Annotated in this window: 105 protein-coding genes and 3 pseudogenes (1 of these 108 cut by a window edge); 46 read left to right on the top strand and 62 right to left on the bottom strand. The window is 62.1% G+C overall.

Features of this window, described 5'->3' with window-relative positions; genetic code table 11:
* Positions 1-74: 74 nt before the first annotated feature.
* The 7 genes from murJ to CCK88_RS15710 form a co-directional block, all read right to left on the bottom strand.
* A complete protein-coding gene (gene murJ, locus CCK88_RS15680; RefSeq protein WP_086471512.1) occupies positions 75-1,637 on the bottom strand; it encodes a murein biosynthesis integral membrane protein MurJ in 1,563 nt (520 codons plus the stop codon).
* 141 nt (positions 1,638-1,778) lie between these two features.
* Positions 1,779-4,577 (bottom strand): [protein-PII] uridylyltransferase, encoded by a 2,799-nt coding sequence (locus CCK88_RS15685; protein ID WP_086471513.1) that lies wholly within the window; start codon positions 4,575-4,577, stop codon positions 1,779-1,781.
* Entirely contained in the window at positions 4,558-7,272 is a 2,715-nt protein-coding gene (gene mutS, locus CCK88_RS15690; RefSeq protein ID WP_244557561.1) for a DNA mismatch repair protein MutS, read from the bottom strand. Before mutS ends, CCK88_RS15685 begins: the two co-directional genes overlap by 20 nt.
* Positions 7,273-7,431: 159 nt before the next feature.
* Positions 7,432-10,455 (bottom strand): autotransporter family protein, encoded by a 3,024-nt coding sequence (locus tag CCK88_RS18800; protein ID WP_140049016.1) that lies wholly within the window; start codon positions 10,453-10,455, stop codon positions 7,432-7,434.
* A gap of 234 nt (positions 10,456-10,689) precedes the next feature.
* The gene (locus CCK88_RS15700; protein ID WP_086472002.1) at positions 10,690-11,331 is read right to left on the bottom strand and encodes a dihydrofolate reductase family protein; all 642 of its coding nucleotides are present in this window, start codon (positions 11,329-11,331) and stop codon (positions 10,690-10,692) included.
* A gap of 101 nt (positions 11,332-11,432) precedes the next feature.
* Positions 11,433-12,248, bottom strand: a complete 816-nt coding sequence (locus tag CCK88_RS15705; protein ID WP_086472003.1) for a DUF2189 domain-containing protein — start codon at positions 12,246-12,248, stop codon at positions 11,433-11,435.
* A 145-nt stretch (positions 12,249-12,393) separates the two neighbouring features.
* Positions 12,394-14,055 (bottom strand): glycoside hydrolase family 43 protein, encoded by a 1,662-nt coding sequence (locus CCK88_RS15710; protein WP_086471515.1) that lies wholly within the window; start codon positions 14,053-14,055, stop codon positions 12,394-12,396.
* Positions 14,056-14,213: 158 nt separating this feature from the next.
* Here CCK88_RS15710 and CCK88_RS15715 point away from each other — a divergent pair, with 158 nt between their 5' ends.
* On the top strand, positions 14,214-15,296 hold the full coding sequence (locus tag CCK88_RS15715; RefSeq protein WP_140049017.1) for a PAS domain-containing protein: 1,083 nt from the start codon (positions 14,214-14,216) through the stop codon (positions 15,294-15,296).
* 153 nt (positions 15,297-15,449) lie between these two features.
* Here CCK88_RS15715 and xylA read toward each other — a convergent pair whose 3' ends face one another.
* The 3 genes from xylA to CCK88_RS15730 form a co-directional block, all read right to left on the bottom strand.
* The gene (gene xylA / locus CCK88_RS15720) at positions 15,450-16,757 is read right to left on the bottom strand and encodes a xylose isomerase (RefSeq protein ID WP_086471517.1); all 1,308 of its coding nucleotides are present in this window, start codon (positions 16,755-16,757) and stop codon (positions 15,450-15,452) included.
* Positions 16,754-18,217, bottom strand: a complete 1,464-nt coding sequence (gene xylB / locus CCK88_RS15725; protein WP_086471518.1) for a xylulokinase — start codon at positions 18,215-18,217, stop codon at positions 16,754-16,756. Before xylB ends, xylA begins: the two co-directional genes overlap by 4 nt.
* Before the next feature lie 89 nt (positions 18,218-18,306).
* Entirely contained in the window at positions 18,307-19,335 is a 1,029-nt protein-coding gene (locus CCK88_RS15730; RefSeq protein WP_086471519.1) for a LacI family DNA-binding transcriptional regulator, read from the bottom strand.
* Positions 19,336-19,487: 152 nt separating this feature from the next.
* On the opposite strand from CCK88_RS15730, the gene CCK88_RS15735 reads away from it, so the two are divergent.
* Together CCK88_RS15735 and CCK88_RS15740 are read left to right on the top strand one after the other, a co-directional pair.
* A complete protein-coding gene (locus tag CCK88_RS15735) occupies positions 19,488-20,498 on the top strand; it encodes an aldose epimerase family protein (RefSeq protein ID WP_244557562.1) in 1,011 nt (336 codons plus the stop codon).
* A 136-nt stretch (positions 20,499-20,634) separates the two neighbouring features.
* Positions 20,635-21,345 carry a helix-turn-helix transcriptional regulator gene (locus CCK88_RS15740; RefSeq protein ID WP_086471520.1) on the top strand — a complete coding sequence of 237 codons (711 nt, stop codon included), beginning with the start codon at positions 20,635-20,637 and terminating at the stop codon, positions 21,343-21,345.
* Here the strand turns inward: CCK88_RS15740 and CCK88_RS15745 are convergent.
* Positions 21,342-22,748, bottom strand: coding sequence for a helix-turn-helix domain-containing protein (locus CCK88_RS15745; protein WP_210189958.1), 1,407 nt, complete (start codon positions 22,746-22,748; stop codon positions 21,342-21,344). The two genes, CCK88_RS15740 and CCK88_RS15745, sit on opposite strands and share 4 nt — an antisense overlap.
* A 141-nt stretch (positions 22,749-22,889) precedes the next feature.
* Between CCK88_RS15745 and CCK88_RS15750 the strand changes: the two genes are divergently transcribed.
* Both CCK88_RS15750 and aceA read left to right on the top strand, forming a co-directional pair.
* Positions 22,890-23,117, top strand: coding sequence for a hypothetical protein (locus tag CCK88_RS15750; RefSeq protein WP_086471522.1), 228 nt, complete (start codon positions 22,890-22,892; stop codon positions 23,115-23,117).
* Between the two features lie 175 nt (positions 23,118-23,292).
* Complete coding sequence (aceA, locus tag CCK88_RS15755; protein ID WP_086471523.1) at positions 23,293-24,588, top strand: isocitrate lyase; 1,296 nt, start codon at positions 23,293-23,295, stop codon at positions 24,586-24,588.
* A 58-nt stretch (positions 24,589-24,646) separates the two neighbouring features.
* Here aceA and CCK88_RS15760 read toward each other — a convergent pair whose 3' ends face one another.
* The 3 genes and pseudogenes from CCK88_RS15760 to CCK88_RS15770 form a co-directional block, all read right to left on the bottom strand.
* A complete protein-coding gene (locus CCK88_RS15760; RefSeq protein WP_140049019.1) occupies positions 24,647-25,294 on the bottom strand; it encodes a DUF1294 domain-containing protein in 648 nt (215 codons plus the stop codon).
* Positions 25,295-25,358: 64 nt separating this feature from the next.
* Positions 25,359-25,811: an NUDIX domain-containing protein gene (locus tag CCK88_RS15765; protein ID WP_086471525.1), complete on the bottom strand. Its 453-nt coding sequence runs from the start codon at positions 25,809-25,811 to the stop codon at positions 25,359-25,361.
* 10 nt (positions 25,812-25,821) lie between these two features.
* Positions 25,822-26,424 (bottom strand): annotated as a pseudogene (locus CCK88_RS15770) (magnesium chelatase subunit ChlI family protein); the annotation flags it as partial.
* A gap of 248 nt (positions 26,425-26,672) precedes the next feature.
* Between CCK88_RS15770 and CCK88_RS15775 the strand changes: the two are divergent.
* On the top strand, positions 26,673-27,446 hold the full coding sequence (locus tag CCK88_RS15775) for a hypothetical protein (RefSeq protein ID WP_086471527.1): 774 nt from the start codon (positions 26,673-26,675) through the stop codon (positions 27,444-27,446).
* A gap of 3 nt (positions 27,447-27,449) precedes the next feature.
* On the opposite strand, the gene CCK88_RS15780 is transcribed toward CCK88_RS15775, so the two are convergent.
* The 7 genes from CCK88_RS15780 to CCK88_RS15810 form a co-directional block, all read right to left on the bottom strand.
* The gene (locus CCK88_RS15780) at positions 27,450-28,661 is read right to left on the bottom strand and encodes a hypothetical protein (protein ID WP_086471528.1); all 1,212 of its coding nucleotides are present in this window, start codon (positions 28,659-28,661) and stop codon (positions 27,450-27,452) included.
* A 64-nt stretch (positions 28,662-28,725) separates the two neighbouring features.
* Positions 28,726-30,630, bottom strand: a complete 1,905-nt coding sequence (locus CCK88_RS15785; protein ID WP_086471529.1) for a TniQ family protein — start codon at positions 30,628-30,630, stop codon at positions 28,726-28,728.
* A complete protein-coding gene (locus CCK88_RS15790) occupies positions 30,627-31,655 on the bottom strand; it encodes an ATP-binding protein (protein ID WP_086471530.1) in 1,029 nt (342 codons plus the stop codon). The genes CCK88_RS15785 and CCK88_RS15790 overlap by 4 nt, the downstream gene beginning before the upstream one ends.
* Positions 31,652-34,045 (bottom strand): DDE-type integrase/transposase/recombinase, encoded by a 2,394-nt coding sequence (locus tag CCK88_RS15795; RefSeq protein ID WP_086471531.1) that lies wholly within the window; start codon positions 34,043-34,045, stop codon positions 31,652-31,654. The genes CCK88_RS15790 and CCK88_RS15795 overlap by 4 nt, the downstream gene beginning before the upstream one ends.
* 87 nt (positions 34,046-34,132) lie before the next feature.
* Positions 34,133-34,648 carry a PDDEXK family nuclease gene (locus CCK88_RS15800; RefSeq protein WP_140049020.1) on the bottom strand — a complete coding sequence of 172 codons (516 nt, stop codon included), beginning with the start codon at positions 34,646-34,648 and terminating at the stop codon, positions 34,133-34,135.
* Between the two features lie 552 nt (positions 34,649-35,200).
* Positions 35,201-35,425 carry a hypothetical protein gene (locus tag CCK88_RS15805; protein WP_086471533.1) on the bottom strand — a complete coding sequence of 75 codons (225 nt, stop codon included), beginning with the start codon at positions 35,423-35,425 and terminating at the stop codon, positions 35,201-35,203.
* The gene (locus tag CCK88_RS15810) at positions 35,418-37,385 is read right to left on the bottom strand and encodes an AAA family ATPase (protein ID WP_086471534.1); all 1,968 of its coding nucleotides are present in this window, start codon (positions 37,383-37,385) and stop codon (positions 35,418-35,420) included. The genes CCK88_RS15805 and CCK88_RS15810 overlap by 8 nt, the downstream gene beginning before the upstream one ends.
* A 391-nt stretch (positions 37,386-37,776) precedes the next feature.
* Between CCK88_RS15810 and CCK88_RS15815 the strand changes: the two genes are divergently transcribed.
* The 3 genes from CCK88_RS15815 to CCK88_RS15825 all read left to right on the top strand — a co-directional run bounded on the left by CCK88_RS15815 (position 37,777) and on the right by CCK88_RS15825 (position 40,415).
* Positions 37,777-38,742 (top strand): hypothetical protein, encoded by a 966-nt coding sequence (locus CCK88_RS15815; protein WP_086471535.1) that lies wholly within the window; start codon positions 37,777-37,779, stop codon positions 38,740-38,742.
* Between the two features lie 19 nt (positions 38,743-38,761).
* Complete coding sequence (locus CCK88_RS15820; RefSeq protein ID WP_086471536.1) at positions 38,762-39,112, top strand: hypothetical protein; 351 nt, start codon at positions 38,762-38,764, stop codon at positions 39,110-39,112.
* Between the two features lie 85 nt (positions 39,113-39,197).
* On the top strand, positions 39,198-40,415 hold the full coding sequence (locus CCK88_RS15825) for a phospholipase D family protein (RefSeq protein ID WP_086471537.1): 1,218 nt from the start codon (positions 39,198-39,200) through the stop codon (positions 40,413-40,415).
* 26 nt (positions 40,416-40,441) lie between these two features.
* Here CCK88_RS15825 and CCK88_RS15830 read toward each other — a convergent pair whose 3' ends face one another.
* Positions 40,442-42,580, bottom strand: coding sequence for a DUF262 domain-containing protein (locus CCK88_RS15830; RefSeq protein ID WP_086471538.1), 2,139 nt, complete (start codon positions 42,578-42,580; stop codon positions 40,442-40,444).
* 172 nt (positions 42,581-42,752) lie between these two features.
* Between CCK88_RS15830 and CCK88_RS15835 the strand changes: the two genes are divergently transcribed.
* The 6 genes from CCK88_RS15835 (at position 42,753) to CCK88_RS15865 (ending at position 54,005) form a co-directional block, all read left to right on the top strand.
* The gene (locus CCK88_RS15835; RefSeq protein ID WP_140049021.1) at positions 42,753-43,889 is read left to right on the top strand and encodes a hypothetical protein; all 1,137 of its coding nucleotides are present in this window, start codon (positions 42,753-42,755) and stop codon (positions 43,887-43,889) included.
* Between the two features lie 353 nt (positions 43,890-44,242).
* Positions 44,243-47,362, top strand: coding sequence for an anti-phage-associated DUF499 domain-containing protein (locus tag CCK88_RS15845; RefSeq protein ID WP_210189959.1), 3,120 nt, complete (start codon positions 44,243-44,245; stop codon positions 47,360-47,362).
* Positions 47,359-47,937 (top strand): anti-phage-associated DUF3780 domain-containing protein, encoded by a 579-nt coding sequence (locus tag CCK88_RS15850; RefSeq protein WP_086471541.1) that lies wholly within the window; start codon positions 47,359-47,361, stop codon positions 47,935-47,937. Before CCK88_RS15845 ends, CCK88_RS15850 begins: the two co-directional genes overlap by 4 nt.
* Before the next feature lie 3 nt (positions 47,938-47,940).
* Positions 47,941-50,715, top strand: a complete 2,775-nt coding sequence (locus CCK88_RS15855) for an anti-phage-associated DUF1156 domain-containing protein (RefSeq protein ID WP_086471542.1) — start codon at positions 47,941-47,943, stop codon at positions 50,713-50,715.
* A 9-nt stretch (positions 50,716-50,724) separates the two neighbouring features.
* Positions 50,725-53,481, top strand: coding sequence for a phospholipase D-like domain-containing anti-phage protein (locus tag CCK88_RS15860; RefSeq protein WP_086471543.1), 2,757 nt, complete (start codon positions 50,725-50,727; stop codon positions 53,479-53,481).
* Positions 53,481-54,005, top strand: coding sequence for a hypothetical protein (locus tag CCK88_RS15865; protein ID WP_086471544.1), 525 nt, complete (start codon positions 53,481-53,483; stop codon positions 54,003-54,005). Before CCK88_RS15860 ends, CCK88_RS15865 begins: the two co-directional genes overlap by 1 nt.
* 15 nt (positions 54,006-54,020) lie before the next feature.
* On the opposite strand, the gene CCK88_RS15870 is transcribed toward CCK88_RS15865, so the two are convergent.
* On the bottom strand, positions 54,021-55,175 hold the full coding sequence (locus tag CCK88_RS15870) for a hypothetical protein (protein WP_086471545.1): 1,155 nt from the start codon (positions 55,173-55,175) through the stop codon (positions 54,021-54,023).
* 482 nt (positions 55,176-55,657) lie between these two features.
* Between CCK88_RS15870 and CCK88_RS15880 the strand changes: the two genes are divergently transcribed.
* Positions 55,658-56,404: a hypothetical protein gene (locus tag CCK88_RS15880; protein ID WP_086471547.1), complete on the top strand. Its 747-nt coding sequence runs from the start codon at positions 55,658-55,660 to the stop codon at positions 56,402-56,404.
* 1 nt (position 56,405) lies between these two features.
* Here the strand turns inward: CCK88_RS15880 and CCK88_RS15885 are convergent, their stop codons facing one another.
* The 3 genes from CCK88_RS15885 to CCK88_RS15895 all read right to left on the bottom strand — a co-directional run bounded on the left by CCK88_RS15885 (position 56,406) and on the right by CCK88_RS15895 (position 60,503).
* Positions 56,406-58,673, bottom strand: a complete 2,268-nt coding sequence (locus CCK88_RS15885; protein ID WP_170926521.1) for a hypothetical protein — start codon at positions 58,671-58,673, stop codon at positions 56,406-56,408.
* A 118-nt stretch (positions 58,674-58,791) separates the two neighbouring features.
* On the bottom strand, positions 58,792-60,054 hold the full coding sequence (locus CCK88_RS15890) for a Y-family DNA polymerase (protein WP_086471548.1): 1,263 nt from the start codon (positions 60,052-60,054) through the stop codon (positions 58,792-58,794).
* A complete protein-coding gene (locus CCK88_RS15895) occupies positions 60,051-60,503 on the bottom strand; it encodes a LexA family protein (protein WP_244557563.1) in 453 nt (150 codons plus the stop codon). Before CCK88_RS15895 ends, CCK88_RS15890 begins: the two co-directional genes overlap by 4 nt.
* Positions 60,504-60,687: 184 nt before the next feature.
* Between CCK88_RS15895 and CCK88_RS15900 the strand changes: the two genes are divergently transcribed.
* Positions 60,688-61,332, top strand: coding sequence for a hypothetical protein (locus CCK88_RS15900; protein ID WP_086471549.1), 645 nt, complete (start codon positions 60,688-60,690; stop codon positions 61,330-61,332).
* A gap of 4 nt (positions 61,333-61,336) precedes the next feature.
* Here the strand turns inward: CCK88_RS15900 and CCK88_RS15905 are convergent, their stop codons facing one another.
* Both CCK88_RS15905 and CCK88_RS15910 read right to left on the bottom strand, forming a co-directional pair.
* Entirely contained in the window at positions 61,337-61,960 is a 624-nt protein-coding gene (locus CCK88_RS15905; RefSeq protein WP_086471550.1) for a hypothetical protein, read from the bottom strand.
* Positions 61,961-62,025: 65 nt separating this feature from the next.
* On the bottom strand, positions 62,026-62,577 hold the full coding sequence (locus CCK88_RS15910) for a hypothetical protein (RefSeq protein WP_086471551.1): 552 nt from the start codon (positions 62,575-62,577) through the stop codon (positions 62,026-62,028).
* An 83-nt stretch (positions 62,578-62,660) separates the two neighbouring features.
* Here CCK88_RS15910 and CCK88_RS15915 point away from each other — a divergent pair, with 83 nt between their 5' ends.
* Positions 62,661-62,936 (top strand): hypothetical protein, encoded by a 276-nt coding sequence (locus CCK88_RS15915; RefSeq protein WP_140049022.1) that lies wholly within the window; start codon positions 62,661-62,663, stop codon positions 62,934-62,936.
* Positions 62,937-63,007: 71 nt separating this feature from the next.
* Here the strand turns inward: CCK88_RS15915 and CCK88_RS15920 are convergent.
* Positions 63,008-63,934, bottom strand: a pseudogene (locus CCK88_RS15920) (YifB family Mg chelatase-like AAA ATPase); the annotation flags it as partial.
* 181 nt (positions 63,935-64,115) lie between these two features.
* Between CCK88_RS15920 and CCK88_RS15925 the strand changes: the two are divergent.
* From CCK88_RS15925 to CCK88_RS15940, 4 genes are all read left to right on the top strand, one after another.
* Complete coding sequence (locus CCK88_RS15925) at positions 64,116-64,952, top strand: glycoside hydrolase family 25 protein (RefSeq protein ID WP_086471554.1); 837 nt, start codon at positions 64,116-64,118, stop codon at positions 64,950-64,952.
* Between the two features lie 103 nt (positions 64,953-65,055).
* Positions 65,056-66,033: an SPFH domain-containing protein gene (locus CCK88_RS15930; RefSeq protein ID WP_170926557.1), complete on the top strand. Its 978-nt coding sequence runs from the start codon at positions 65,056-65,058 to the stop codon at positions 66,031-66,033.
* A gap of 6 nt (positions 66,034-66,039) precedes the next feature.
* Positions 66,040-66,489 (top strand): NfeD family protein, encoded by a 450-nt coding sequence (locus CCK88_RS15935; protein ID WP_086471556.1) that lies wholly within the window; start codon positions 66,040-66,042, stop codon positions 66,487-66,489.
* 107 nt (positions 66,490-66,596) lie between these two features.
* On the top strand, positions 66,597-67,862 hold the full coding sequence (locus tag CCK88_RS15940) for an outer membrane beta-barrel protein (RefSeq protein WP_086471557.1): 1,266 nt from the start codon (positions 66,597-66,599) through the stop codon (positions 67,860-67,862).
* 51 nt (positions 67,863-67,913) lie between these two features.
* Here CCK88_RS15940 and galU read toward each other — a convergent pair whose 3' ends face one another.
* On the bottom strand, positions 67,914-68,798 hold the full coding sequence (gene galU / locus CCK88_RS15945) for a UTP--glucose-1-phosphate uridylyltransferase GalU (RefSeq protein WP_086471558.1): 885 nt from the start codon (positions 68,796-68,798) through the stop codon (positions 67,914-67,916).
* 99 nt (positions 68,799-68,897) lie between these two features.
* On the opposite strand from galU, the gene galE reads away from it, so the two are divergent.
* From galE to CCK88_RS15960, 3 genes are all read left to right on the top strand, one after another.
* Positions 68,898-69,884, top strand: coding sequence for a UDP-glucose 4-epimerase GalE (gene galE, locus CCK88_RS15950; protein WP_086471559.1), 987 nt, complete (start codon positions 68,898-68,900; stop codon positions 69,882-69,884).
* A 13-nt stretch (positions 69,885-69,897) separates the two neighbouring features.
* Positions 69,898-71,094, top strand: coding sequence for a lytic murein transglycosylase (locus tag CCK88_RS15955; RefSeq protein WP_170926522.1), 1,197 nt, complete (start codon positions 69,898-69,900; stop codon positions 71,092-71,094).
* A gap of 70 nt (positions 71,095-71,164) precedes the next feature.
* Positions 71,165-72,340, top strand: coding sequence for an SGNH/GDSL hydrolase family protein (locus tag CCK88_RS15960; protein ID WP_170926523.1), 1,176 nt, complete (start codon positions 71,165-71,167; stop codon positions 72,338-72,340).
* A gap of 225 nt (positions 72,341-72,565) precedes the next feature.
* Here CCK88_RS15960 and CCK88_RS15965 read toward each other — a convergent pair whose 3' ends face one another.
* From CCK88_RS15965 to rsmI, 4 genes are all read right to left on the bottom strand, one after another.
* The gene (locus CCK88_RS15965; RefSeq protein WP_086471562.1) at positions 72,566-73,192 is read right to left on the bottom strand and encodes a MarC family protein; all 627 of its coding nucleotides are present in this window, start codon (positions 73,190-73,192) and stop codon (positions 72,566-72,568) included.
* 70 nt (positions 73,193-73,262) lie between these two features.
* A complete protein-coding gene (gene gshB, locus CCK88_RS15970) occupies positions 73,263-74,207 on the bottom strand; it encodes a glutathione synthase (protein WP_086471563.1) in 945 nt (314 codons plus the stop codon).
* Positions 74,208-74,215: 8 nt separating this feature from the next.
* Positions 74,216-74,602: a YraN family protein gene (locus CCK88_RS15975; protein ID WP_086471564.1), complete on the bottom strand. Its 387-nt coding sequence runs from the start codon at positions 74,600-74,602 to the stop codon at positions 74,216-74,218.
* Positions 74,571-75,458 (bottom strand): 16S rRNA (cytidine(1402)-2'-O)-methyltransferase, encoded by an 888-nt coding sequence (gene rsmI / locus CCK88_RS15980; protein ID WP_086471565.1) that lies wholly within the window; start codon positions 75,456-75,458, stop codon positions 74,571-74,573. The genes CCK88_RS15975 and rsmI overlap by 32 nt, the downstream gene beginning before the upstream one ends.
* Positions 75,459-75,539: 81 nt before the next feature.
* Here rsmI and CCK88_RS15985 point away from each other — a divergent pair, with 81 nt between their 5' ends.
* On the top strand, positions 75,540-76,778 hold the full coding sequence (locus CCK88_RS15985; RefSeq protein ID WP_086471566.1) for a penicillin-binding protein activator: 1,239 nt from the start codon (positions 75,540-75,542) through the stop codon (positions 76,776-76,778).
* A gap of 116 nt (positions 76,779-76,894) precedes the next feature.
* Here the strand turns inward: CCK88_RS15985 and hemW are convergent, their stop codons facing one another.
* The 3 genes from hemW to rph form a co-directional block, all read right to left on the bottom strand.
* Positions 76,895-78,052, bottom strand: a complete 1,158-nt coding sequence (gene hemW, locus CCK88_RS15990) for a radical SAM family heme chaperone HemW (RefSeq protein WP_086471567.1) — start codon at positions 78,050-78,052, stop codon at positions 76,895-76,897.
* A 168-nt stretch (positions 78,053-78,220) separates the two neighbouring features.
* Positions 78,221-78,865, bottom strand: a complete 645-nt coding sequence (locus CCK88_RS15995) for a non-canonical purine NTP pyrophosphatase (protein ID WP_086471568.1) — start codon at positions 78,863-78,865, stop codon at positions 78,221-78,223.
* Between the two features lie 205 nt (positions 78,866-79,070).
* Complete coding sequence (rph, locus tag CCK88_RS16000; protein ID WP_086471569.1) at positions 79,071-79,787, bottom strand: ribonuclease PH; 717 nt, start codon at positions 79,785-79,787, stop codon at positions 79,071-79,073.
* 140 nt (positions 79,788-79,927) lie between these two features.
* Here rph and hrcA point away from each other — a divergent pair, with 140 nt between their 5' ends.
* Positions 79,928-81,010 (top strand): heat-inducible transcriptional repressor HrcA, encoded by a 1,083-nt coding sequence (gene hrcA, locus CCK88_RS16005; RefSeq protein WP_086471570.1) that lies wholly within the window; start codon positions 79,928-79,930, stop codon positions 81,008-81,010.
* 109 nt (positions 81,011-81,119) lie between these two features.
* On the top strand, positions 81,120-81,704 hold the full coding sequence (gene grpE / locus CCK88_RS16010; RefSeq protein ID WP_086471571.1) for a nucleotide exchange factor GrpE: 585 nt from the start codon (positions 81,120-81,122) through the stop codon (positions 81,702-81,704).
* 201 nt (positions 81,705-81,905) lie between these two features.
* On the opposite strand, the gene pncA is transcribed toward grpE, so the two are convergent.
* Together pncA and CCK88_RS16020 are read right to left on the bottom strand one after the other, a co-directional pair.
* On the bottom strand, positions 81,906-82,541 hold the full coding sequence (pncA, locus tag CCK88_RS16015) for a bifunctional nicotinamidase/pyrazinamidase (protein WP_086471572.1): 636 nt from the start codon (positions 82,539-82,541) through the stop codon (positions 81,906-81,908).
* The gene (locus CCK88_RS16020) at positions 82,538-84,328 is read right to left on the bottom strand and encodes an aminodeoxychorismate synthase component I (protein ID WP_086471573.1); all 1,791 of its coding nucleotides are present in this window, start codon (positions 84,326-84,328) and stop codon (positions 82,538-82,540) included. Before CCK88_RS16020 ends, pncA begins: the two co-directional genes overlap by 4 nt.
* A 150-nt stretch (positions 84,329-84,478) precedes the next feature.
* Here CCK88_RS16020 and CCK88_RS16025 point away from each other — a divergent pair, with 150 nt between their 5' ends.
* The 4 genes and pseudogenes from CCK88_RS16025 to dnaJ all read left to right on the top strand — a co-directional run bounded on the left by CCK88_RS16025 (position 84,479) and on the right by dnaJ (position 88,916).
* Positions 84,479-84,811, top strand: coding sequence for a hypothetical protein (locus CCK88_RS16025; RefSeq protein WP_086471574.1), 333 nt, complete (start codon positions 84,479-84,481; stop codon positions 84,809-84,811).
* Between the two features lie 219 nt (positions 84,812-85,030).
* Complete coding sequence (dnaK, locus tag CCK88_RS16030) at positions 85,031-86,950, top strand: molecular chaperone DnaK (protein ID WP_086471575.1); 1,920 nt, start codon at positions 85,031-85,033, stop codon at positions 86,948-86,950.
* Positions 86,951-87,141: 191 nt separating this feature from the next.
* Positions 87,142-87,431, top strand: a pseudogene (locus CCK88_RS16035) (GIY-YIG nuclease family protein).
* A gap of 351 nt (positions 87,432-87,782) precedes the next feature.
* The gene (gene dnaJ, locus CCK88_RS16040; protein WP_086472008.1) at positions 87,783-88,916 is read left to right on the top strand and encodes a molecular chaperone DnaJ; all 1,134 of its coding nucleotides are present in this window, start codon (positions 87,783-87,785) and stop codon (positions 88,914-88,916) included.
* A 331-nt stretch (positions 88,917-89,247) separates the two neighbouring features.
* On the opposite strand, the gene CCK88_RS16045 is transcribed toward dnaJ, so the two are convergent.
* Positions 89,248-89,649 carry a VOC family protein gene (locus CCK88_RS16045; RefSeq protein WP_086471576.1) on the bottom strand — a complete coding sequence of 134 codons (402 nt, stop codon included), beginning with the start codon at positions 89,647-89,649 and terminating at the stop codon, positions 89,248-89,250.
* Positions 89,650-89,764: 115 nt separating this feature from the next.
* On the opposite strand from CCK88_RS16045, the gene CCK88_RS16050 reads away from it, so the two are divergent.
* Together CCK88_RS16050 and CCK88_RS16055 are read left to right on the top strand one after the other, a co-directional pair.
* Positions 89,765-90,310, top strand: a complete 546-nt coding sequence (locus CCK88_RS16050; protein ID WP_086471577.1) for an NADPH-dependent FMN reductase — start codon at positions 89,765-89,767, stop codon at positions 90,308-90,310.
* Between the two features lie 38 nt (positions 90,311-90,348).
* Entirely contained in the window at positions 90,349-90,924 is a 576-nt protein-coding gene (locus CCK88_RS16055) for a histidine phosphatase family protein (protein WP_425290646.1), read from the top strand.
* On the opposite strand, the gene CCK88_RS16060 is transcribed toward CCK88_RS16055, so the two are convergent.
* Positions 90,921-91,358 (bottom strand): MarR family transcriptional regulator, encoded by a 438-nt coding sequence (locus CCK88_RS16060; protein WP_170926524.1) that lies wholly within the window; start codon positions 91,356-91,358, stop codon positions 90,921-90,923. The genes CCK88_RS16055 and CCK88_RS16060 overlap by 4 nt on opposite strands.
* Before the next feature lie 150 nt (positions 91,359-91,508).
* On the opposite strand from CCK88_RS16060, the gene pyrF reads away from it, so the two are divergent.
* Positions 91,509-92,210: an orotidine-5'-phosphate decarboxylase gene (pyrF, locus tag CCK88_RS16065; RefSeq protein WP_086471580.1), complete on the top strand. Its 702-nt coding sequence runs from the start codon at positions 91,509-91,511 to the stop codon at positions 92,208-92,210.
* A 171-nt stretch (positions 92,211-92,381) separates the two neighbouring features.
* On the opposite strand, the gene CCK88_RS16070 is transcribed toward pyrF, so the two are convergent.
* Complete coding sequence (locus tag CCK88_RS16070; RefSeq protein ID WP_086471581.1) at positions 92,382-93,386, bottom strand: adenosine kinase; 1,005 nt, start codon at positions 93,384-93,386, stop codon at positions 92,382-92,384.
* Between the two features lie 256 nt (positions 93,387-93,642).
* On the opposite strand from CCK88_RS16070, the gene CCK88_RS18510 reads away from it, so the two are divergent.
* Positions 93,643-93,819, top strand: a complete 177-nt coding sequence (locus CCK88_RS18510; protein WP_170926525.1) for a hypothetical protein — start codon at positions 93,643-93,645, stop codon at positions 93,817-93,819.
* Between the two features lie 3 nt (positions 93,820-93,822).
* Here CCK88_RS18510 and CCK88_RS16080 read toward each other — a convergent pair whose 3' ends face one another.
* A complete protein-coding gene (locus CCK88_RS16080; RefSeq protein WP_086471583.1) occupies positions 93,823-94,383 on the bottom strand; it encodes a TetR/AcrR family transcriptional regulator in 561 nt (186 codons plus the stop codon).
* 59 nt (positions 94,384-94,442) lie between these two features.
* On the opposite strand from CCK88_RS16080, the gene CCK88_RS16085 reads away from it, so the two are divergent.
* Positions 94,443-94,898, top strand: a complete 456-nt coding sequence (locus CCK88_RS16085; RefSeq protein WP_086471584.1) for a DUF2214 family protein — start codon at positions 94,443-94,445, stop codon at positions 94,896-94,898.
* A gap of 64 nt (positions 94,899-94,962) precedes the next feature.
* Here CCK88_RS16085 and nth read toward each other — a convergent pair whose 3' ends face one another.
* Positions 94,963-95,655, bottom strand: a complete 693-nt coding sequence (gene nth / locus CCK88_RS16090) for an endonuclease III (protein ID WP_086471585.1) — start codon at positions 95,653-95,655, stop codon at positions 94,963-94,965.
* A 48-nt stretch (positions 95,656-95,703) separates the two neighbouring features.
* On the opposite strand from nth, the gene CCK88_RS16095 reads away from it, so the two are divergent.
* Both CCK88_RS16095 and CCK88_RS16100 read left to right on the top strand, forming a co-directional pair.
* Complete coding sequence (locus tag CCK88_RS16095) at positions 95,704-96,183, top strand: DUF2244 domain-containing protein (RefSeq protein ID WP_086471586.1); 480 nt, start codon at positions 95,704-95,706, stop codon at positions 96,181-96,183.
* A gap of 72 nt (positions 96,184-96,255) precedes the next feature.
* Positions 96,256-97,125, top strand: coding sequence for a methylated-DNA--[protein]-cysteine S-methyltransferase (locus tag CCK88_RS16100; RefSeq protein WP_086471587.1), 870 nt, complete (start codon positions 96,256-96,258; stop codon positions 97,123-97,125).
* Positions 97,126-97,251: 126 nt separating this feature from the next.
* On the opposite strand, the gene CCK88_RS16105 is transcribed toward CCK88_RS16100, so the two are convergent.
* Positions 97,252-97,866, bottom strand: a complete 615-nt coding sequence (locus CCK88_RS16105; protein WP_086471588.1) for a 2,3-bisphosphoglycerate-dependent phosphoglycerate mutase — start codon at positions 97,864-97,866, stop codon at positions 97,252-97,254.
* 51 nt (positions 97,867-97,917) lie between these two features.
* Positions 97,918-98,730, bottom strand: coding sequence for a 4-hydroxy-tetrahydrodipicolinate reductase (gene dapB / locus CCK88_RS16110; protein WP_086471589.1), 813 nt, complete (start codon positions 98,728-98,730; stop codon positions 97,918-97,920).
* A gap of 124 nt (positions 98,731-98,854) precedes the next feature.
* Between dapB and CCK88_RS16115 the strand changes: the two genes are divergently transcribed.
* On the top strand, positions 98,855-99,205 hold the full coding sequence (locus tag CCK88_RS16115) for a VOC family protein (RefSeq protein ID WP_140049024.1): 351 nt from the start codon (positions 98,855-98,857) through the stop codon (positions 99,203-99,205).
* 104 nt (positions 99,206-99,309) lie between these two features.
* Here CCK88_RS16115 and coaA read toward each other — a convergent pair whose 3' ends face one another.
* The 9 genes from coaA to hisB form a co-directional block, all read right to left on the bottom strand.
* Positions 99,310-100,260: a type I pantothenate kinase gene (coaA, locus tag CCK88_RS16120; protein ID WP_086471591.1), complete on the bottom strand. Its 951-nt coding sequence runs from the start codon at positions 100,258-100,260 to the stop codon at positions 99,310-99,312.
* The gene (locus CCK88_RS16125; RefSeq protein WP_244557565.1) at positions 100,260-100,577 is read right to left on the bottom strand and encodes a phosphoribosyl-ATP diphosphatase; all 318 of its coding nucleotides are present in this window, start codon (positions 100,575-100,577) and stop codon (positions 100,260-100,262) included. The genes coaA and CCK88_RS16125 overlap by 1 nt, the downstream gene beginning before the upstream one ends.
* A gap of 143 nt (positions 100,578-100,720) precedes the next feature.
* Positions 100,721-101,530, bottom strand: a complete 810-nt coding sequence (hisF, locus tag CCK88_RS16130) for an imidazole glycerol phosphate synthase subunit HisF (protein WP_086471593.1) — start codon at positions 101,528-101,530, stop codon at positions 100,721-100,723.
* A 94-nt stretch (positions 101,531-101,624) separates the two neighbouring features.
* On the bottom strand, positions 101,625-101,942 hold the full coding sequence (locus tag CCK88_RS16135; protein ID WP_086471594.1) for a hypothetical protein: 318 nt from the start codon (positions 101,940-101,942) through the stop codon (positions 101,625-101,627).
* Positions 101,939-102,217, bottom strand: coding sequence for a hypothetical protein (locus CCK88_RS16140; RefSeq protein WP_086471595.1), 279 nt, complete (start codon positions 102,215-102,217; stop codon positions 101,939-101,941). Before CCK88_RS16140 ends, CCK88_RS16135 begins: the two co-directional genes overlap by 4 nt.
* Positions 102,214-102,942 (bottom strand): 1-(5-phosphoribosyl)-5-[(5-phosphoribosylamino)methylideneamino]imidazole-4-carboxamide isomerase, encoded by a 729-nt coding sequence (gene hisA / locus CCK88_RS16145; RefSeq protein ID WP_086471596.1) that lies wholly within the window; start codon positions 102,940-102,942, stop codon positions 102,214-102,216. Before hisA ends, CCK88_RS16140 begins: the two co-directional genes overlap by 4 nt.
* A gap of 139 nt (positions 102,943-103,081) precedes the next feature.
* Positions 103,082-103,735, bottom strand: coding sequence for an imidazole glycerol phosphate synthase subunit HisH (hisH, locus tag CCK88_RS16150; RefSeq protein WP_086471597.1), 654 nt, complete (start codon positions 103,733-103,735; stop codon positions 103,082-103,084).
* The gene (locus tag CCK88_RS16155; RefSeq protein ID WP_086471598.1) at positions 103,732-104,088 is read right to left on the bottom strand and encodes a DUF2628 domain-containing protein; all 357 of its coding nucleotides are present in this window, start codon (positions 104,086-104,088) and stop codon (positions 103,732-103,734) included. The genes hisH and CCK88_RS16155 overlap by 4 nt, the downstream gene beginning before the upstream one ends.
* A gap of 137 nt (positions 104,089-104,225) precedes the next feature.
* Positions 104,226-104,855 carry an imidazoleglycerol-phosphate dehydratase HisB gene (gene hisB / locus CCK88_RS16160; protein WP_280173828.1) on the bottom strand — a complete coding sequence of 210 codons (630 nt, stop codon included), beginning with the start codon at positions 104,853-104,855 and terminating at the stop codon, positions 104,226-104,228.
* Between the two features lie 202 nt (positions 104,856-105,057).
* On the opposite strand from hisB, the gene hslV reads away from it, so the two are divergent.
* The 3 genes from hslV (at position 105,058) to hslU (ending at position 107,514) form a co-directional block, all read left to right on the top strand.
* A complete protein-coding gene (gene hslV, locus CCK88_RS16165) occupies positions 105,058-105,612 on the top strand; it encodes an ATP-dependent protease subunit HslV (RefSeq protein ID WP_086471600.1) in 555 nt (184 codons plus the stop codon).
* A gap of 4 nt (positions 105,613-105,616) precedes the next feature.
* A complete protein-coding gene (locus tag CCK88_RS16170; RefSeq protein WP_086471601.1) occupies positions 105,617-106,138 on the top strand; it encodes a GNAT family N-acetyltransferase in 522 nt (173 codons plus the stop codon).
* A 71-nt stretch (positions 106,139-106,209) separates the two neighbouring features.
* Positions 106,210-107,514, top strand: a complete 1,305-nt coding sequence (hslU, locus tag CCK88_RS16175; protein ID WP_086471602.1) for an ATP-dependent protease ATPase subunit HslU — start codon at positions 106,210-106,212, stop codon at positions 107,512-107,514.
* Between the two features lie 75 nt (positions 107,515-107,589).
* On the opposite strand, the gene CCK88_RS16180 is transcribed toward hslU, so the two are convergent.
* From CCK88_RS16180 to CCK88_RS16190, 3 genes are read right to left on the bottom strand one after another with little or no spacing between them, the layout of a single operon-like run.
* Positions 107,590-107,958 carry a helix-turn-helix domain-containing protein gene (locus CCK88_RS16180; protein WP_086471603.1) on the bottom strand — a complete coding sequence of 123 codons (369 nt, stop codon included), beginning with the start codon at positions 107,956-107,958 and terminating at the stop codon, positions 107,590-107,592.
* Positions 107,955-108,536 (bottom strand): Smr/MutS family protein, encoded by a 582-nt coding sequence (locus CCK88_RS16185; RefSeq protein ID WP_086471604.1) that lies wholly within the window; start codon positions 108,534-108,536, stop codon positions 107,955-107,957. Before CCK88_RS16185 ends, CCK88_RS16180 begins: the two co-directional genes overlap by 4 nt.
* Positions 108,537-108,560: 24 nt before the next feature.
* Positions 108,561-109,283, bottom strand: a complete 723-nt coding sequence (locus CCK88_RS16190; RefSeq protein ID WP_086471605.1) for a Tim44/TimA family putative adaptor protein — start codon at positions 109,281-109,283, stop codon at positions 108,561-108,563.
* A 172-nt stretch (positions 109,284-109,455) separates the two neighbouring features.
* On the opposite strand from CCK88_RS16190, the gene CCK88_RS16195 reads away from it, so the two are divergent.
* Both CCK88_RS16195 and secB read left to right on the top strand, forming a co-directional pair.
* Positions 109,456-109,920 carry an FxsA family protein gene (locus tag CCK88_RS16195; protein ID WP_170926526.1) on the top strand — a complete coding sequence of 155 codons (465 nt, stop codon included), beginning with the start codon at positions 109,456-109,458 and terminating at the stop codon, positions 109,918-109,920.
* A gap of 82 nt (positions 109,921-110,002) precedes the next feature.
* Positions 110,003-110,527: a protein-export chaperone SecB gene (gene secB / locus CCK88_RS16200; RefSeq protein ID WP_086471607.1), complete on the top strand. Its 525-nt coding sequence runs from the start codon at positions 110,003-110,005 to the stop codon at positions 110,525-110,527.
* 201 nt (positions 110,528-110,728) lie between these two features.
* Here secB and dnaQ read toward each other — a convergent pair whose 3' ends face one another.
* Genes dnaQ through CCK88_RS16220 form a run of 4 tightly spaced genes read right to left on the bottom strand, consistent with a single transcriptional unit; the run spans position 110,729 to position 113,463 of the window.
* The gene (gene dnaQ, locus CCK88_RS16205; RefSeq protein WP_086472009.1) at positions 110,729-111,433 is read right to left on the bottom strand and encodes a DNA polymerase III subunit epsilon; all 705 of its coding nucleotides are present in this window, start codon (positions 111,431-111,433) and stop codon (positions 110,729-110,731) included.
* Positions 111,433-112,023 carry a dephospho-CoA kinase gene (coaE, locus tag CCK88_RS16210; RefSeq protein ID WP_086471608.1) on the bottom strand — a complete coding sequence of 197 codons (591 nt, stop codon included), beginning with the start codon at positions 112,021-112,023 and terminating at the stop codon, positions 111,433-111,435. The genes dnaQ and coaE overlap by 1 nt, the downstream gene beginning before the upstream one ends.
* A 2-nt stretch (positions 112,024-112,025) precedes the next feature.
* Positions 112,026-112,856: a shikimate dehydrogenase gene (locus CCK88_RS16215; protein ID WP_086471609.1), complete on the bottom strand. Its 831-nt coding sequence runs from the start codon at positions 112,854-112,856 to the stop codon at positions 112,026-112,028.
* 10 nt (positions 112,857-112,866) lie between these two features.
* Positions 112,867-113,463, bottom strand: a complete 597-nt coding sequence (locus CCK88_RS16220; RefSeq protein WP_086471610.1) for a Maf family protein — start codon at positions 113,461-113,463, stop codon at positions 112,867-112,869.
* A 439-nt stretch (positions 113,464-113,902) separates the two neighbouring features.
* Here CCK88_RS16220 and hemE point away from each other — a divergent pair, with 439 nt between their 5' ends.
* Positions 113,903-114,554 carry the 5' portion of a uroporphyrinogen decarboxylase gene (hemE, locus tag CCK88_RS16225; RefSeq protein WP_086471611.1) on the top strand. Its footprint extends 395 nt past the window's final position, so the window shows 652 of its 1,047 coding nt (coding positions 1-652); it begins with the start codon at positions 113,903-113,905; its stop codon lies beyond the right edge, outside the window.

The raw sequence follows: 114,554 nt of genomic DNA on the forward strand, positions 1-114,554 counted from the left end.
ATCCTTCGAGCCGGTCCGCAGGATCAATCGCTCAAGTGCAGCGATTGATCCAGAATGACCTGTTCGTGGAAATACTAACCGCGCCGCCTGAGCCGCCCGAGCAGCCGCCGCAGGTTCTGCGTGCCGGAGACGTGGATCAGGGTGAAATAGACCACGGTGCCGAAGACCACGAGGGTGGCCAGGACACCTGCCTGGCGCCAGAGCGGCACGCCGCTGAGCAGATGAGCGGCTCCGCGGTCGGCCAGGAGCCACAGCACGCCGCCCATGACCGCACTGACGAGAAGGATCGAGAGCTGCGCCCGCCATTGCGACGCCGTCAGCCGGAAGTGACCGCGCAGCGCCAGCGCCCCGGCCAGCATGACGACGTTGAGCCATGACGATGCAGCCGTGGCGATGGCAATGCCGACATGCAGAAGGCTGGGAAACAGCCAGAGCGAGATCGCGATGTTGGCGGCAACGCTCACCCCCGCAAAGATCGTCGGGGTCAGGGTGTCCTCGCGGGCGAAAAAGCCCGGCTGCAGAACGCGGATAAGAACATAGGCAGGCAGGCCTGCGGAAAAGGCGATCAGCGCCTCGGCAGTCTGTCGCGTGGCCAGCACGTCGAAGGCGCCGCGCTCGAAGAGGACCCGCACGATAGGCTCGGCCAGGGCCACCAGCGCCACCGCGGCAGGCATGGTCAGCAGCATGGATACGAACAGCGCCTGATCCTGGCTCTGTCGGGCCTCGGTCTCGCGCCCGCCTTTCAGGTGCCGGCTCAGTTCGGGCAGCAGCACCGTGCCGATGGCGATGCCGATGATGCCCAGTGGCAATTGGTAAAGCCGGTCCGCATAGGACAGGACCGAGATGGCATTGTCGGCGCCCGAAGCGATGATGGTGCCCACAAAGATGTTGATCTGGGTAATGCCACCGGCAAGGATTGCCGGTACCGCCAGCACCCAGAAGCGCCGGACTTCGGCATCGAGACGCGGCAGGCGGAATTGCGGCCTGAAGCCCGCCCGTTCGATCGCCATCCAGACCAGCACGAGCTGGGCGATGCCGCCGCCCATGGTGGCAATGGCCACCCAGACCGTGGCGCTGGCCGGATCCTGCACCCAGAAGGTCGCCAGCGGAACGAGCATGGCGATGTTGACGATGTTGAGCAGCACCGGCGCGAAGGCGGCCGCGAAAAACCGACCCAGCGTATTGAGAATGGCGCCATAGGCGGCCATCACGGACATGCAGGCGAGATAGGGAAACATGATCCGCGTCAAAAGCACGGTCAGGTCGAACTTTTCCTTGTCGTCGACGAAGCCCGGCACGAAGGCCAACATGATCTGCGGCATGAAGATTTCGGCGAGCACGGTGACGATGACCAGCATCACCACCAGCCAGCTCATGATCCGTGCCGCCAGCAGCTTGGCGCCGTCCTCACCCTCGCGCTCGAGCGCGCCGGAGAACATGGGCACGAAGGCGGTGTTGAACGCCCCTTCGGCGAAGAGACGCCGGAAAAGGTTGGGGAAGCGGAATGCCGCAAAAAAGGCGTCGGCCGCCGGCCCGGTGCCGAGCACCGCCGCCATCAGCGCATCGCGCGCAAAGCCGGCGACACGGCTGACCAGGGTCAGTGCCCCCACCGACACGAAATTGCGGAAGAGACTCACTTGTTCTTCTCCCCCTCGGGGAGAAGGTGGCGCATAGCGCCGGATGAGGGGGATGCTTCGACGAGAGTGGAGGGCTCCCCCTCAACGACTCGATCTTCGATCGAGCCACCTCTCCCCGACGAGGAGAGGACTATAAGGCCCTCATCCATTGGCCACCTTTTTGTCCTCGACCGGCCGCTTGAAGACTCCCATCAGCGCGTCGTGGATCTTCTTCTGGCGCGCCTTGACGTGGATCTTCTGGCCCGTGAGGTCGGTGACGTAGAAGACGTCGACCGCCTTTTCGCCATAGGTGCCGATATGGGCCGAGCCGATGGTAAGGCTCAGGTCGGAAATTTCGCGGGTCAATGCATAGAGCAGACCGATGCGGTCGAGACCGGAAACCTCGATCACCGTGAACTTCTCGGAAATCGCATTGGACACCGAGACCTGTGCGGGCAGGCTGAAGGGCCGGAGGCGCTTGTTGTGGCGCGATTCCTTGCCCAGGTCGATCAGCACCTGACGCTTGCCCTGCAGCAATTGCTTGACCGTATCGACGATGCGGGTGGCACGCACCTTTTCGTCTTCGTCGGAGGTGAAGGCGCGCCGCAAGCGGAACGTATCGATGGCGCGGCCATCGCGGGTGGAAAAGATCTGCGCCCCGATGATGGAGGCGTCCTGCATGGTGCAGGCACCGGCGATCAGCGAAAGGAGGCGCGGATGGTCGGGGGTATAGAAGCTGACTTCGGTGATGCCCTCGAACGCCTTGACCTTGATCGCCCCGGCAAAGGCCTGGTCGGTGGTATCGGCATTGCGGATCATCCGGGCATGCTCGACCTGCAATTCCGGTTCTGCCCGCAGCCAGTAGTGGTCGTAGTGGCGCGCCGAATAGGCCGAGACGTCTTCGGCCGGCCAGCTCGACAATGCCGTCGCCAGAGTCTGGCGCGCTTCCTCGACGCGGTCGGAATGGCTGACCTGCGAATGCCCGCCCGACAGCAGCGGTTCGGTCGCGTAATAGAGGGCACGCAGCAGCGAACCCTTCCAGCCGGTCCAGGTGCCCGGACCCACGGCGCGAATATCGCAGGCGGTCAGAATCATCAGCAGCGCCAGGCGCTGCGGCGATTGCACGACATCGGCGAAGGCCTTGGCGGTTTCAGGGTCCTGGATATCGCGGGCCTGCGCGATCTCGCTCATCAACAGGTGATATTCGATCAGCCAGGCGACCGTGTCGGTTTCCGCCTCGGTGAGGCCGAAGCGCGGACAGAGCTTGCGCGCGATGCGGGCGCCGGCGACGGAATGGTCCTCGGGACGGCCCTTGGCCACGTCGTGCAGGAACAGCGCCACATAGAGCAGCCGCGTGTCATTGAGCTGGGGCAGCAGTTCGTGGGTGAGCGGCAGCTCCGTCCTGAGGCCGCCATTGGCGATTTCGGCCATGACACCCACCGAGCGGATCAGGTGCTCATCGACCGTATAGTGGTGATACATGTTGAACTGCATCAGGGCGACAATCTTGCCGAAGTCGGGCACGAACTTGCCCAGGACCCCGCTCTCGTTCATCTGCCGCAGGATGCGCTCGACATAGGTCGGGTCGGTGAGAATGGTCAGGAAATGCGCATTGGCCTTGGGGTCGTTGCGCAGCTTGTTGTCGATCAGGGCCAGGCTGTCACGGATGTGCTTGATGGCGTCGGGGTGGAACAGCAGTTCCTCGCGCCCGGCGACCATGAAGGCCCGGATCAGGTTGACGGGGTCCTTCTCGAAGACATCAGGGGCCGCGATGTTGAGGCGTCCGGTATCGACGATGAAGGCTGTTTCGCCCTTGATCCTGGTCTTGCCCGAACGGAACGGCGCCAGCACGCGGCCGACGATATCCATGTCCTTGGCATGATGGAATTCGAGGCTGGCGCAGATGATGCGGGTAAGGTCGCCCACATCCTTGGCGACAAGGAAGTATCGCTTCATGAAGCGCTCGACGCCCAGCATCCCGAGGCGCTCGGCATAGCCCATGCGATGCGCGATCTCGGGCTGCACGTCGAAGGTCAGTTTCTCGTCGGCCCGGCCGGTGATGAAATGCAGGTGGCAGCGGACGGCCCAGAGGAAATCCTCGGCGCGGGCAAAGAGCCGGTTCTCGGCTTCGCTCAGCACGCCCTTGGCGACGAGGTCGTGGCTCGACTTGACCTGGTAGAAATATTTCCCGATCCAGAACAGCGTGTTGAGGTCGCGCAGGCCACCCTTGCCGTCCTTGATGTTGGGCTCGACCACGTAGCGCGTATTGCCCATCTGCTTGTGGCGTTCATCGCGCTCGGCCATCTTGGCGGCGATGAATTCGGGGCCGGTGCGGGGCATGACTTCGGTTTCGAAGCGATGCACGAGGTTGTCGTAAAGCGCGCGGTCGCCGGTGAGGAAACGGGCTTCGAGCGTGGCGGTGCGCACGGTCATGTCGGCGCGCGCCATGCGGATGCATTCGTCGACCGAGCGCACCGCGTGGCCGACCTTCTGCCCGAGGTCCCAGAGCATGTAGAGGATGTATTCGGTGACCTGTTCGCCCCAGGGGGTCTGCTTGTAGGGCAGGATGAACAGGAGATCGATGTCGGAGCCCGGCGCCAGCGTGCCGCGGCCATAGCCGCCCACCGCCGAAAGCGCGATGGCCTCGGCGCCGGAGGGGTTGTCCAGCCGATAGACCCGAGTCGTCGCGAAGCGGTGCACCGCGGTGATGATCTCGTCTTCGGCGGCGCAGATGTTCTGGGCGCAGCGGGTGCCCTTGCTGTTGGCCAGAAGTTCGGCTTCGGCGCTCTTGCGCGCCTCGGCCAGGGTCTGCCGCACATGCGCCAGGACGGCGGCGCGCGCCGCGGGCGATCGGGCCGGTTCGTCGCCGATGAGGGCATCGAATTCGGCAACAAGCGTATCGGCAGTTTTCAGCACGAACTGCGGCTTTTTGGGCCGGGCCTCAGTTTCGGCGAGCGTCATCACGAATTTTCTTCAGCTGGTAGAGGGCGTCGATTGCCTGGCGCGGCGTCAACTCGTCCGGACGCAGTGTATCAAGGGCTTCGTAAACAGCGTCCTTCTCCTTGCGCGCCGGGGCGGGCTGGTGCGCGAAAAGCGGCAGATCGTCTAGCACGCTGGCCTTCTGGCTGGAAGAGGCGGTGCCCGCCGAGCGCTGCTCGAGCACGTCGAGCACCTGCTTGGCCCTGGAAATGACCGGTTCGGGCAGGCCGGCCAGCCGCGCCACCTGGATACCGTATGAGCGGTCGGCTGCTCCCGGACCCACTTCGTGGAGGAAGACCACCTCGCCTTCCCATTCGCGCACCTTCATGGTCACGTTGGCGACGCGCGAGAGGGTCTTGGCAAGGCTCGTGAGCTCGTGGAAATGCGTGGCGAACAGCGCCCGGCACCCGGTGGTCTCATGCAGGGCCTCGACGGCGGCCCAGGCGATGGACAGGCCGTCGAACGTTGCGGTGCCGCGGCCGATCTCGTCGAGCACGACCAGCGAACGCCGCGTGGCGCGATTGAGGATTGCTGCGGTTTCCACCATTTCGACCATGAAGGTCGAGCGGCCGTGGGCGATATCATCGGAGGCCCCGACGCGGCTGAACAGGCGGTCGACGACGCCGATATGGGCGCTGTCCGCCGGCACATAACACCCCATCTGCGCCAGAATGGCGATCAGGGCGTTCTGGCGCAGGAAGGTCGATTTACCGCCCATATTGGGGCCGGTCACCAACCACAGCGAGCCGCCGCCGATATCCTCGCTGCCCGAGAGATCGGCGTCATTGGCGACAAAGCTGTGGCCTTCGGCCTTGACCATCAATTCCACGACCGGATGACGCCCGCCGGAAATGGCGAAATGGAGGCTGTCGTCGATGGTCGGGCGGCAATAGCCGCGCGTGGCGGACACTTCTGCGAGAGCGGCGGTGACATCGAGTTCGGCCAGCGCATCGGCGAGACCCTGCAGGGCCGCGGTTCGCGCCAGCGCTTGGGCGCGCAGGCGGGCGAAGACGGCGAGCTCGATCTCGAGCGCCGCGTCCTGTGCCCGGGCGATGCGCCCTTCGAGTTCGGCGAGCTCGGTCGTGGTGAACCGCATGGCATTGGCCAGGGTCTGGCGGTGGATGAAGGTTTCGCGATGCGGCGCCTCGAGCAGCTTCTGCCCATGCGTCGCGGGCACTTCCACGAAAAAGCCGAGGACGCCGTTGTGCTTGATCTTGAGGCTGCGCACATCGGTTTCGTCCATCAGTCGCGCCTGGAGGGCGGCGACCACGGCGCGGGTTTCGCGCCCCAGCGCCCGCTCCTCGTCGAGCGTGCCATCGTATCCGGCGCGCAGGAAGCCGCCGTCGCGCGCCAGGAGCGGCAGGTCGTCGTCGAGGGCCGACGCGAATTCGCTTGCGAGGTCCTGCGGTGCGGCGCCCAGTGTCGCGGTCAGGCGCTCGAGCACCGGCGGCAGGTCGGGCTGGCGCGACAGATGCGCCGAGATGGTCAGCGCCGCCGCCACCGCCTTGCCGATGCAGGCCAGGTCGCGCGGGCCACCCCGCTCCAGCGCCAGTCGCGACAGCGCCCGGGCAAGGTCGGGGGCCGATTTCAGCTCCTGCCGCAGGCGGCCGCGCAGCAGCGTATCGTCGACCAGCCGGCTCACCGCATCGAGCCGCTCGTTGACGGCAGCGGCCTGGCGCAGGGGGGCGGCGAGGCGTGTGGCCAGCAACCGGGCGCCGGGCGCGGTGACAGTGAGATCGATGGACTGGCGCAGCGAGCCCCTGGTCTGGCCGCGCTGGGTGAGAAGGATTTCCAGCGATGCGCGCGTCGCGGCATCGATGCTCATCACCGTTTCGGCCGGATTGCTCTGCGGGGGGCGCAGCGGCGCCATCCGGCCCTTCTGGCTTTCCCCGACATAGCCGACAAGGGCCCCGAGCGCCGCCCGGCCGGCGCGGCTGAGGGCGCTCGGATCGAAACGGTCGCCGGGGAAGGCAGCGCGCAGCAGCGGCATGGCGGTCTCGCTGCTGGCAGCCTCGGCCGGAATGGGTGTGGCGATGCTGGCCCAGGCCGGCGCGAACAGATGCCTGTCCACCAGCGCCTGCCGCGCTGCGTCGGGCAGCAGCAGCTCGGCCGGGGCGATGCGCGCCAGCTCGTCCTGCACCTGCTCGGCAGACAGGTCGGACACGAAGGTCTCGCCGGTCGAAATATCGGCCCAGGCAAGGGCAAAATCGGCATCGCCGTGGCGCACCATCGCCAGCGCCGCGAGGTAATTGGCCGAACGGGCGTCGAGATGATCGTCCTCGGTCAGCGTGCCGGGTGTGACGAGGCGCACCACTTCGCGCTTCACCACCGACTTGGAACCGCGCTTCTTGGCTTCGGCCGGGTCTTCCACCTGCTCGCAGATGGCGACGCGATGGCCGAGCTTGATCAGCTTGTTGAGATAGTCGTTGGCGGCATGGATGGGCACGCCACACATGCCGATATCCTCGCCCAGATGCTTGCCGCGCTTGGTCAGGACGATGCCCAGCGCCGCGCTGGCAATCTCGGCGTCCTCGAAGAACAGCTCGTAGAAGTCGCCCATGCGATAGAACAGGAGATAGCCGGGATTGACCGACTTGATCTCGAAATATTGCGCCATCATCGGCGTCAGCGTCGCTGTGACGGCGCCGGCTTCGGCCTCGAAGGGGGTCTGGTCCATGGGGCGAAAGAACAGTCCGGGGCGTGTTCGGGAAAAAACGAACCCGGACCTTAGGCGCTTCTTGGCAAAAGACAACCGGGCCCCACGCAGTTTGCCCAGCTGCTTGCGTCGTGGAAAGGCCCGGGCGGATCGTGTGATCCGGCCGGGCCTTCGAGGGCGTCAGAAATTCTGGCTCAGTCCGAGCTTGATCGCATGGGCATTCTGGCCGCCGAAGAAGCGGCCGGTGTAATTGCCGGAGATCGCCAGCCCGTCCTCGGTTTTCCAGGTCGCGCCGGCACCAAGCTCGAGCCTGTCGCGACCGGCCGCAGGCCCGGAAACGGTGAAGGCATTGCCGCCTCCGGCCAGCGTCACGGTGTGCGGGGCGGCCTCGGCGAAATTGTGCAGCCACGCCGCGCGGCCCGTCAAAGCCAGGTCACCCGTTTCGCCTTCGATCGTGTAGGAAACCTCGAAGCCCAGAGCCGTCTCTGCAGTCCACTGACCTGCCGCGCCCATGGTGGCGTTAAGCGTATCGGCGCCCGTTTCGGTGTAGCCGTTGTGACCACTCCAGCCCAGACCGAGGCCGACAAGGGGGCTGATCGTTGCCGCGTCGGTCAGGACGAAGGCATAGGCCGCTTCGACACCAGCGGACAGATTGTGTGACCAATAATTGGCCGTGGCCGTGCGCGAGAGCGCGCCGATCGTGATCTGGCGCTGGCTTTCGATGTTCGCAAGGCTGTAGGCGCCCTGTGCCGAGAGCGAGACCCCATCCCTTTCCCAGGCGCCGTAAAGGCCCACGCTGCCGCTATTGGCCGACATGGTCGAGGCGCGGGACGCGACCGATGAGGTGCTCGAGACATAACCGGCGCCGATACCGAACTGGGCATCTCCGCCCAGCAGCGTCGTGCCGTGCTGATATCCGAGGCTCATGCCACCGGCTGCCCAATTCGCGCCGGGACCATTGGCGTCCGCCTCGATGGTCCCGCGCCCGGCCATCGGAGCAAACCAGAGACCCGAAAGCGGAGCGCTGGTGACGGCGCCCCCCACGGGACCGGAGATTTCGCCCGTGTCCACATAGCTCATGACGGTCCCGGCTTCGCCGGCCTGCTTGACGCCAAGGGCATCGGAAAACAGCGAGAAGGTCGATACCAGCACATTCTGCGCCGCAGCATTGGCGTCGGCCGAAATGGCTTCGAAGGCGCTCTGCGCCTCGCCCTCGGGCAGCCCCATCACGGCCCGGAAGACCGGATCGTTATTGTCGAAGGCCGAAAGTGCCGTCGCGGCAGCATACTGGTTAGACGAGACCGCCACTGTGTTGAACTCAGCAAAACGGGTCAGGTCGAGATAGACATTGTTGGCGTCGTAGCGCAGCGCGGCCCGCAGGAACGCGAAGTTCTCGTCGACATCGGCACTGAACGTGCCGTTGACGCCATTTGCAGCCGCAAGAATGTGATAGCTGGTGGTGTCTCCATAGGTTGAGCCATCGTCGAGGCCGTTGGCCGCGAGAACGCGGAGGCGCGCCGCCGGATCGAGCGTCGCGGTACCGTCGACGTCAATTTTGCTGCCGCTGCCATTCTGGTCGACCTGAACCTCGTAGATGCCGCCGGATGTGAAAACCAGGTCCTGTGCGATGCGCACCATGCCAGTCGTGGTGTTGGCGGCGAGTGTTCCCCCCGCATTGACAGTCGCGGACTGCACCACGCCGGTGCCTCCCAGCCTGCCGCCGTCGACGACGACGGTGCCTGCCGCGCCCTTGACCTCGAGCATGCCCCCCGTGACCCGTGCAAGACTGTCGACAATCGAACCCGCAGCCCCGATTTCCAGCGTGCCAGCTTGTACCTGCGTCGTGCCCGTGTAGGTGTTGACGGCATTGAGAACCGTCCGACCGTCGCCGCTCTTGACGACTGACCCGCCCGGGCTGGTGCCGATTTGCTGGCCGATGATGTTGCGGTAGATGTGCCCGTGATCATCGGCAATGGTGGCGTCGATGCGCTGCACCTGGCCCGTCCCGGGCGCGAACTGTACCTGGGCGCCCTGCAGGAAAATACCGGTGCCGGCTGACTGGCCCGCAGTGGCATTGGCATTGCCGCCAGCACCACCGGTGACCGTCCCGCCGAGCATTTGCCCATCACCCCGGATAACCAGCGTACCGCCGTCCTGGACGAAGACCGCGCCGCCATAGGCGGCGCCACCGCCGCCAGCCCCCTGGCCACCGCTACCGCCACCAAAGCCCAGATACTGGGCCATGCCGCCGCCATTGACATGGGCGAATCCATAGCCACCCTGGCCGCCCCCGAAGCCGCCGGTGCCCGCGCCGACATCGTAACTGGATCCTCCACCGCCACCACCAAAGCCACCGTCGCCGCCCGAGGTTGCCAGAAATTGTCCGCCACCACCGCCGCCGCCGAAGCCGCCGATGGAGCCCGCCCCAGCGCCGGCCCCGTTGCCGCCGCCGCCACTGAGATCGCCACCATCGCCGGGCGGGCCGTAAAACACGTCGCTTCCGCCCCAGCCGCCGTTGGGGCCTCCACCGGCGCCGCCCCGTTGTCCGTTACTATCCTGGCCATTGGTGCCAGGCATGGCGCCGCCACCGCCGCCACCGCCTGCTACGCCATTGTCATTGAACACCGCGGCATTGCCGCCATTGCCGCCCATGCCACCGCCGCCGCCATTCGCACCGCGACCAATACCTGTCTGGCCACCTGCGCCTCCAGCGGCGGCGTTATCGGCAAAGCTCACCATATCGAGTTCGACCACTGCGCCCGTGCGAACAAAAATCGCCCCGCCAGCCCCGAGACCGCCGCCGCCGCCCGCACCTGCGCTCAGTCCATTGCCGCCTGCACCGCCCTGCGCCAGGCCGTTTTCGATGGCAAGTCCCCGGATCGCCACATTGCCGCTATTGATGAAGAAGGGACGGTATTGGCCGGCCCCGTCGACCGTCACACCCACACCCGAAGCATCAATCGTGAGGTTGCCGTTGATCGGCTCATAGGCCGACGTCATCGTGATCACCTGGCCCGACAGCGCCGGGTCGAAAACGATGGTATTGCTGCCGCCAGCACTGGCGGCGGATGCCAGGGCCTGTCTGAGGCTGCCGATGCCGGTGTCGTCTGCCGTGGTGACAACAAATGTTGCCGCTGCGCCGGCCGCCGTCATCGCCAGCGACAGAACCACCACGGATACGCCCGTCAGCACGCCTTGCTTCACAATAGTCTCCTGCTTGCCCCGCCGATCGGGAATCGGCTGAAGCAGGCAATACGGAGACATGACCCGTCGGGCCAGTACACTTTCGTACCCAATCCGTTGGGATCAAATGTTTTTGACATGAGATGACGGCCAGACGCGTCGACCGCGCAGGCGCAAGCGCGCAGCGGCGCAATGCCGGCGGGCAGCGCAAGGCGGTCTGCGTCAACGGTTACGCAGGATTAAGGGCCGTCAGTCCTATCGGGCGAACGTCAGGTGCACGATACCGGTGTCGGCGGTTTCCGAGGTCACGGTATAGCCTGCCTCGAGACCGCGAAGATCGTCCCAGAGATTAATGCCCTGTCCTAGGATGATGGGCGTTATACCGACATGGAGACGATCGACGAGACCAGCCTTGAGAAAGGTGCGCACCGTGGTCGGCCCGCCACCGATGCGGACGTCCTGGTCACCGGCTTCGGCCTTGGCCATGCCGAGCACCTCGGTGGGGCTGGCCGAGAGGAAGTGAAAGACCGTGCCGTTGTCGAAACGGATCGGCGCCCGCTCCGTGTGGCTGAGGACGAAGACCGGGCAATGGAACGGCGGGGCATCGCCCCACCAGCCACGCCAATTGGAATCATCGGGAAAATTGTGCAGGCCGAACATGCCGGCACCCATGATTTCGGCACCCACGGCTTCGAAATAGGCCGTAGCGTATTTGTCGTCCATGCCGGTCGTGCCGCTGCCGTCGGTCTTGCCGAATACGCGCTGGCGAAAAGTGCGGGTGGCGGTATAGGCGCTGACCAGGCGCCCCCAATCCTCGCCGAAGGGCTTTTCGGGCGTCTGGTCGGTGGTCGTGGCATAGCCATCGAGCGAAATGTTGAGATCGACGCGAACGGCCATTGCGGGCTCCATCATACCGGCAGGCGGCGCCGACCGGGAAGGCCGGGCCAGGTTATGCCTGTCTTACACCGGAAATGGCGGCCGGTCTTGCGGCTCGACGTTCAGGGCAGGCGGATGTGCGAGGCTGGCTCCACCAGCTTGCGATAAAGATGCCAGGTCGCGTGTCCGAGGATCGGCAGCACCACCGCGAGGCCCACGAAGAGGGGCAGTGACGCCAGGAAGATGCTGGCGCCGACGATGACGCCCCACACAAAAAGCGGCACGCGATTGTAGAGCACGGCGCGGAACGAGGTTTCCACCGCCACATAGGCGCCGGCATCGCGATCGAGCAGCAGCGGGAAGGCGATGACGGTGGTACAGAGCACGACCATAGCGAAGAGGGCGCCAAGGCCCGTACCGACCGCCAGCAGCGTGATCCCGCCCGGGGCATTGGCGACCTGAGCGGCGAGAGCTGCGAGCGTGCGCGGCGGCGCAGGACCGAAAAGGCTTTCATAAAGCGCCTGGGCGCTGGTCATCCACAGCGTGAAGAGGACGAACAGCATTGCGCCGACGGCCAGGATGCTGCCCATGGAGGGCGAGCGCAGCACGCTCATGGCATCGCGCCAGGTGGGATTTTCGCCGCGCTCGCGGCGGCCCGAAATCTCGTAGAGGGGCAGGGCGGCGATGGGTCCGACCAGCGCGAAGCCACCGACCAGCGGGTAGAGCAGGGTCCATGAATGCCAGCCGTTCATCCACACCGTCAGCACGATGCCGACGATGGGATAGATGATGGCCAGCAGCAGGTAGTGGCTGGGCTTGGCCCAGAAGTCGGCGGCGCCGCGTCGCAGCGCGTCACCCAGATCGGCGATGGTGATTTGGCGGATCACCGGCATGTCCAGCTTGTCGCCGGTGCCGGCCATGATGTGCATGCGGGCCATGATCGTCACTCCTCCGTTTTGCGTCGGAGCCGCAGACTTCTGCGAAAGCGCATGACCAGCACGAGACGCAGGAAAACTGCGACCATATGGCGTCATACTAGGCGCAAAACCGGGGACATGTCGCCCCCGGTTCGGCAAATCGTGATCAGCCTTTAAGATAGGGCCGGCCGGCCGTCAGCGTCTCGAGCTCGTACCGGTCGCTGGCATCGTGCTGCGGGCGGTAGGTGAAATAGTCGAAATGCGCCGGGCTCGCGGTGCCGTTGAGATCGTGCGCCGCGACGCCGACGAAGGCGCCGGTGAAGCTGCCATGCGCCTGGTGCCCGCCGCATTCGTCCGACAGGATCGAGGCGTCGAAGACCGGCCCGATCTTTTGCAGCTCCTGGCCCTCGAGCGCGTAGAAGAACTGCAGCTTGCGCCCGCGAATGGTGAGCGCCAGCTTGACCTTGCCGGTATTGGGGATCTGAACCGGGGAGGCAGGGAAGGTCAGGTTGCCGTCGGGCCAGGAGATTTCCGAGCTCATCAGCAGAAGTTCGCGCTGGCCGTCGGAATGGGCGGTCACGGCGAGGTAGAAGAAGTTGTAGCGGCTGTAATAGGCCGTCAGTCCCGCCATGGTGCGCTCGTCGGTGGCCGTGAAATCGACCACGGTCTCGGCGTCATAGGAGAAATGCTGCTGCCGTCGGGCGACCAGCGCCTGTTCGAACCACGAGCCGATGCTTTCGCGGCCGAAGAGGGTCAGCTTGCCGCCTTCGGTCTTGAAGATGCGGTCGGTATCGGGCGTGCGCAGCCACTGGAAGTCGAGCGGCAGGCCGTTCTCGAACGTGTAGCGTTGCTCGGCCCGGTACTTTTGCTCGTCGCGCGTACCGGGCACCTCGACATGCAGGGAGGGCACCGGGCCGTTCTTGACGTAGAGCCAGTCGTCGTCGCCCCAATAGGCCTCCTGGATCGAGGTTTCGCGCCCCAGCACGCAGCGGCGTTCCTGGGTGGTCGGGCGGCCACCGAGATGGACGAGGTAGGTCTTGCCCTCGGGGGTCTCGACGATATCGCCGTGGCCGCCGCGCTGGATGGCCGCCAGCGGCGCATCCTTGGAGGTGAGGATATGCTTGTCGGGATGGGTCTCGTAGGGTCCATCGAGATTGCGCGAGCGCGCGAAGGTGCAGGCATGGTCATAGGCCGTGCCGCCCTCGGCGGTCAGCAGATAGTACCAGGCCTGGCCATCCTTACCCTGGCGTTTGTAGATATGCGGGCCTTCAACGAGCTTGAGATCGGTGCCCTTGTAGATGTTCTTGACCGGCCCCACGAGCTTGCCGGCAGCGGGATCGAATTCCTGCAGCGCGATGCCGGCGAACTTGAGCGGGCGGGTCCTATGGTCCCATAGCATGTTGACGAACCATTTCCGGCCGTCATCATCGTGGAAGAGGCTGGGGTCGAAGCCCGAGGAATTGACATAGACCGGGTCGGACCAGGGCCCCTCGATCGTGTCGGACCAGACGATGTAGTTGTGCGCGTCCTTGAAGGAGCCATCCTTGCGCTTGACGTCGGTATAGACGAGCCAGAACTTTTCCCCGTCATGCGTCAGGCACGGCGCCCAGACGCCGCAACTGTCGGGATCGCCGCGCATGTCGAGCTGGGTCTTGCGCGTCAGCGGCCTCGTGATCAGCTCCCAGTTGGCGAGGTCCCTCGAATGGTGGATTTGCACACCCGGGAACCACTCGAAGGTCGAGGTCGCGATGTAATAGTCCTCGCCGACGCGCAGGATGGATGGATCGGGGTTGAAGCCGGGCAATATCGGATTGGTCAGTTGTGCCATGAGGTCCTCCTATGCGACCAACCGGCCGCCAGATGCGTTATTACGGTCGAAAATTGATGCCAGGATGGCTTGAGGCCGGTCCGACACCGTGCCAGCCTCCGGAAAAATGAAGGTGTCGCGCCCCGCGTGAGGGGTGAACACAGAAAGAAGCGTGCCGCTTGGACCACCAGATCCGCGAGATTTCCTACTGGAGGAACGTTCGATCCAAGATGCGACTGCAGCCCTTCGTGCATGCGGTCGAATCCAGTGCCGTTCCCATCGCCATTGCCGATCCCTATGAGCCCGATTGCCCTCTGGTCTTCGTCAATGACGCTTTCCTCAAGCTCGTCGGCTATAGCGAGGACGAGGTGCTGGGGCGCAATTGCCGGTTCCTGCAGGGGCCCGAGACCCGTGACGCGGACCGCAAGGCGCTCAGGGAAGCGATCCGCACGCGGGCCACGATCAGCCACGAAATCCTCAACTACCGCAAGGATGGCTCGACCTTCTGGAACGAGCTCCACATGGCGCCGATGCTCGACGATCGCGGCGACCTGCTCTACTTCATCGCCACCCAGGTGGACGTGACCGATCGCGTCAACCGCCAGGACGATCTCAAACACGCCCTCGACGTCAAGACCGAGGCGCTGCGCGACCAGGCCGAGCGGACCCACCACATGGCCCGGGAAATGACGCACCGGGTGCGCAACTCTCTCGCCCTGATCCAGGCGATGCTGCGCATGCAGCTTTCGAGCCTCACCGACGACACCGCCCGCAACGCGCTGGTAGGGGCGCTCAGCCGCATCCAGGCCATCGTCGAGATCCAGCGCATCATCGAGCATGCCGATATCGATGCCAAGGTCGAGATCGGCGACATCATCGGGTCGATCTGCGAAAAGCTCGATCATATCAGCCGCGCCAATGTCGCCGCCTCGTCCGACTCCATCGAGATCGGCGAGGAAATGGTGACGCCCATCGCGCTGATCGTGTCCGAACTGGTCACCAATGCCCAGAAACATGCCTATGGTCCGGATGAGGGTGGCATCATCGCGGTCACCGCCCGTCGCCACAAGGGCGGCATCGAGCTGGCCATCCGCGACGATGGCAGGGGCGTGCCGGAGGATTTCGACCCGCGTGCCATCGGCGGCTTCGGCATGAAGATGCTTCTTCACGAGATCGACCACCTCGGGGCGACGTTGCGCGTCGAACGCCTGAACAAGGGAACGGCTTTCATCGTCGATATTCCGGCTCGGGATGGGGAATAGGGCAGGGCCCAGCCCACCCGCCGCCTCCCTTCTCCCCTTGTGGGAGAAGGTGGCGCGCAGCGCCGGATGAGGGGTCTGCGATGGTGGAAAGACCCCCTCACCCGCCCTTCGGGCACCCTCTCCCACAGGGGGAGAGGGGTAGGGGTTTCGAACTTAAACGAAACGGTTGACCAGGTTTTCCAGGTATTCCTGGCGACCGGACCGCGGCTGGGGATTGATGCCGTCCTTGTCGACGCGGGCAGCGATATCGGCGAGGCTTAGCTTGCCGCCGAGGATGTCCTTGCCCAGGCCATTGTCCCAGCCCGCATAGCGGTCATCGAGCAGCTTGTCGAATTCGCCGTCGGCGATCAGCGCGGCAGCGCCCTTGAGCCCACGCGCCAGCGTGTCGAGGCCCAGGATGTGGCCGTGCAGCAGGTCTGCCGGGTCGAGCGACTGGCGACGGACCTTGGCGTCGAAGTTGAAGCCACCCTGGCCCAGGCCGCCCTGCTTGAGGATGTAGTAGAAGGCCAGCGCCATTTCCCCGGCATTGTTGGGGAAGTGGTCGGTATCCCAGCCCGACTGCAGGTCGTTGCGGTTGGCATCGACCGAGCCGAGCATGCCGAGCGAGGAGGCGACCGCCAGTTCGTGCTCGAAGGAGTGACCGGCGAGGAAGGCATGGCCGACCTCGATATTGCACTTCACCTTCTTTTCGAGGCCGTACTTCTGCAAGAAGCCATAGACCGTGGCGACGTCGAAATCGTACTGGTGCTTGCTCGGTTCCTGCGGCTTGGGTTCGATCAGGATCTGGCCCTTGAAGCCGATCTTTTCGGCGTGCTCGATGACGAGGTGCAGGAAGCGGGCCATCTGGTCCTGTTCCTGGCCGATCTTGGTGTTGAGCAGGGTTTCGTAGCCTTCGCGACCACCCCAGAGCACATAGTTCTCGCCGCCCAGTTCATTGGTCAGCTCGAGCACGGCCTTCACCTGGCCGGCTGCATAGGCGAAGACTTCCGGATCGGGATTGGTGGCGGCGCCCGCCATGTAGCGGCGGTTGGAGAAGAGGTTGGCCGTGCCCCAGAGCAGCTTCTTGCCGGTCTCCTGCATCTTGCCGGCAATGATGTCGCCGATGACGCGCAGGTTCTTGTTGCTCTCGGCGAGCGTTGCGCCTTCGGGCGACACGTCGACGTCGTGGAAGGCGAAGAAGGGCACGTCGATCAGGTTGAAGAATTCGAACGCGACGTCGGCCTTGAGCTTGGCGCCTTCAATTCCCTTGTCGAACCAGGGGCGATCGAAGGTGCGGCCGCCGAACGGGTCGCCGCCTTCCTGGGCCAGGGTGTGCCAATAGGCGATGGCTGGGCGGATATGGTCTTCCATGCGCTTGCCGGCGACCATTTCGTCCTTGTTGTAGTGGCGATAGGCCAGCGCGTTGCGGCTTTCCGGGCCTTCAAACTTGACCTGGGAAAGGCCCTTGAAAAAATCAGTCACGAACGTGCCTCCTCGATGGCGGGGTAGAGCGCACGATAGTGCGCATATTGATCGGTATAGGCGGCCGACAGCTTGGTGTCGGGCGCGATGGTGGTCTTGATGGGCGGCATGGACATGACATCCGCAGGGTTCGCGCCGGTGGCGGCACAGAGACCGAGCCGGGCCGCGCCGAGCGCGCCGCCGAAATCGCCGTCCTCGGGGAGGGCGATTTCCATGTCGAGATTGGTGGCGAGCATTTTGAGCCACAGCGCCGATTTGGAGCCGCCCCCAACCGCCAGGAGGCGATTGATGCTGGTGCCGGCATCGGCCAGGACGCGCTGGCAATCGCGCATGGCAAAGGTGACGCCTTCCATCACGGCCTGGGCCATCTGGGCGGTGTCGGTGGACTGGCTGAGGCCGGTGAAAGAGCCGCGGGCCGCCGCGTTGTTGTGCGGGGTGCGCTCGCCTGAAAGATAAGGCAGGAAGATCGCTTCGCCCGGACCCTTGAACTGCCTTTCAGCTTCGCCCGAAAGCTCGGCCTGCTTCTTGCCGGTGATGCGCGAAAGCCAGTTGAGCGAATCGGTTGCCGAAAGGATCACGCCCATCTGGTGCCAGGTATCGGGGATGGCATGGCAGAAGGCATGCACTGCGCCCTCGGTGTTGGGGCTGAACGTCTCGTTGGAAACAAAGAGCACACCCGAGGTACCAAGCGAGACGAAGCCTTCGCCGGGCCGGATCGCGCCAATACCGCAGGCTGCGGCCGCATTGTCACCTGCGCCCCCGGCAACGGCAACCGGGCCGCTCATGCCCCAGCGCGCGACAAATTCTGGCTTGAGCTGGGCCGAGACCGCCGAGCCCTCGACGAGGCGCGGCATGTGGTCCCTTGTCAGCCCGGTGACGCCGAGCAGCTGGTCGGACCAGTCGCGGGTGGCGACGTCGAGCCAGAGCGTACCCGATGCGTCGGACATGTCCTCGACATGTTCGCCGGTCAGCAGCAGGCGGACATAGGCCTTGGGCAGCAGGACCTTGCGGATCCGTGCGTAGATGTCCGGCTCGTGCCTGCGCACCCAGGCGACTTTCGGCGCCGTGAAGCCGGGCATGGCGATATTGCCGGCGAGCTGCCGCAGGCTGGGAAGCGCAGCTTCCATTTCGGCGCATTCGGCCGCGGAGCGGCCATCATTCCAGAGAATGCAGGGACGGAGCACATCGTCGTTCTCGCCCAGAAGCGTTGCGCCGTGCATGTGTCCGGAAAGACCGATACCCCTGACCGCGGCGAGAGCCTTGGCATGCGAGAGCTTGAGCGCATCAATCGCGCCAAGCGTTGCGGTCCACCAGTCGGCAGGGTTCTGCTCGGACCAGCCCGGCTGCGGGCGCACCGGCTCCACGGCGGGCGCGGATGCCTCGCCGATGGCCTTGCCGTTCTCGTCGATCAGCAGCGCCTTGACGCCCGAAGTGCCGATATCAATGCCGAGGAAGGTCATGAGGCACGTACCTCAGACGGGGTCGCATAAAACATTCCTGGTCCTCCCTTGGCCCCTTAGGGCCGCGCCGCTTTTGGAATGGGCGCCTCTTAGCGCAGATTGTCGCGCAGGAAAATGCCAATTTCAATGGGGTCGGTGACGACGCTGCGCGCCGTCCCCAGGGCCAGGCCCCGGACGGCCGATATCGCCTCGCGAATTTCTCCGTCCGGATTCTGGTCCAGCACCACGTCGATCGCTCCACTCCGCAGCCCTTTGCGCGTCGGTGAAGTCAATTCATGGGCGATGACGCGAATGCTGCCGCCCCGGCCGGAAGCCTCCAATGCCTCGACCAGGCCGGCATTGCCGGCGCCGAGATTGTAGAGGCCCCCGATATCGGGATGATCCGTCAATAGCCGGGCGGTGAGGGCCGCTGTCTCCTTACGCTCGTCATGACCTTCCACGGGTCCGATAATGGTCAGGGCCGGGAATTCCGCTGCCAGCCCAGTGCGGAAGCCATCGAGCCGCTCGGCGTGGTCGCGCAGGTGCAGCGAGCCGGCGATCACGCCGACCTTGCCGCCTTGCGGCAGGAAACGGCCGATCAGCGACGCGGCGGTGCGGCCGGCGGCAACATTGTCGATGCCGATGAAGTGGCGTCGGGCCGATTGCGGCAGGTCGGACACCAGCGTCATGACCGCGATGCCGCGCCGGTGCGCCGCCTCGATGGCCATGAGCACCTCTGCCTCGTCGCTCGAAACGATGACGGCGCAGTCGCACTGGCGGGGATCGAGCGCATTGAGACCGCTGGCCAGCGCAGCAGTATCGAGCGCCCGGATCCGCTGCACCGAAAGATGCATGCGATCGCCCAGTGCGGGCATGGTTCGCCGTGTCACCGCGTCGGCCAGGCTGTCCATGAATTCGTTGGAGCCGTCGGGAATGAAGAACACCACGCTGAGATCGCGGGCGCGGGCCATCAGCGAGGCATTGAGATCACGAGAGAAACCGAGTTCGGCGATGGCGTCGGCAACCTTCTGGGCGGTTGCCGCCCGTACGCCGGGACGCCCGTTGAGCACGCGGTCCACGGTGGCCAGCGACACGCCCGCCGCACGCGCCACGTCGTGAACCGTTGCCCGGCGCCGCATCGTTTCTTCCGTCAAACCCAGTCCCCTCGAAGCGCCCGGTATCGGCTGGCGTTCACACTCCCTAGCGGCCGATCAAAGGTCAAGTGTGACGTTGCGGGAGGCGGCCAAAAAGGGCTAAAGCTCCGCGCGCAACAGGGTTGGGGAATAGTACAGTGGCAATCACGGTCTCGAGCTTCGGCGAATTCAACGGACAGCGCGTCGACCAGTTTCGCCTCGTCAGCGACAGCGGCGTCAGCGTCGACATCATCGGCTATGGTGTGGTCGTGCGGGACTGGCGCGTGCCGGTGGCCGGCGGGGAGCGCTCGGTGGTGTTGGGGTTCGACCAGTTCGACGCCTATCCCGAACACAGCCCGCATTTCGGCTCGCTGGCCGGGCGCGTTGCCAATCGCATCAAGGATGCCAGTTTCACGCTCGATGGCGTCACCTACACCTTGCCCGCCAATGAAGGCACGCTGCAGCTTCACGGCGGGCCGGAGGGCCTCGGTCGCCAGGTCTGGCAGGGTCAGGCCGACAGCGCCAACAACGCCGTGCGCTTCACCCATTTCTCGCCCGACGGCGCCATGGGCTATCCGGGCAATGTGAATTTTGCCGCCACCTACACGCTAACCGGCAACCGCCTGCGGCTCGAGCTAAGCGCCACCACCGACCGCGCGACGCCGATCAGCCTTGTCCAGCACCAGTATTTCAACCTCGGCACGACCGACACCGTTCTCGATCATGAGATTCAGGTCAATTCGTCGGCCTATACCGAGCTCGGCCCCGATCTTTGTCCGAGCGGAGCCATCCTGCCCTCGAAGGGCACGATCTACGACCTGCGTCAGCCGCGCGTGATGCGCGATGCGCAGGGCAAGCCGGTCGACTACGACATCGGCCTCGTTCTCGACACCGGGCGCAAGCATTCCGATCCGATCGCCACCGTCACCTCGCCCGATCGCGACCTGACCCTCAAGCTCTGGAGCGATCGTCCGGGCCTGCAGGTCTATAACGGCGTCTGGACCGATGTGGCGGCGCCAGGTCTGGGGGGCAAGAGCTACGGCAAACATGCGGGCTTCTGCCTTGAAGATCAGAGCCTGGCCGATGCGGTCCACAACCCGCATTTCCCTAGCGTGATCACCACGCCCGATCGTCCCTACAGCCATTGGTGCGAGTTCGAGATCGCGTGACCCCAAAACGTTAGCAATGTGCTAGCCGATTGCCGGCAGACGCTAATCGAGACGCATGATCTCCTGACAAAGTTCGACATGTGACGACGAAAAACTGCTTTCGTGCTAAAACGGAGGCAGCGTTGGAGAGGCCCTTATGGACAAGACGGAACGCCTGTTTTCCATCATGGACGCCCTGCGGCGCCACCGCCGGCCAATCACTGCAGCCGCCTTGGCGGAGGAACAGGGCGTTTCGGTCCGCACGCTTTACCGCGACATCCAGACGCTTATCGGTCTCGGCGCACCGATCGATGGCGAAGCGGGGATCGGCTATATGCTGAAACCAGGATTTTTCCTTCCGCCACTTATGTTTAGCCCGGAAGAGCTGGAAGCCCTGGTGCTCGGCGCGCGCTGGGTGGAGACGCAACCGGACGATGGTTTGGGCGCCGCGGCCCGCAATGCGCTGGCCAAGATCGCCACCGCCTCGCCCGAAGATCTGCGCGACCGGATCAGCGATACCGCGCTCTGGCCGGTCGCCATCTGGGGCCAGCGCAAACCCATTCCCGTGCTTGGCGACATCCGCCTCGCCATGCGCCAGGAGAAGGCCGTCCGCATCGACTATGCCGACGAGCAGGGACGTCCCACGAGCCGCACAATCTGGCCGGTTGGGCTGGCATTTTATGAGGGAAAACAAACCATTGCGGCCTGGTGCCTGCTGCGCCAGAGCTTCCGCAACTTCCGCACCGACCGCATCGTGTGTCTCACCGTCACCGAAGAGCGCTATGGCAAGCGCCGAGCGACGCTGGAACGCGAATGGCGCGAAAGTTGGAAGCACGACCGTCGCCATGAAGCGGAACAGCCGGACTAACGCATTCTGGCGTATAAGCTTTCCGGCCTGACCGCGTCGTCGAGACGGAAGCGGTGATCGGCGGGTGGATGGGCGCGCTGCCCGCATTCGAGCCGCGGGCAGATCCGGCACCCGACCCCGATCGGCACGACCTGCTGGTCGGTCGCAAGGTCCATGCCGTCGGAATAGATCATCTCCCGCGCGTGATGAATGTCGCAGCCAAGCCCTACCGAAAGGTAGCGCCGGGGCGCGTTGTAGCGGTAATCGCCCTTGGTGATGGTTCGCGCGATGCAGAAAAACCGTTGTCCATCGGGCATTTGGCTGACCTGAACATTGATCCGCTCGGGCGCGAGGAATGCCGCATAGATATTCCAGCGGGGACAGGCGCCGGAATGACGCGGGATGTGGATGCCCGAGAGCGAGAAGCGCTTGGAAATATTGCCCGCGATGTCGGTGCGTACCAGGTGCAGCGGAATGCCGGATGCTCCCTTGCGCTGCAGCGTGGTCATGCGATGGCAGACCTGTTCGAAACTGGCGCCAAAACGCCGGCCCAGCCGCTCGATGTCATAGCGATAATCGCGGCAGGCCCTCAGGAATGGCGCATAGGGCATGATCAGGGCGGCCGCGAAATAAGCCGAGAGCACGTTGCGGGCGAGGGCAGGGGCGTCACCCTCCGGCAAGCCGGACGCGGCTATGATTTGGGCGATCTCGTTCTCCGCCACCAGCTGACCAACCTGCTGTGCGAGAAGGAAATTCGCGCTCTCGGCCGGCAGCAGGTCAGACACCAGCAGCTGTCGACGTGCAGTGTCGAGCTGGCGCGCGATGCCGTGGGGAAGGGAGGACAGGACGACTTCGAGCCCCAGGACATTGAAAAGATAGGTGCGAAGACCGGTATCGAAACTGTCGCCGGAGATGTCGATGTCGGCGCGTATCCGTTCGGCGGCATTCTCAACCGCGGGAAAATGATTGGCGTTTTCCTGCAGGAAATCAGAAATCGCATCGGTGGCGAGGTGGAAGGGTTCGCCCGATGACGGGACACTCGCGGAGGCTTGGCCGGTGGCGAGGCCGCGATAGCGATCATAAAGCCTGAGCACCGCGCGTGCCGCCGCGGGATTGGACTGGGCCAGGTCGCGAATCTCGAGATTGGTGAGATCGCTATCGGCAAAGATGTCGTCGCCGAAGGCCTCCATGAGATCGCCGGCGAGCCGTCCCTCGTCGCCATCAACCAGCTCGCCGGGCTCGACGCCGAAATAGCCAGTGATGGAAAAAAGCAGCGGCACCGTCACCTTGCGGCGATTGTGCTCGATGAGGTTGAGGTAGCTGGCAGAGATACCCAGCGCCTGTGCGAGATCGGCCTGACTGAGGTGCCGCTGGCGCCTCAGACGTTTGATCCGCCCGCCGACCTGACTTTCAGTCCCCAGCATCACCCCTCCAATTTACAGGAATTTACACATTGCCCCGGTCTGATTGACAGAGCATTGACAGCTTTACCGCCGGTTTCTTCGCTATTTCTTGCATGTCGAACGTTCTTGTCAAATATTTACAGCATAGCGAGGAGAAATAGAATGTCACCGACGACGAACCAGCGCGACGAGTACATCACCATCATCGCACCGACCGCGAATGAGGCCATGGCGCAGTTCAAGGTGCGAGGCCTCGGCGAGCAGGGTTATGCCATCGCCGGCCGGATCGGCCGACATCAGTTCACGCTGGTGAGCGGCGAGGAAGGGCAGGAGCTGTTTTCCGGCGCAGGCATGATCGCCGCGACTTTTTGCAGAACCGTAGCGGTGTAAAGCCGCCCGGGGCCCATCCCGCTGGCGGAAAGCCGGCCCAGCCTCGGGTTTTCATCGCTAAATTGGTCCACTGGACCAATTTTGCGGCAAGCCGCCGTTCTGAAGTTCCACGTGAATCAATTTTACCGACCGCTTCAGCGGATCGGCAGCGCCATGTCCAAATGAGGAGAACGACATGCTCGACAAACCCACGCAGACCGAGATTTTTCCGGCCCCCGACTATGCACCGGACCGGTGGCGCGGCATTGCACGCACCTATTCGCCGGCCGATGTGCGCCGGCTGGCAGGCTCGCTGCCGATCCGCCATTCACTGGCGGAAAATGGCGCACAGAAGCTCTGGCAGCTGTTGCAAACGGAGGCATTTGTGCCGACGCTGGGCACGTTTACCGGCAATCAGGCGGTGCAGCAGGTCAAAGCAGGCCTCAAGGCCATCTATCTCTCGGGCTGGCAGGTGGCGGCCGACGCCAATTCGTCCGGCAACATGTATCCGGACCAGTCGCTTTACCCTGTGGACAGCGTTCCTGCGGTGGTCAAGCGTATCAACAAGGCTCTTCAGCGCGCGGACCAGATCCAGACGATGGAGAGGCTCGACGGCGCTGCAACGACGGACCTCGACTTCTTCGTGCCCATCATCGCCGACGCGGAAGCCGGTTTTGGCGGCGCGCTCAATGTCTTCGAGTTGATGAAGGCCATGATCGAGGCTGGTGCTGCGGCCGTTCATTTCGAGGACCAGCTGGCCTCGGAGAAGAAATGCGGCCACCTGGGTGGCAAGGTTCTCGTGCCCACCAGTCAATTCGTGCGCACGCTCAACGCGGCACGGCTGGCCGCTGACGTCATGGGCGTCCCGACGCTGATCATGGCGCGCACCGATGCCGAGGCTGCACGACTGATCACGTCCGACATCGACGACTACGACAAGCCGTTCGTCACGGGCGAGCGTACGGCCGAAGGGTTCTATCGGCTCAAGGGCGGACTGGACTGCGCCATCGCAAGGGGTCTGGCCTACGCCCCTTACGCGGATCTCATCTGGTGCGAAACCTCGACGCCGGATCTTGATGAGGCACGCCGTTTCGCCGAGGCGATCCGCCGGGAGTTTCCCGATCAGATGCTGGCCTATAACTGCTCACCCAGTTTCAACTGGGCCAAGCATATGGGGGAGGCCGAAATGTCCAAATTCCAGGGGGAATTGGGGGCAATGGGCTACAAATACCAGTTCATCACCCTCGCCGGATTTCACAATCTCAGCCTCACGACCTTCGATTTGGCGCGCAGCTACAAGGCAGACGGCATGGCGGGCTATTCCAAACTGCAGCAGGCCGAATTTGCGGCAGAGGCGCATGGATTTTCTGCCGTGCGCCACCAGCGCGAAGTGGGCACCGGCTATTTCGATGCCGTGTCGATGACCATCAGCGAAGGCCGGAGCGCCACCACCGCGATGGCGGAGTCCACCGAGACGGCCCAGTTCCACTAAGCGGACGCGTGGAGTGGCCATGCCGCCCCACGATTCACGTGAAACACTTATCCACAGGCTAGCGGATGGAGACCAGGCCGGTGGTGAGCGCGCCCAGAGCGACGTCAATATCCAAAGCGCCGACGGTAAAGGCCGTGAGCCAGCCGAGATGGGCAGTGACGATCAGCATGGTCGCCATGACATAACGTGGCTTGCGCGTCTTGTGACGGAAAATGGCCTGGGCCAGCAGTCCGCCGACTAAGCCGAAAAAGAGGTCCAAGCCAAGCAATGTGACTTCAGGCGTCCGCCACTGACCGAAGGTCGCATAACGCTTGTCTGAGCCATAGGCGACAAATGCGACGACGCCCATGACGCCGTAAATCCACGCCACGTGTTGGGGCATGCGTTCGAGGAAGATGCCGGCGGCGATCAGCGCCATTATGACGAGGGAAGCGAAAACGCGCCACTCGGGAAAGGTCCTGCGAGGGGCGGCAACATGGGGCGCTGGTTTGCCTGCAGCGGCGCCGAGGATCTTGACGGATTTGGCTTCAAGACGCCCATCGGAGGAGAATCCGGGAACGAAACGGATTTCGTCGCCCTGGGAAGGCCGCCGCCCCGAACCGCGGAGTGCGGAAATGTGGAGAAAGACACGTTCGCCCTCATCGGTTCGGATGAAGCCGAAACCGCGCTCGTCATTCCAATCCACCAGACGACCCTGCTGCGGCACGAACGCCCCCTGTTGCAAAGGCAGTCTAGCGGCGCATTGGTAACGGGCTGGCTAACAAATCCGTTCAGAAGATGGATTGCCGCAGCGGCAGTTTCAGAGGCGCGGGAAAGCCCGTTTCCAGGTCGGACCAGAAGCGGTCGCGAAGGACTTCGGGAAACACATGGCCGCTGGGCAGGGCATGTTGCGCAAACCAGCCCGCCTCGGCGATGGACTCCCCTTCGGCCGGGTTGGCATTGGTGTCGATCTCACCCGATACGTACTCGGCAACAAACCAGAACTTGACGATGCGGCCCCAGTCGTCGACCAGTTCATCGATATAGGCCATGGCGCTTGTGCGGACCGTAATCCCAGTTTCCTCGAAGGCTTCGCGTTCGGCCGCCATGTGGAGTTCTTCGCTGCCCTCCACGCCCCCGCCGGGGCCGGCCCAGAAATCATGTCGGCCGGCTCGAAAATGGCGGACCAGGAGAATCTCGCTGTCACGGAGAGCGAGGACACCAGCTGAGATACGATGCTTCATGGGGGTCCGATCAACCGGCGCCGAAGTTGAGGCGATAGCTCAAGGCTTCGGCAATGTGGGGTCGAGCGACTTTATCGGCGCCCGCGAGATCGGCAAGGGTCTGCGCAACTTTGAGCACGCGATGGTAGGCGCGCGCGGAAAGATTGAAGCGTTCTGCCGCCTGCATAAGCAAGGTCTGGCTTTCCCGGTCCGGGGCGACAACTTGCTCGATCAGCGCCGATGGTGCGGCAGCATTGGTGATGATGTGGGGCTGATCGGCATCGGCATAGCGCTGGGCCTGACGCTCCCGCGCCATGGCCACGCGCCGGGCGACATCTGCCGAACTCTCGGCCGGCGCGGCGGGGGCAATCATGTCCACAGCCGAGACAGCAGGCACGTCTATGCGGATGTCGATGCGATCGAGGAAGGGTCCCGATACCCGGGCCTGATAATCGCTGGCGCAGGCCGCGCCCCGCTTGCAGATATGCCCCGGCGTGCCGGCCATGCCGCACTTGCAAGGGTTCATGGCGGCGACAAGCTGAAACCGGCTAGGATAGGCAACCCTGGCATTTGCCCGGGCGATGACGGTTTCCCCGCTCTCGAGCGGCTGGCGCAGACTGTCGAGCACGCTGGGTGCTGAACCTCGCAAAGTTCTGCATCTGCCTACCCGAAACTCATTGATTTCGCTATAGAATTTTGAAGGCATTTTTCGCCATACCAAAGTTCTACCTCTGGGAAGCGCAAAGTTCTGCCCCTGAAAGATTGCGTTAGGGCTAACGCTTTCTGAAGGCAACAAGAACATATCATCGTCGATAACACTTGCCCAGCATCCGCAGGGCGGTAGTGTTCGCCTGTGGAAACTGTCTGCCGCAGGGACAATCAATGACGAGCGACCAAGGGGCGGACCAGTTGGACCGGCTTGTTGCCGAGATCCGAAGCCGCATTCGCCAGTTGAGGCGTTCCAGCCTAGAAAGAGTCTGGCGCGTCATTGAGTCCGGAGAATGGGCCAGCATCGATAACGACATGCCCAGCGATATCGAGAGACCACCCGATCGCACCCTCTCCAGACTGTTGGATCAGTTGGACGGTTTAGCGACGGACCCGTCCATCGATGACGAGATCGCTGAGCGCTACCATGCCGGCGATTGGGCGCTGGACGCCGAATATCAGGTGATGAGGCCACGCAAGATCCTGCGTGGCTATGCCGTGCCAGTCAGGCTAATGCCAATTCGTACGCCCGTAACGCTGAGAGCTTTCGCTTTCATCACCGTAGACGATGACAGCTTCTTGGACCGTCACTTGTTCCAGGGCATTCACTATCACTACTGCTTAGCCGACAAGAGGCACACGACGACCATGGTGTGCTGGGACACGCGTTGGGTGTCGCCCCTGGCGAAAAATGCTCCAAAAGAAGTACGCCCGCTCTTCCATGAACTTCATGCTGAAGGCGCGAAGTCCGTCCGTGCTCGTCCTGAGCGGTGGAACGATGAGAAACGCCAGTCGATCCGTAACGCTTGCGCTCCCGACCTTGGTACTTATGCGATCTCGGATTTCCGCTGCGCGTCGAACGACGCTGAACCAGTCTGGCCGAGGACGGCAAGACTGACGCCTCGGATGCCATCCACTTCCGCGCCCAAGAAGCGCAAGAGCAGGTAGCTGTCAGTTAAATGCCTCAAAAATTGCATTTAGAAGCTTGTCCATCTCCGGAAACCGTCGCCTGAGTTCCTGAGGATTAGGCTCTGCAGCTACCGCGTCAAGGAATCTCGATGTGACCAAATCTTTCGCGTCGACCTCACCTTGGTAGAGACCCATTTCTCTTTTCCAGGCAGTCCAGCGCACCGGCACGAATTCACCGCCAGGCTGCTGCAATGCCTCTCCCAGAAACATCTCGATGGCACACGCGGAACGATTCACGTCCATCGTTCTTGACCCTTCTGGCCCGAGCGTAGGGTAAGAACGGGCGAAGTCCAAATCTGGCATCGTCATGGCCTTGATGTTGGCCGGCAGTTCTATGCTGTCCAAATGAGCCTTCTCGATATGACCAGCCACGTCATTATCGAATAGAGCTATCGTGTGCTCTCGGAATCTGGCCCCGGCGAATGACTTGACCATCCGCGTGAGCGCAGAGGCGCTGCCCTCAACCTTGAAGCCTTCGAAATCCATGAACTGATAGACGTCTCGGAACTCAGGGTAGAACTGTTGAAGGGCGGCAGAGAGGATGCGAGTGTCTGTCTTGCCTTCGGTGAGGATGAGGACCCTTACAATCGGCTCGACATAATCGCTGTGGTCAAAGTCGCTGGAAAGATTGACGTCCAGGGGCAGGGACTTATCAAACGATGCTCCGATGTCCAGTTCGGTCAAATCTGTCCAGATCGATGTCGGGTGAAATATGTCAATATGCAGGGCCAGAGCCGCCATTGGATCTATCGGCTCAATGTCATTGCGATCCGACGGTTGCCCTGCTGCCCGCTGAGAAACCCATTCCTCAAACTGTATCGGCACAGCGGAGTCGGCGTAAGCTTGCTGGTCAAGCTTTAGCTCGACCCTCTTGCGAAGTTCGGCGTAGTCAGACGCTGCTCGCTCCCATAGCGTGCGGCAACGATCTGCAGTGTACCCTTGGAGATGTAGCCTTCTGCGAACCAGGTCTGCAGATGCATGAAGGTATTGGTAGGTGAGCTCGCTGTCGCCTCCGCCGATCTCATCGACGACTACTGAATGGGCCAGGTCTCCACTTAGAACATGGAAGTCGTCGCTGGAGAACAGGATCTCGCACCAGCCTTGCCAGTTGAGCTCAGTGTCACGGAAGGGAACCGCGTCTGCATAAATCTCAAATGAGCCCACGAATCGAACCTCGATGGATGCCTGACGCATTAGCGTCCAGCGTTTCCGCGAGCATTCCAAGCTGAAGTTTGAGGCGTCGAGCGAGTTGGCTGGATTACTTCCGGTACACCCAGAAGTCCCGCCGCTTGGTAGCCGCCGCCTCGACCTTCTGCCGGTCGTAGAACGTCACCTTGACCGTCTTGGCATCGAACTCTTCCTTAATGCCAACGCTGTCGAGGATAGACCTGACCTGCTTGTGGTGCAGACCATGGACCTGGCAGAGCTCGCCGGCAGTGACGTACTTGCGCCGGAACTCATCGACGCTCGCTCGAGTGATCACTGGCACAAGGCGGCGCGCAGAGGGGCTGTATTCCTCATCCTTGTCGAGCTTCTTGAGGCGCACCAGGTGCGGCACGGCGTTCTTGTTGAAGCCGATGATTTCGCGCTCGAGCTCGATGAACAAGAGTCCATCCATTGGCGGTGCGCTGGCGCGGATGAGTTCGATGCATTCGTCGACATCGAGAAGCAGGGCGTGGAAGCCGGTCTGGCCGGCGAGTCGGCCCTTCCAAGTCAGCCGCCTCTCGAAAATGAAGCGCATGATCTCGGTATTGCTGGCGAGCGAAACGTGCCGCGCGCGGGGGATACCTACTTGGCGCTTGGTCGGCGCTTCGACCTCGACGGCCCCGTCCATCAGCCGGACCAGCATCAATTCGATGTCCTCGGGCGCGTAGCGCGCCTGGCCCCAATGGTCCGGGGGCGCACCGGACGCATCTGCAAGGCCGCCGGCTTCGACGATGGCATCGAGCTGTCGTCGATCGATGCCGAGCAGTTCCATCGTCTGGGGTGCCGTCAATGCTCCCTTCAGCTTGCGTACCGTGCCTTCGATGTCGCGGGTCGAGACGACGACACGGTGATCGCGCAAACCGTCCTCGATATCCTGCAGAGCAAGACCATTTCGCTTGAGAACATTGCGCATGGTCTTGCGGTCCACACCCGAGGCTAACGATGCCGTCTGAACGGTGAGAACTTGGTTCTCCTCGATCGTGACGCCCAGCATGTCGGTGCCAATCTTCCACGGCAGCGCCTGCATGGCGTGGTCACGCACTATCTTCCGGATCGGTTCGAAGGCCGGATCAGTCACGGTCTTCTGCAGCAGGTGGAAGCCATAGCCATAGGTGTCACGGGGGCCGACGATGCCGCGTGTGCGCTTTTCGGCCAGCGTGAGACGCTGAAGCGCCGCATCGATCGCAGTGGCACCCCGCCGGGAGATGCTGAAGCCTTCTTCGGCTGCCGCGGCCCACTCAACTTCGGTCAGCCGGGAGGTCTGCACCTTGGCCGGGTGAAGCAGCGAGACGCCGAACGCCTCGCACCACTGGGCGGCGACATAGAGCGGCAGGGCATCCAGCCAGTTATCAGGATCTCGAGCACCTTCGATGCGTGCGATGATCCACTCGTCGAACCCGGATGGCTTTGATGCGAAGGCAGTGGTGGCCAGTCTGTCCATATTCGGCAGCAACGTCATCATGGCCTCGGAGAAGTCGTAAGGTTGCGAATGCCGGCGCACCGGCTTGCACTCCAGGAGTTCAGTGTGGTGCAGATGACACGCCCTGTAATGCGAGATGGTCCATTCCAATCGTAACCAGGGCCTGGCGTGCAATGGACCCTCGAACTGGTGCACGTCCTCCAGCACGCAATGCGGGCAGTAGCGAAAGAACGTGCGATTAATGCCGAGCGGCCCAAGAACTTCGCCAGCCACGTGATATTCGCGTTCGCCTTCGCTAGGCCGTGGAGTCATCGTGATCAGCTGCTTGGCATCCGCATCACCAAGGGCTGCGACCGCGCGGATGGCATCTTCGACACCATCGTTCACGTCCAGCGTCCTCACACCCATGTGCTGGAGGAGCTCCACCATATGGCGGCCGTTCATCGCGGCCAGGCGCGAGGCGAACCCAAGTCCTGTTTCTCGGGCTTGCAGTCGATGATGGTAGCGAAGCGGCCTCCGCACGAAGTGAGTGTTCATTCGGGATACTCGTCCTTGCCGGTGACGAAGTATCCCCGCGGCAACGTTTCGAAATCCTCGGCTTGGAATGGGTTCATGTCGTCGAGACCACGGGTGTTCGAATGATCGCGATATGCCTTCGCCAGATGATCCGGCAGGAGTTCCTTGTCGCCCTTCATCACGGCGATTTGGATGCCTAAAATGACGACTTCGCACATTCGACCGAACTGATGGTTGGCAGCGTGAGCAATGCGCTCAGGCATGTCCGACTTCACGAAAAGGTCGTGCTTGAGGCCCACGGCGTCGCAGTGCTTAGTGATGATCTTGACGATCAGAGCGCGGTCATTTTCGGGGTGCACGGCATCAAGTGCGAGACTGAAGTTTCTACGCTCAGTCTGGTCGTCGTGCACAATGAGACCGTTCAGCCGCGGCTTGCCGGACAGAATGAAGCTCACAGGAAACGGCACGTAGTTCATCAGACCCTTGATGGCGCTCGACACCTCCTCAGTATCGGCCCCCTTGGTCATCAAATGCTGCGTTTCGTCGATATGTACCAGGAACACCATCGAGCTCTTCAATTGCTTGGGAAGAGTGTTCCAGACCTCCGACTGACGGGCAGTGGCCTTGATCGGGTACTCAATTGCCTCGAGGATCTCCTGGCCCAGGAAGCGCAGGGTTGCCGGTCCTTGCAGAGCCACACGAACCCACGGTCTGACTATTCTGCCGTTGTGCTTGAAGGGCTGTAGCCAGGGGTGCTCCATGAGAAGGCGTTCTACCATATCGGTCTTGCCCGCACCGCTCTCTCCGGTGACGAAGAATGCGTTGCCCTTGCCACGGCGCCCGTAGCGTTGCTTGGCGGTTACGTAGTTCAGAAAACGATCGAAACTGTTGCCCAGTACCTTATCTCGAGCGGTGTCGACATACACGGCATTGAGCTTATCCAGCGCCTCACTGGCAACCTTATGCTCTGGAGACATGCGGCCGCGGATGACTTCGAAAACGTCTTCCGGCTCATTGCCTTGACCTTGATTCTCCTGATCGCTCAATCGTCGTCCCCCTGGTTGATGCTCTTGCTGGGCCGCGGGACCCAGGAGCTTTGCTGCGCCGTCGGAACCGAGCTGGCTGGTTTTCTTTGTGTCGACCGAGCAGTGCGTGCGCCCTTTACCTTTCTGGCCTTGGGCTTGGGATTCGTCTTAGCGGGTGGTGCCGGCTGCTGTTCATCGGCATCAGGTGGTTCGTCGGAAGAACTCATCTGTTCAGAGCGCTCCGGTCTGGGCCTGGTGCGCTTGCTGACGCCGATGATCTTTCCAAAGCCTGCTTCACCGCTTGGTGTAGATTCCTTGGCGATGGGGTCTTCACCGGTAGACTGCCGTACCTTGCGCCTATAGCGGGGAGTGACAACTTCGTAGTCTTTGGCCGTCAGCGAGTGACTGGGAACTCCTGCGCGCACTGCCGCCCGGCGTCCACTCAAGGTGAGTGATTCATTGGATTCGATGCGAATGGTCTGTTTCTTGCGATTTTGCTCGCGCACGAACTGGTTGATGCCTTCATTGAGTAGGAGGTGTTCTGCAAGCGTTTTCCCTTTGAAGCGACTATTGTGGGCAGGCACTTCAAGGAATTGCCCATGCATTTCGATAGGCGCGAATGCGCGCATGTGCTTCTGATAGGTCCGGGGCACGTGGACAAACACTTGTCCAAGATTCTCAGGGTCAATCACCAGGTCGACCTTGGCGCTCGAACCGAGCTTCTTCAACAACTCACTAAGGGGGTCGGATCTGTAGGAGATGTCGAGATAAAGCACGCCCTGCTTGTCAAGGCTTACATCGGGGTGCCTAAAGCCGAACGCGTAAAGACGCTGCGCATCGGTCACCTGTGCTGGTGAGTATTCGGCCGTATCTCTTTCCCATGCGGCTCGTGGGGTGAGGCGACGAAGTCCTCGATGAGGTTTGTTGTGATAGACATCGACGATAAACTTAATGACGGCCTTACGGAATTCCTCAACTGTTAGGCTGGCATACTCCTCTGCAGTATAGTCGGCTTTCGCGACCGAATTGCTAAAAGTCTGACCGGTGAAAAAGCGACAAACGCGCCTAAGATATCGAAAGAAGGCCTCGATATGACCGCGTTGACGAGGATCCGGATCAGGTCGCGTGAATTCGATGCCGCAGTGCATCGCGGCATCCCTGAATTCACCCATGAAGACTGAACCTCCATCGGTAAACAGGCCATCCGGGCGACCATGCATCTCCCACGGATCTTGCGCCCCCGCGTATTTGGCGAGCGCTGTCTTGTCCTGAGTGATGGTGCGAAGGGCCGCCTTGGCAGCCGGCGTAGAGGGGGCGGTTTCCGATACGTTGATGCCGACGATGCAGCGCGTCTTGACGTCAATAGCTGCGGTGACGATGCAGCGCACGCGCTTCACCGCAGCGCGCTGCTGTTCGTTCATGTTCTCCCATGTGCCGGCGTCAACCGCCAAGGTTTGTAGGTCGACTTCCCAGTCGTCCATTTCCACGCGCTCGAAGGGCAGGTCGACCTCGACGCCTCTTCCTACCATGAGGTATTTGCGCATGGTCCGATCTTTGCCGTATCGCCCCATCTCGACGTAAAACGGCTCGAGTTTGGCAATGCGACGGTCGACGGTGCTTTGGCTGACGAGTTTCAGCGGCTCCTTCCGCCGCTTGCGTAATTTGTGAATCTCAATTTCGACGAGGTCGAGAATGTCGCGGCGGGTCGGCTGCGAGCGATCGGCATAGTGGAGCACGCACTTGTCGATGATGCGCGAGTACTCAGTGTCCAACTGCTTGCGATTTCCGCAGCGATAATACCGGGGGGCGAACGCGGCCATACGGTCACCGGCCCGTTCATAAAGGCGCAGCCAGTTCCGTAACGTGCTTGGGCTTGGGTGGTCGAAGGGCTTGCGTTCCTTGACGTCTTCGCCGTTGTCGTCATAGCCGACCACGACAGGCCGACCAGCGGGACGAGGTTCGGAGAAGCGGCGCAGGTACCAGCGATTGATCTCGGCCTTAAACGTGTCGATGAAGGTCTTGAGGTCTTTCGGCGTAATGTTCGGGCGGAAGCCGGAACTTGGCGAAGTTCGAGCTTCGTGGAAGCACCTGCACCATTCCAACTTCCACAAAACGCTTCGCGCATCATCTTCTGAAAGGGCCAGGAGGTCTGAGCTGTCATTTCGGGCCCGAAGCTCATCGAGGGCCTTGGCGAAATATTTCGGCTCTACCTTAAAATTCTTGCGCCGCTGCTGCTCGGCGATCTGCGCGTCTGTAATCCTTCGATAGCTGTGCTGCAGCAACCCATCGACCGCGAGTTGCAACTGATGATCGCCGTTCTCGTCCTTACGGACATAGCGATACGTAGCGGGTCCGATAAGGATACGATCGTATCGCCCGAAGACGTTCTTCTTTGGAGTATTAGCGCTCAATTTCTCGATCTCGACCTTTGTCGATAACTTGGATCGACGCTGGAGTGCGACAGATTAATGAGGATGGGTTCAGCCGTCCCCATTTGTTCAATTGGTGAAAAGATTGCGAAGAATGGCGTCGCGGCTCAGCCGATGATCCTCGGGAAGGATAAGCTTACCCGTTTTGATGAGCGCCATCGCAGCCCGGCTTCCCCGCACGCCGTCACCGAGCATCGCATCGCAATCTCCGACTCGCACTTGTCGTGGCCCAGTCTTTAACGATGCAATCAGCGCCTGCTGAGCTTCGTAGTCGTGATCCTTGGCTGCAGAGAGAATCCGTGCCGCATTCCAGACTTGTGTCCGATTGATGTCAGCCTCGGACAAGGTGCGGTAGTCATGAGCGAAATGATCGCCAACCTGATCGGCCGCCGCCTGCAAAAGAGCGATGAACTCGGTCGACTGGTCAGCTTCGTATTTGACCGAAAACGCCGTGCGTCTCCCACTTCGCCAAGTGACCAAGATGTCCATGAAGTGCGTGACGATTCTGCCATCGAATCGAAACTGTGGCAGCTTTTGTTGCTCACGCAATTCATGCACGTCCGGATGCGCCATGAGCACCATCATGCACTTGGCCTCGAGACTGCTCTCGAACACCACCTTGCGCCGATGATACGGATCCTGCTTGAAGCCGGTCTGTGACCCTCTCTTCCGCGAGGGAATCTGACGGTCAGCGACACTGTTACCGTAGGTAACGACTCGGTCAACTCGCGGGGCCACACGAGCATCAGGCTATCGAGCGCTCCGCTCCGGTGGTCGGGATGCGCTTCTCCGAGAGCATGGGCAGGCCGGCGCGCAAGTTAGCCTCCGCCTCGAAATAAAGATGATCGTCGAAGTAACTCATCGAATTCTCCATCCGGTAATGCCGGATCCCTGCGACGCAGAGACGACGGCGGCCCATAGGTCGATGACCTTGGGCAGACAAGAGGATGCGGATGGATGGGTGTTGAGCCGGCGCTACGCCTGGACGTGAAGTAGCCCATTGGCGTGCACTGCTGCACCGCGGTCCTGCCGCGCGCCGATAGGCGATATGAGGAGAATCTGGCTCATCAGGCCTCCTTACGGGAGAAGCGATCGCCGTCTGTAAACGGCGACCCTGCGATTTAATTTAAACTCAGCCTACTGGGGCAGGATGAAGTTCTGGCGGCTCCCGCCGGTTGGGAACAAGATCACACCTTCATCCAGCTTGGGCTGCCCCATCTGCGCCTGGCGCTCGGCATCGAGTTGCACGGAGCGTGCGATCGAGACGAGGGCGCGATTGGCTGCGTGCTCAAAGCTCTCTTGGCCGAGTTCGTCATGCACACGGACAAGGCGTGTCAGGACGCGAATAAGAAGGTCATCCATTCTGTGAGCCCTCCGCGGTTGCCGGCCAGACCCGGGGCGCTTTGACGCTCGCCAGAACCTCCAAGAACTGGGCGCCATTGAGCTGGCGCTGTGCCATGAGTTCCTCTGCAACGGCGACGATCTTGTCGGCATGTTCCCGGACCAGAGCCAAGGTGCGCGCGTAGAGCTCACGGAGCTCGGCTTCCACGGCCGCTGCGACACGTGTGTTAATTGCCAACACGTGAAGCATTTCCGAGGTACCGCCTTGATAAAGGAACCGCTCGCCAAGGCCTCCACTGACATGAAGCATACCTACAAGGCGCGTCGCCACGGCTAAGTCGCTATCGTCAGTTCCGCCAGCGCCCATGCTTGGATCGCCGAGAATGACCTCCTCGGCGGCACGGCCACCCAGCGTTCTCAGCACCATCTTCTCGATGTCCTGACGGCGTGGAGAGTAGCTATTGGACTCTGTGAGGATATATCCACCGGTGTTGCCGCGCTGCACGATGCTGATCACCGACACTTCACCCAAGTCGAGAACGTGAGAAAGAACTGCATGGCCGGCTTCGTGAGTGGCCACCCGTTCGACCAGATCCGGATCGCGATGTTCTGATGGGGCGATGGCATTAACGAGGTCGAGCATCTCCATCGAGCGCTTCTGCTGTCGGGCGGTCCGTCGAGCATTTTTCACGTAGTCGACGACCATGGCACCGCTCGAACCAAGCGCGAGGCGAGCTGCGCCCGTCAAGTCGTGCCCTGAGAGATCCTGGCGTAGGTGCTGACGGAGGATACCGGCAAGGTCCTGCTCCTTTGGAGGATCGATGGTGATAACTTTACCGAAGCGGCCGGGACGTAATAGGGCAGGATCGAGTCGAGAACTATGGTTGGTAGCGCCAACCAGGATAATGCCTTCGGTCTGACCGGCGACGGCACCATCGAGGAGCGTCAGGATACGCGCGATCAGCACGTTCCAGTAGTCGGCGTTGCGGGAGTCGAGGTTAGAGCGCGAGGGCAGGGCGTCGATCTCGTCCAAGAACAGGATGCACGGCGCTTGCGCTCGGGCTTGAGCGAAAATGGCGTCCACGCGTTTGACAATAGCATCCAGGTAACCGCTGGCTTCAGCAAACCAGGCACCGACAGAGGTCGCAATCAGTGGCACGCCCGCCGTTTTCGCGAGCGACCGCATCATCGATGTTTTGCCCAATCCAGGAAGGCTCGACAGCACCACCGCTGCCGAGAGCGATGACCAAGGCACTTCTCCCCGGCGCCAGGAATCGAGGTCATGGACGAGGTCCAGCGCCCAGGTCATGGCGTCGCCGTAGCCATAGAGGTCCGCAAGAGCCGGCACATCGTCATCCGGTGCCCCACGCTTACGCTCGACGGTCTTGAGAAGGCGATCGACGCATTCTGCCGCAGTGGAGCCGCGACGGATGCAGGAGGTCAGCTCCTCAAAACTCAGGCCGGCGCCGAGACGGGGAGGGACGTCGATCGGGAGCTTACCAGTGACGGCCTTGATGGCTTTGGCAAGCAGTTCTGGGGACGGTGGCTTGAGCGAAATGGAATGATCGGCGCAGTTGAGTAAAGCATCTGGCAGAAAGCTATTATTGTGACTCATGCCAAAAACCCGCCCGCCGCTCGAGAGCGCCTGGAGCAATCGAAGATTGGCGTCTTCTGAACGGCCACGCGCCGGGAGGGAGCGGAGCGCATATTCGTCCCACTCACCAAGGTTTTTGATTTCGCGGCAGAGTGAGGGGCCCCAGTCTTCACCCGGGATCTGTACAACCAGAGCAAACGCTTCCCGGTTGATCACTTCGCGCAACTCGGTCTTGGTGAAAGCTTGCTCGACCATCAGTTTGGGCAGCGCCTCGGAGGCGTCGAGAAGATGGTCCTTGCCGAGCGGCTTCCGCTTGGGAGGCTTGACGCGACCTTTGTCGTCGATGATGACGTCTGCCCAGCTATCGTCGTTTTCAATATTTGCCATTGTTGTCTCTGCTGCCGGCGGACAAGCGCGTTTGAGCGCCGATCGTTCAACCGGTTCTGATCGCCTCAAAGGCGAGATTTCGGGATTACGTGAGGGCGCTCAGAAGCGCCGTATGACCGAGCCGGATATCGAAGCAGAGAAGGTGAGACGAGGATACACGTCGGTTGCAGCAGAGCTGCTCCGTGTCGGTAGGTCAGCAATGAACGCCTGATGCGCCATAGCGAAAATCCTCAACATCAGTGAACGAATAGAGAACGTTTGATCGAGATGTCAAGGTCCTCATTCATTCGCCGCAACCAGCGGTCATGCGAATATGATATCAATGACATCACATATGCAATAGCCGAATCGATAAAATGTGATATTTGTGGCATCATTATCGGAGCAGGTGATGCTGATAGCCAGTTGGGATGAGATAGAGGCCGACCTCAAGCTCGGGGTCTTCCTGATGACGGTAGCGGCGCAGTCGCTGATCGGAGACCGCAAGCCAGAGGCTCTTGCGTTCGGCACCGCGGCTCTGGGTGAAGCGCTCGACAATGGTCAGGCAGCAAACGCCCAGGCATATGAGCTTGACGATCTCAGGGACTTCAATGTGTCCAAGACGCAGTTTTGGAAAGTCGCTCGGATCTGCTTTGAGTTTGTGCAGGATAAGTCCCCACTCGATAAGCTCGACGTCGGCGACCTGCAGGGCGACACGCTAAACTGGATGACCTATTTCCAATCGGCGATACCGCACGATGAATATGGTACCGGCCTCGGGACTCATTCAAACCGATTTCGTGAGCACGCTAACAAAGGCGCCGAATATCCATTACCGGGCCTTCATCTTGCCGCTTCGGCCAAGGCCAATCTGGTGCAGTTCCTCCAGGGCTTCCCGTTACATCCCGACATGGATACAGGCTTTGCCCCTTATGAAATCGCGTCGCTTGCGGGAATGAACATTGCTTCGGTCCGCAATTTCGTTGGCCCCAGGGGCGGTAAACCAATCCGTTCAATGCAGAAGGACTCTTGGGGAAGCGTCTACGGTCATCCTCTCGATGCGCTGCAATGGCTTGCCGGCCGCCGTAACTTCAATCCCGGACCGCTAAGCGAGGACTGGTTGCACGACGTTGCTGATCGCATTGAGACCCCGGAACAGGTTGGCGCTCTGATTGGTATTTATGCCTGGGTCAACCGCATCACCACAGAGACCATCGCCGAGCGTGGCGGTCTCTCATTTGACCTGGTGCGAGACTGGACAAGGGGTCACCTGACCTCCACTGACGATGCCGTCTCACTTGCTCGAGCGGCGCACGTGGATCCTGAATTCTACTGCGACTTGGTTGCCCGTTGCGGCGGCTTTGGGGCGCGCATCTAACTACTCCGAAGGACATACCATGCCCGGTATCATCGAATCTTTGAACGAAGCGATGTTGCGCGATCCACGCTGGCGCCCGCATCAGGACCGGCGTGCTGGCGGGACAAAGTACATCTCGACCTTCGTCAACAGCCGTGGCGACGTTATCGCGCTCGATCTTGGATCAGGGGGCAAGAGCGCCATCTGGGCGCTCGCAAGACTGTCACCGGGATCGCTGATGCCTTCCGTTGACCGTGAGTTCTACCCAGCCGACCGCCCACGTAATTCGAACCTCAGCGTGCCAGAGCTCAAGGGCAAGCCATTGACGCGGTTCTATCCCACGAGCCGCAGCGAAGCACAGCAGCTCGTCGATCATTTCGCCAGCGCGTGATCGTTTCAGCGTCTTTATTGTTTGCTGAGGGGAGTATTACAAAGAATTTTTCGGTGCTAATTCGGCATTCTATTTGGGGAAAGCGATGGTCATACAGGTTGCACTATTGAACGCAAAATCAATGGCGAGACGTTTAAAATCACTGATTAGCAAGCATGACCACGTGTCTATGGCTGTGGCTTGGGCAGGACTAACCGACGTAGCGGAGACCCTACTCGCCTACAAAGATCGCATCGACACCGTCCTTATCGGTCTCGACTATTGCGCCACAGACCCCTCACTTATCGATCGCCTTGTGAAGGTTCGCGGCGCCTATGTAGCCAAAAGTCGACCTGGATGCTTCCATCCAAAGATCTATTATTTCACCAGCGGCGTCAAAGCTGAAGCAATTGTCGGTAGCGCCAACTTCACCAACGGTGGCCTGAGCAAGAACCTGGAGGCAAGCGTCCACGTTAAGGGCAATTTGGACGACCCCTTCTTTGAGCAGATCCGCGCCCAGCTTGATGCCTATAGATCACTGCACCTGCCAATCACTGAAGAGCTCGCCGAAAGCTATCGTCGCCAAGCCAAGGCGGCCTCCAGTAAGCCACGCCCGAAAAATCCGATGCTGCCGGACGATTCCAAGGGCTTTGAGCGGTTCAACGGACCGCTTGCGACCATGTCTTGGTCGAAATTTGCCGAGCTAGCACGGGCTGACCGACATCATGACTTCGTTAAGAGGATGAAACTGCTGCGCCTGGTTCAGCAAATGCTGGTAAGGACGGCCTCTTCTGCTGACCTAACGATTGCGGAGTGGAAGGCAATTGCCGGGACCATCGGTGAGGTAGAAGCAACGACTTCGGATCTTGACGCTCTCGATTGGGGATGGTTCGGATCTATGGGAGGTGCGGGCACATTTGCGCAGCTCATTGGCGAACAGAATGCGGGACTTGCTGCAGCTCTGGACATGATCCCACGTCGTGGTGAGGTTACTGAGGATCAGTTCAACGACTACGTGACTGCCTTTACCGCCTCTTTTGCCGGGAGCGTTCGGGTTGGTAGGCTTGCACCAGCAACCCGGTTGCTGGCGATGAAACGTCCGGATGTTTTCGTGTGCGTGAACGGCGAAAATCGCAAAGGGATTGCGAAGGCACTCAAGTTTGCACCAACCACCCTTGACCTCGAAAACTACTGGGAGCGTGTCATCGAACCGATCCGCCAGGCTCCATGGTTTACGACGCCGCGACCATCGGACCGCAACAACCGAGACCTTTGGGATACAAGAGTGGCGATGCTCGACGCCATTTACTACGAGCCATCATGAGTTTTTCAAAGATCACAGATCCGAACTCAGTTCTCTTCCATGCTCTCAAGCACCGCAGAGGCACTGGGCTGTTGCCGCCAATCATCGGCTAATACCCAACCACCCATTTCATCGCGAAGGTACCAGTCATTCCAGCCATTTCGGTTGGTTCTGGTGATCGTCTTGGATGCTCCTGAGAAAGTGGCGAAGGGCCGCTCTATACCCTCGACAACAAGATGGCCGTTCTGGATCGTCCCAGTGTAAGTCACCCCGGCATAGGTGAACTTGCAGTCCGTTCCATCGGCCGGGAATTTCATTCCCTCGCCAGCCAAATCACTTAATGCCGTTTGATCCTCGCCTCTTGTAGGTGCGGCCCAAATCTTCTTGGCGATCCCGAAGAGAGCCAAACCCCGCGCGGAGATAGTCTCTTCGTTCCAGTCATCGTAATCCTTCAGCTCTCGGTTTAAGGCGAGGCTGGAATTGGCACGAACCGCCGGCATCTTGATCGAATATGGGCCATTCGAGATCGACGAGTTCAAATGCTTGGTCAGCAAGGTCAGATTGCCGAGATTATCGACGACGCTGTCACGCTGAACCTTTCGCGCGACATGTTCTGGATCAGTGTCGTCGTCATCAAGGTAATCAAATCCTGGGATTGGCCAGTTCGTTCTCCATTTCTGAGGCATGATGTGCTCGATGGAGAGCGCCGATTTGATCTCGATGTCTTCGTTCAGGGCAGTTCGCTTGGCGAGTTCGATCGCCTCGAAGATGTATCGAAGCCGGGGCTGCCGAGATCCCTTGTATTGGTCTCGGCCCAGCCATGCGTGCTGCCATTCCGTATCATCTGGCCAACGATCCAGATCCGACTGTCGGCTCGAAAGATAGAGGATGAGTGCGTCGACCTTATTCCCTTCTGCTGCGCGAAGGCGGTCGATGATCCCAATAAAGAAGCGGTTGTAGTTTTTCGTCGTCAGGCCACAGATGTCGCGTCTGAGGATATAGCTCTCGAGCGCCTCAAGAGCGCGATCGATATCGGCACCAACGGCCGGCTCCGTCGCCAGGTAGAGAACCAAGGGCATAGCCGTCGAAACGTCGAAGGCGTCGGCGAACCTGCCGAAATTGCCGATAGGGTCCTTCGCGTCCTGGTCAAACAGACGCTTCTCGATGACGGCAGTTGCCGAGATCGACTCGAGCTCGGCCGTGACGTTCGGAAACGGACGCGAGTTCAGGATCCAGCGCCTGTAGTTGTCGAACAAATTCTCGACCGACACCAGGTCACCGATGTGCATGGACAGGTGGTCGGTCAACATCCAGTCCAGTCGCTGCCGGGACTGCCGGCCTCGAGAGGCTGACTGTCCCCAGAATGAACGATCCAGGGGCAGCCAGTGCTTCTCATAGAGTTTGTCGACCAGCAGTGAATGGTCAGCTTGCCCCAAACCCTTTGCGCGCTGGAATATGAAGTTGCGCATGAGATCGCCCGGGGTCAAATCCACGCCGCGGCTATTTAGGGTTTCGAAGATGGTCTGGGGGTCGTCGCCACCTTCCAATTCGATGGACACGATCGCCAGCCCATCTTTCAGGGCTTCGAAGAGAAGCTCGAGGCGATGCTCATCGAAGGTGCCGTTATCGTCGACGTGAGCGGCGACCTTCTCCTTAAAATAGGCGTGCGCAGCGACAGAGCGCCTGACAATTCCATCTTCATCTGTGGGCTTCGGACCGAGAACCTGGGGATCTGTGTGAGGATCGATGATGCCAATGAATGAGCGTCGATCGTTCAGTGAGGGCCAGAGCTTGAAGCGCTCAACGTCGTGGTTCTCCATGACACCATCGTTGAGCAGATACTTCTGGAGCTCGGCTTCGTATCTCGAGCTATTGGCTTTGGCCACATCGCGAATCGCAGCCAGCAAGAGCTGGAAGGTCGTCAGTCTCTGCTGACCGTCGATGATCTCAAAGGCCTGGACCTGCTTGCCGAAAGTCTTCACCTGGGCGATGACAATCGCACCCATGAAGTGCGGCGTCAGCGAGGCACGATCCTCCTGAAGCCTCTGTACTGACCGGCTGATGTCTTCCCACAGCAGTTCGAGCTGCGGCTGGGCCTTCCACGCATATTGCCGCTGATACAGCGGGATCAGAAATCTCTTTTTGCCATCGAACAGTTCGATGATGGAGCGGGTATAAGGCTTCATGGTCCCCCCTGAGCCGAAGCAGGCGAACGGATGTTGGTTGATAAGTTGCTGACACGCAAGAAAACGTTGTGGGGAGAACCTCATCCCCTCTGAGGTTTTGTCGTCCTCAAATTACCCGTCGCGGCTTGTCTTGCTGCCCTCTTCTTGCGCATGATTGAAGGAAGGGGACAAAATGACTGGCCACAATCACTATCGCGATTGCACCTGCGGTTGGTGCGTTAACAACGGTCGATCGAGGATCAACCGGGCCGAACTGTCAGCGTCCTACCGGGTTCACGAGGCGAAAGCATTCTTGCAGCGAAACGGAGCTCGCTCGGTCACAGGGTGCTATGTCAACCCGAATGCCAAGTGCCCGGTATGTGGAGCAGCGGTCTTCTTCTATGCGAATGCGGCCGGTAGTCGGGTCTATTTCGATGACCTTGGCCCGCCGTGGCCTAAGCATCCGTGCACCGATAATCCCACCAAGCGCATCAAAGAGCATGCAAAGTTCACTGGTGCGCCTGCCAGGCGTGCGCCCGGCCTCACCTATGAACTGGTGGAAGCAGCAAAGACGGCAGATTTGTATCAATCCGCACAGCATGGCGCCCGGTGGCTTCTGCTGGTCGTCGTCTCCGTCATTCGGCGCGGCACGATGAACACGATTCTTGCGGACCATGTTGAAAGTTACACCGCCAAGCGGATCACCCTTACCTGTCGCTCTGAATCCCCAATGTTTGAGGTTGGCGACTTCCTCAGCATGAAGGGCGCTCAGTTCTCGTTCTTCGATAAGGTCTCGATGGAGGCGGTTACCTTCGTCAAAGGCGGCACAGTGACTTGGGCCACAAAGAACGTGGCGCCTGATTCCACCACCCCCACGCCGAAGCCTGTCGCTCAAAGGACCGCACCAGCGCAGAAAGCAGAACTATCTACTAAGCCGACCCGCAGCTTCGACATGACCCAGCAGGAAATGTCACACTTTCACTCGAAGAAGAAGACAGTGCAGCAACTCTGCGACCAAATGCTGCCGATCGTTCGCTCCTATGCCAAGAACGGCGTTCGCAAGCCTCGGCAGGTGGCCGAGATGCTGAACCGCGATGGCTATCGCACGGTATCGGGCGCGAAGTGGACGCCAAGGCTGACCTATTTTCTACTCGGCTTGGTGTTCCTGCCTGGCAAGGCGCCGCCGATCGAAAGCGTCGCACGCCCAACCTCTAGAGCAGCGGGCGGCGCATCCGTACAGCGGGTTGGTCCGATGACAATGGAAGACATGGCCGCGAAGTTGTCTCAACTCGGCAGGGTGGTCTTTTCGGACAATCCCGCCAACGAATGAAGTTGATCCATTCAAGACACAACTAGCACTTCTAACACTGTGATTCAGATAGCTACCTATTCAGATCTCTAGCGCTATGACATGTTAACGATTGAGCCTTCTAGCAATTTACAAGAACGAGATTTGAGCGATCATGGCCGTGTCATCGACATCGATTCGAAAGCGTTCCGATGGACGAAAGTCGCTATTGGTCTATATGGATGAGGCCTTGATCAAGGAATTAAAGAAGGTCGCTGTCGATGACGATTGTAACGCCTACGACATAGTTGAGAAGGCGACGCGAGAATGGTTGGAACGAAGGCAGTCCAGGAAGAAGTGACTGCACTGCAATTGATTGCGCCGGGGGATTTGGATTGACCTATACGCGGATTTCGACCGTTAAAGAACTGTGCCAGCTAAGCGCAGGTGCACTGGACTTCGCCTTGTCCGACCAGGTTGAACACCTGAGCGACCTTCTCACCGAAGCTGAACGAGGTGCGGAGGATTTCTTCGCCCGGAACTTCGTCACGCAGGGCATGGAGCGTCTCCTTCGGGAAGGGCTGCAGCGCCTCAACGGCAAGTCAAGTCAAGCTGTGTTCGAGCTGCGCCAAGCAATGGGTGGCGGCAAGACCCATTCTATGCTCGCCCTTGGCCTCCTGGCGCGCAACCCGCAGCTCTACGATCGCGTGCCGTCCAAGATCACCGAAGGTTTGAAGGGAGAGACCGCAAAGGTCGTCGCCATTCATGGCCGCTCTATATCCAATGATAAGTTCATCTGGGGCGAGATCGCAGAACAGCTTGGCAAGGGCGACCAGTTCGCCAAGTTTTGGAAGAACGGCGCTGATGCTCCTCGCGAGACCGACTGGATCTCACTGATCGGAGATGAGCCGACCCTCATCCTTCTCGACGAGCTCCCTCCTTACTTCGACTTCGCCCAGACCAAGTCGGTCGGCGGTGGCACCCTTGCCAACGTCACCACATATGCGCTGTCGAACCTTTTGTCGGCGGCCATGAAGCTGCCGAAGACCGCCATCGTGGTCTCCAACCTCATTGGCTCTTATCAGGGAGCGTCGAAAGACCTGGCCAAAGCGATCTCGAACATCGCCGAGGAAACCAAGCGACAAGCCAGGTCGATTACTCCGGTCGATCTCAACGGCAACGAGATCTATGACATCCTCCGCAAGCGCATGTTCGCTGCGCTTCCGGAACACGATGAGATCGAGAAGATTGCCGAAGCCTACGGCGAGGCCATCACAGTTGCCGAACGTTCGAGGGCAATCGGCAAGTCGTCCGAACAGATCGCGGATGAGATCCTGGGATCGTACCCGTTCCACCCGTCGACCAAGCATATCATCGCGCTCTTCAAGGAGAACGAGAACTATCGTCAGACCCGCGGTCTGATGCAGTTCATCTCGAAGATGCTCAAGAGCGTTTGGGAAGGACAGCAGGGCAGCGACGTCTATCTGATCGGCTGTCAACATCTTGACCTCTCCATCGCCGACGTCCGTGAGGAGATCGTGCGGATCGGTAAGCTTGAAGGCGCGCTCTCCAAAGACGTGAGCAGCGTCGATGGCTCCGCGCACGCGCAGATCGTCGATCAGAACAAGGGAAATGACGCCGCCACTCAGGCGGCCAAGCTGCTGCTTACGGCGTCGCTCTCCGAGAGCGTCGACGCCATCAAAGGTCTGACCAAATCTACGCTGATCGAATACCTGATCGCACCCGACCGCAGTGCGTCCGAGTTCGACGACGCCTTCGATGATCTCCAGAAGGAGTGCTGGTACCTCCACCGTAAGGACAATGAAGTCTGGTACTTCTCGAACATTGAGAATCTCCGCAAGCGCATACAGAACCGCGCGGACAATGCTCCGATCGGAAAGATCGAGGAGGAGATGGCTCGTCGGCTTGCGAATGCTTTTGAACCGCGGGCCAAGGTCGCCTATCAAAGCGTTCACGCCCTCCCCAAGATCGACGATGTCGATTTGTCGTCAGGCCGAGCCCTCCTCGTTCTGAGCCCCGACTCCAAGACGCCCCCCGAAGCCGCCCAGAAGTTCCTGGAGAGCGTTCTCAACAAGAATGCCTTCTGCGTCGTCACTGGCGATGGCTCGTCCATGGGCAGCCTTGAGGAGAAGACACGCCGCATCTGGGCCATTGCGAAGGTCAAGTCGGATACCGCCGGCAATCCAACACACCAGCTGGAATTGCAGGAAGAAGGGGAGATCGCGGAATTCGAGTTCTCATCGGCGTTGACCACCTTGTTCAATCGGGTCTACTTCCCGATGGTCGATCTAGCGGACAAGAAGACGACGGTGCTCAAACATGCGCCACTGAAGTTGGCGCCCGAGAAGAGTGGCAGCACCGTTATCATCGCTGGTGAGGCGGCGATCGAAGCAGCTCTGTCGTCCAGTGCCGCCCTTAAGCTGGTCACGGACGTGAATGCCAAGATGGATCAGTTGATCACTCGTGCCGAGGAGATGCTCTGGCCCGAGTCGCAGACCCGTGTGCCATGGAAGGACGTGCAATCTCGGGCGGTGACGAATGCACGTTGGCTTTGGCTGCCCGTAAAAGGTCTGGAGACTGTTCGCGACTATGCAGTCTCGACTGGTCGTTGGAGCCATGACGGCGATGGTTACGTCGACAAGGCACCCAAGCCGCCGAAGACGCAGGCGACCGTTGACCTGGACACGTACGACGAGGAGACAGGCCAGGCCACGCTGCGCATCGGGACTGCCAATGCCGGCAAGTCGCCCAGCATCCGCTATTCGTTAACGGCTGATGTCGAGAAGGATGGCAAGCCGCTGGAGGATAATCCTCTGGTGACGGATGCCACCAAGCTCTGGTTCCTGGTGACCGATCCCGAAGGAAAGCATGAGCAAGGGGACGTGGTCGTTTGGTCCAACACCCTGACGTTGACGCACCAACCCCAGCACGTCGCCGGCAAGCGCACTGTGGAGCTGTCCGTTGTTCCGCGCGGAACCATCCGCTGGAACACCGACGGCAGCAACGTTCGCGAAGGGCAGGTCTATGCTGGCCCGATCGAGCTCACCGGCGACGACGAAGTCACTATCTACGTCCATGCGGAGGACCAGGGCGTCTCGGTCGAGAAGTCCTTCCGTATCGCCGCCCAGGCCGGTCAGAAGGTTATCGACAAGACCCGCGAAGCACGCCTGATCAAGGAGCTCAAGGGCGAGACCACTGCAGAGAGCTTCAAACTCCTCAAGGCAGCCGCAGCGAACAAGGCCGTCTTCGAGAACGCGTCCATAACGGTCGGAGCCGGCAACTCAAACGTCCAAATACGCTTTGGCAGCGAAGTAGATCTGGCACCCGCTGTTGCGGAGGAACTCATCACTTCGGCGCGTAAGGCGCTTGGCGATGAAGGCTCGGACGTCAAGCTTATCGTGAAGAAGATGCTCTTCGAGAGCGGCTTCGGACTTGAGCAATTTGCCACGGAACTGGGCGAGGACGTGGCCGGATCGGAGATCGAGCAATCATGACCGACGCTGTGGCAGCGAAGACGACCGGTTTCGGGGTTCCTGATGCCATCGACCCTCACCACTTTGTCGTGCGGATCCCTCGTGGTTCGTCCGGCGAGATCGAAATCATTGAGCGCTTCGGCATTAACGCACAGTCGTCGGCTGACGAAGAAGTTCTTCGTTGCCGTTTGTCGCGCCCAGCATGGTCCGGCATCAAAGAAGAACTTACTCGCGTTCTTAATGATCGCCTCCGAGAAAAGAAGCTGAAGACTAGCCGCTGGTCTGCTGGTGACAATAAGGTCGAGCGCCTGCTGGGCAGGGAGCTTTGCCTGTTGGCGTGGGCCGTCGAGGCTGCGCGCAGCGAAGACTATGCGACGTCATGTGCTTCTTGGGCGGCGATGAAGCCAGAGGAACGGTGGTGGTTGTTCCGCATGTGTGAGGTTGCAGGTGGCACTGCTGACGACGCAGATTTCGGCTGGCGCAAAGCCGTTCGCATCGCCTTCACGGAAGTTCTCGATCCGGTCGAGAGAAAGAACCGACGCAAGAAGGCTTCCACGGGCGTCGACTTGTTTTCTCTTCCCCTGGTCAAGGAATAACCGATGCTGAAGACCGCGACCGAAATTACTCCGTTCAGCCTGGCGAACGCTCCTTACCTAATCGAGCGCATATTCCCTTCTATGAAGATATCAGCCGAGGCGCAGAAAGAGCGCAAGGCTGGCTCCGGTCAGACGTTGACGGCACTTGGTTCATACTGGAAAGGGCGAAAGCCGCTAGTCCTAGTGAGAGCTTGCCTGCTTGGGGGGCTGCTACCGGCGACATCGAACCTCGAACGCGACTTAGAGGTGTTTGAGATGCTCATGGCGTTGGATGATCAAGGGCTGGCGACACGCAGCCACAAGAAGTCCTCACCAGGTACCGAGTTCCCTTATGAGGAAAGGATCAAAGACCTTCGCCGTCCCGAACACCTCGGCGACTTCCTGACAAATGAGCAGTGGCAGTTAATTAACGGGCACCTCGGCACGTCAGCCGCGAGCTTATCAGACCTCATCAATCAACTAGGGATCATGCGCTTCGGCCGAACTCCAGTTGTTTCCGACGTTTTCTCAGGAGGCGGCTCCATACCTTTCGAGGCATCACGTATCGGCTTCGACGCTGTCGCTGCTGATCTCAACCCCGTGGCTTGCATGCTCACTTGGGGCGCGATGGAGATTGTAGGCACTAATGTTACAGAAGCTGCCGCTATTCGCCAACGGCAGGAAGCCTACGCGCAGGCGTTCAACGACGAAGTGCTGAAGCTCGGCCTAGATACCGATGCGTCAGGTAATCGCGCAAAGGCTTACCTGTTTTGCTTAGAAACCACCTGTCCTGCCACAGGTTGGAATGTTCCACTGTTACCCTCTACCGTGATATCGGAAGGATCGAGAACAGTTGCAGTCTTGGTTCCGGACGAGAAGAGTAAGACTTACCGTATACGCATCCATCAGGCGGCGGACGCCGATGAATTCAGAACGCTCTCCACAGGAACTGTGAAGGGCGGACGAATCGTTCATCCAATGAACGAAGACGTTCACGGGGTGAGTGTTTCGTCTATTCGCGGTGAAACAAGTACATCGAATACAAATTCGCTTCGACCATGGACGAAAGAGGATGTAGCGCCTCGCCCGCAGGATATTTTCCGCGAACGACTTTATGCTATTCAGTGGCAAAGGCCTGACGGAGGCATTTTCTTCAAAGAAGTTACCGACGAGGACGTTGCGCGCGAAAGTTGGATTGAGGGCTATGTCGCTGCCAATCTGGCAGACTGGCAGCAAGATGGCCTGGTTTCTGATATGGCCATCGAAACCGGCAAAGAAAATGAGGGGCCGATAAGGACCAACGGGTGGACCTATTGGCACCATATGTTCACGCCACGGCAGATAGTTTATCACAAGATTCTCGCATCTATTGCGCCATCAGATCCTGTGATGTCCCTAATTAGGGCAAAAGCGCTAGACTATTGCAACAAGTCGAGTCAGTGGCGTCCGCGCGGCGACTATCCAGAACAGCTATTCTCGGGACCCTCTCTAAAGACGATGTTCAATTGGGGCGTACGGGCTTCAAAACCTCTAATGGAGACCGTTCTCACCACGTTTTTCTGCTCACCGCGCGCAGGGTCCTACAAGCTGCTTACCCAGCCTGCTGGAGCCATGAACTGGTCATCCGATCTCGTCGTTACCGACCCGCCTTACTCTGACTCGGTTGTTTATGATGAGATAACCGAATTCTTCATAGCCTGGTTGAGGAACTCTCATGCACCTCAATTTGACAACTTTACGTGGGACAGCCGCCGTCGCCTTGCCGTGAAGGGACAAGGTGAACACTTCCGAGCCGGGATGGTAAGTTCATATCGAGCTACGACTGAGCACATGTCAGACAATGGCCTTCAGATCGTTATGTTCACGCATAAAGACAGTAAAGTCTGGTCAGATATGGCCCAAATATTTTGGGGCGCCGGTCTACAGGTGATTGCAGATTGGTACATAGCTACTGAAACAACGTCCGAAATAAAAAAGGGCGGGTACATCCAGGGAACTCACATAATCATTCTTCGCAAGAGAGATGGAAGCGAGAGCGGGTACTCAGACGAAGTAACTCAAGAAGTCAAAGACGAAGTTGCTCGGCAGATCGAAGATATGGTCGGGCTGAACCAAAGCCTTCGCGGTCATGGTCGCAGCGAGAACCTCTTCAACGACGCTGACCTTCAGATGGCTGGTTACGCCGCCGCGCTGCGCGTGCTGACGAAGTACGTGAAGATCGATGGCAAGGACATGACCGTCGAGGCGCTGCGTCCTCGTGCGAACAACGAGCGTACCTTGATCGACGACATCATTGAGTATGCCGTTCAGGTGGCAAACGAACACCTCGTACCAGAAGGGATGAGTGAGCAGACCTGGCGGAAGTTGACCGGAACCGAGCGATTCTATCTGAAGATGATGGACATCGAGACTACGGGGTCAAAGAAGGTGGACAACTATCAGAACTTCGCAAAAGCCTTCCGAGTATCCGACTACGGGGACCTGATGTCCTCGGTGACTGCCAATGGCGCCGCATTGAAAACGGCGGTCGATTTTGGCAAGCGTCAGATGGGTGACGATGAGTTCGGCTCGTCGCTGACACGGGCAGTGCTGTATGCGCTCTGGGAGATGAAAGGTGGCGTCTCAGATGAAGACGTTGTCAGTCATCTCCGGGACCTCACAACCGACTACCTGGACCAGCGAGCGGACCTGCAGGCGATAGCCACCTACATTGCTTCCAAACGGAAGCAGATCGATGTGACGGAATCGCAGAATGCCACTATCCTGGCGGGGCTGATTAAAAACGAACGCCTTGGATAGTCACTGAAGATGGACGAGAAGCTTGCGAGTATTCCGTTTGCAAAGACGGACTTCATCACCAGGTTCTCGTCCCGCCATAGCACCCACGTCGTATTCCTAAAGGACCGCCTTAAAGGCGCGGTCTCGTATGACCGTATCGCTGGCTACTTCCGCTCATCGATCTTCGAACTGATCCACGAAGAGGTATCCGCAATCGATAAGGTCCGGATCATCTGCAACAGTGATCTGGACCCACGCGATGTAGCGGTTGGCAAGGCCGCAGAAGACGTGGTCCAGCGCACGATGCTGGAGAAGTGGAACAGTGAGGACGATCCGGTTGCATCGCTGAGAGATCGTGCCAGGTATGGCCGCCTTTACGAGTTGCTCAAGGCGGGCAACGTCGAGATCAAGGTGGTGTCGCGCGACGACGCCCCTTTCCTGCACGGCAAGGCCGGCGTGGTGCGCTATCCAGACAGCACAAGCACGGCCTTCATGGGGTCGATAAACGAGACTGCGCAGGGTTGGGCGCGATCTTACGAACTCGTTTGGGAAGATCGCTCTCCTGATGGCACCAATTGGGTGCAGGCAGAGTTCGACGAGCTCTGGAAGATAGGTCGGCGGCTCCCGGAAGCAGTTGTCGAGGAGATCGGGCGTACCGCCCGGAAGGTTCAAGTTAAGCTCGAGGCTCTACCAGCGGACAAGGTTGGCCAGTCGGCATTGGTGGAGTCTCCGCTCTACCGTCGAGGCGAAGAGCTCATGCCGTGGCAACGCGCTTTCGTGACCCTATTCCACAGACACCGCGAGCAGTTCGGCAAGGCACGCCTACTTCTTGCTGACGAAGTTGGAGTGGGCAAGACGCTGTCGATGGCGACGGCAGCACTGGTTTCGGCGTTGCTCGGCGATGGTCCGGTGTTGATCCTATGCCCAGCAACACTCGGCATCCAGTGGCAGACAGAGTTGCTGGATAAGCTAAACGTGCCAACCGCCTTGTGGTTATCCTCAAAGAAGATGTGGCGCGATCCTCATGGTCACCTGATCCGAACCCGCGGTGCGGAGGACATCACCCGCTGCCCCTACCGAATAGGAATCGTGTCCACCGGGTTGATCGTGCAGGACACCAAGGAAGTCGAGCACCTCTTGCGCCGACACTACGGTATGGTCATCCTAGATGAAGGGCACAAGGCACGGAAGCAAAGGGCGCTGGGTAAGGACCCTGTGGCCGGTAACCTGCTGAAGTTCATGCTGCAGATCGCCGAGCGCGCACGGCATTTGATCATCGGCACAGCCACGCCAATCCAGACTGAGGTGGACGAACTCTGGGATCTGCTGGAGATCCTCAACCGGTCAGCGACGCACGTCCTTGGTCGCGAGATGTCGGCGTGGCGCCGTCCGGATCAGGTCAGGGACATCTTGACCGGCGACGTTGCCGTCGAGGATGAAGCTGAGGCTTGGAATCTGCTCCGGAACCCACTGCCGCCGCGAGACGATGCTCCACTGTTCGACAACATCTATCAGGATCTAGGCTTCGAAGGTCCGATACACGACTTCACCGACGAGTCCTATACCGAGTTGCAGTCCTTCACTCGCGAGGACCTCGTCGACAACTTGCGCGGCACCATCAAAGGACTGCGGTTCTTCCAGTACCACAATCCGATCAGCCGTCATGTCGTTCTACGTCGCCGGCGCACGCTGGAAGACGCGGGTCTGATGAAGAAGATCGCCGTCGAGATGTGGCCGAAGACCCACGACACGAATGTCAGGTACTTCGAGGGTCAGGCCGTAAAGACCAGCGGTGATTTTGACCTGGCTTACGAAGCCGTGGAGAAGTTCACATCGGCCTTGGCGCAGCGGGTCAAGGGCGCTGGGTTCATGAAGAACCTTCTTCGTCAACGCATATGCTCCAGCGTTGCATCAGGGCTGTCGACATGTCGAAAGCTAATCGAGAAGCGGCAGCTCGACGACGATGAGGTGGTTGAAGACGAGCTCGACGAGCTGCTCGCAGAGGACCCGGACTTGGCGACGGTCTTCTCTAATGAGGTTCGGCATCTTCAGGAGGTCATCTATCACCTGGAGCGAAATCCGAGCGACCCTAAGCTGGACACCTGCGTTTATTTCCTTGAGGAGAGGGGATGGTTGGATGACGGCTGCATCATATTCAGCCAGTACTACGACACCGCGCACTGGGTGGCCGAGAAGCTGTCGCACCACTTCCCCCAGGAGACCGTTGCGGTCTATGGTGGCGCCGGTCGGTCGGGCGTCTTCCTAAATGGTCAGTGGCGATCCGTCGATCGCGAAGACATCAAAAAGGCCGTGCGGGATTACACCGTGCGCCTGGTCATAGCCACCGATGCCGCTGCGGAGGGACTGAACCTTCAGACCCTTGCATCGCTGATCAACATAGATCTGCCTTGGAATCCGTCACGGCTTGAACAGCGCATCGGGCGCATCAAGCGGTATGGGCAGAAGCGCGACTTCGTCAACATGGCCAATCTCGTCTATCAGAACACGGTCGATGAAAAGGTTTATGACAAGCTATCCGCTCGAATGAAGGACCGATATGACCTCCTAGGGTCACTTCCTGATGTCATCGACGACGATTGGATCGATGACATCGAAGCGATGGAAGAGGGACTGAAGGACTTTACCAAGAAGAAGAAGAGCACCGCGGACGTGTTCGAGCTGCGCTACGGCAATTTCCTACAGGACGATGGATCCTCGTGGCAGCTCTGCGAGCAGGTGCTGGACAAAGACGAGGCCATGAAGGTTCTCAGCAGCGGTTGGTCATAGTGACCGGTATCTATGTGAGAGCACCTGAGGATGCCGATCGCTTGCTGACCACATTCCGATCGTCGGCGGCTCGAGTGCATGACTGGATCGCAGGTCAATCCGGTGAGCCGCTGGACATGTTGAAGCGTATGAAGTTCGAAGCTGTGGGTTTCCACCCTGTTGAGGACCGAGCACTCAACGTTGTTGAGCAGATTAACCAGACCTGGACCTACTTCGTGGCCGCAACTGCTGCAAAGCAGTTGCTCGAGCTTCACCCGGACGCAGGCGGCTTCCATCTAGCGCCCGGTGCCCATGCCTCACTCGAGCTCGACATCATGAGCGCTGTGCCTGGGTTGGTCGGCGCTGAGACCTTTGCTGCCGTGGACCCTAGGAACAATGGGAAGCTGCACCTGGACTTAGCCAAAATGGCCGGGCGATCGGAGACGCATCGGTACGTTTTCTTCTTGTCGCCGCTCTATGCCACAGCTGGTCGACAGGCGAAATTAGAACGCGACGGGGTTCAAGTGTGGTCGCTAGACTTCTAGCGCTGGCCCATCTACCTACCGATCCCACATCGACCCATCTTCCGACTCGTCTCTCCAGTTGATCTCCGGGGTGGCCGGCGGAGCGACGAAGCCAGCTCTAGTCGAAGGCGGCAAGGTAATAGTCCCGATCTTGCGCGGCGGTTCGGCTGAACTGGTCCGGAACGCCTCGTTGCTCCGCAGCCGAGCGAGAGCCTCTGCCGACAAGGGCACGTGCCGCGGTTGAGCAACAGGCTTGGTGGCCTTCCTGCCGCGCCCCTTCTTCTTTTTTGCTTTATCGGGCTTGGCAGCTGGCGCCACTGCCGTCCTCGGGCGCTTGGCTGAAAGCGTCTCTATTACCTTCTTAGTAGGTACGGGATCGGGAGTAGAAGGAGGCGTCTGCTTGGAGCCGGGCGGCTGCATCCAACTACCCGAGATCGTCCACCCCCTGATCCTGAGTTCCAGGTACTCGGCACCGGAGATCGCGTCGACGCTGATGGCCTTGACGGCATCGCCTTGTGCAGGGGCAGTCTCCGCGGGCTGACGTTCATCGGGAGGATCTTCCTTCGGAAGTGGAGGAAGGCGGGCCTCCAGGACGCCTGCCAGCAATATCCCGTCGGCCGGCGACATGGCGGGAACCATCGCAAACAGCGCGCTGGCCGCGACCTTGCGCACGAATTCTGCCTTCAGCTCCAGGGCGCCGATAACCGTCTCCTCGTCGAAGCGATCCAGCAGGCCCTTGATCGTCGCCATCCCGGTGGGAGTGAGCTTGCCTTTCCTGAGGTCGTTTAGGTCCGAGATCACCTCACGATCGCTGCGATACAGCCGGTGGTGCCGAACACGTCCATCGCTCTTCTGCTGATCGCGATGGGGCTTGCTGGGCGTCATCGACCGATGGCGTTGGGTGTCGCTTGTTGGTCTAATATCACGGTAGTCCGGTGGCTCGATCGTGCCGTTCTTGACGCCGAGCAGCTTCTCGCGCAGCAGACCGACGCTCTCGCCGGCAGCTTGCTTCTTGGCGACCTCGTCCTCGATCTCGAAGACATGGCGGATCCGGGCAAGTCGACGCAGTTCGAGCGCACGCACTTGCTTGTAGACTGGAGCCTGCTTCACGTCGGGGTTCTGAGGCGGCGCGGTGCCCGCGGCAATCTTCAGCGATATTCGCTGCATGTTGCGAGCAGCACCCTTGCTCATCTTAGACCCTCCCCCACTCGCCCAGCATGAGGTCATCGCGAGTTGATTGCAAGGGAGCGATATATTCTACGCTCTTGGCTGCTTCATAGTCATCCCACCGCCAGCCGCGCCGCACTCCGGGCAAGTCATAGCCTGCTTGAACTGGTAGTCGACCTCTACGTCTCCCATTTTCTCTATGACGGTATCGTAGACAACGACATGCTCATGGCCGCTGCCTGAAGAGCAGTGGCTGATCAGGACATACCCGCCGTCTCGGAACTGCGAGAGCCGCACTATGGGTTCGACGGGCTTCGGTGGATGATCGGGAACCCTCACCATGAGACGATTGCACCCTCAGATTAGTCTGAGCTGGATTAGACTAATCGCCCCTAGACTACGTGCCAAGGGCGCCAGTTGGCCGCCGCATCGTCGTCCCATCAACGCGTGCGCTGGTTCTATGCATAGCCGTCCAGCATCCTATCCATCGTTGATGGAGACGACGGATGAACTGGTTGGAACAAACACACTGGCTCGAGAAACGGCAAGGTTGGCTGGTGCGCGACGCATCGCACAACCGCCGGTGGACAATCACACCACCTGGTGCCGATGACTTCGTCTGCCTCACCCTGACACATTGGACGGCTGATGGCGTTGCGGTCGACACCGCGGTCGCGCATTGCATGAGCGTTGCGGAGGCACAGATATTTGCGGCGGCGCTCGACAACGCCGGCCACCCTGCCGGCACGAAGATGGACGAACTGCTGAGCGGCAAGGGCTTCAGGGAAGCACCCAGTTTTTCGCGTGACGTCGAACGTCAAGTCATGGATTCCATTCGCTGCTACTTGCCTAACGTCCATCGCGACATGCACTTCGAACGTCGGTGGTTCGGTTCAGACAATCTATCGGTTTTCATCACGACAAGCCGGCTGAGCGTGTTCCCCTTCTACTGCCTAACCATGCGGGATGACGGCATGGCGCAGCCAGACACCATCCTAGTAGAACCGCGGCTCTCCCGCATGGCGCAGTCGGACTACTATGGACAGAACGCTGCAACCCGAGACCCGGTAATCCCCACGTTCACGGTGGCCTGCCTTGCTATCTTGAGCAAGCGCCTCGAGCTAAATGGCTCGTATGCCGCACCCCTTGAGGACGGGCAGCAGTATGGGCTCATCGATCAGTTCGCAGCTGGCTATCGCTGGCCCGAGCCGGAACCCGAGCCAGAGCCGCTCATGCTCGGCATGGCCATGTAGGTCACGCCGCCTCCCAGACTTGGTTGAGGATCTTGGCAGCGATGGCCGACTTATCCTGGGGCAGGAACCGGCCATAGTGCTTGGCCACCATGTCCGGCGTATCCTGGATAGCGTAGGATGCCTGCTCGAACGACCCTGTCTGCTTGAGGATATGGGTCGCCAGGACGTCGCGGATGTTATGGGGCCCATGAGGCAGCAGGCCCTTGATGGCGCCGCGGCCCGTCCAGGGATTGTAGATCCCATATCTCTGGATGCTCAGGCGCCACGCCTCATAGAAACTGTTCTGATTGTAGCTGGCGTCAGCGCTGGTGCGCTTGCAGGTCTTCACGAAGAACGTGCCCGGGTCCGCAGCATTGCCGAGGAGCCGGGCACGGTGCCGGTCAATATAGGCTTCTATGGCGTCATAGAGACCCGCCAGGTCGGGAAGCACCAGTCGGAACGGCTTTGATCCAAAGAAGCTGGAGGTCGAGTTCTTGAAGGCCACGGAAGGGATCAGCACCTCCCAGCCTTGATCCCGATCGCTCCAGCGCAGCTCACCACGCTTCCTGTCCTCGAGGTGCCGCTCGGACGTCGGCATACGCCCGCGAGGGCAAACGAGGAGCTCTCGGAGGTTGCGCTGACGAAGGCCGGTGTGCATTCCCAGCCGCAGCAGCAGGAACGAGCGCACGGCCTCCGCTGCTTGTCGGGGGTAGCGGCGCTCATCGGGCATCAGCCGCATGATCTCCTCGGTAATCTTCCGGTACTCGCCGACCGGGCTGGCGGATTCGAGGATTGGCAGGATCGGCTCGAACGGATCCCTATGGACTCGAGCGACGCGTTCGATCTCGCGAATGCGATGTCTCGCATGCTTGTGGAAGAGCTCGCACGCAGCTTCCCAGTCAGACCTGGCGCTATCGATGTCCGCGTCGGTGATCATTCCGGGGATAGGCCGAAGCCGATCAGCAAGAGATGGCGTCTGGCGTATCCAGCCGGTCTCTGCTCGCGACATGCTCAATACGACGCTGAGCATGTCGACCTCCCACTTGGTGTAGAAACCACGTCTCTGTTCCCGCCACTGCAGGTACCAGTCCCAGACCGCTGGGAAGATCAGCATGGCGAAGCAGAGGCTATCGAGCGGTACGCCGGCGCCTTTAACCGTGCTTCGCGGACCGGATGCTAAGGCCCCGAACATCAGGCCCAGGTGCTCGACCTTCTGACTAGCAGTCTCCTCATTCCAGACTCCGTTGCGCTGGAAACCGAATGCGGTGAGCGTGGCCGTCTTGAACCGCAACAGGGCGTTCATCTCGGCGTCCAGCGCGGCCGGCGCGTCCATCACCGCCGACTGAAGCTCTTCGTCGAGATCGCTGACCTCGTCCTCAGGCTTGGGTGCTGCCCGTCGCGGCGAATTCTGGAAAGCGGTGAAGCGCACAGCATATCGCTGCCGCATGGCTGCAGCCTGGAACTGCCGGTAGTCGGTGGAGCCTGAGATGATGACGCGCCGCACCCACTCCAGGATCTCCTCCTGCTCCGCCTTCGGTCGCGTCAGGAAGTCATCGGGTAGGTGCCAGGCGAGGCGACGGCGTTCCGCTGTCGGCAGCCCGGCGAGGGTGACCCCACGGATGGCCCGGGCCTGATGCGGCAACTTGGCTTTGAAGTAGCCGAGCGGAAGGCGGTAGCGCCGTTCGATATTGTTGAGGACGACGAAGCTTCGAGCGGTCATGGGCAGAAGCTGGCCGGTGCACCATTTCATGAGAGTCCGCTGGTCCTGCGCCTCCCCTCGGGAATCCAGCGCCAGATAAAGGTGACGCACAGTGTCGCCGTGCCTACGCATATGGAGGTTGAGGGCATCACCGAAGCCGGCCGGATCCTCCCACTCGGTGAAGAGAGGCTCTGGGTGCTCGATGATCGGTTTCGGCGCCGGCCCAGGACGAGATCTTGCTTTGGAACGCTGATTGTCGCCGGTTGACGTCGGCTTGGTCGCAATTGGCGTGGACGGTGGCGGAACGGCATGCCCCTCCATGGCGATGGACCTGGCTACTGCATCAAGGACCGGCTGCAACCGCGGACCGGCTGCCTTTAATTTGTTCGCCTCGATCCCGGTAGCGTCGGCCAGCATGACCCAGTCAGCTTTGCTGCCTCTATAAGGCGGATAGGCCATCAACTCGATCAGCCCGACGAGATACTTCGTCATCACTTCGATCTCGTCGCTGTCGAGGACGGTCTTCAGCCTCAGCCGGCAGAAATCCGAAATCATGCGTGGGGTGAGGGAGCGGGTCTTCGGCATCGTCATCCTCCATGAAATAGGAGGATGGCGGATCGTAAAAATTCACTGTTGGATCAAGCTAACCAGCTGACGAACCTTTGTGATTTCCCCAAAAATGTCTGGGACAGAGGCGCCATCAACGACGTCACCTACACTTCGGCAACTCGTCCCATCGCGTTGTGTATCTGGGCGTCCGCATCTCAAACTTGGTCGAGAAAGCTTCTCGCTTGATGCCCATCACTGCCGGGAAAACGGTGACACGCCCCCAGCGCTTGTTGGCCGAGTCGAGAGCCTGCATGACCCTTGCAGCGCGCTCATGATCAAGGCCGTCGAACAGGGCCTGTTGAGACTCTGAGGGCGGTACCAAATCCTGCGTGACGATGCCGGCCTTGGCATAGCGGTATCCCGACTTCCAGAGCTGGTCGACTGCGCGTCGGCTGGCCTTGATCAGCGCCAGGGTGTAGTTGGTCGCCTCGGGCAGGTCCACGGTCATCGAGACACTGCGCTGCGGCTCGTCGTCATCGAACCGGCTGGTGTGCATGAACACGGTGACCTGGTCGGTGGCGAGGCCATGGCGTCGGAGCTTTTCGCCCAGTCTGGTGGCGTAGCCGGCCACCGCCTGTTCCATCTCGAGCTTGCGGGTGACGCGCTGCCCGAAAGAACGGGTGACAGCGCAGCCCTGGCGCACCGGCGGCACCGTCTCCAACGGCATGCAAGACCGCCCGTTGAGCTCATGGACCAGTCGCTCCCCCACAACGGTCATGAGCTGTCGGGCTTGCCGCGGCTCCAGATCGCGCACCTGGCCGGCGAACTGAATGCCCATGGCAGCGAGCTTGGCTTGGTTGGCGGGCCCGATGCCCCACACGTCGCCAATCGGGAAGTCGGCCATGACCCGAGCCCGCTCTGTGGTGTCGCTAAGATCAAGAACGCCATCAGCAAGCTTCTTGGCCGCCTTGTTCGCAAGCTTAGCAAGTGTCTTGGTCGGGCCAATGCCGACGCACGTCGGAATGCCCGACCACTGCTTGACCGTCGAGCGCAAGTCCTTCGCCCAGGTGGTCCGGTCTTTTACCGGCAGGCGGCTGACGTCGATGAAGCTCTCATCGATCGAGTAGACCTCCACGTCCGGGCTGAACCGATCATAGATCTGGTTGAGGCGCCGCGACATGTCTCCGTACAGCGCGTAATTCGATGACAGCGCCACGACGCCCTCTCGCCGGCACAGATCCTTGATCTGGAAGTACGGGTGACCCATCCGGATGCCCAGCGCCTTGGCCTCGTTGGTACGGGCCACAGCGCAACCATCATTGTTGCTGAGGACGATGACAGGGCGCTTCTCGAGCCGCGGGTCAAACACGCGCTCGCAGGAGCAATAGAAGCTGTTGCCGTCGACCAGCGCGAAGGCGGTCATTTCTTAAGGTCGCGAATGGTCGCAGTGACCACGCCCCACACCGAAACCTCTGTCCCCTCCGAGATCAGGAAGGCCGGAAGCTTCACGTTCTCATTCTGCAGCACGAACATGCCGCCGCGACGATGGAGACGCTTGAGCGTCGGTTCGCCGTTAATAATCGCGAGAACGATCGACCGATGCTTCGGCGCCAATGAGCGGTCAACGATGACGACGTCGCCCGGGAAGATTTTCACGTCGATCATGCAGTCGCCCACGACGCGCCACAGGAAGGTCGCGGTCGGGTTCTGAACCAGCACTTGGTTCAGGTCGATCATGTCCTCGATGAAGTCATCTGCCGGCGAGGGGAAGCCAGCATGGACGGTTTGGCCGACGAAGGGCACGCTCAGCTGGATCAGCGAGGACACGGGCACCGGCATGCGGTGGTCAGCGATGGCGGTGGTGAGGTCCATGTCGTCTCCGTCGTCGATTCCTTTTAGGATGAGCGACAGTCAAGAACAAAACAAGAACACTATTTGGGCTGGCTCGGTTGACAGCAGCGGCTGTCGATGGCCAGCGACGCCGATTCCGAACTTTCACTGAACTGGCCGACCTGGCGAGGTTCTGTTACCGACACGAACAAACGGAGCATCGGTAATGGCGAGACGCTGGCGAGGGGATCAATGGGGGGACAGCAGCAACGTCCTGGGTGGCCTGAGGCTGCTGGTTCTGGGGGAATCGCATTATCATGAAACAGCCCCGATCGGGACCGACATCCCCGATATGACTGAGCAGGTCGTCAGCCATCATTTGGCCGGCGGCAACTACCAGTTCTTCTCACGGATCGAGCGCCTGGTCATGGGTGAAGGTGCTCGCTACCAGCCGGCGGAGTTCTGGCACTCGGTCGTATTCTACAACTACATTCCGGTGGTCGCTGCTAACACCTCGCGCAAGCGCCCACCGGACGAGTTGTGGTATGGCGTAGCGCCTCGGCTATTTCAGGATCTGGTAAAGCAGATCGAGGCAGAGGCCATCCTGGTGTGCGGAACGCAGTTATGGCGTCGCATGCCCGCTGGCCTTGTCGAACGTCACGACGCCTATCAGGCCGGCGGACGGGGCTGGAGAGAGCGAGAGTACGAAGTCGCTATGCCATATCGAGCAATAGCAGCGCATATCCCTCACCCGAGCGGGTCTTTCGGTTGGAGCTTTGAAAGGTGCAGACCGGTGATCCAGCACTTAAAGCGTCGAGTGGACGAGGTGCGTGCTGAACTGGACGCTCCACCGATTGCCCCAGGCCATTAAGGGCTCAAGCGTCCTTCACCACATAGCCACCAAGCGGATGACTCCAACCCTTCGCTAACGCCGTCAACGTCGCCCCAACGACGGCAATGGGTGCGTCGGTGGACACGTAGTCGCTGATGGTCTCTCCCGTAACAGAGTGCAGCCGAGCTTCGAATTCGTAATCCATGGTGTCGGTCTGTCGCTCGCTAAGGGCGAGCAGAAGATGGTAGCCGACGACGGTGATCCGAAGGTGGGAAGCGTCATCGGTGGAGTGGCAGTATCGAGGGAGGGGCGACAAGGAGGGTTTGGGGATGAAGACACCTTCGGCATCAAAATAACCAAGTAGGCACTTGAATGCTTCTGGTGGCGCCTCGTCTCGGTAATCGTTGTCGACATAGATGTACGGATCAACGATTGCCCAGCGCTCGTATACCTGGGCCTCTAATGCAGCGAGCCCATCGTACAGTCCGGAAGGGTCCGGAGGCGTCTTGTCCTCCAGAAATCTTTCCATGAGGCAGGGCAGCTTGCGGAGTTCACGATCGTCGAAGAGGTTGAAGATCTCAGCTTCAAGCTGAACTAGGTCGTATCGGCGGATTGGGTCAAGTTTGTCGAGGCAAGTCTGAATGTCTGAGCGGAGAATTGTGCGCATTTCGGCAGCTCCTGGAATTGCAATGACCAAGAACCATTTGAGAAGCACCAATTCAGTGCGAGCGACTAAGAAATCGGATCAGGAAGGTCGTTCATCCTCTCTTTGATCTGGCTGAACGTCATCGGCAGGAACGCCTGGTGGTCCACGCCGCAGTCCCAGCGACGGCGGGTCGAGGGGATCCGGTCATGGGTATGCCCATGGAAGTGCAGGTCACCCGAGAAGTAGCCTTCCCATTCTAGAAGCGGGTAGTGGCACAGGACGATCTTGCAGTCGCGCGCCACAAGTGTGCGGATGTCGTCGACGCTTGCCCAATCAAGCTTGTCGCGCACTTCCTCACCATCATGATTGCCCACGATCAACCGCTTGATGCCGTTGAGCCGTTTGAAGGTTGTCTTCACATCGTCGAATGGCACTTCATCTCCAGCAACATCACCCAAGTGCCAAACGGTGTCCCGAGGCTGAACAAGTTCGTTCCATTTGCGAACGAGCTCCCGATCGTGTTCCTTGATATCGGCATAGGGACGCATCGCCAGGTCCAGGATCCCGGTATGGCCGAAGTGCGTGCCGCCGACGAACCAGTGGGTGTGGTCGATCACGGTTAGATTGCTGGCGCTCATGCCAAGGCTCTCCCCATCAAGTAGCCCAACTTATCCTCCACGCTCGCCAGCCGCTTATGCTCTTCCTCAAATGGAGGAAGCAGATGCTGCAGGTATTGGCAATCATCACGGGTTCGGTCTTAGCGGCCATCGGTTGGGTCGTCCGGCGCAGGATCCGAAACGAGGCAGTCGATGAAATCATCAAGCGCCGCCTCAGCCTCGTCGAGCTCTATCAGCGCATGAAGGCAGCAGAGCTGGACATTAAGGGGCTCAATCGGCTTGAGAGCGAACTCATCAGCCTCAAGGGTGCCGAAAACCAAGCCCAAATGCCCCAAAACCGGCCCGACTCTGGTTCTGCCCGGCCTGTTCACCATCTATGAACAGTCACTTGAAATTGGACGCCAGTGCAGAACATTGGTTGTTAAAGCAGAACTTTGGTGTTTTCACCACTGGGGGCAAATTCTGGAAGCTCGTCGAGAAAGAGCACGCCGTTATGCGCAAGGCTGGCTTCGCCGGGACGGACCCTCAAGCCACCGCCCACCAGCGCCGCCATCGAGGCAGAATGGTGGGGTGCGCGGAAGGGACGCCGGTCGGACAGCACGCCGCCGGCCAGTTCTCCGGCGATGGACTGGATCATGGAAATGTCGAGCAGTTCGCGTGCCGAAAGCGGCGGCAGGATCGATGGCAGCCGGGCGGCCAGCATCGACTTGCCGGCGCCGGGCGGACCAACCATCAGGAGATTGTGCCCGCCGGCCGCCGCCACTTCGAGCGCGCGCCGGGCCACGGCCTGACCACGCACGTCTGCGAGATCAGGCAGTTGTGCGGCGTCGGCAAGCTGCCGTCCGGGTTTGGGGCGCGCCTGGAGTTGCAGCCCGGTGAGATGATTGGCGAGGGCGACGAGGCTGTCGGCGGCTATGATGTCGAGATCGTCACCGGCCCAGGCCGCCTCCGGTCCGGACCCAGTCGGACAGACGAGGCCGAGACCCCGCGCACTGGCGGCCATTGCTGCGGGCAGCACGCCGCCGACATGCGCCAGTCTTCCATCGAGACCAAGTTCGCCCACCGCCATATATCCGTCCAATGCGTCCTGCGGGATGGCACCCAGCGCACTCATAAGCGCCAGGGCGATCGGCAGATCGTAGTGGCTTCCTTCCTTGGGAAGATCGGCCGGAGCGAGATTGATGGTGATGCGCTTGGGCGGCAGGCCCAGACCCGAGGCCGTAAGCGCAGCGCGTACCCGTTCGCCGCTTTCGCGCACGGCCTTGTCCGGCAAGCCCACGAGGACAAGGCCGGGGAAGCCGGGCGCGATATGCGCCTGAACGTCCACCGGCACGGCGTCGATGCCTTGAAACGCCACAGTCGTCACGCGCGTGACCATCGTGCGAGCCCCCTCAATGCCGGCAAAGCTAGCAGAGGCGGAAATAGTTAACAAGAACGAAGAAAGAACAGAAAATGGTCTATTAACCATGTGGGCTGCCACACTGGTTACCCTAAAACTCCATTAACCCCAGCATGTTGATTCAATAGCAGTTTATTCTGCGCCACGAGTATTTCGATCCATGGTCTTTTCTGCCCGTCGCTCCGTCTCCGCCGTCCTTCGCGGCGCCGTTCTGAGCCTCGCCGTCGCGGCGCTGGTCGCCTGCGGCAGCGTGGGGGGTCTTTATGGCGCCATTCCCGGCGACAACCGGCCGCACGCCAAGGTCGATCGCGCCCGCGGCATGCCCATCCAGGGTATCGACGTGGCGCGCTATCAGGAGAATGTCGATTTTGCCCGGGCGCGCGGCGCCGGCATCCACTTCGTTTTCATGAAGGCCACCGAGGGCAAGGACTACATTGATCCCAATTTCCGCGTGAATTGGGAGCGGGCGCGCGATGCCGGCATGCCGCGCGGCGCCTATCACTTCATGACATGGTGTTCGACGGCGGCAGAACAGGCGGCCTGGTTCGTCCAGAACGTTCCCGCGGACCCGAGCGCGCTGCCGCCGGTGCTGGATCTTGAGTGGAACAATCACTCGAGCTGCAAAGTCAAGCCGAGCAAGGCCGATGCGCTCGAGAAGATCAATGTCATGCTGACGGCCATGGAGCGCCATACCGGCAAGCTGCCGATCATCTATACCGACATGAACTTCCATCGTGACATCCTGGAAGATGTCTACCTGCCCAACACGTTCTGGCTGCGCTCCACCGCTGCAGAACCGCATGAGCGCTACAAGAACCGCCCATGGACCTTCTGGCAGTATACCCAGACCGGCGTCGTGCCGGGCGTAAAGGGCGAAGTCGATCGCAACGTCTTCTACGGTTCGACGGGCGACTGGTTGATGTTCCTGTCCACCGGCTGCGACCCACGCGCCATGGCGACGCTGCAGGCCAGCGGGCGTTGCCAGTTCGCGAAATAGACTGCCCCCAAATTGCCGCTACCCAAGCCGAAGCGCGCCGCATAAAGTCGCGGCGCGTCAGGTATAAAGGGTAACGGTCATGGACTTTCTCAACGGTTTCGGCATCGACGGGCTGAGCGTGGTGCTTATCGCGCTGGGAATCCTGGCCGTGCTGGTGCTGTTTGCCGGCGCCAAGACCGTGCCGCAGGGCCACAACTACACGATCGAGCGCTTCGGCAAATATACACGCACGCTCAAGCCCGGGCTCAACCTCATCGTGCCGTTCATCGACGTGGTCGGCAAGAAGATCAACGTCATGGAGCAGGTGCTGGACGTGCCGCACCAGGAAGTCATCACCCGCGACAACGCGACGGTGACGGCCAATGGCGTGACCTTCTACCAGATCCTCGACGCCGCTTCGGCCGCCTACGAGGTGACCGATCTCGAAAACGCCATCCTCAACCTCACCATGACCAATATCCGCTCGGTCATGGGCTCGATGGATCTCGACGAGCTGCTCAGTCATCGCGACGAGATCAATGACCGGGTGCTGCGCGTGGTCGACACAGCCGTGTCGCCCTGGGGCGTCAAGATCACCCGTATCGAAATCAAGGACATCGATCCGCCCAAGGACCTGGTCGAATCCATGGGCCGGCAGATGAAGGCGGAGCGCGAGAAGCGCGCCACGATCCTTGAAGCCGAGGGTCGGCGGCAGGCAGCCATCCTCAAGGCCGAGGGCGAAAAGCAGGCACAGGTGCTGGAAGCCGAGGGTCGCCGCGAAGCTGCCTTCCGCGACGCGGAAGCGCGGGAACGCGCCGCCGAGGCCGAGGCCAAGGCCACGCAACTGGTTTCAGACGCCATAGCCTCGGGCAGTGTGCAGGCCATCAACTATTTCGTGGCCAACAACTATATCAAGGCGCTGGAGGGGATCGCCACGTCGCCCAACCAAAAGCTGCTGATGTTGCCGGTCGAAGCGTCCAGCGTCATTGGCGCCATCGGCGGCATTGCCGAAATCGCCCGCGAAACCTTCGGGGCGGAAAAACCGAACCAGCCACGGTCCACCAGCAGGCCGCCCAACACGACGCCGCAGAGCCAGGGATAGGCCAGCATGCAGGTCATCGCCTTCCTGGCAGAGAATGCGCCCTGGAGCTGGATCATTGCCGGGCTCGTGCTGCTCGCGCTTGAACTGGTGGTTCCCGGCGGCTTCCTGCTCTGGATGGGCATAGCAGGCATTTTGACGGGGGTCCTGGTGCTGTTTCAACCCCTCGACTGGCCGGTGCAGTGGCTGATCTTCGGCGTCCTGTCGCTGGTCTCGATCTTGGTCTGGGTGCGGCTGACGCGGCACCGGCATGCACAGACGGACAGGCCAATGCTCAACCAACGCGCGGAGCAGTTCATCGGCCAGACCGCTATTCTGCAGCAGCCGATAGCCGGTGGTTTTGGCAGGCTGCCTCTGGGCGATACCATCTGGCGCGTGGCGGGGCCCGACCTGCCGGCAGGGCAGCGCGTGCGGATCACCGGGGCCAGTGGCGCCGTGCTGACCGTGGAAGCCGCATAAGCGTTCGCCCGCAAGCTTTCGTTAACCATAAGCTGAGAGGATAGCGGCTCGACCCAAGGGGTCTGGCCGGCTTCCGGGTCCTGCCGGCATGATATGCGGAGCGGGACGTGGCCCGGCAGAAACTCATCATCGCGGGTGTCCTGTTGGCAAGTACGGCGCTGGCCGGTGCCGCATGGGCCGATCCGGTGACGGTTGCCGACAAGACGCTGGACGGCGAGCGGCTCGAGGCTGGAATCTACCCCAGCGCCCCCATGCCCGAGGGTTTCGCCGTGCCGGACGAGCCGGCGCATCCACCGTTCGAGCTCGATTGGTCCATCGGCCTCAAGGGCAGCTACACGGCGGCGACCGGCGGCAACAGTTTCGTAACGACGCTCAACCCGGCCTTCACCGCGACGCATCAGGGTGTTCGCACTGACCTCGTGCTGAACGGGGGCGCGTCCCTCGCGCGCAATACCGACGGCACGCTCGGTGTCACTGGCCTCAATCTGCAACTCGATGCCGTCACGGCGCTGGGCCGAGACACCACCGCTTCGGGCTCGGCCCGCATCGGGCTCAGTCAGGACCTGCCAGGAGCGCCCGGCGCCAATCCGCTGGTCGAGGTGCCGCCGCAGGTGCTGACGGCAGCACTGAGCGGCGCCGTCGAGCGACGCTTCGGCCGCTTCGACCTCAGCGTCACTGGCGACCTCGAACGCACGCTTTACGGCCCCACCACCCGCACCGATACCGGTCTCACCGACAATTCCGCCGACAATGTCTGGCAGGGCGATGTCGGTCTGCGGCTCGGAGTCGAGGCCACACCGATCTTCGACGTCTTCACCCAAGCAGACATTGGTCGTGACTGGTTCGACCAGGCCGGCACAAGCGGCATCAAGAACGACGCCACCAGCCGCAGCCTGCGCGGTGGCGTGAGCGGCAGCTGGAACGGGCTTTTATCGGCAAGTGCCTCGGTGGGCGTCGGCCAGCACGACTTCGACGATGCCGGGCTCACCGACATCACCACCCGACTTTACGACGCCAGCATCGCCTACTCGCCCGATACCACGCTGAACCTCACGGCCGCGCTGTCAACCACGATCGAGCCGACCGGCGCCGACGTCGGGGGTACGGCGCGGGTCGCCCACATCGCGACGGCCAGCGCCAGTTACACGGTCAATTCCTGGCTGCGCCTGCGTGCCTCGGCCGACTGGGGCCTATCGACTGTCGAGGGCAGCGGAGAAACAGAACGCCGCCACGGCTTCGGTGCCGGCGCGGACTACAAGTTCAATTCGCGCACGGCATTATCGGCCGACTATGCCTATTCGCACCGCGACAACAGCCTCAATGGCGTCACCGACAGTCATTCGGTCAGCCTCGGGGTGACGCTGAAGCGCTGAGGGGACAGCAGGGCGCGGCAGGCCGCGCGCGCTGCCGTGGAAGCCTTGCGCCTAGAGCTTGTCGCCCAGGTCGAGCTTGCGCAACTCGTCGATGAAGCCAGGACGGATGTCCGCGCGATCGAGGGCAAAGACGACGTTGGCCGTCAGAAAGCCCAGCTTGGATCCGCAGTCGTAGACCTTTCCTTCGTATTTAACGCCGGTGAAGGCCTGCTGACCCATCAGGGTCTGCATGGCGTCGGTCAGCTGGATCTCGCCGCCTGCGCCGCGGGTCTGCTCGGCCAGAAGGGCGAAGATTTCGGGCTGCAGGATATAGCGGCCGGAAATGAAAAGATTGGACGGCGCTTCGTCGCGCTTGGGTTTTTCCACCATGCCATTGATGGCAAAGCCCTGGTCAGGTCCCTCGCCGCGCACCACGACGCCATAGGACGAGACATCTTCCCAAGCGCATTCCTCGACGCCGATAATGTTGCCCGGCCGCTCGTCGTAGGCGTCCATCATCTGCTTGAGCACGCCCGGCTTGGCGCGAAAAATCATATCGGGCAACAGAAGCGCGAAAGGCTGGTCGCCCACGATATCGCGGGCGCACCAGACGGCGTGACCGAGGCCCAGCGGCTCCTGCTGGCGGGTGAAACTGGTGCGTCCGGCAGACGGCAGGTCCTTCTGCAATTCGTCGAGCGCCGCCTTCTTGCCGCGGCTTTCGAGCGTCGCTTCGAGCTCGAACTGGCGATCGAAATGATCCTCGATGACGCCTTTGTTGCGCCCGGTGACGAAGACGAAGTGCTCGATCCCCGCCTCGCGCGCCTCGTCCACGGCATACTGGATCAGCGGCCTGTCGACGACGGTCAGCATCTCCTTGGGCATGGCTTTGGTCGCGGGCAGGAAGCGGGTGCCGAGGCCGGCAACGGGGAAGACTGCGGTACGGACGCGTTTGGACAATGAACTCTCCCTGGTGGACGCGATTTGGACGTAAAGCTAAATCAACGTCTCGCGCATATCGTTGCGTTCAATAGCATTTCCAAAACGGAGAGACAAAGCATGACGGTCCTCGTAACCGGCGGCGCCGGCTATATCGGCAGCCATATGGTGCTCAATCTGGCTGATGCCGGCGAGGACGTGGTCGTGCTCGACAATCTGGTCACCGGTTTCGACTGGGCCATCGACGGGCGCGCCCGCTTCGAGGCGGGAAATGCCGGGGATATCGAGCATGTGCTCAAGCTCATCGAGAAGCACAAGATCACCGAGATCGTGCACTTCGCCGGCTCGATCGTGGTGCCGGAGTCAGTCTCCAATCCGCTCAAATATTATGCCAACAACACCGCCACATCGCGCAACCTGATCGAGGCCGCGGTCAGGGGTGGGGTGAAGCACTTCATCTTCTCTTCGACCGCTGCCGTCTACGGCATGACCGGGCTGGCTCCGGTGGTTGAGGACACGCCGCTCAATCCCATGTCGCCCTATGGCCGGTCCAAGCTCATGACCGAATGGATGCTGGCCGATGTCGCCGCCGCCCATGACATGACCTATGGCGTTCTGCGCTACTTCAATGTCGCCGGGGCCGATCCGCAGAAGCGTTCGGGCCAGTCGACGCCCGAGGCCACGCATCTGATCAAGGTGGCCTGCCAGGTGGCGCTAGGCAAACGCGAGAAAATGGACATTTTCGGCACCGACTACGAGACGCCCGATGGCACCTGCGTGCGCGACTACATTCACGTGACGGACCTGATCGCCGCCCATGCATTGCTGCTGCGGCATCTGCGTGGCGGCGGCGACAGCACCACGCTCAACTGCGCCTATGGGCAGGGCTATTCCGTGCGCCAGGTGGTGGAAACGGTGCGCCAGGTCTCGGGCGTGAACCTCAGGGCCGACGAAGCACCTCGCCGAGCCGGCGACCCGGCGTCGATCACTGCGACCGGCGAAAAGGTGCGCAGTCTCCTGGGCTGGGTTCCGCAGCACGATGATCTCAACGAAATCGTCGAAACGGCGTATGCGTGGGAGCGGCACCTGCTCACCCGCAACCGTTAGGAAGGGACGAACCATGCGGTGGATGGCGATCGTTTGGCTGGCATTCGCCTCTCCTGCGTTTGCCCAGCCCACCGACAGTTTTGGAGACTTCCTTTCCAGCTTCCGTGCCGAAGCTGTGGCGGCCGGCATCGACGGCGGCTTTTACGATGCGACGGTTGCCGGCCTTGCGCCCGATCCGAGTGTTCCCAGCCTTGTCGAGACGCAGCCGGAATTCACGACGCCCGTGTGGGACTATCTCGACACGCGCATTACCGGCTCCCGCATCGAGCGCGGCAAGGCGGCGATGGGCCGGAACCAGGAGCTCTTTGCCCGCGTAGCCCAGCAATATGGTGTCGATCCCTATATCCTGGGCGCCATCTGGGGGATGGAGACCGACTATGGCGCGGTGCTGGGCAATGCCAAGCTGATCCGCCCGATCGTGCGGTCGCTGGCAACGGTGGCCTGGCAGCGGCGCAGCCGGTTCGCCGAAGACAAGGCCGATTTCGTTGCGGCGCTGAAACTTGCGGCTCTCAATGGCGGCGTTTCGCCGATGGGATCATGGGCGGGCGCCATCGGGCACCTGCAGGTCAACCCGTCGAACGTGCTCGCCAACGGCACCGATGGGGATGGCGATGGGCGCGTGGACCTGCACAATTCGCTTGCCGATGCTCTTGCCACCAGCGCTGTCTATCTCCGGCGCCTGGGCTACCAGCCCGGGCTCGACTGGGGCTTCGAGGTGCTCGTGCCCGAAGGCTTCGACTATCTGCTGGCGACGCGAGACCAGCTGCGACCGGTATCTTTCTTCGCCGAACGCGGCGTGACCCGCGTGGCCGGACGACAGTTCGCCGATCCATTGACACCGGTCTTCCTTTATGTGCCGGCCGGCAAGGACGGTCCCAAATTCCTGATGACGGCCAACTACCTGGTCTTCAAGGGATACAATTTCTCCGACAGCTACGCCCTTGCTGTCGCTCACCTGACCGACCGATTGAAGGGCGGCGGCGGTTTCGTCGCCTCTTGGCCGCGCCAGACGCAATTTCCGAACCTGGCGCAGCGGCAGTCCATCCAGCAGGCACTGATCACGCTCGGCCTTTACAACGGCGTTGTCGATGGACGCATCGGTCCGGTGACGCAAGCCGCCTATGCCCGGTTCCAGGCCATGCGCGGCGAGGTCGCTGATGGATTCGTGACCCGCGCCGCTCACGACGCGCTGGCGGCAGCGGTGCGATAACGCTCGTGGGAGCAACGTGGCCTTGAACTTCGGCGCCTGCTACAAGGCTCGGGCGAACATGGGAACGGACATGAAGCGGCTTGTTCTGGCTTTATTGGTGGTGTGTGTGGCGCTGATCGATGTCGGCCCGGCTCTCGCACAGGCCGCAGCCGGAGACCGCATCCAGGTTGCCCAGGCCGAGGCACCACGCCGCCGGACGTTGTTCGACCTCCTGTTCGGAGAGGAGCCGGCTCCCGCGCCGCAAGTCCAGCAACAACCGCAATCGCAGCCGCGGCAAACGGCCCCCCGGCCCACGGCGGCGCTGCCACCTCCCAAGCCGGTGGTCGACAAATCGCCCGACGCGACCCGGATGGCCGTTTTCGGTGACTCGCTGGCGATAGACCTTACCAAGGCGCTGGAGCGCTTCTACGCCGAAGATCCAAACCTGGTCGTCATCGGCCAGGGGGTCAATTCGTCGGGTTTCGTGCGTGATGATTTCTTCGACTGGAATGCGGCAATCGCCGAGCAGATCGCAGCCGACAGTTTCGATATTGCCGTGGTCATCATCGGCATCAATGACCGTCAGGAAATCACGGCCAGCGGCCAGACCTATCCGGCGCTCAGCGAAGGATGGACAAATATCTATCAGGCCCGGCTCAACAGTTTTCTCGGGCAGCTGCGGGCAGCGCGCAAACCGGTGATCTGGATGGGACTGCCGCCGATGGAGCGGAGCCAGTATTCGGCGGCGATGAACCAGATCAGCGCCTTGCACCGCATGGCCGCCTTTGCCAACGGTGCCGAATTCGTCGACATCTACGATCGCTTTGCCGATGCCGAAGGGCGCTATGCCGCCTACGGACCCGACGTCAACGGACAGAATGCGCTGATGCGCAAGGACGACGGCATCCACTATTCGGCGGCCGGCGCCGACAAGCTGGCCTTCTATATCAGCCAGTCGATCAGCACCTTCTATCGCGGCGGTCAGGTGAGCGTTGCCGTGGCGGACCCGCTCCAGGGCACTGATGCCGCACAGATGCTGCGCCCACCCTATCAGGGGCTCGGACAGATCAGGCTCTTGGAAGTGGCTGGGGCCGTGATGCCGCTGAGCCGGGTTCCGGACCGTGCCAGCGATCTGGTGCTGGCGGGAACTGCCGGCGACGCGCCGGCCGCCTTTTCGCTGGAGCAGTTGATGCAGGCGCCCCAGGGGCGTGTCGATGCCTTCGGCGTCGGTCTCGAGCCTGAGCGCGACAGCGGCGAAGCCCCCTAGTTCAGGAGCTCCACAGTCACAGGGGCGAGCATTTCCGAACGCGCCGCAGTCGTGCCGGCGGCGCTGGTGGCCATGATGGCGAAGATCAGAAGCAGGAGTGCAGCGGCGAGACGCATGGGTCGTTTCCCGGTCAGGTTTGCTGCATGAGCATTGCGCCACCTGTCTGCCAGCCGCAATGACAGCGTTAAGACTTGCTTAATACGTCAAATTGTTCCGAACGGGACGTCAGCCGCCAAGCAGGCCACTGGCGCGGATGCCATCGAACACGAATTGCACGGCGAGCGCGGCGAGGAGAATGCCGACGATACGCGAGACCACGGATAGGCCGGTAAGCCCCAGCAGGCGCTGAATGGGAATGGCGATCAGCAAAGTCAGCCAGCAGAGCGCCAGAATCACGATGATGGCGGCCAGAACCAGGCCGAATTCGAATGTGGACTCGGCGCCGGTGGTCAGCAGGATGACCGCGGAAATGGCTCCGGGACCCGCCATCAACGGCATGGCAAGCGGAAAGATCGAGATGTCGTGGCTCTGGCGGGCCTCGACTTCTTCCTCGTCGGTCGTACCGGTGCCACCCGAATGGCGTGCGAACACCATGTCGATGGCGATGAGCAGCAGCAGAATGCCGCCGGCGGTGCGGAGCGCCGGAATGGTAATGCCGAAAACATCGAGGATGGCATTGCCCAGCACCGCGAAGAACAGCAGGATGCCCAGTGCCACCAGCACGCCGCGCGTGGCGAAGATGCGGCGCTGGGCCGGGGTGTTGTCCTTGGTCAGAGCGGCGAAAATGAACGCGATGTCGGCTACGCCCACCGTTGCGAACAGCGTGGCAAAGGCGACAAGGAAAGTGTTCATGCTCGGCCCCCGGATCCGCCCCAAGCACTAGGGCATTTGCCGCGCCGCGCCAACCCCGCGCCGCCTTGCGTCAGGCCCGGCGCTTCTCGATGGCATCCCAGATCAGCACGGCAATGTCGGGACCGCCGAAACGTTTGATCTCACGAATGCCGGTGGGCGATGTGACGTTGATTTCGGTAAGATAGCCGCCGATCACGTCGATGCCGACGAAGATCATGTCACGCGCCTTGAGCGCCGGGGCGATCCGCGCGCAGATTTCCTGCTCCCTCTCGGTCAGCGGCGAGAGTTCGGGACGACCGCCCACATGCATGTTGGAGCGCGCCTCGCCATCGGCGGGGATGCGATTGAGGCCCATGACCGGCTCACCATCGATGATGATGATGCGCTTGTCGCCCTTGCGCACATCGGGGAGGTACTTCTGGATCATGAAGGGTTCGCGGTAATTGGCCTCGAACAGTTCGAGCAGGCTTGCGAGATTGTGGTCGCCCTCCTGGATGAAGAACACACCCGCGCCGCCATTGCCGTAGAGCGGCTTGACGATGATGTTGCCGTGCTCCTTGCGGAAGGCATGAATTTCCGCCCGGTCGCGGGTCACCAGGGTTGGCGGCATCAGGTCGGGAAATTCAGTGACGAGAATCTTCTCGGGCGCGTTGCGGACCGCGGCGGGCGGATTGACGACAAGCGTCCTGGGATGGATGCGCTCGAGCAGGTGCGTGAGCGTGATGTAGTTCATGTCGAACGGCGGATCCTGGCGCATCAGCACCACGTCCTGGGTGCCGAGATCGACGCGGCGCGCTTCGCCGAGGGTGAAATGCTGACCCTTTTCGGCATCGGTGACGGTGATGGGCTGGGCGAGAGCGCTCACCGTATTGTCGCGCATGGACAGGGTGTCGGGTGTGTAGTGCAAGAGCTCATGTCCGCGGGCCTGGGCCTCGAGCATCATGGCGAAGGTCGAATCGCCGCGCGGATTGATGGTTGCGACATGGTCCATCTGGACGGCGACTTTGAGCGACATGACTACTCTCAGAAAGCTGGAAAGGCATTGATGAGATGGCGTGGCCAGCGCCCGGGTGCAAGCAGAATCACGTCGAAGCGCAAATCGCGGCCGGCGGCCTCCGGATTGCGGGCGAGCCAAAGGTGGGCGGCGCGGACGATCCTGTCGCGATGGATCGCCGCATAGGTCAGCGACTCGTCGGCATCCGGGGCGCGCTGCTTGACCTCTATGAAGATGATGCTGGCGCCCTTTTCGGCCACGAGGTCGATCTCGCCGACCGGGGTTTTGTAGCGGCGATTGCGGATGCGGTAGAACTTGAGTTGCAGGAAAAGCGCGGCCAGTGCCTCGCCGCGGTGGCCGCTTCGATAGGCCTTGCGGCGCTTGTCACTCGGCGTTCTTGAGGGCGAGGGCGGCATCGTAAACGTCCTTGCGCTTGAGCCCGAACCGGGCGGCGATCTCGTCGACCGCGGCCCGAAGCGGTTGATCTTGCATGGCTTTGCCGAGTGCCGCCTGCCAGTCCTCGGCGGCGGGCGCGCTGGGCTCGGCGGCACCGGCGACGACGATCACCGCCTCGCCCCTGGTCTCATCATCGGCAAACCGGGCCGCCAGTTCGGAGAGGCTCCCGCGCATGGTGCGCTCGAAGCGCTTGGTCAGCTCCAGCGCGACGACGGCGGGTCGGTCCCCGAGCACCTCGGCCATGGCGGCTAGCGTGCCGTCGAGACGTCGCGGAGACTCGTAAAAGATCAGTGTTTCACGTGAATCGACGTGCTTTGCCAAGACGTTAGCCCTCGCGCCAGCCTTGGGTGGCAGGAAGCCGTGGAAGGCGAACGCGTCAGTTGGGAGGCCCGCAACAACGAGCGCCGAGAGCAGGGCGGAGGCGCCGGGGATCGGGAAGATCGGCAGGTCCTGTTCGGCCAGGGTCCGGATTAGCGGGAAGCCGGGGTCGGACAGGAGCGGGGTTCCGGCGTCGGATATGAGGGCGATGGCAGCGCCGGAGGCAATGCGGCCGGCGATGTATTCGGCCTTGTCCCGCTCGTTATGTTCATGAAAAGCCTGGCGTTTTGCCGAGATGCCATAGTGGTCGAGCAGTTTGGCGGAGGTACGGGTATCCTCGCAGAGAACCAGTTCGACCGCCGCCAGGGTTTCGAGCGCCCGCAGGGTGATGTCGCGCAGATTTCCTATAGGCGTGGCAACGACATAGAGTCCGGGCGCCAGTGCCGGGGCGGTGAAACGGGTGCCGGCGATGAAATAGTCGGATTTGTGTTCGTTCATCGCCGCGCCTTCCCGGATTTCAATGCTTGATTAACGAATTGGGTACAATTTGTTAACAGACTGTGAGCACTTGGAACGGCCGTGGTGCGAAAAGGTGAGACAGCGACGCGCTGGACCCGCCGCTCGGTGATGACCGGGCTGGCCGCTCTCGTTGCGGCCTGCTCGCCGGGGTCGCTGCAACTGGGATCGCGGTCGTTTTCTTTCCCGTGGGACAGCGCCGACCAAACCGGTGGCGCGCCGCTCGGATCTGCTGCGCCGACCATGCCATCGCAGCGCATCGGGCGCGGATCGGTGACGGTGGCGCTGCTGCTGCCGCTGTCGGGCGATCCGGCCGTGGCACAACTGGGGGTGGCGCTGGCCAATGCGGCGCGCCTGGCCATCCAGTTCATCGAAGCCAATGCCAATATTGCGGAGAACATAACCCTGTCGCTGCGCGATACCGGCACCGGCGCGGCCGGGGCGGTGAGCGCCGCCAATGCCGCGGTCGCCGAGGGCGCCAAGCTGGTGCTGGGTCCGCTGACGGCCGAGCAGATCAGCGCCGCCGCGGCCGTTACGCGGGCCGCCAATATCCCGATGATCGGCTTTGCCAACAATGGCAGCGTGGCCGGCCCCAATGTCTACGTGCTCAACGTGCTGCCCGAAACCGAGATGAAACGGGCGCTGACCTGGCTGCGCGAACAGGGGCGGCGCGGACCAGCGGGCATTTTCCCGTCGACGCCCTATGGCGAGGCCCTGGCATCAGCGTTCCGGACGCAGGCGATTGCAGCCGGCTTCAATCCGAGCGCCGTCTATACGTTTTCCGATGTCAGTGAAGCGCAGGGGATCATCAATCAGGCCAAGCCGCTGGTCGAGCGGATGATGCTCGACGCCCTGTTCGTCCCCGACCGGGCCACGGCGCCAACTTTTGCCGGGTTGCTCGCCCAGGCGGGGGTGGCCAGGGACGATGTGCAACTGGTGGGTTCGGCCGACTGGAGCGCCGACCCGCAGCTGGCGACCAATGCGGCGCTTGTCGGGGCCGTTTTCCCTGGAGTGGACGACGCCGGGCTCAATGCCATCCGCGCCGACTACCAGCGGCAGTTCGGCGCGGCGCCGCCACAGATGGCGACCATCGCCTATACGGCAGTGATCCTGGCCAATGTGAACACGCTGTCGAAGGCGGTGCCGCCCTATAGCGCGCAGCTGCTGACCAATCCTTCGGGCTTTGCCGGGCGCGACGGACTTTTCCGCTTCCAGGCGAACGGTCGCAGCGATTATGCGCTGGCGATCAAACAGATCGGGGCAGGGGGTGTGGTCACGACGGTGGATGCGGCGAAGATCTAGGATTTCCCGGATCGACTGAAGCAGGCTGCAGCTGAAGGAAGGGATATGACGGGAGAAGGCCCCCTCACCCGGCCTTCGGCCGACCTCTCCCCCGAGGGAGAGGTGTCGCTGCGCGGCTAGGCCGCCAGGTCGGCCACCACGGCATCGAGGACGGGGAAGCCCTTGTCGGTGACGCGGAGATTGCCGTTGGGGAGGGTTTCGAGGAAACCGTAGCCCTTGAGGGCCATGATCTGCGCTTCCGAAATGCCGCGGCCCGAAATGGACATGAAGCGGGTCGGCGAGATGCCTTCCTTCAAGCGCAGCCCCATGACCAGATATTCGTCGCCCTGTTCTTCCCAGGTGAGGACATCGTCGGTGATCATGCCGTGGCCCTGGCTGTTGACGAGGTTGAGCCAGTCGAAGGGCAGGCGTTCGGTGGCGGTGGCGTGGCGCTGGTGATTGACCATGAGGCGGCCATGCGCGCCCGGGCCGATGCCGGCATATTCGCCATAGCGCCAATAGAGCATGTTGTGCCGCGATTCCTGGCCGGGAACGGCATGGTTGGAAATCTCGTAGGCCGGCATGCCCGCAGCGGCGGTCAATTCCTGGGTCAGCTCGTAGAAGTCGGCCGCCAGATCCTCGTTGGGCATCTTGAGCTTTCCGGCCTGATGCAGGTCGAAATAGCGCGTCCCCTGCTCGATGGTCAGCATGTAAAGGCTGATATGGCCCTGGGCGAGCCAGAGACCCTCCTTGAGCTCGTCTTCCCAATCCTCGAGGGTCTGCTTGGGACGGCCATAGATGAGATCGAAGCTCGAGCGATCAAAGACGCTCTGGGCGATGCGCACGGCGGCAACAGCTTCCTCGACCGTGTGGCGGCGACCAAGCTCGGCCAAGGGACCCGGGCGCAGCGACTGGACGCCCAGCGACACACGATTGACGCCCGCTGCGCGGAAGCCCTTGAAGCGCTCGACCTCGACCGAGGTCGGGTTGGCTTCGAGGGTGATTTCGGCCCTGCGATCGATCTCCCAGGCGTTGGCGATGGCATCGAGAATGGTGCCGACGGCCTTGGGCGACATCAGCGACGGTGTGCCGCCGCCGAAGAAAACCGATTGCACCAGGCGGCCGGGCGAAAGCGCGGCCATATGGGCGATCTCGCGCTTGTAGCCCTCGACAAAGGCGTCTTCATCGAAGGGGCCGCGATGAACGTGGGAATTGAAATCGCAATAGGGGCACTTGGACGCGCAGAACGGCCAGTGGACGTAGACGCCGAAGAGGTCGTTGGGATTTTGCGTCATGGACGGCACCTGTGAGAAGCCAAGAAAACCCCCACCCGGCCTCCCCCTGAAGAAGGGGGAGGGGCAGGCAGATGCAGTCCGCGGATGTCTGGATCAAACGCAGGCCTGACTCCCTCCCCCTTCTTCAGGGGGAGGGTCGGGGTGGGGGTCACCTGGTTCGGCACCGACCTACCCATGATCGATCTGCTGCTCGACAAACAGCGCGAATGCTCTTGCGCGGTGGCTGAGGCCCTGCTGGCCGGGTGACCAGGAGTGCTTCACCTCGGGCGGCATTTCGCCGAAGGTGATGTCGTAGCCATCGGGCATGAACATGGGATCGTAGCCATGCCCCTGATCGCCGCGCGGGGGCCAGACCAGGGTCCCCTCGCATTTGCCGACATAGAGCACGTCGCGGCCATCGGGGTGAGCGAGGCACAGGGTGGCGTTGAAGGCCGCCCGGCGCTGTCCCGGCGAGATGGCGCCGGCAGCCTGGAGGGCATCCTCAACGCGCTTCATGGCGCGGTTGAAATCGCGCGGCACGCCAGCCCAGTCGGCGGTGTAGACGCCGGGTTCGCCGTTGAGCGCATCGACGGAAATGCCGCTGTCGTCGGACAGCGCAAGCATGTTGGCGCCCCGGGCTGCGGCATGCGCCTTGGTGCGGGCGTTCTCGGCAAAGGTGGTGCCGGTTTCTTCGGGCTCGGGGAGCCCGAGGTCGCCCGCAGAAACAAGTTCGAGGCCGAAAGGCTCGAAGAGCTCGCGGAATTCCTTGAGCTTGCCGGCATTGTGAGTGGCAATGCAGAGGCGGTCACCGGCCTTGAGGCGGGGAATGGTCATTTGGCCTCCAAAGCGCGGGTTATGTCGTTCCAGATGGGGCAATGATCTTGATTGAAGGCCCCCTCATCCGCCCTTCGGGCACCTTCTCCCACAAGGGGAGAAGGGGGCACCGCGCTCGGACCTGCGCCGGCTCCCCCTCGCCCCTTGTGGGAGAGGGTGGATCGGCCAAAGGCCGAGACGGGTGAGGGGTTCTTTAGCCAGCCCATCATACGCCGAGGGCCGCTTTCTGCATGACGGACAGTTCGCCGATGCCCTGTTCGGCGAGGGCCATGAGGGACTGGAGTTCGTCACGCGAGAACGGCGCGCCTTCGGCGGTGCCCTGGATTTCGACGAATTTTCCGGAACCGGTCATGACGAAATTGGCATCGGTCTCGGCCTCGACGTCCTCGAGATAGTCGAGATCGAGAACCGGCGTGCCGCGATAGATGCCGCAGGAGACGGCAGCGACGCTGTCCTTGAGGGCCTGGCCCTTGGTCAGCTTGCGCTCGTCCATCCACCTGATGGCATCGACCAGCGCCACATAGGCGCCGGTGATGGAGGCGGTGCGGGTGCCGCCATCGGCTTCGAGCACGTCGCAATCGAGGGTGATCTGGACTTCGCCAAGAAGCTCGAGATCGACCACGGCGCGTAGCGAGCGGCCGATGAGACGCTGGATTTCCTGGGTGCGCCCCGATTGCTTGCCGGCGGTCGCCTCGCGGCGGGTGCGCGAGCCGGTGGCGCGGGGCAGCATGCCGTATTCGGCGGTGACCCAGCCCTGGCCCTTGCCGCGCAGCCAGCCAGGAACGCTGGTTTCGACCGAGGCGGTGCACAGAACCCTGGTGTTGCCGAAGGCGACGAGGCAGGAGCCTTCGGCCTTCATGGCGACGTTGCGCTCAAGGGTTACTGCCCGCATGTCGCTTGGCTGCCGTCCGGATGGCCGCATCGTGATTCCAGTCTGTAATTGCCGTTAACCGCCTCTTAACCCTCCCGGAGCGCGCTCACAAGCGCCGGGCGCTTGGCGGATGGGGACGAAGGGCCTAAATGAGAAGCCAAGGTTAAAGTCGACGAGTTTAATCAAACCCCATGTCCAGGCCGGAAGAAGACTTTCTCTCGGTGCTCAATTCCCGCAGCCAGGAGATTTTCCGGCGGCTGGTGGAGCGCTATCTCGATACCGGCATGCCGGTCGGCTCGCGCGACCTGAGCCGCCTGCTGCAGGTGGAACTATCGCCCGCTTCTGTCCGAAACGTGATGGCCGACCTCGAGGACCTGGGGCTGATCGCGGCGCCGCACACGTCGGCCGGCCGGGCGCCGACGCAACAGGGCCTCCGCTTCTTCGTCGACTCCATGCTCGAGATCGGAACGATCAACGAGAGCGAACGCAGCCAGATCGCGCGGCACATCCAGGGCACGGCTGGCCATGCGCAGGTGGAAGACGTGCTGGCGGAAGCGTCGTCGCTGCTGTCGGGGCTGAGCCACGGGGCCGGCGTGGTGATCGCCACCAAGGCCGACATGGTGCTCAAGCATATCGAATTCGTGCGGCTCGACGCCGCGCGGGCCATGGCGGTGCTGGTGGGCGAGGACGGGCAGGTGGAAAACCGCATTCTCGACCTGCCGCCGGGCTATACGGCCAGCGCCCTGACCCAGGCGGGCAATTACCTGGCCCACTACGTCGTGGGCCGGACATTGTCGGAAGCGCGCAAGGTGCTCAACGAAAGGCGGGCCGAACAGCGCGCCGAACTCGATGAACTGACGCAGAAACTGGTGGATGCCGGCATTGCCACGCTGTCGGCGCCGAGCGGCAATTCTGCCCCCACGGTGATCGTGCGCGGCCGCGCCAACCTCATCAACGACACGATGCAAAGCGACGAGCTGATGCGGATGCGCCAGCTGTTCGACGAGCTGGAAAGCAAGGATGGGCTGCTTGAACTGCTGGGCGATGCCGAGCGGGCACAGGGCGTGCGCATCTTCATCGGCTCGGAGAACAAGCTGTTTTCGCTTTCGGGCTCATCGGTGATCCTTTCCCCCTACAAGGACGCCAACGACCGGATCGTGGGCGTGCTCGGGGTGATTGGGCCGACGCGGCTCAACTATGCGCGGATCGTGCCGGTGGTGGATTACACCGCCAATGTCATCAGCTCGATGATGGCCCGCAAGCGCGGGACGTAGGGGCAGGCGCGGCGCGATTTTGCATTCTCCTGGGCTCGGCGCTTGAATTCAGTCCATCATTGGCCGATATGGCGGGCAAGAGATTTAGCCAATTGGGGAAGAAGACCAGATGAGCGACGAAAACGCCGCCCAGGGCGAAACGCCGGAAACCGAAATCCCTGCGACCGACACGCCGGAAATCGATCCGGTCGAGGCGCTGCGCGCCGAGAATACGGAACTCAAGGACCGCGTGCTGCGCGTGGCAGCCGAGATGGAGAACCTGCGCAAGCGCACCGAGCGCGACGTGGCCGATACCCGCTCCTATGCGATTGCCGGCTTTGCGCGCGACATGCTGACGGCAACCGACGCCCTGAGCCGGGCGCTGATGGTGATCCCGGCCGAGGTGCGGGAGACCGCCGACGGTTCGCTCAAGAGCCTGATCGACGGGATCGAGCTGGCCGACCGCGAAATGCAGCGGCTGCTGGCCAAGCACGGCGTGAAGCCGATCGAGGCGGCGGGACAGAAATTCGACCCGCACAAGCATCAGGCGATGTTCGAAGTGCCCAACCCCAACGTGCCCGAGGGCACGGTGGTGCAGGTGGTGCAGGAAGGTTTTGCCATTGGCGAACGCGTGCTGCGCCCGGCCATGGTGGGTGTCGCCAAGGGCGGTGCGGCGGCTCCGGCCGGAGACGACGGCGTGGACAAGAGCGCCTGATGCCTTTGCGGGCTTGAATTGGAAGGGGCGCCCGGTGGGCGCCCTTTTTGTTTCGGCAGGAGGACCTGTGCACATCTCGGGTGCGACACATCCTCTAGACGGGGGGTGAGCAGGAGCCATGCCCCGCCATTCGAGCGTAGCTCTCATGGCCTAGCCCGCTAAAATCGCTCCACTGGAGCGATTTTGCCTGCGGCACGCGGACTAGCCCAAAATTTCCCGGCTCTGGATGCGTTCGACGCCGGCGTCGGTCATGTCGGCCCAGGCCTTGCTCAGCGAGCCATCCGCATCGATGGCCCGTGTCGCGTCCTCGATGACGGTCACGTCGAAGCCGCCGGCGACGCCATCGAGGGCGGTCCAGGCGACGCAGAAATCGGTGGCGAGGCCGACCACGAAGAGACGGCCGACATCGCGCTCGTTGAGATAACCGGCAAGGCCGGTGAGGATTTCGCGATCGGCTTCCTGGAAACCGGAATAGCTGTCGATGGCGCGCCTGAAGCCCTTGCGGATGATGAGCTGGGCGTGGGGGATGTTGAGATCGCTCGATATTTCGGCGCCACGGGTGGCCCAGACGCAGTGATCGGGCCAGAGAACCTGGGTGCCGTAGGGCAGGTCGATGGTGTCGAACGGCGCCTTGCCGGCGTGCTGGCTGGCAAAGGAGACGTGATCGGCGGGATGCCAGTCCTGGGTGAGGACGACATTGGCAAAGCGCGTGGCAAGCTGGTTGATCAGCGGCACGATCTCGTCGCCGCCGGAGACGGCAAGACTGCCGCCGGGCAGGAAATCGTATTGCACATCGACGACGACAAGGACGTCCTCTGGATTGACCGTGAGCGTCATGCTGGATCCTCTGTTTTTACCCAAACCGCCGGCACGACGCCGCGTACCGAATTGCCGAGATAGATGTCCGACCCCGCCTGGCGCAGATCATCGAGCGTCAGCACCTGTTCCTGCGCGGCCCCCGAGGCGATCAGGTCCGCACGCAGCGTTCCGGGCAAGAGGCCGGCGGTGAGCGGCGGGGTGCGAAAGACACCGTCGCCGTTGCCCACAAATAGGGACATGTACGAGCCCTCGGTCAATTCGTTTCGTTCGTTGAGGAAGACGACCTCGTCGACGCCTTGGCTCTCCATGGCGCGTTGGCGGGCCGCGTCGAGCATCTGCCGATTGGTGGTCTTGTGCGCCAGCCAGAGGTTGGTGGAGGTGACGCGTTCGGGCGCAATGACGAAGCGCATGACCGGGGGCGTCGGCGGCAGGGGCGTGCTGGTGAGGGCGTGGCCCGCCTCGGCGCTGACGGTGAGGCGCACGCGCATGTCGCTCTCGAAACCGGCCTGCAGATCCTGGAGGGCAGTCGAGATGGCGCCGAGATCAAGCGGGATGCGGAAATAGCGGGCCGAGGCGATCAGGCGCTCGATGTGGCGTTCGAGCAGCACATATCGATGCTGCGGGGTCCACAGCATGGTCTCGATCAGGGTGACGGGCGGGGCAGGGTCGGACAGGAACGTCAATTTGAGGAGCGCCTCATCGTATTCGGACCGGGCCGTGGAGTCGGCGACGATGCCGCCGCCGATGCCGATGGTGCCGCGCCCCCCGGCGTCGATGACGGCCGTGCGGATGGCGACGTTGAAACTGAAATCGCCCGAGGGCGCGACATAGCCGATCGAGCCGGTATAGAGGCCGCGCGGGCCGGCCTCGACGGCGTGGATGATTTCCATGGCCCGGAGCTTGGGCGCGCCGGTAATGGAGCCGCAGGGAAAGAGATTGGCGAGGACCTCGCCAATGCCGACGCCACGCTTGCGACGCGCCTCGATGCCCGAGGTCATGGTGTGGAGGCTGCGATAGGTTTCGACCGTAAAGAGGTCGGTGACGCGGACGGAGCCGGTCTCGGCGATGCGCCCCAGGTCATTGCGCAGGAGATCGACGATCATCAGGTTTTCGGCGCGGTTCTTGGGGTCCGCGGCAAGGGCGGCCCGGCCCGCTTCGTCTTCGGCGAGCGTGCGGCCGCGTCCCATTGTGCCTTTCATGGGCCGCGCCCTGAGGATGTCCCCGGTGCCGGACACGAAAAGCTCGGGCGAGCGCGAGAGCACGTGATGGTCGCCCGCATGGATATAGGCGCCGTAAGCGACAGGCTGGCTGGCCGCGAGCGTGCGATAAAGGCCGAGGGGATCGCCTTCGAGCGTGAAACCGGCCCTCAAGGTCAGGTTGACCTGATAGGTATCGCCGGCTGCAATGAGGGCCTCGACGCGATCGAAGGCCGCGCGATAGGCGTCGAAATCGAGATCGGGAGCGACCGCAGCCGCCCGTCCTTCGGGTGCGCCTGAGAGGAGGCGATCGACATCCTGCCCGCTCAGCTGCCGGGGCGCGTCGTAAAGGCCGAGCCAGAGAAGCGGCATCTCGCTGCGCGGCGGCAGCAGGCGAGCAAGACGTTCCTCGAACAGAAAACCCAGCTCGTAAGCGAGGTAGCCGGCGGCCCAAAGGCCCTCACGGCCGGCTGCCTCAAGGCGGGCGAGAGCCGCATGCGCCTGGTCGGCGGTGTGCGCGACAAGCACCTCGCGCGGCGCCGTGAACAGGAGGTTCTGGCCGCCGGTGCCGAGATTGTCGTGCAGGAGCACAGTGCCCGTGGTGATCATCGCGCCGTTCTAGTCGATTGCCGAGAGCGCCGTAACCATTTTTCGCATCCCGAAGACGGGGCCAACGCGAATCACTCTTGGCCGATATGTTCTTCAGTGGCATTTATCGTTGCGTCCGGAGCAGCATTCGTTCCGGCAGAGGGCATTTTCATGAACAAGATCCTGCTGGGCGGCCTTGCCGCCCTTGCGCTCGTGGCCGGCATCGCGCCCGCCGCGGCACAGACCGTGGAATTCACGGTCATCAACAACTCGTCCTACGACCTCCATTACTTCTACACCACGCCGAGCAACGAGGATCACTGGGGTGATGACCTGCTTGGCGACAGCGGCGTGCTGGAAGCGGGATACCAGGCGACAGCCACGATCGGCGACGGCTCCGACCAGTGCCTATACGACTTCAAGTTCGTGATGGACAACGGTGCAGAGCTGATCGAACCAGAGATCGACATCTGCCAACTGAGCTCCTACACGATCAACGACTGACCCCGGCGGGCCGCCCCGAAGCCGGGCGGCCCCCCAAGCGACGGCGACCCAAAAAACTCCACCAAGTCGCGCTTGAAGCCCCTCTCGCACCCCCCTATATACCCCCCAGGCCCCGCAAGGGGCGATTTTCAAACCTACGAGGGACCCGGCCCCGAGGGGCCAAGAGGCTGCTCTGACAAGAGGGCTTCGCGGTGGGTTCGCTGAGAGAGAGGCAGAGTAATGGCTAAAGTTATCGGTATCGACCTGGGTACCACCAATAGCTGCGTTGCCGTGATGGACGGCAGCAATCCCAAGGTCATCGAAAATGCGGAAGGCGCGCGCACCACGCCCTCCATGGTGGCATTCTCCAAGGACGGCGAGCGCCTTGTCGGCCAGCCGGCCAAGCGCCAGGCCGTGACCAATCCGGAAAATACCCTGTTCGCCGTCAAGCGCCTGATCGGCCGCCGCTACGACGACAAGGTCGTGGCCAAGGACAAGGGCCTCGTGCCCTTCAAGATCGTGGCTGCCGACAATGGCGACGCCTGGGTCGAGGCTTCGGGCGACAAGTATTCGCCCTCGCAGGTTTCGGCCATGGTGCTTCAGAAGATGAAGGAAACCGCCGAATCGTATCTCGGCGAGACCGTCACGCAGGCCGTGATCACCGTTCCCGCCTATTTCAACGATTCGCAGCGCCAGGCGACCAAGGATGCCGGCAAGATCGCGGGCCTTGAAGTGCTGCGCATCATCAACGAGCCGACCGCCGCTGCGCTGGCCTATGGCCTCGACAAGAAGAATTCGGGCACGATCGCGGTCTATGACCTTGGCGGCGGTACCTTCGACGTGTCGATCCTCGAGATCGGCGACGGCGTCTTCGAAGTGAAGTCCACCAATGGCGACACCTTCCTTGGTGGCGAAGACTTCGACATGCGCCTCGTCGACTACCTGGCCGACGAGTTCAAGAAGGAGCAGGGCATTGACCTGCGCTCCGACAAGCTCGCGCTGCAGCGCCTCAAGGAAGCTGCCGAAAAGGCCAAGATCGAACTCTCGAGCGCCACGCAGACCGAAATCAACCTGCCGTTCATCACGGCGGATGCTTCGGGCCCCAAGCACCTGACGCTCAAGCTTTCGCGCTCCAAGCTCGAATCGCTGGTGGATGACCTGATCCAGCGCACCATCGAGCCGTGCAAGCAGGCGATGAAGGATGCCGGCGTCTCGGCCAGCCAGATCGACGAAGTCGTGCTGGTGGGCGGCATGAGCCGCATGCCCAAGGTGCAGGAAGCGGTCAAGCAGCTGTTCGGCAAGGAGCCGCACAAGGGCGTCAACCCGGACGAAGTCGTGGCACTGGGTGCTGCCATCCAGGGCGGCGTGCTGCAGGGCGACGTCAAGGACGTGCTGCTGCTCGACGTGACCCCGCTGTCGCTGGGCATCGAAACGCTCGGTGGCGTGTTCACGCGCCTGATCGATCGCAACACCACGATCCCGACCAAGAAGAGCCAGACCTTCTCGACCGCCGAAGACAACCAGAATGCGGTGACCATCCGCGTCTTCCAGGGCGAGCGTGAAATGGCGGCGGACAACAAGCTGCTGGGCAATTTCGACCTTGCCGGCATTCCCCCCGCACCGCGCGGCGTGCCGCAGATCGAAGTGACCTTCGACATCGACGCCAACGGCATCGTCAACGTGTCGGCCAAGGACAAGGGCACCGGCAAGGAGCAGCAGATCCGCATCCAGGCCTCGGGTGGTCTCTCCGACGCCGACATCGAAAAGATGGTCAAGGATGCCGAGGCCAATGCCGAAGCCGACAAGCGCAAGCGCGAAGCGGTGGAAGCCAGGAACCAGGGCGAATCGCTGGTCCACTCGACCGAGAAGTCGCTCAAGGACTATGGCGACAAGGTTTCGGCCGAGGACAAGGCCGCCATCGAAACCGCCATCACCGACCTGCGTTCGGTGCTGGATGGAGACGATGCCGAAGCCATCAAGGAAAAGACCGCAACCCTTGCGGAAGCCTCGATGAAGCTGGGCGAAGCCATGTACAAGGCATCGCAGGCGGAAGCCGAAGCCAAGGCCAACGGCACTGCCGACCGCGATGACGACGACGACGTGGTCGACGCCGACTTCGAAGAGGTCAAGGACGGCGACGACGACAAGAAATCGGCGTAAGCCTGGTTGAATGAATGACGAGGCCCCGGTGGAAACACCGGGGCCTTTGTTTTTGGGGGGCGAGAAAAGGGAAGAAAGGTGGATTGCCCGGTCAAGCCGGGCAATGACGATGAGACGGGAAGTCCACGCTTCCGCCCCCATCGTCACCACCCGGCTTGTCCGGGTGGTCCATTTCGCGGCAAGCTCATTGCATGAGGGGATACGTCTACATTCTCGCGTCGGGGAAGAATGGGACGCTCTATACGGGCGTGACGACAAATCCGTCCCGACGCTGGTTCGAGCATCAGCACGCGCTCACGCCTAGTTTCACCTCGCGATATGGGGTGAAGACGCTGGTCTGGATCGAGCGCCATGCCTCGTGATTGCCGCTATCCGGCGGGAGAAAGCGATCAAGAGGTGGCCTCGGCAATGGAAGATTAACCTGATCGAATCCGCCAATCCCGAGTGGAAAGACGTTTCGGACTGGTTGTTGGGAACTTGAGGCATCGCATGGATTGCCCGGACCAACCGGGCAATGACGAAGGAATGGAAGCAGCCGTTTTCTTCGTTGCCAGGATGCAGACGTAGCCCTTTACCCATCCAAGGTGGGAAGAGATGGATCACCCGGTCAAGCCGGGTGGTGACGGAACGGGGAGGGCGGAGAATGCCCCACCTGTCCGGCCCATTGCAGTGGCGTTTCACGTGAATCGCTATGTGTTGATCCCCCGCGCTGCCCTTGCTAATACCGCCGCGCCTGCCCATATGCGGGTGAACGGGCCGGCGCAGCCGGCTTTTGCTTATTTTCATTCAGCGCGACGACCATACCGGCGCGACGAAGACGAGAGAGTTGACCTTGTCCAAACGCGATTTCTACGAGGTGCTCGGCTGCCAGAAAGGCGCCGATGATGCCGCCCTCAAGAGCGCTTATCGCAAGCTCGCCATGCAGTTTCACCCCGACCGCAACCCGGGGAACAATGAGGCAGAGCACAAATTCAAGGAAATCAACGAAGCCTACGATACGCTCAAGGATCCGCAGAAGCGCGCGGCCTATGACCGGTTCGGCCACGCCGCCTTCGAAAATGGCGGGCGCGGGCAGGGGGGTGGCTTCGGCGCCGACTTCAATTCGTCGATGTCCGACATTTTCGAGGACATTTTCGGGGACTTCATGGGCGGCGGGGGTCGTCGCGGCGGCGGCGGCGCCTCGAAGCTGCGCGGCTCGGACCTGAGATACAATCTCGAAATCTCGCTCGAGGAGAGTTTTGACGGCCGTACGGTGGAAATCGACGTGCCGACGCTGGCCGGCTGCGAAACCTGCGACGGTACGGGCGCCAAGCCCGGCACCGGCACCCATACCTGCCGGCAGTGCAACGGCCATGGCAAGGTGCGCGCGGCGCAGGGGTTCTTCACCATCGAGCGGACCTGCCCGGTCTGCCAGGGCCGCGGCCAGATGATGGACCAGCCTTGCACCGATTGCGGCGGCCAGGGCCGTCGCCAGCAGAACCGCAAGCTCAGCGTCGACGTGCCCAAGGGCATCGAGGACGGGACGCGCATCCGCCTTGCCAATGAGGGCGAGGCCGGCATCCGCGGCGGCCCGCCGGGCGACCTTTATATTTTCGTTTCGATCAAGCCGCACCAGCTGTTCCAGCGCGACGGCGCCGATCTTTACGCGCGCGTGCCGATCTCGATGACGACGGCGGCGCTGGGCGGCGAATTCGAAGTGCCCACGCTCGACCAGGCGCGGGCCAAGGTGAAGGTGCCTGCCGGCACCCAGCCGGGCCAGCGCGTTCGCCTCAAGAGCAAGGGCATGCCGGTGCTCCGGAGCAAGGATATCGGCGACCTCTACGTGCAGCTCGACATCGAGACGCCGCAGAACCTCAGCAAGCGCCAGCGCGAATTGCTCGAAGAGTTTGCCCGGCTCGAAACCGAAGAAACCAGCCCCACATCAGGCGGCTTCTTCGACAAGCTCAAGAAAATGTTCGAGGCTTGAGGCCGGCCGCTTCGCGGCCAAATCGCGCCTATGGCGCGATTTGAGGCCTCAAGGCCATGAGAGCTGCGCTCGAATGGCACGAGGTTTCGGCGGGCGCCGGTCTCACTTGCGCAAGCCCCCTCATCCGCCCTTCGGGCACCTTCTCCCACAAGGGAAGAAGGGTTACCCCCACCTAGCTTTGCTATGGCCTTTCAGGCCTAGCGTCGCTACCTCCCCGTCGAGGGGGAGGTGGGTCTGCGTTTGTCTCGGCGTCGTGCCATTCGAGCACAGCTCTCATGGCCTGGTCGCCTCAAATCGCGCCACTGGCGCGGTTTGCCCTATGGGCCGGCTCTCAGGGCATCTGGCTGAGGTCCATCCAGGTGTATTCCCAGACGTGGCCATCACGGTCGGCGACGGCGCGGCCATACATGAAGCCGTAGTCCTGGACGTCGCGGGTTTCGGTACCGCCGGCTGCAATCGCCGCATCGGCGATCGTGTCGACCGCGTCGCGGCTATCGCGCGAGAGGGCGTAGAGCGCGCCGGTCTGCGTCTTGGCATCCGGAATGGGCTTGCTCGAGAACTGGCGGAACTTGTCGTGGGTGAGCAGCATCACGAAGATGGTGTCGCTGATGACGATGCAGGCGGCAGTGTCGTCGGTGAACTGCGGATTATGGTCGAAGCCGAGCGCCTTGTAATAGGCCATGGAGGCCTTGAGGTCGGTAACCGGCAGATTGACGAAGATCATGTTGGCCATTTTCTAACTCCCGAGTGTGGGTGCGCCCCTTGTATTGGACAGCACCTCGCCAATTCACTTGCACCGACGAGCGGGCCGCGCCAGTTTCGACACTATCGAGACATCAGGAGGCGACATGAAGACGGCGCTCACCCTTTCGGGGTCCATCCGCAAGGGGTCCTACAATCGTATCCTGCAACAGCATATGGGCCGCAAGCTCACCGAGGCCGGCGTCAAGGTGACCGAAATCGACCTCGGCGATTACCCGATGCCGATCTTCAACGAGGATCTCGAACCCGACAACGTGCCCGAGGCAGCCGGGCGACTGGCCGAGATGTGGCGCAGCCATGACATCGTCTTCATCGCGACGCCCGAATACAATGGCGGCATACCGCCCTTGCTGGTCAACACGGTCACCTGGCTCAGCCGGCAGAAGCCGAGCCCGTTTCGCCACGCCGTGTTCGGCATCGGCGGCGTCTCTTCGGGAAAGTATGGCACCATATGGTCCTTGAGCCACCTCAGGGACAGTCTCACCAAGGTGGGAACGCTGATCGTACCGACGCTGCTTGGCATCGGCCCCGCCGAAGCCGCATTTGACGAAAACGGTGATCCGAGCGAGCCCGCCATCATCCGCAAGGTCGAGCAGATGGTGAGCGAGCTCACCCATTTCAGCCGAGGATAGGATTGCGCGCGCTCTATCTCACCCATCCCCAGGTCGCGATGGATGCGGCCGTACCGGTGCCGCTGTGGGGCCTGTCGGCCGAGGGGCGGGCGCGCGCCGAGGCCTTTGCCCAGCGCGGCGTGGTGCCGGTGGGCACGATCGTGTTTTCGAGCCGCGAGACCAAGGCGCTGCAGCTGGCCGAACTGGTGGCAGCCGCGTCGGGCACGCCGGTGCTGTCCGACCATCAGATGGGCGAGAACGATCGCTCGGCCACCGGCTTCCTGCCGCCGGCGCTGTTCGAGGCCCATGCCGACCGGTTCTTCGCCCACCCACAGCAAAGCGCCGACGGCTGGGAGCGGGCGATCGACGCGCAGGCGCGGATCGTGGCCACAGTGCGCACGGCGCTGGCCTCGGTGCCGGCGGACATGCCCGTGATCTTCTGCGGCCATGGCGCAGTCGGGACGCTGCTCAAATGCCGGATCGGCAACCGTCGGATCTCGCGCGAGGAAGACCAGGGCCGCATCGGCGGCCCGGGTGGAGGAAACGGCTTCCTCTTCGATCTTTCGGCGCGGCAATTGCTGACCGACTGGACGCCGATGGAGGAGATCGGGCCGGACTGGTTCGCCTCGGCCTAGCGCCGCGTCCACGGATCGAGGCCGAAGAGCTCCAGCGCGTCGCCGAGCGCGGGCGCGAGACGATCCAGGCGTTCGGTTTCGCCCTCGACGTCACGCAGGCGCATGGGGCCGGCCATGGGCTGGGCCGCCACCAGGGTGGCACCGGCCTCGGTGAGGGACACATTGCGGGCGCGGCGATCCTCGGGATTGGTCCGCACCTGGCAAAGGCCCTTGCGGCGCAGGTCGTCGATGGCCTGGCCGAGCGTGGCGGCATGGGCGAGCAGAGCCTTGCGCAGCGCCGCCAGCGGGATGTGCGGCCGTTCGGACACGATGTGAAGCACGGCCAGTTGCAGCGTGGTGATGTTGTGGCGGCGCTTGAGATCGAGCTCGAATGCCTTGAGCGCGGATTCAAGACGCATCCAGGCGACCATGGCCGCCAATGCCTGTTGCTGCATGAAATAATCCCAAGAGGCCGAATACCCTGCCTGATATGATGCCATAGCAATGCCGGGCAAGCCCATTCTGCGGTGTTGCGGACAAGAGAAAGCTTGCCCTCGCGCCGCTCTTGTGCGACCGGGTGGCAAATCAGCGAAAGGATCTGCAGCATGGCTGGCCAATTGATCGTGGGCCTCGACGTTTCTTCGCGCGCGCGCGCCGAGGAGGTGGTGTCGCTCCTCGGCGACACGGTGGATTTCTACAAGATCGGCTATCAGTGCTTTTATGGCGCGGATGGGTTGGCGCTGGGCAAGGCGCTGCTGGCGGCGGGCAAGAAGGTGTTCTTCGACCTCAAGCTGCTCGATATCGACAACACGGTGGAAAAGGGAGCGGCGGCCATCGCCGAGACCGGCGCGACCATGCTGACGGTCCACGCCTATCCCAAGACCATGCGCGCCGCGCAGAAGGCCGCCGCGGGCTCGGGCCTCTGCGTGCTGGGCGTCACCGTCTTAACCTCGATGGACGACGAGGACGTCAAGGATGCCGGCTATGCCCGCGATGCGGCCGGGCTCGTGGCGCTCCGCGCCCAGCAGGCGCGCGAAGCCGGGATCGGCGGTATCGTCGCCTCGGCGCAGGAAGCGGAAATGGTGCGCACCATCGTGGGCTCGAAGATGGCTGTCGTGACCCCTGGCATCCGGCCGGCGGGCGCGGCCCTGGGTGACCAGAAGCGCGCCATGACGCCAGCCGACGCGCTCAATGCGGGCGCTTCGCATCTGGTGGTGGCACGGCCGATCATCGAGGCCGCAGACCCGGCGGCGGCGGCAAGAGCGATCCTGGACGAGATGAACGGGAAGCGGGTGAGCCTGGCCTGAGAGAGAGAGAGAGCCCCCACCCGGCCTCCCCCTGAAACAGGGGGAGGTGTCTGCCGGTGCCTGCTTCAGCGTCGTCGATGAACGCGATGTGCCTCTGACCCTCCTATTCGGGGAGAGAGGGTTTGGGTCGAAGGCCCGTGCTTACGCCCAGAGCTTAGGGCGTTTCTCTCGTCACCCAGCCAGCCCATGCTTCTGCGTCAGCTGCGCCAGATCGAGCTGCGGGCGCGCGCCGATGTGGGAGATGACTTCGGAGGCGGCGAGGCATCCGGTCTTGAGGGCGGATTCGATGGTCTGGCCGCGGGCGAGGCCGAGAAGGAAGCCGGAGGCAAAGAGGTCTCCGGCGCCGGTGGCGTCGACAACCTGTTCGACCGGGAAGGCCGGGACCGAAACCACTTCGCCGTTGAACACGGCCATGGCGCCATCGGCGCCCATGGTGATGGCGGCCACCTCGGCATCCTTGGCAATCTGCCGGACCGCCTCGCCCAGGTCGTCGGTTTCGTAGAGCGACTTGAGCTCGTGAACATTCGCAAAGACGTAGTCGATGGTCTTGGAGCGGATCAGGTCGAGGAATTCGGCGCGGTAGCGATCGACGCAGAAGGGATCGGACAGGGTGAAAGCCGCGGCACGCTCGTGCTTGTGGGCATAGTGAGCCGCCAGCACGAAGGCCTTCTTGGCTTCCACCGGGTCCCACAGAAAACCTTCCATGTAGGTGATGGCGGCGCCGCCGATCTCGTCGGGCTTGATGTCGCGCTCGGTCAGCTCGTGGCAGGCGCCGAGATAGGTGTTCATGGTGCGCTCGCCATCGGGCGAGACGAAGATCATGGAGCGGGCGGTCAGCGCGCCACCCTTGAGGCGCGTGGTGTTGTAGTGGACGCCGATCGCATCGAGATCGGTCTCGAAGACATCGCCCAGTGGATCGTCGGCGACCTTGCCCACGAAGGCGGCGCGGCCACCGAGGGAGGCAACGCCTGCCGCGGTATTGGCGGCCGAGCCACCCGAAATCTGCTGCCGGCCAAGCGGCATCTTGCCATAGAGGTCTTCGGCCCGATCGGTATCGATCAGGTGCATGATGCCTTCCTTCATGCCTTCGCGTTCGATGAAGCCAGGTTCGACGGGGGCAATGATGTCGACGATGGCATTGCCAATGGTCAGCACGTCGAAGCGGGTCTGGGTCATGTGAGGGATCCGGCAGTTCGGTTAAGGCCGTGAGCGGGTTTAGAGCATGACGGGGAAGCGGGCAACGGTTTCGGCCGGTGCTCGGCCCCGGCGGCTGGGGTTAACCGCCTGTTGACCATCGGCTCTCCCGTCCGGGAACCGGCACGGCGCCGGGCAGTTGCGCAGTCGTATGGTGGCTGAGGCGAAGATGCTGAGCGCAGAGGAACTGGAAGAGAGGCTGCGGCACTCGTGCCGGAAACTGCGGGCCTGGACGTGGATGAGCACGGTTTCCACACGCCGGGACGACATCGTCGAGATCCTGATGAACGAGGCACGGGACCTGGTTGAGCTGGGATTGAAGCATCCCGGCCAGGCCAAGCGCATCGGCTCGATCATCGTCTACTACAAACGGCTGATCGAACAGGTAAAGGGCGAGGCTGCCAGCGCAGCGTGAGCGTCAGAGACTTGAGATGATCTCGCCAATCAGTGCCTCGGTATCCTCGCCGGCGCGCAGGGCGATCTGGCCATCGAGCAGCAGGACCGCAAGGCCATGCACCTTGGCCCATGCCGCCAGCGCCTTGATCCGGCCAGCGCCCACATCGCCGCCAACCACATGACGCAAGGTATCGAAAGCGGCTGACGATGCCATGGCGAGGCCGGGGCGGGCGTCCTTCTTGAGCTGCGGCGAAAACATGAGCCGAAAGAGATTGGCATTTTGCAGGGCGAAGACGACATAGGTCTTGCCCATGGCGGCCATCGGATTGTCCGGCCGGGTCGCGGCGACCGCCTCCATGCGAGCGGAAAAGCGCTGGAACCCGGTGACGGCAAGAGCCTCGAGGAGAGCCGCGCGACTGTCGAAGTGACGATAGGGGGCTGCCGGAGATACGCCAACAGCGCGTGCCAGATCGCGCAGGCCGAGACCCGCCTCACCTTGCTTTTCGAGGATAATCAGCCCCGCTTCGAGCAGGGCCTGACGCAGATTGCCGTGGTGATAGGGGCTATTGGAAGAAGTTGACATCGTTCACTTATAGTCAGAATGATGTGTGCACTGATTACATGTCGGGGGAATGAAGGCAAATGATCGATGTCGATCTGGTTCTAGCGATAGCGCATCACCTCGCGGTGTTCACGCTGGTGGGCCTGTTTGCCGCCGAGTTCGCGCTGCTGCGGCCGGGGCTTTCGGCCAGGGGCGTGAGCCAGCTGGCGCGCGTCGACGCGGCTTATGGCGGGATAGCGGGCGTCGTGATCATCATCGGCATCTTGCGGGTGATCTTCGGCACCGTGGGCTGGGAATATTATGTCGGGAACCACGCCTTCTGGGGCAAGATGGGCGCCTTTCTGGTCATGGGGCTCCTCGCTATTCCGCCGACCATGGCGATCCGGCGCTGGGTCAAGGCGGGCGAGGGGGTGGCCGACTACCTGCCACCGGCCGACGAGGTGAGCCGCAACCGGCGGTTCCTGCATCTACAGGCCGGGGTGCTGCTGCTGATCCCGATTTTTGCGGCGATGATGGCGCGCGGGTATGGGAACTAGCTCGGGAGCACAGCGCATGGCCCCTAGGGATCGTCACCCCGGTGCATGTGGGTGGGGATTGCGTTCAACCCACATGCTTGGCCAGCGGCAAATTCGGCGCCGGAGTCTTGGGTTCGAAGAGGCACCATTGGCTTATCGGGCAGCGCCAGCATTCGGGCTTGCGGGCCTTGCAGATGTAGCGACCATGCAGGATCAGCCAGTGGTGGGCGTGCAGCATGAAGCGCTCGGGCACTTGCCGGGTCAGCGCCATTTCAACGTCCAGCGGGGTCTTGCCTGGGGCGAGGCCGGTGCGGTTCCCGACCCGGAACAGATGGGTGTCGACGGCAATGGTGGGCTGCTTGAAGAAGATGTTGAGCACCACGTTGGCTGTCTTGCGGCCAACGCCGGGCAGGGCCTCGAGCGCTTCGCGATCGGCGGGCACTTCGCCGCCATGCAGGTCGATCAGCATCTGACTGAGCGCGAGGACATTTTTGGCCTTGCCGCGAAACAGACCAATGGTCTTGATGTGCTCGGTGATCGCCTCAAGACCGAGGGCCACCATGGAAGCCGGATCGGGCGCCAGCTCGAAGAGGCGCCGGGTCGCCTTGTTGACGCCGACGTCGGTGGCCTGGGCCGATAGCACCACCGCGACCAGCAGCGTGAAGGCATTGATGTAGTCGAGCTCGCCCTTGGGCTCGGGCTCGATGTCGTGGAAGCGCTCGAAGATGGCTTCGGCTTCGGCCCTGCCAAGCGTTTTCACTTTTTTAACTCTTGGCATTCTCTCGGCCCCGATTTTCTGCCAGTATTTCGGCCAAGAGGTCGCGCGATGCAAGTCACCACCACAACCCCGCTCTTTGCCGCCACGCTGCGGCCGGAACATTCGCTGCGGATGGCGGGCGGATGGATTGCGCTGACCCTGGCCGGCATCGTCGGCACACCATTCCTGCTTGCCATTCCCGCCTTCCTGCTGCCCGGCCTCCTGGCCTTCGGCATCGCGGCAGGCAGTCTCGTGGTCCTGGGGCTGCGGCAGGCGCGCCGCAAGCGCACCAGCCAGCAGGTGACGCTGTGGCCCGACCAGCTGGAAGTGGCGACGCAATTGCCCGGGGCGGAAAAGCAGCTGCAGCGCTTCAACCCCAAGCAGATCAGGCTGCGGCTCGAGCGTGACCAGTTCGAGCGCACGACCGGTGTTTTCCTGCGCTTGGGCACGGACGAAACCGAATTGGGCTCTTTCCTCAGCGCGACCGACAAGGGCAGCTTTGCCCGTGCATTCGGCGCCGCCCTGCGACAGGCGCGCCGGACCGGCTGACGGTCAAAACCGGGTCGCCGCCGGGATGGTCTGGCGCTAGACCGTCAGGACACCCAGAAGAGGGACCCGGACATGAACCAACATGTGACGCTTGCGCCCGACAGCGATTACGAAACCATCCGCGCCGCCATTCGCTATCTCAGCGAAAACGGACCCGATGCCACCGACCTGGGCCGGTTCGCGCGGGCACTGGGCCTGACCGAGCGGCAGTTGACCGACCTCTTCCGCCGCTGGTGCGGCCTCACACCCAAAAGCTTTGCCCAGGCCGTGGCGCTCGACCATGCCAAGAGCCTGCTGCGCGGCCAGGCCAGCGTGCTCGACACGACCTATGAAGTGGGTCTCTCGTCCACATCGCGGCTGCACGACCTCTTCGTGACCTACGAGGCCATGCCGCCGGGCGTGTTTCGCGCCGGCGGGGCCGGGCTCGACATGATCTGGGGCGTGGCGCCGTCGCCCTTCGGCCTCGCCGTGGTGACGGCCACGGAGTATGGCATTTCGGGGCTTGGCTTTGCCGACGGCGAAACCACTATCGAGGCGGCGTTTGCCGACCTTGCCAATCGCTGGCCCAATGCACGGTTCAGCCGCGATGACGCGCGCATCGCGCCGCTGGTGGCCGGCGTCTTCGAACCTGCGCGCTGGTCTGCCGAGCAACCGGTCCGCGTGGTGCTGATCGGCACGAATTTCGAAGTGAAGGTCTGGGAAACGCTGCTGAAAATCCCGGTGGGCAAGGCGGCGACCTATTCGGGCGTGGCCAACCATATCGGCCGACCCAGCGCGTCCCGCGCCGTGGGCGCCGCAGTGGGAAAAAACCCGATCAGCTTCGTCGTGCCCTGCCACCGGGTGGTAGGCACATCGGGTGCGCTGACGGGCTATCACTGGGGGGTACCAAGGAAGCGCGCGATCCTCGGCTGGGAAGCCGGGGTGGTTTCGGCGGCGCATTGAGATTTTTGCTTCACGTGAATCCGTGAAATACCAGCTCACGCGGTGCCGCCCTCGGCCTTGATCCGAGGGCCATTCGTCGCGACCGAGGACGCAATCGGGGTCCTGGACGCTGTGCGGGTCAGCCGATTACAGCGTCACGCGTTCGACCAGCTTGCCGTCGGGGCCGATCCTGTAGGTGGTGGGCTCGCCGGTGCCGATTTCGCGGGCGAGGATTTCGTCCGGGGTCAGGCCCTCGATGGCCATGACCAGGGCGCGCAGCGAATTGCCGTGGGCGGCGACCAGCACGGTCTTGCCCGCCTTGAGCTGGGGCAGAATCTCGGCTTCGTAATAGGGCAGGGTGCGGGCGGCGGTGTCCTTGAGCGATTCACCGCCCGGCGGGGGTACGTCGAAGGACCGGCGCCAGATGTGGACCTGCTCCTCGCCCCACTTTTCACGGGCGTCGTCCTTGTTGAGGCCGGAGAGGTCGCCATAGTCGCGTTCGTTGAGCGCCACATTGCGGGTAATGGTGACGTTGAGAATGCCCATTTCCTCGAGCATCAGGTCGAGCGTGTGCTGGGCGCGCCGGAGGGCCGAGGTGTAGTAGAGATCGGGCACGATGCCGGCGGCCTTCAACGCCTTGCCGGTGGCGCGGGCTTCGCCCTCGCCCTTTTCGGTGAGGTTGGGATTGCGCCAGCCGGTGAAGAGGTTCTTGAGGTTCCATTCGCTTTGGCCATGACGCACCAGGATCAGCGTTCCGCTCATGTATTGGGTCCCTTGGATCGAGTGTTTCGATAAGGCGCGACGGGCGCCGTGTCAGTCGTTGAGGCCGAGCACATCGGCCATGGAGTAGAGGCCAGGCGGTTGGGCGGCGGCCCAGAGGACAGCCTTGATGGCGCCATTGGCATAGATGGTGCGATCCTGCGCGCGATGATTGAGCTCGATGCGCTCGGACTGACCGGCCAGGATCACCATGTGGTCGCCGATGACGTTGCCGCCGCGCAAAGTGGCAAAGCCAATGGTACCGGCCTCTCGCGGGCCGGTATGGCCATCGCGCACGGTGACCTTATGGTCCTTGAGGGCAATGTCGCGGCCCCGGGCGGCGGCCTCGCCCAGCATCAGCGCCGTGCCCGAGGGGGCGTCGACCTTTTTGTTATGGTGCATTTCGAGAATTTCGACGTCGTAGTCGGCCAGGGCGCGCGCGGCCTTTTCGACCAGTGCCGTCAGCGCCACCATGCCGGGCGAAAAATTGCCGGACTTGACGATGCGCGCGCCGGCGGCCGCAGCCGCAGCGATGGCGGCGTCGTCGGCTTCCGAACAGCCCGTGGTGCCGATGATGTGGACGAGGCCGGTCTGGGCAGCGCGCTGCGCGAGGGCCACGCTGGACGCGGGCGCGGTAAAGTCAATGATCGCATCGGCGCGACCGAGCAGGGGGGCGATGTCGTCGCTGACCGGCACGCCCAAGGCTTCGAGCCCAGCGAGCGTACCGGCATCCTTGCCGATGGCGGCGGAACCGGGCCGATCAAGCGCGCCGACCAGTTCGACACCATCATGGGCGGCAATGGCCGCGATGTTGGCGGCGCCCATGCGTCCACCCGCTCCGGCCACGATGATGCGCAACTTGCTCATGCCGCATTCTCCTCAGATTCCCACCGCCTATAGCAGCGCCCGTTCCGCCCGCCAACCGGGATGCCGCCCGCGACGGGTCTGTGCTACGATTCGGGCAGAACCGAAGAGAAAGATGGACCACTCCATGACTCTTACCAATGTGCTGGCCGGTGTCGCGGTGGAAGACCTCGGCCATTCCCTGGTCTGGTACGAATACCTGTTCGGCCGCCCTGCCGATGCGCGGACCATGGTCGACGTGGCCGAGTGGAAACTGCCCGGGGGCGGCTGGGTACATGTGATGAGCGATGCCGATCGGGCCGGTGCGAGCGTCGTGATGCTCGTTGTCGACGACATCGCCGAGGAACTCGGACGGCTCGAACTGCATGGCATCAAGCCGGTGGCCAAGGCGATCGGGGATTTCTTCAAGACGGCAAAGCTGCGCGACCCGGATGGCAATCTGATCGTGCTCAGCCAGCCGCAGCCGGGGACCTATTAAGAGGCACGCCCGGTGCCACACCCTCCCCTCGCCAGGCCTGCCGGCCAAGCGCCGCCACCGCCCCCTCAAAGGGGGAAGTGTAGGAGCGAGCGCGTTGCGACGAGCTAGAGCCGCTTGAGCTTCACTTCCTCGACGCGGTGATCCTTGCCCTTCTTGAGGATGAGGTCGGCGCGGCCGCGAGTGGGAAGGACGTTTTCGAGCAGGTTGGGCAGGTTGATGGTCTTCCAGACATTACGCCCGAAGATGCCGGCTTCCTCCTCGCTCATTTCCGAGAAGCGGCGGAAGAAGGACGTGGGATCGCGGAAGGCGGTTTCGCGCAGCCGGAAGAAGCGGGTGAGATACCAGTCGCGCAGGTCCTCGACATCGGCGTCGATATAGATCGAGAAATCGATGAAGTCGGACGCGAAGAGGATGGGCTTGCCGTCGCGTGGCAATTCGCCGGGCTGGAGGATGTTGAGGCCCTCGACGATCAGGATATCGGGGCGATCGATGATCACCTCTTCGCCTGGCACGACGTCATAGACGAGGTGCGAGTAGACCGGCACGGCAACCTTTGACTTGCCCGACTTGATGTCGGCCAGGAAATTGACGAAGCGGGCGCGGTCGTAGCTTTCGGGGAAGCCCTTGCGGTGCATGAGGCCGCGATCCTCGAGCACCTTGTTGGGATGCAGGAAGCCGTCGGTGGTGACGAGATCGACCTTGGGGCTCGAGGGCCAGCGCGAGAGCAGGGCGCGCAGGATGCGCGAGGTGGTGGACTTGCCCACGGCCACCGACCCGGCAACACCGATGATGAAGGGCACCTTGTCGCCGGGAGTATTGAGAAAGCGCGACGAAATCTGGTGGAGCCCCTGAATCGCCTCGACGTAATAGGCCAGGAGGCGCGAGAGCGGCAGGAATACCTCTTCGGCCTCGGCCAGCGAAATCGGATCGGTCAGCGCCCGGAGGCGCTCGATATCCTCGGCGGTGAGCGTCATCGGCTGACCGTTGCGCAGATCGCTCCACTGCTGCTTGGTGAAGGTCTGGTACGGGTCGTGGGCGGGGTTGCGCCTGGCCATCAGAGCGTATCCTTGCGCGCAGCTTTTTCGGCGAGACCCGACTGGGCAGTGCGCCCATCGAGCTCGGCCATGACTTCGGCGAGGGGGACGCCTTCGGCCTTGAGCACGACGAGGAGGTGATAAAGCACGTCGGCACTCTCCTTGACCAGTTCGGCGCGGTCATGGGTGACGGCGGCGATCACCGCTTCGATTGCTTCCTCGCCCAGCTTCTGGGCGGCCTTGCCGATGCCTCGGGCGATCAGCCTTGCCGTATAGCTTTCCTCGGGCGAGGCTGCCGCACGGATGGCGATGCGCGCTTCGAGTTCTTCAAGGGTCATTTCTTGTCCCATCCACTGGATGTCACCCCGGCGACGGCCGTGGCCCAACTTGCGATCTCAGGATGGATCCCGGCCTGCGCCGGGATGACAACTGCGATTCGTTTAAACATGAGTTCCAGGCCGCGTCATCCGCTACCTTCGGTTCAGGCAGCCTTGCCGGAGAGCGCATCGAGCCGCATGGCGATGCCATGTTCGGCCATATAGGCCTTGGCCTGGGGAATGGTGAAGGTGCCGAAGTGGAAGATGGACGCCGCCAGCACGGCGCTCGCATGCCCTTCGACAACGCCATCGACCAGATCCTGAAGCGAACCGACGCCGCCCGAAGCGATGACCGGAACTTCGACCGTATCGGCAATGGCGCGGGTGAGTTTGAGATCGAAACCCGACTTGGTGCCGTCGCGGTCCATCGAGGTCACCAGCAATTCGCCGGCGCCACGCTCGACCATGCGCGCAGCAAACTCCACCGCGTCGATGCCCGTCGGCTTGCGACCGCCATGAGTGTAGATTTCCCACTCCGACCGGTTGTCGCCGCCGACCCGGGCGTCGAGCCGCTGCTTGGCATCGACCGAGACAACAATGCACTGATTGCCGAACTTGTCGGCGGCGCGGGCGATGAAATCGGGATCGCTGACCGCAGCGGAGTTGATCGCCACCTTATCTGCGCCGGCCAGCAAAAGCTTCCTGATATCCTCGATGCTGCGGACGCCGCCGCCGACGGTCACCGGCATGAAGCAATGCTCGGCCGTGCGCGCCACGACGTCGAAAATGGTATCACGGCCCTCGTGGCTGGCGGTGATGTCGAGGAAGGTCAATTCGTCGGCACCCGCCGCGTCATAGGCCATGGCAGCTTCGACGGGATCCCCGGCATCGACCAGATCGACGAAATTGACGCCCTTGACGACGCGGCCGCCGGCCACGTCCAGGCAGGGAATGATTCGGGTCTTGAGGCTCACCGGCGGCTTCCTTTTTTGGTCTGCGCGTCCTCGCTGCGCTGCGGGCGACGCGGGGCGGCAACGTCCAGGCAGGGAATGATTCGGGTCTTGAGACTCATGGCGTTCCGGCTTTCTGCCGCCAGGCGAGGTAGTGGATGAGAAGAAGGACGAACCAGACGATCAGCGCGCCCCCACCGAGCGGAATGGTGGCCAGCATGAACCAACCCATGAGGCCGGTGAAATAGAGAAGGCCGCCCAGATCCATGCCCAGGACAAGGCAGGGATGGGTGGTCGCCTCGTTGACCACGCAGTTGTTGGCATCGGCTATAGCATAAGTGAACAGCACCGAAAGAAACGGCGCGGCTGCAAAAAGGACGATCACCGCAAGGATGACGAGATAGACGGTCCAGTGAAATTTTCCGGCCCGGTTCATGCTTGACCGCGCCGTCGCAGATGGAGGGCGAGATGGATCGCGGCGATCGCGCCCCAGACGAGAAAGAGAAACGGGCCGATCACGAACGGGGTCGTGACCAGCCAGCCAAGAATACCCCATTGCGCCATGAGATCGGTAAGGCCGATCTGTGCGCCGGAGGACTGCGCGTTGACCACAGCGAGCCAGATGACGGGCGACATGGAGAAAGCGCCGATCAGGCAGAAGACCACGAGGTGGCCGAGCCAAGGAAAGCGCTTGCTCCGATCCGCCATCATGCCGCTTTCAGGCGCGCCAATGCTTCACGTGAATCAATGCGCCCGTCATAGAGCGCGCGGCCGGAAATGGCGCCTTCGAGCACCTGATATTCGGGCCGCGTCATGCGCTCGATATCATCCATGGAGGCGAGGCCGCCCGAGGCAATGACCGGGATTGAGGTCGAGCGCGCGAGCTCCAGCGTCGAGTCCCAGTTGATGCCGGCCAGAATGCCGTCGCGATCGATATCGGTATAGATGATAGCCGCAACGCCAGCGCCTTCGAAGCGCTTGGCGAGCTCCGATATGGAGAGTTCGGAGGTTTCCGCCCAGCCCTCCACGGCCACCATGCCGCCCTTGGCATCGGTGCCGACGGCGACCTGGCCTGGCCATTTCCTGGCAGCTTCCCTTACCAGCTCCGGATTGCGCACCGCGACGGTCCCAAGGATGACGCGGGCAAGACCCTTGTCGAGCCAAGCCTCGATATGGTCGAGCGTGCGAATGCCGCCGCCGAGCTGGACCGGAAAATTCACCGTCGCGAGGATGGCTTCGACGGCAGCGCCGTTGACGCTCTCGCCGGCAAAGGCGCCGTTGAGATCGACCACATGGAGGTATTCGAAACCCTGGTCCTCGAAACTCTTGGCCTGGGCGGCCGGATTGTCATTGAAGACGGTGGCCTGGTCCATGTCGCCGAGTTTGAGGCGCACGCACTGTCCGTCCTTGAGGTCGATGGCGGGGAAGAGGATCATGGTCTTTTGCTCTTTGGCAGAACCCCCACCCGACCTCCCCCTATAAGGGGGAGGAGCAGGGACATTGGTTTTGGCAGCATGGTGCCACACGCTCGATGTGATCCCTCCCCCTCATAGGGAGAGGTTAGGTGGGGGTGCCTCACGGCTTCCACTCCAGGAAATTGTCGATCAGCTTCAGCCCGAGTGCCTGGCTTTTTTCCGGGTGGAACTGGGTGCCGAAAATGTTGTCGCGGCCGACGCAGGCGGTGAAGGCACCGCCGTAATTGGTGGTGGCGACGAGATGGGCCGGATCGGCCGTGCGCAGGTGATAGGAGTGGACGAAATAGGCGTGGAGGCCGCCGGTACCGGTGGCAATGCCATCGAGGAGCGCATGGTGGCGGACACTATCGATGGTGTTCCAGCCCATATGGGGAATTTTCAGCGCCGGGTCCGACGGCTTGATCTTTTCGACGGCGCCTGGGATCCAGCCCAGACCCGGGGTGACGACCTTTTCGCGGCCTTCGCCGGCAAGAAGCTGCATGCCGACGCAAACGCCCAGGAAGGGCGTGCCAGCCTTGATCACGCGCTCGTCGAGCACCTCGATCATGCCCGGGACGGCGCGCAGACCGGCCATGCAATCGGCAAAGGCGCCGACGCCGGGCAGCATGATGCGATCCGCACCACGGACAATATCGGGATCGGCCGTGACGGTGACGACATCACCCTGGTCACGTTCGGCGGCGACGCGTTCAAAGGCCTTGGCGGCGGAGCGCAGATTGCCGGCGCCATAGTCGATGATGGCGACGGTGCTCATGCGTTGTCCCCCAAGGCAGAAAGGCGCGCCGCATCCGGGTCGACGGCAAAACGATGGATGCCCGGCTGGTAGCCACGGCGCCGCAAGGCGCGGCGCAGGGCGCCGGGCGCCGCGAAGCCACAGGATATGGCGAGCAGGATATAAAGCCAGATCGCGGCATCCGGCCCGGTCCAGCGCGCGGCGAAAGCGATGGCGGCGACACCCAGACCATAGAGCGCCAACTGGTCCCAGAGCCGATGGGAGAGCGCATGCACGGGGGGCAGCAGCGTCGCGAACCAGGAGAATTTTTCAGGCACGGCCGCGGGCAGGGTGCCTGTTTCGGGCTTGGGCATCAGGATGGCGTAGAGGGTCACTGTTTTTCTCCAGAACCCCGAAGTCATCCGGCGAAGGCCGGGATCCACCTCGAGATATCAGGATGGACCCCGGCCTTCGCCGGGGTGACACCTGTGGTTGGGCGTGACTTAGTGCAAAACTGCAGCGCGCGAAAGGGCTACAGCGTGCCCTTGGTGCTCGGCACCCGATCAGCCGTACGCGGATCGATCTCCACGGCTTCGCGCAGGGCGCGGGCCACGGCCTTGAACATGGACTCGGCCAGATGGTGATTGTTGTCGAAATAGAAGTTTTCGATATGGAGCGTGATGCCGGCATTGATGGCCAGCGCCTGGAAGAACTCCTGGAAAAGCTCGGTATCGATATCGCCGATCTTGCCCTGTGAGAACTGGGCCTTGAACACCAGGAAGGCGCGGCCGGACACATCCAGCGCGGCACGGGTCAGGGTGCCGTCCATGGGCAGGTCGGAGGAGGCATAGCGGCGGATGCCGCGCTTATCGCCAAGTGCCTCCTTGATCGCCTGGCCCAGCGCGATGCCGACATCCTCGACGGTATGGTGGCTGTCGATGTGGAGATCACCCTTGCAGGTGACATCCATGTCGATGAGCGAATGGCGCGAGAGCTGGTCGAGCATGTGATCGAAGAAGCCGACGCCGGTCTTCATGCTGTGCGCGCCCGAGCCGTCGAGATTGATCGAGACGGAAATCTCGGTCTCGTTGGTCTTGCGGGCGATTTTTGCAGTGCGCATGGCAGGTCTCCGGAATTCGGCGGCTGAGTAGCAGATAGGCATGCGCGCGTGAAGATTGGGTTTAGGGACACCCCACCCAGCCTCCCCCTGAAGGAGGGGAGGAGACTGCCGGTGTTGGAGGGGTATCGGGTACAAACTCGATCGGCTCCTCCCCCGTCTTCCGGGGGGAAGTTGGGTGGGGGGTCTGTTGCAATCGCTTCGTGCCGCCCTAAATATCACTCAACAGTTCGGAGTAATTCCCCCAATGAGTGAACATCAATCCCCCGGCTGGCACGGGACGACGATCGTTTCCGTGCGCAAGGGCAACAAGGTGGTAGTGGCTGGCGATGGCCAGGTTTCCATGGGCCAGACCGTGATGAAGCACGGCGCCAAGAAAGTACGTCGCCTTGCCGGTGGCAAGGTAATCGGCGGCTTTGCCGGCTCGACAGCGGACGCCTTTACCCTCTTCGAGCGGCTCGAAGGCAAGCTCGAGCAATATCCCGACCAACTGATGCGCGCGGCCGTCGAACTGGCCAAGGACTGGCGCACCGACCGGTATCTGCGGAAGCTCGAAGCCATGATGATCGTGGCCGATGCCAAGGATACGCTGGTGCTGACCGGCAATGGCGACGTGCTGACCCCCGACCACGGCGTGATCGCCATCGGCTCGGGCGGCAACTACGCCCATTCAGCCGCGCTGGCGCTGCACCAGGCGACCGAACTCGATGCGGAAGACATCGCCCGCCGCGCCATGAAGATCGCGGAGGAAATCTGCGTCTATACCAATGGCAATGTAACGGTCGAAAGCATCGAGCTCTGATTCAGTGACCTTCTCCATCCGACGCCTCGGCCCCGGCGACATCGCGGCCTACCGCTCCATTCGCCATGAGGCGCTGGCCAACCATCCGGAGGCCTTCGTCTCGACGGCGGAAAACTTTGCGCAAAGGAGCGATGCCGATATCCGGCAGATGCTCGAGACACTGACGGTGTTCGGCGCGGTGATGGCTGACGGGTCGCTGGGCGGCATCAATGCGTTCCTTCGCAATGAGGGCGCCAAGGAGCGGCATCGGGGCTGGATGATCCAGGTCTATACGCGGCCGGAACAGCGCGGCACCGGTCTGTCGCGGGCGCTGGTCGAGCATCTGGTCGAGCATGCAAGGCACCATGTCATCCAGATCCACCTCGGCGTCTGGTCGGAAAACGAGCCGGCAATCCGGCTCTACCGCAAGCTCGGCTTCGAGCATTACGCCACCGAGCCCCGCTATCTCTTCGTGAACGGTCGATACATCGACGAACACCTGATGGTGCGCTTCCTGGATCGTGACGGATCCGACAGCAAGGCATGAATTAAGACGCGTTGTCCGAACCGCAAAAGTGGAACCACTTTTGCTGGAAACGCTGAGCGAAAGTGAAAAATATGTCTGAAACCAATTTCTCCCCGCGCGAAATCGTCTCCGAGCTCGACCGCCACATCGTGGGCCAGGCCGACGCCAAGCGCGCCGTGGCCGTAGCGCTGCGCAATCGCTGGCGCCGGCAGCAGCTTTCGCCCGAGCTGCGGCGCGAGGTCAGCCCCAAGAACATCCTGATGATCGGGCCGACCGGCGTGGGCAAGACCGAGATTTCGCGTCGCCTGGCACGGCTGGCGCAGGCCCCCTTCGTCAAGGTCGAGGCCACCAAGTTCACCGAAGTGGGCTATGTCGGCCGCGATGTCGAGCAGATCGTGCGCGACCTCGTCGAGGCCGGGATCACCGTCCTGCGCGACAAGCGCCGTCGCGATGTGCAGGCGCAGGCCCATCACAATGCCGAAGAGCGGGTGCTCGATGCGCTGGTCGGCACGTCGGCCACGCCCTCGACGCGCGACAGTTTCCGCACCAAGCTGCGCAAGAACGAGCTCGACGACAAGGATATCGAGATCGAGATGACGCCGTCGACGCCGCAGGGGATGGATATTCCCGGCATGCAGGGCGGCATCGGCATGATCAACCTCTCGGACATGTTCAAGCAGGCCATGGGCGGGCGCGGGGTCAAGCGCAAGATCAAGGTCAAGGATGCCTATGAGCCCCTGATCGCCGAAGAGGCCGACAAGCTGCTCGACCAGGACCAGCTCAAGGCCGAGGCGATCGAACTCGTCGAAAACCACGGCATCGTCTTCATCGACGAGATCGACAAGGTCGCGGCCCGCGAAGGTGGGGTGCAGGGCGGTCCATCGCGCGAAGGTGTGCAGCGAGACTTGCTGCCGCTGATCGAAGGCACGACCGTTGCGACCAAGTATGGGCCGGTCAAGACCGACCATATCCTCTTCATCGCCTCGGGCGCGTTCCACGTGTCCAAGCCCAGCGACCTGTTGCCTGAACTGCAGGGGCGCCTGCCGATCCGGGTGGAACTCAAGGCGCTGACGCGCGAGGACTTCATCGGCATCCTCAGCGATACCGAAGCGAGCCTGATCAAGCAGTATGTGGCGCTGATGGGAACCGAAGGGCTGACGCTCGAGATCACCCAGGATGCCATCGAGGCGATTGCCGATGCGGCCGTGAAGGTCAATTCGAGCGTCGAGAATATCGGCGCGCGGCGCCTGCAGACGGTGATGGAACGGCTGGTCGAGGAAATCTCCTTCGACGCGCCCGACCGGAACGGCCAGACCGTGACCATCGACGCGGCGTTTGTGCGGGACAAGGTCGGTGTGCTGGCTGGAGATACGGACCTGAGCAAGTTCGTGCTTTAGGGGCGCCTGCCCCTCACACAAGTTCGCTCCCCATCGTCATTGCCGGGCTTGTCCCGGCAATCCATTTGTGGAGCCCTACCGCTTCCGCGCGCTTCGCTTGACCAATTCGTCGCGCAGGAAGCGCAGATCGTCGGCGTCCAGCCGCTCGATATTGTCGCGCAAGCGATTGGTGAGCTCGGTGGCCTCGGGCACAAGGCCCCCGGTATCGATGGTCACCTTGGGATCGGAGATTTCGGCTAGGCGCTGGAGCTCCTCGGCCTCGTCCCAGATGACGTTGAAATAGGCGATCATGCGGTGCAGCAGGAAACTGGTCGGCTGGCCACGCTTGCCGTGTTCGAGCGCCGAAAGGTAGGCGGAGGACACGTTCAGCGCCGCCGCCATCTCCTTGAGGGAAATGCCGCGCGCGTCGCGAAGGGCCCTGAGCTTGGCACCAAGCGGGGTCAATGCCGACGCAGGCGCACATACCACGCCCCCTCCCCACCATGGCCGCGCGCAGCCACGCTCCAGCCTGATACCAGATGCGACAGGCCCGGTTCGGACAGCCAGATCGGCAGCATGGTGCGCAGAATTCCCCGTTCGGTCATGGCGGCGATATAGTCGCTATCGGTTCTGGCACCCTTGCCGGTGATGACAAGGATGGTGCGGTTTCCAGCCGCAGCCCGCGCGCCGATGAACCGGCGGAGGCTGTCGCGGGCCTCGACCTGGGTCATGCCGTGGAGGTCGATCTTGCCATCGATCTCGATGCGGCCACGGCGAACCTTCTTGTGGATGGCGGGATCGACACCCCTGTCCACGACCTCGATCGGCGCGACCGGCGCCTGGTAGGGCGGCAGGAAGGGCTTGCCCGATGTGAGCGGTTTGGGTGGCGCCTTGACCAGCGGTTCCGGCTGGGGCTCAGGAACCGGCAATGCGCCAGTCCCCAATTTCAGAAGACCCTTACGACGCAGTGGCTCGACCGTTTCTGCCACCGTGGTCCACAGATGGAAGTCATGCGGCAGGCGTCGTGAACCGCGCTTGGACATGGTCGTCGGGCCTGCCGGTATGGATCAATCGAGCTGGCTGGTGGCCACGACTTTCCAGTTCGGATCGCGCGACTTGGGATTGCGCGAGAAGGTCCATTCGTCAGCGATGGTCTGGACCTGATCGGCATTGCCCTCGACCAGATTGCCGTCCTTGTCACGGGTGGCGGAAACCACTTCGGCATGGAAGTCGACGGTGACGTTGACGTCCTTCTTGTCGTATTCGGCATCGACGATGGCGATCTTGGGCAGGCCGACAAAGGTGAAATCGACGGTGCGGCCTTCGGCTTCCCGGTCGCTGATGGCGCGATGGAAACTGTCGTAGATGGGCTTGTCGAGAAGGTTCTTGAGCGTCTGGCGATCACCTTCGGCAAAGGCCGTGACGATCATCTCGTATGCCTGCTTGGCGCCTTCGAGGAAGCCCTTGGGTGAGAAGGTCGGATCGGCCTCGACAACAGCCTTGAGACCTGCGGCGAGTTCGGCATTGCCGGCAGCGGCCTGTTCGATCTCGGCCTCGAGCTTGCGGGCGCGACGCTCGTCGTCAAGCTCGGGCTGGGCTGGGCGCGGGCGCAGGGGAACAACGGTTTCCTCGCTGGTCTCGCCGGTTTTCTCGGGACGGGTCGAACGGCTGCGATCGACCGGAGGACGTTCATTGCCGGTACGCGTCCCCAGGACGGACCGCAGGCGGAAGAGCACGAAGACCGCTACAGCAATGGCAATCAGCGTCGGCAGATCGAGGAAATCGTCCATGAAATGGGCACCTTGCGCGGGAGGCGTCGACAAAAAACTAATGGATGGCGCTCGTTCTGCGCCGCGGTTCGCCTATATATAGGCAATGCTTTAGCCTGAAACCAGTTCACCTTGGGGCGAGTTGCTTTTTTGCCGCGCCCCGTTTTCGAGCCAGAAACGACAGGAACAGATCTTGGCCCGCTTTATCGCCATCGGCTTTCTCCTCCTGCCCCTTATCGAAATCGCGCTTTTCGTCATCGTGGGACGCGCCATCGGCGTGTTTCCTACACTCGGTCTGGTGATCCTGGGTGCCGTTGCCGGCGCCATGCTTTTGCGACAGCAGGGCCTGGGCGTCGTATCGCGGTTGCGCAGCAATGTCAGGGCCGGCACCATACCCGGCCGGACCATGTTCGACGCCATGCTGATCGGCCTGGCGGCTATTCTTCTCGTGCTGCCCGGCTTTCTCAGTGACATGGTGGCGCTGGCCCTGCTGATCCCGCCGGTACGGGGTTGGATGTTCAAGGCATTGGCCAGTCGCGTGCGAGTGGTGGAAACGACGACCAGCTATCGCCGCCATGATGGACCTGTCTACGAACCCGAGCCGGAAACACGCTCCATCGAGCTCAAGGACGAGAACTGGCGGGACGGTCGCAACTAGGCCGCTCGGCTTGTTCGCATGCGCCAAAAGTGCTAGCCACTGGCCTCGAATTGCCTGACTTCGAAATCAAAAGGACCAGATAATGGCCGACGAAAACCAGGGCGCGGCAGCGCCGCAGCCCGGCACCGCGCCCAGCATGAACCTTGTGGGCCAGTATATCCGCGACCTCAGCTTCGAAAATCCCGGTGCGCCGACGACGCTGATGAGCGGTGGGACCAACCCGGCCTTCAACGTCTCGATCTCGGTGGGCGTGAAGAAGCAGAACGACGAAATCTACGCGGTCGAGCTGACGCTCAACGCCAAGGCCAATCGCGAAGAGACCCTGCTGTTCAATGTCGAGCTCGTCTATGGCGGCATCTTCCGCCTCAAGAACGTGCCGGAAAACCAGCTGTCGCCGCTGCTGATGATCGAATGTCCGCGCCTCATCTTCCCGTTCGCGCGCCAGGTGCTGGCCAGCGTGACGCAGCAGGGCGGTTTCCCGCCGCTGATGATGGAGCCGGTGGATTTCTCGGCCATCTATCGGCAGAACCTGGCCAAGCTGGCCCAGCAGGGCGGTGCTGCAGCGCCAGCCGCAGCAGCAGCGCCCGAGGGCGACAAGCTCAACTGAGCCAAGTCTGCATGCTACAGACAACCCCGGCCTCGTGCCGGGGTTTTTGTTTGGATGCCGGGGTGGGGCTCAAGCAGGCTGCCTCAACACCTACGGTGTCGCTCCGGCAAAAGCCGGTGTCTATTGTTTGTCATGGATCCCGGCCTTCGCCGGGATAACCGCGGCAGATGGGATAGTGTTGCGACCATGAAGGGTCGCTTCCTACTCCGCTGCCGCTTCGGCGTATTGTGCCCAGATGGCGCTTTCGCCCATCTTGCCCACGAAAGCGGCGTGCGCTTCGGCCTCCTGAGCACTGATGCGGCTGGGCAAGGCGACGGGACGCGGGGCCACGGCGATCCGCACCTGTGCAGCGCCGGTGCCTGAACTTGCAACCTCGGCCACCAGGGCCAGACTGACCTGCTTGCCCCCGATCAGCTCGAGATAGACTTCGGCCAGGATCTCGCTGTCGAGCAGGGCGCCGTGAAGCGTGCGGCGGGAATTGTCGATGCCGTAGTGCTTGCAGAGCGCATCGAGGCTGACACGGGCGCCCGGATGCTTCTGGCGCGCCACCATGACCGTATCGATCACCGGATTGGTGAGGGTCTTGTGGCCACTGATCTCGAGCTGATGATTGAGAAAGCCCATGTCGAAGGGGGCGTTGTGAATGACCAGCGTTGCGTCGCCGATAAAGGCGAGAAAGTCATCCACCACATCCTTAAAGAGTGCCTTGTCGGCGAGGAATTCCTCGCTCAGCCCGTGGACCCTGAATGCTTCCTCGGGCATGGAGCGCTGGGGATTGATATAGACGTGGAAATGCTTGCCGGTTGGGATGTGATTGATCAACTCGACGCAGCCGATCTCCACCAGACGATCTCCGCCGGTCGGCGAAAGACCCGTGGTTTCGGTATCGAGCACGATTTCCCTGATCATTCGCCCTGCCGTTCGATGTCCGCCACGAGGTCGGCAACCTCGGCCTGGATGATATCGGGCGATTGCGCCGTATCGAAGGTCCAGGTTGCCCGTGCCTTCTTTTCGGCCTGTGGCATCTGCCGGGCAAGAAGGCTCTCCAGCTTTTCCACGGTCATGCCCGGCCGGTCGAGTACCCGTCGGCGCTGGATCGCGTCGTCCACATGGGTGACGGCCACCGCGTCGAAACCGTAATCGTAGCCGCTTTCGTAAAGGAGCGGCACTTCGACGGCGGCAGCGACATGACCATCGCGTTCCGCGGTATCCAGGAATTGCGCAATCCTGGCGCGCACCAGGGGATGAACCACGGCTTCGAGGCGCTTGAAGCCCGCTGGATCGGCGGCGAGGCGGCTCGAGAGCGCCTGCCGATCGATGACGCCATTGCTGGAAACGCCGGGAAACAGTGCTTCCACCGGCGCAACGGCGTCGCCGGCATACAGTTCGGCGACCGCGGCATCGGCCGAAAAGACAGGCACGCCGGCTGCGGCGAATGCCGCGAGCAGGGTGGATTTGCCCGTCGCGATGGACCCCGTGATGCCGATCCGCTTCATTCTCAATGGTCCAGGGTCGCTTCGACCAGGCTGCGCAGCTCGGGTGTCACTTTGGGCGTCACACCGAACCAGGCAGCAAATCCCGGCACCGCCTGATGCAACAGCATTCCGAGACCATCGACCGTGCGCAGGCCATGTGCATTGGCTTCGGCGAGAAGTGGGGTTTCGAGCGGCGTGTAGACAATATCGGTGACGAGGGTAGACGGCGGCAGGAGGCCCAAGTCGAGCCAATCGAATTTCGAGCCATGCATGCCGATGGAACTGGTGTTGACGACGAGGCCGATATCGGGCGCCAGTTCGTCGAAAGCCTCGAATCCGTGGGCTTCGAAGGGCCCGTCGATTTCCTCGATCAGCGCCTGCGCATTGGCGAGGGTCCGGTTGAGGACATGGACCTGGCCGCCATTGCGCCGGCGCAGGGCGACCAGGACGGCACGGGCCGCGCCTCCAGCGCCGATGATGAGGGCATCCTTGGGTCCATCCGACCAGGTTGGCGCATTGGCATCGAGATTGCCCAGGAACCCGAGATAGTCGGTATTGGTGCCATGGACCTTGCCTGACCGGACCACGAGCGTGTTCACCGCCCCGATCATCCGCGCCAGGTCATCGACGCTGTCGCAGAGGGCAAAGACCGTTTCCTTGTGGGGAATGGTGACGTTGCCACCGGCAAATTCGCCGGAGCGCAAGCGGTCGAAAAAGGCGGGCAAATCGTCGGGGGCCACATCGATGGCTTCATAGGTGCCGTCGATGCCGTGCTCCCGGAGCCATGAACCATGAATCAGGGGCGAACGGGAATGGGCGATCGGATGACCGATAACGAAGGCCTTGGTGGTCAATGCACGATCCTCAGGACTGCAGCAGCTCAGGCGCGATATTGCGCAAAGCGGCCAGGAGGGGAAGCAGGGGAAGCCCGAGAATGGTGAAATAGTCGCCAGTGACGGTTTCGAACAGGCGGATGGACGGCCCTTCGAGACGATAGCCGCCAACCGAAGACAGAATGGCTTCGCCTTCGAGGCGGAGAACGAGGTCCCGCTCGTCGGGTGCAAAGTCCCGCATGGTGAGTTCGGCCGTCTGCACATCGGACCAGAGCAGGGCGCCATCGCGGACCAGCGTGACCGCGGCATGCAGGCGGTGGGTCTTGCCGCGCAGGTGATCGAGTTGATCGGCAGCGTCTCCGAGAGATGATGGCTTGTGTAAAAGTTCAGGCCCCAGCGCCAGCGTCTGGTCCGCGCCGATCACGATGGCGCCGGGATGGAGCGCGGAAACCGCTTCGGCCTTGCGCCGCGCCAATAGCAGCGCCACGTCCCGGCCGTCGCCTCCGGCATTGAAAGTTTCGCTTTCGATGCCACGTTCGTCGATGGTCGCTGGATGGGTGGTGAACGCCAAACCAGCCTTGTCCAGCAAGGCTTTACGGGTCGCACTGGCGGAAGCGAGGATCAGCATGGAGCCAAGTTTTCCACACTGTCATCCCCAGCTCAAGGGCACGCTGTGGTTTGGTCGTGCAAGTTTTGGCTGAAGCGAAACTTGTTCGACTTGGGTCCCGAATTGTTAACAAGACGTTTACGGACCCTGGCGACGGGCCCGGTGGAAAGCTCTGGGGAAAGCCGCAAATGAGCGGAAAAGGTTTTGAGTCCGATCGTCCACAGCGTGAATCGAATCGTTGACTCCGGAGTCGTCGGATTAACCTCTCGTTAACATCTGTGGCGACGTTAAGGTTCCGGTAAGGATTGGACGATGTTCACACGGCGTTAACCATAGGCTGCGCGCAAGTGTCACCGAGGCTGCCGATTGTGGGTGGCGGTGAATTCCAGCTAAACACCGCAATAAAGATAAAGAAGCGAAGCAAGACAGACTCTTTTTAGGGTTTGGAAGGAATGACGCGATGCATTCAGCGGTACACAAACCAATGCTGGCTACCGTCCTCGGACAGCGCCAGGCGACACCCCCCATGTGGATCATGCGCCAGGCAGGACGCTATCTGCCCGAGTATCGGCAGACGCGGACCCAGGCCAAGGATTTCCTGGAGCTCTGCTACACGCCGGAACTGGCGGTGGAGGTGACAATGCAGCCCTTGCGCCGCTTCGATCTCGACGCCGCGATCCTCTTTTCCGACATTCTCGTGGTGCCCGATGCCCTGGGGCAGACCGTTCGCTTCCAGGTGGGGGAAGGGCCGGTGCTGGAGGCTTTGGACGAGAAGGGTATCGATGCGCTCGAACCGTCGCGGGCCATGGGCCACCTGGCGCCCGTTCTGGATACCGTTCGGCGGCTGCGAGCGGCCCTGCCTCCGGAAAAGACCCTGATCGGGTTCTGTGGGGCGCCCTGGACCGTCGCGACCTATATGCTGGGAGGCCGCGGCTCACCCGACCAGTGGGTGGCGCGCAAGTTTGCGCTCGAGCATCCGGCGGCGTTCGACAAGCTGATGGACATCCTTGTCACAACCTCGATCGATTACCTTGCCGCGCAACTGGAGGCGGGCGCCGACGTGGTGCAGCTGTTTGAAAGCTGGGCCCTTAATCTCGACGACACGAGCTTTG

Origin of the sequence: Devosia lucknowensis (assembly GCF_900177655.1) — a bacterium.
Taxonomy (GTDB): Bacteria; Pseudomonadota; Alphaproteobacteria; order Rhizobiales; family Devosiaceae; genus Devosia; species Devosia lucknowensis.

Bases quoted from the DNA above. Each gene is read 5' to 3' on its own strand.
- CCK88_RS15685 (WP_086471513.1), bottom strand. From the start codon at position 4,577: ATGACGCTCGCCGAAACTGAGGCCCGGCCCAAAAAGCCGCAGTTCGTG.
- mutS (WP_244557561.1), bottom strand. From the start codon at position 7,272: ATGGACCAGACCCCCTTCGAGGCCGAAGCCGGCGCCGTCACAGCGACG.
- CCK88_RS15700 (WP_086472002.1), bottom strand. From the start codon at position 11,331: ATGGCCGTTCGCGTCGATCTCAACATTTCGCTCGATGGCTATGCCACG.
- CCK88_RS15705 (WP_086472003.1), bottom strand. From the start codon at position 12,248: ATGGCCCGCATGCACATCATGGCCGGCACCGGCGACAAGCTGGACATG.
- CCK88_RS15710 (WP_086471515.1), bottom strand. From the start codon at position 14,055: ATGGCACAACTGACCAATCCGATATTGCCCGGCTTCAACCCCGATCCA.
- xylB (WP_086471518.1), bottom strand. From the start codon at position 18,217: ATGACCTTCCTCGGCATTGATATCGGCACTTCGGGCGTCAAGGCGCTG.
- CCK88_RS15730 (WP_086471519.1), bottom strand. From the start codon at position 19,335: ATGCGGCGCCGGGCAACGGTTCACGACGTGGCGCGTGCGGCGGGCGTG.
- CCK88_RS15740 (WP_086471520.1), top strand. From the start codon at position 20,635: ATGGACAAGACGGAACGCCTGTTTTCCATCATGGACGCCCTGCGGCGC.
- CCK88_RS15745 (WP_210189958.1), bottom strand. From the start codon at position 22,748: ATGCTGGGGACTGAAAGTCAGGTCGGCGGGCGGATCAAACGTCTGAGG.
- CCK88_RS15750 (WP_086471522.1), top strand. From the start codon at position 22,890: ATGTCACCGACGACGAACCAGCGCGACGAGTACATCACCATCATCGCA.
- aceA (WP_086471523.1), top strand. From the start codon at position 23,293: ATGCTCGACAAACCCACGCAGACCGAGATTTTTCCGGCCCCCGACTAT.
- CCK88_RS15765 (WP_086471525.1), bottom strand. From the start codon at position 25,811: ATGAAGCATCGTATCTCAGCTGGTGTCCTCGCTCTCCGTGACAGCGAG.
- CCK88_RS15775 (WP_086471527.1), top strand. From the start codon at position 26,673: ATGACGAGCGACCAAGGGGCGGACCAGTTGGACCGGCTTGTTGCCGAG.
- CCK88_RS15780 (WP_086471528.1), bottom strand. From the start codon at position 28,661: ATGCGTCAGGCATCCATCGAGGTTCGATTCGTGGGCTCATTTGAGATT.
- CCK88_RS15785 (WP_086471529.1), bottom strand. From the start codon at position 30,630: ATGAACACTCACTTCGTGCGGAGGCCGCTTCGCTACCATCATCGACTG.
- CCK88_RS15800 (WP_140049020.1), bottom strand. From the start codon at position 34,648: ATGATGGTGCTCATGGCGCATCCGGACGTGCATGAATTGCGTGAGCAA.
- CCK88_RS15805 (WP_086471533.1), bottom strand. From the start codon at position 35,425: ATGGATGACCTTCTTATTCGCGTCCTGACACGCCTTGTCCGTGTGCAT.
- CCK88_RS15810 (WP_086471534.1), bottom strand. From the start codon at position 37,385: ATGGCAAATATTGAAAACGACGATAGCTGGGCAGACGTCATCATCGAC.
- CCK88_RS15815 (WP_086471535.1), top strand. From the start codon at position 37,777: ATGCTGATAGCCAGTTGGGATGAGATAGAGGCCGACCTCAAGCTCGGG.
- CCK88_RS15820 (WP_086471536.1), top strand. From the start codon at position 38,762: ATGCCCGGTATCATCGAATCTTTGAACGAAGCGATGTTGCGCGATCCA.
- CCK88_RS15825 (WP_086471537.1), top strand. From the start codon at position 39,198: ATGGTCATACAGGTTGCACTATTGAACGCAAAATCAATGGCGAGACGT.
- CCK88_RS15830 (WP_086471538.1), bottom strand. From the start codon at position 42,580: ATGAAGCCTTATACCCGCTCCATCATCGAACTGTTCGATGGCAAAAAG.
- CCK88_RS15835 (WP_140049021.1), top strand. From the start codon at position 42,753: ATGACTGGCCACAATCACTATCGCGATTGCACCTGCGGTTGGTGCGTT.
- CCK88_RS15850 (WP_086471541.1), top strand. From the start codon at position 47,359: ATGACCGACGCTGTGGCAGCGAAGACGACCGGTTTCGGGGTTCCTGAT.
- CCK88_RS15855 (WP_086471542.1), top strand. From the start codon at position 47,941: ATGCTGAAGACCGCGACCGAAATTACTCCGTTCAGCCTGGCGAACGCT.
- CCK88_RS15860 (WP_086471543.1), top strand. From the start codon at position 50,725: ATGGACGAGAAGCTTGCGAGTATTCCGTTTGCAAAGACGGACTTCATC.
- CCK88_RS15870 (WP_086471545.1), bottom strand. From the start codon at position 55,175: ATGAGCAAGGGTGCTGCTCGCAACATGCAGCGAATATCGCTGAAGATT.
- CCK88_RS15880 (WP_086471547.1), top strand. From the start codon at position 55,658: ATGAACTGGTTGGAACAAACACACTGGCTCGAGAAACGGCAAGGTTGG.
- CCK88_RS15885 (WP_170926521.1), bottom strand. From the start codon at position 58,673: ATGACGATGCCGAAGACCCGCTCCCTCACCCCACGCATGATTTCGGAT.
- CCK88_RS15890 (WP_086471548.1), bottom strand. From the start codon at position 60,054: ATGACCGCCTTCGCGCTGGTCGACGGCAACAGCTTCTATTGCTCCTGC.
- CCK88_RS15895 (WP_244557563.1), bottom strand. From the start codon at position 60,503: ATGGACCTCACCACCGCCATCGCTGACCACCGCATGCCGGTGCCCGTG.
- CCK88_RS15900 (WP_086471549.1), top strand. From the start codon at position 60,688: ATGGCGAGACGCTGGCGAGGGGATCAATGGGGGGACAGCAGCAACGTC.
- CCK88_RS15905 (WP_086471550.1), bottom strand. From the start codon at position 61,960: ATGCGCACAATTCTCCGCTCAGACATTCAGACTTGCCTCGACAAACTT.
- CCK88_RS15910 (WP_086471551.1), bottom strand. From the start codon at position 62,577: ATGAGCGCCAGCAATCTAACCGTGATCGACCACACCCACTGGTTCGTC.
- CCK88_RS15915 (WP_140049022.1), top strand. From the start codon at position 62,661: ATGCTGCAGGTATTGGCAATCATCACGGGTTCGGTCTTAGCGGCCATC.
- CCK88_RS15925 (WP_086471554.1), top strand. From the start codon at position 64,116: ATGGTCTTTTCTGCCCGTCGCTCCGTCTCCGCCGTCCTTCGCGGCGCC.
- CCK88_RS15935 (WP_086471556.1), top strand. From the start codon at position 66,040: ATGCAGGTCATCGCCTTCCTGGCAGAGAATGCGCCCTGGAGCTGGATC.
- galE (WP_086471559.1), top strand. From the start codon at position 68,898: ATGACGGTCCTCGTAACCGGCGGCGCCGGCTATATCGGCAGCCATATG.
- CCK88_RS15955 (WP_170926522.1), top strand. From the start codon at position 69,898: ATGCGGTGGATGGCGATCGTTTGGCTGGCATTCGCCTCTCCTGCGTTT.
- CCK88_RS15960 (WP_170926523.1), top strand. From the start codon at position 71,165: ATGAAGCGGCTTGTTCTGGCTTTATTGGTGGTGTGTGTGGCGCTGATC.
- CCK88_RS15965 (WP_086471562.1), bottom strand. From the start codon at position 73,192: ATGAACACTTTCCTTGTCGCCTTTGCCACGCTGTTCGCAACGGTGGGC.
- gshB (WP_086471563.1), bottom strand. From the start codon at position 74,207: ATGTCGCTCAAAGTCGCCGTCCAGATGGACCATGTCGCAACCATCAAT.
- CCK88_RS15975 (WP_086471564.1), bottom strand. From the start codon at position 74,602: ATGCCGCCCTCGCCCTCAAGAACGCCGAGTGACAAGCGCCGCAAGGCC.
- rsmI (WP_086471565.1), bottom strand. From the start codon at position 75,458: ATGAACGAACACAAATCCGACTATTTCATCGCCGGCACCCGTTTCACC.
- hemW (WP_086471567.1), bottom strand. From the start codon at position 78,052: ATGACGCAAAATCCCAACGACCTCTTCGGCGTCTACGTCCACTGGCCG.
- CCK88_RS15995 (WP_086471568.1), bottom strand. From the start codon at position 78,865: ATGACCATTCCCCGCCTCAAGGCCGGTGACCGCCTCTGCATTGCCACT.
- rph (WP_086471569.1), bottom strand. From the start codon at position 79,787: ATGCGGCCATCCGGACGGCAGCCAAGCGACATGCGGGCAGTAACCCTT.
- hrcA (WP_086471570.1), top strand. From the start codon at position 79,928: ATGTCCAGGCCGGAAGAAGACTTTCTCTCGGTGCTCAATTCCCGCAGC.
- grpE (WP_086471571.1), top strand. From the start codon at position 81,120: ATGAGCGACGAAAACGCCGCCCAGGGCGAAACGCCGGAAACCGAAATC.
- pncA (WP_086471572.1), bottom strand. From the start codon at position 82,541: ATGACGCTCACGGTCAATCCAGAGGACGTCCTTGTCGTCGTCGATGTG.
- CCK88_RS16020 (WP_086471573.1), bottom strand. From the start codon at position 84,328: ATGATCACCACGGGCACTGTGCTCCTGCACGACAATCTCGGCACCGGC.
- CCK88_RS16025 (WP_086471574.1), top strand. From the start codon at position 84,479: ATGAACAAGATCCTGCTGGGCGGCCTTGCCGCCCTTGCGCTCGTGGCC.
- dnaK (WP_086471575.1), top strand. From the start codon at position 85,031: ATGGCTAAAGTTATCGGTATCGACCTGGGTACCACCAATAGCTGCGTT.
- CCK88_RS16045 (WP_086471576.1), bottom strand. From the start codon at position 89,649: ATGGCCAACATGATCTTCGTCAATCTGCCGGTTACCGACCTCAAGGCC.
- CCK88_RS16050 (WP_086471577.1), top strand. From the start codon at position 89,765: ATGAAGACGGCGCTCACCCTTTCGGGGTCCATCCGCAAGGGGTCCTAC.
- CCK88_RS16055 (WP_425290646.1), top strand. From the start codon at position 90,349: ATGGATGCGGCCGTACCGGTGCCGCTGTGGGGCCTGTCGGCCGAGGGG.
- CCK88_RS16060 (WP_170926524.1), bottom strand. From the start codon at position 91,358: ATGCAGCAACAGGCATTGGCGGCCATGGTCGCCTGGATGCGTCTTGAA.
- pyrF (WP_086471580.1), top strand. From the start codon at position 91,509: ATGGCTGGCCAATTGATCGTGGGCCTCGACGTTTCTTCGCGCGCGCGC.
- CCK88_RS16070 (WP_086471581.1), bottom strand. From the start codon at position 93,386: ATGACCCAGACCCGCTTCGACGTGCTGACCATTGGCAATGCCATCGTC.
- CCK88_RS18510 (WP_170926525.1), top strand. From the start codon at position 93,643: ATGAGCACGGTTTCCACACGCCGGGACGACATCGTCGAGATCCTGATG.
- CCK88_RS16080 (WP_086471583.1), bottom strand. From the start codon at position 94,383: ATGTCAACTTCTTCCAATAGCCCCTATCACCACGGCAATCTGCGTCAG.
- CCK88_RS16085 (WP_086471584.1), top strand. From the start codon at position 94,443: ATGATCGATGTCGATCTGGTTCTAGCGATAGCGCATCACCTCGCGGTG.
- nth (WP_086471585.1), bottom strand. From the start codon at position 95,655: ATGCCAAGAGTTAAAAAAGTGAAAACGCTTGGCAGGGCCGAAGCCGAA.
- CCK88_RS16095 (WP_086471586.1), top strand. From the start codon at position 95,704: ATGCAAGTCACCACCACAACCCCGCTCTTTGCCGCCACGCTGCGGCCG.
- CCK88_RS16100 (WP_086471587.1), top strand. From the start codon at position 96,256: ATGAACCAACATGTGACGCTTGCGCCCGACAGCGATTACGAAACCATC.
- CCK88_RS16105 (WP_086471588.1), bottom strand. From the start codon at position 97,866: ATGAGCGGAACGCTGATCCTGGTGCGTCATGGCCAAAGCGAATGGAAC.
- dapB (WP_086471589.1), bottom strand. From the start codon at position 98,730: ATGAGCAAGTTGCGCATCATCGTGGCCGGAGCGGGTGGACGCATGGGC.
- CCK88_RS16115 (WP_140049024.1), top strand. From the start codon at position 98,855: ATGACTCTTACCAATGTGCTGGCCGGTGTCGCGGTGGAAGACCTCGGC.
- coaA (WP_086471591.1), bottom strand. From the start codon at position 100,260: ATGGCCAGGCGCAACCCCGCCCACGACCCGTACCAGACCTTCACCAAG.
- CCK88_RS16125 (WP_244557565.1), bottom strand. From the start codon at position 100,577: ATGACCCTTGAAGAACTCGAAGCGCGCATCGCCATCCGTGCGGCAGCC.
- CCK88_RS16135 (WP_086471594.1), bottom strand. From the start codon at position 101,942: ATGAACCGGGCCGGAAAATTTCACTGGACCGTCTATCTCGTCATCCTT.
- CCK88_RS16140 (WP_086471595.1), bottom strand. From the start codon at position 102,217: ATGATGGCGGATCGGAGCAAGCGCTTTCCTTGGCTCGGCCACCTCGTG.
- hisA (WP_086471596.1), bottom strand. From the start codon at position 102,942: ATGATCCTCTTCCCCGCCATCGACCTCAAGGACGGACAGTGCGTGCGC.
- hisH (WP_086471597.1), bottom strand. From the start codon at position 103,735: ATGAGCACCGTCGCCATCATCGACTATGGCGCCGGCAATCTGCGCTCC.
- hisB (WP_280173828.1), bottom strand. From the start codon at position 104,855: ATGCCTATCTGCTACTCAGCCGCCGAATTCCGGAGACCTGCCATGCGC.
- hslV (WP_086471600.1), top strand. From the start codon at position 105,058: ATGAGTGAACATCAATCCCCCGGCTGGCACGGGACGACGATCGTTTCC.
- hslU (WP_086471602.1), top strand. From the start codon at position 106,210: ATGTCTGAAACCAATTTCTCCCCGCGCGAAATCGTCTCCGAGCTCGAC.
- CCK88_RS16185 (WP_086471604.1), bottom strand. From the start codon at position 108,536: ATGTCCAAGCGCGGTTCACGACGCCTGCCGCATGACTTCCATCTGTGG.
- CCK88_RS16190 (WP_086471605.1), bottom strand. From the start codon at position 109,283: ATGGACGATTTCCTCGATCTGCCGACGCTGATTGCCATTGCTGTAGCG.
- secB (WP_086471607.1), top strand. From the start codon at position 110,003: ATGGCCGACGAAAACCAGGGCGCGGCAGCGCCGCAGCCCGGCACCGCG.
- coaE (WP_086471608.1), bottom strand. From the start codon at position 112,023: ATGAAGCGGATCGGCATCACGGGGTCCATCGCGACGGGCAAATCCACC.
- CCK88_RS16220 (WP_086471610.1), bottom strand. From the start codon at position 113,463: ATGCTGATCCTCGCTTCCGCCAGTGCGACCCGTAAAGCCTTGCTGGAC.